This is a genomic window from Paenibacillus sp. FSL R7-0297, assembly GCF_038009025.1.
GTDB lineage: Bacteria > Bacillota > Bacilli > Paenibacillales > Paenibacillaceae > Paenibacillus_AQ.
The window spans coordinates 863,698-979,040 of record NZ_JBBPAQ010000001.1 but is presented as its reverse complement, the minus strand read 5'-3'; the positions used below and the strand labels follow the sequence as shown (position 1 = coordinate 979,040).

Here is a 115,343-nt window from a genome sequence, read left to right as displayed (position 1 = left end):
CCGCCAGATCCAGGTCAGCGGCCGGTTTGCCGAAGTACATTTGGGCAGCTGCTTCAATACCATAGGCACCATGACCATAATAGATTTCATTTAGATACATATTCAGAATCTCGTCTTTGCTGTATTTCATCTCCAGCTGAAGGGTGTAGAGAGCCTCCTTGCTCTTGCGGGTCCAAGTTTTCTCATGGGTCAGGTACAAATTACGCGCAAGCTGCTGGGTTAGTGTACTGGCCCCTTGCGTACGCCCTCCTGCCTGCAGGTTGGCGAGCACCGCTCTGCCCATTCCTTTGAGGTCAAAGCCGGCATGACTATAGAACTTACGGTCCTCTACAGCCAGAGTGGCCTTGATGAGCAGCGGGGAGATTTGTTTAAGTTCCACAGGATCACGGCTGCGCCCGTCAGTAGTGAAGGTGGTCAGTACATTGCCCATGGAGTCAAGCAGTCTGGAGCGGATATCATCCCCTAGAGGAGGGAGCGGTTTCTGATATAGGAACCCAAGCAGGACTCCGGCGCCCGCCAGGAACAGCAGGGCAGAGAAGAGCATCAGCCGGAAGAGCCGGCGGAGGCGGCGTTTCGGGACTTTGGGTGCAGTAGAATCGCGCGGCATAACATCAGGCTCCTTCTATTTCATGCAGAAACGGCCCGGTTGCCCTTGATAGGTAAGGCGAAGGCGTCTCTGCTGGTATTCTCCATTATGGGGAAGGAATAGAAGAGATATTCATGCGGCGGTACGCAGCATCTCCATCCTGTGTGATTTTGTGGTCTGTTATGGTAAAATTTTAGTTACTTTATGAATGCACGCCATATCACGTATAGGAGGATTGCCGCCATGGCTATTCGCGTATCCGCTGTACAATATCATTTGCATACCATTTCCTCCTTCGCGGAGTTTGCCGCCCGGTGCGAGCACTATATAAAGACTGCCGGGGAGTACGGGGCTGAATTCATCCTGTTCCCCGAGTTTCTGACGACGCAGCTGATGTCTATAGGCAATGAACAGGGAGAAGCGCTCGGTATAGAGGATCTGCCGCAGTTCACAGAACGTTACCGGGAGATGTTCTCCGGATATGCCAGGAAATATGCTGTACATATTATCGGGGGCACTCATGTGCTGCGCCGGAACGGTAAGCTCTATAATGTAGCCCATCTATTTTATCCGGACGGAAGAATTGCCGAGCAGGCCAAGCTTCATATCACACCGGCTGAGGTAGACGGCTGGAATATGGGCGCGGGTGAAGGACTGGAGGTATTCCAGACAGACAGAGGAACCATTGCCATGCTAACCTGCTATGATATCGAATTTCCGGAGATTGTGCGCATGGCCCGGGCCAAAGGTGCGGATGTAATCTTCTGCCCTTCCTGTACAGATGACCGTCATGGCTTCCACCGGGTGAGGTATACCAGCCATGCCCGTGCCATTGAGAATCAGGTATACGTTGTACTGACAGGTACTGTGGGCTCGCTGCCTACCGTGGATCTGATGCGGGCCAATTTTGGGCAAGCGGCAGTCATTACACCTAATGATATTCCATTCCCTCCGCAGGGCCTGCTGGCCGAGGGTGAAATAGGCGGCGATATGATCATCACGGCCGATCTGGATTTGGAGCTGCTGTACCGCGTCCGTGAGCACGGATCTGTAACTACGTGGCGCGACCGCCGGACGGATCTGTACACGGACTGGACGTAAGGAGGAAGAAAGGGAATGTATTACAAGAGCTTTTACGCTTTTGACGGTAAAATGCCGGTGCCAGCGGTAATCCGCAGCTATACGGAAGCCGATTTCGCGGAACTGGTCACGATTCAGTCCGAAGCCTTTCCGCCGCCCTATCCTGCAGAGCTGTGGTGGAACCGGGAACAGCTGCTGAATCATGTAACGCTTTTCCCAGAAGGGGCACTATGTGCAGAGGTAGACGGAGAACTGGCCGGTTCGGTAACTGGACTCAAAATCCATTATGATCCGGAGACACCGGCCCTTCATCATACCTGGTCGGAAGTTACGGATGACGGATATCTCACTACGCATCAGCCGGACGGGAACACGCTATATATTGCCGATCTGTGTGTCCGCCCCAAATACCGCAAGCTTGGACTGGGTAAGGAGCTGGTACAGGCGTTGTATCATGCTGTAGTGGAGCAGAAGCTGGAACGGCTGCTGGGGGCCGGGCGGATGCCGGGCTATCACCTAATGGCCGCACGGATGCCGGCGGAAGCGTATCTGGCCGGAGTAGTGGCCGGTACCTGGTCTGATCCGGTCATTACTTTTCTGCTGCGCTGCGGGCGTGTACCGGTCGGCGTTGTAGCGGATTATCTGGAAGATGAGGAATCGGGAAATTACGCAGCGCTTATGGAATGGCGGAATCCTTTTCTATAAGCTTCTCTAAAAGTAACTACAACCGGTATTGGAGGAGAGCCCTTACTATGGAATATAGAAGAATTACAAATGTAACCGATCCTTTATTCAGACAAGTACATCAGCTGCTGTCCGAAGTATTTCCACCCGAGGAGGTGCTGGAATACAGCTTATGGAAGGAACCCTTGGAGGATCCCGGCATTCGTGTATTCGCCGCAGTGCATGAAGGTACAGTTGTCGGCACCACGGAATACCGTTACTATGCGGACTGGAATGTGGCGATGACCGATTTCACTATTATTGGCCGGGAGGGGCTGGGCGTAGGCCGCTTTCTGGCACAGCGCCGGCTGAAGGATCTGCGGAAGCTGGCGGCTGACAATGGCCGGGAGCTGTTCGGAATGTTCGCCGAGATTTATGATCCTTACCGGGTCGAGCATGACTTCGGGGGAATTAAGCCCATGGACCCGTTTGTGCGCCGCGAGGTGCTGTCGCATCTGGGGTATAAGCGGATCGATTACCCGTATGTTCATCCTTCCTGGCAGGGTGACGGGGAGGCGGTATCCGGTCTGGATCTATGTTTTATGCCCGGAAATGAAGAGCTGGAGGAGATCCGGGCGCCGCTCGTTGCTGATTTTTTGACCCGTTATTACGCAGTGCTGGAAGATAAGCCGGAGGCGTGGACCTCCATGGTGGAGCAGCTTAGAAGCAGAGAGCGCTTGGCGCTGCTGCCGCTGTAATTATTTTGCCGGCGAAAAAGCCATTGAACTACTCTTACGGATCAGGATATAGTGTACAATGGGAAAGCGAATATGGCCTTAATGAATATTAGTATGAATAAGTGAGGAACGTGTAATGACTGAAGGACAGCAAGGCAAATATGCCGTTAGCGTAACGCTGGAAAGCGTGCAGGGCAGTGAGCGGAATGTGGTGCAAAGCGTTGGGGAAGCCATTATGAAAGGGCAATTCCTGTATATCCGCTATGAAGAAACGCAGCCAGGCCCTCAGGGCGGTGAGGTTTCTGTGCGCAACACCCTGAAGATTTCGGACAGTGGAATCAAGCTAATCCGCCATGGCGGTGTCCAGTCGGAGCAATCCTTTGAGCCGGGCCAGCGTCTGCCGGGGTTCTACCGCTCGCCTTATACACAGTTTAATCTCATCACCGATACCCGGAAGCTCGATATCAAACGCGCCGGAAGGAAGCTTGCGGTTACATGGGAGTACGACTTGTACGTTTATGATGAGTTATCAGGACAGTTCGCTATAAGTTTGAATATACAGGAGGAACCACAATCATGACACAAAGTTTAAATCCGCTTCAGCTTGCCAATGAACGGGTGAAAGAGGCTATTGCCGAGGCTATCGTAGCTGCCGGTCTGGTGTCCCGGGAAGAGCTTCCGGCTATCGTGCTGGAAGTACCTAAAGACAAGGCACATGGAGATATGGCTACCAATGCCGCTATGCAGCTTACCAAAATGGCCAAACGCAATCCGCGGCAAATCGCTGAGGCCATTATCGAGCATCTGGATACCGGCAGCGCTTCTATTGAGAAGGCGGAAATTGCCGGTCCGGGGTTTATCAACTTCACGCTGTCCAAAAGCTATCTGTATCCTGTCATCGCACTCGTTGCCGAGCAGGGTGATGATTATGGCCGTGTAGAGATCGGTAAAGGGCAGAAGGTGGAAGTGGAATTTGTCAGCGCGAATCCTACAGGCAGCCTGCACTTAGGCCATGCCCGCGGAGCTGCTGTCGGGGATGCGCTCTGCAACGTGCTGGATTACGCCGGTTACAAGGTAACGCGCGAGTACTATATTAACGATGCCGGTAACCAGGTCGCCAATCTGTGTAAATCGATCGAGACCCGTTACCTGCAGGAGCTGGGCCAGCCGGCTGAGATGCCGGAGGACGGCTATCACGGCGAAGATATCAAAGGCTTCGCCAAAGAGCTTGTTGCCGAGAAGGGCGACTCCCTGCTTGCAATGACCCCGGGCGACCGCGCTGCGTTCTTCCGCACCTACGGTCTTGCCAAGGAACTGGACAAAATCAAACGCGACCTCAGCCGTTTCCGGGTTAACTTCGATATCTGGTTCAGCGAAACCTCCCTGTACGAGAACGGTGAAGTGCTGCGTTCGCTTGACGAGCTCCGGGAACGCGGTGAAGTGTATGAAGAAGAAGGCGCCACCTGGCTGCAGACCACCAAATACGGTGACGACAAAGACCGGGTGCTGATTAAGAATGACGGTACATACACGTACCTCACACCGGATATTGCCTACCATAGTGACAAGTACGGCCGCGGCTATGACAAAATGATCAACATCTGGGGAGCTGACCACCACGGCTACATCCCGCGGATGAAGGCTGCCATGTCGGCTCTGGGCAATGATCCCGAGAAGCTGGTCGTGCTGATTGCCCAAATGGTCAGCCTTTTCCAGAATGGCGAGAAGGTCAAAATGTCTAAGCGTACCGGCAAGGCCGTTACGATGGAAGACCTGATGGAAGAAGTTGGCCTGGACGCCATCCGTTACTTCTTCACGATGCGCAGTATGGATTCTCATCTGGACTTTGACATGGATCTGGCGATTTCGACATCGAATGAGAATCCGGTATTTTATGTTCAGTACGCACATGCGCGCATTTGCAGCATCTTCCGCCAGGCGGAAGAACAGGGCATTATGCTGCCGGATACTGGAAACATTGATTACAGCAAGCTGACCGCTGTTCATGAATACGACCTGCTCCGCAAAATCGGTGAGCTGCCGGCGGAAATTACGATTGCTGCCGAAGGTTATGCACCGCACCGCCTGGTCCGTTACGTGTATGATCTGGCTTCGCTGTTTCACAGCTACTACAAGGCAGAGCGTGTAATCACAGAGGACGCCGCTCAGACCGTAGCCCGTCTTGCCCTGCTGGGCGCGGCGCGGACGACGATTGCCAACGTCCTGCGTCTGGTTGGTGTTACCGCACCGGACCGGATGTAACCATAGCATGATGCAAAGCGCCGCCCCCGGTAACAGGGGCGGCGCTTTTTTAGCATGGGCTTGCTGGCTGAGGCGGCATCACCGCCGCATGCTAAGCCTTGGCCGCTGCTGCGGCTTTGGCGATGCTAGTGCTGTTGCCGCTGCGCCGTGCGCGGGCGCCTGCGCGCAGCAGGCGCAGCGCATCGGCCGCGCCGCCGCCCAGAGAGGCGCGGCGCTGGCCCTTGCGCAGCCGCACCGGTGCGGCTGTGCGGCGCAGGAGCAGCTTCAGCTCGCGGGGCGACAGCCCCGGCCGCAGCGCGAGCAGAAGGGCCGCGGCACCGGTGACATGCGATGTCGCCATAGAGGTGCCGCTCATTTCTTTATACCCCTCCCGCAGCCAGCAGGAGGGGATGCCCTCGCCCGGACCGTATACGTCGATATACGGTCCGCGGTTGCTGAAGGCGGCGACGCGCTGCCTTCTGTCAAGGGCGCCTACGGCAATAGTCTCCGGATAGCGCGCGGGGTAATCCCCGCCGCGCTTGCCGTCGTTGCCGCTGGAGGCGATGATGGCAATCCCGGCCCGGTAGGCCTTGATCACCACATCATGCAGGGCTTTGCTTCTGTTTTTCATCCCGAAGCTCATATTAATGATATCGATCTTGTTCTGCACGCACCAATCGATGCCCAGGACAATATCAGACACATAGGCGGAGCCGCTGTGGTCAAAAGCCTTGACCGGATAGATCAGCGCCCTGGGGGCTACGCCCATCATGCCGCGCGTTCCTCCGGCTGCAGCCAGGGTGCCGGCAATATGTGTGCCATGGCCATTGTCATCCAGCGGCATCATGCCGCGGTTCAGCAGATTGACCCCGGAAGCGAGGGAATGCTTCAGATCGGGATGGCGGAAGTCCACGCCCGTATCGATGACGCCGATTTTCACATGGACGCCCGTAGATTTAGACCAGGCCTGCGGGGCATGAATCGACTTGACCCCCCAGGGCATCATGGCAGAACCACTTTTATCCGGTGACAAGGAGTGAACCTGAATCCGGTGATCTTCTTCTATACATAAGGAATCAGCATAACGGTCCATCAGCTTCCCTGCTCCGGCGGCGGGCACGAAGAAAGCCCGGATAAGCGTAGATACCTGAACCTGCCGCAGCCCCGGCGTTTTGGTCTTAAGTGATTTCCACTGGGATAGCGCTGCGGCATACATGCGGGGATCATTGAAGGTCACAATACGCCGCTGGGCATTTGTGGGGGCAGCCTTAATCTCTTCAAGCAGCATCTGCCAAAATCCGTAATAATCCATAAGTTACGCCGTCCCCTCCTCGGTGCCGTGCTGCCATATAGTATGAAAAGAGGCAGACGTCCGAATGGGAACTTGCCCTTTTTTGGTGAAATGGGCTGCCCATCGTGTCAAAAGGCGGAGGAGTACATAAAATGAACAGAAGGGAACCGCAAGACCCCTTTGCAACATCCCGTAAGGAGCCGATCCTTGGCGCGGATACAGTCATGTGCGGAGGGTTTCCCTCCGCCTTTTTAAATTTAGGGGAATCTTTTGGGTTACATAGAAGTTGCGGATAATCAGCCCTACTGCGATTTCCCGCAGAAGCAGGTGTATTAGACTTGCAATTTGCCCGCAAATAGGTTTTACTTAGGTTTGTTAATGGATATCATGAATTAAGCATGATTTGTAATGTGAACAATGCGTGAGAGGAAGTGTCCTTTAGTGAGTACGCCACTCAATTTAAAGCTGGACCCTGAGAAAGTTAAAGAAATACCGATGGTCGACCTGGCTTTCCTGGTGCTCAAGGCAGCCAATACGCCTTACTACTACCGTGATCTGATGGTCGAGGTAGCCAAGCTGCGCGGGATGACCGATCAAGAGAGCCAAGATACTATTGCCCAGTTATATACCGAGATTAACATTGACGGGCGTTTTGCCTGTGTCGGAACCAACCTTTGGGGCCTGAAACGCTGGTACCCGCTGGAACGCTCCGATGATCCTGTCGGCAACACCAAACGCGTACGTATCATCAACGATGAGGACGACGATTTGGAAGATGACGACTTTGCTGAAGAAGAAGAGAATTACGCTGCGGAGGAAGAGGATTTCGATGCGATTGATGAAGATCGTGACGACCTCTATTCTGACGACGACAGCGAAGAGGAAGTTGACGAAGATGTTGTCATTGATGAAGATGACATTGACGAAGACGAAGCGGATGAGGAAGATTCCGAAGACGGCGATGAAGACGAAGCCGATGATGAGGAAGAGGACGATAAATTTTAGAATAGTCTTTCCGGCGGTGTAATTCGTCCCTTGACAGGGGCAGGACCGTCAGAGTAAACTATTGCATGGGCTTATAATGAAAGTTAATATGTTTTCTAAAATAAAAAGTGCCCCGGGTCTACGGGTGTCACTTTTTTGTTTTTTTAAAAGATAAGAATTAATCGGCTTCACGCAATAAACGCTCCTTATCTTTCTCGCTGAAACGGTACCGTCCTTTAAAAGGGACGGCAAATCCGTTTCTACTTGAATGCCAAAAAACTGCACTTTTGCTGGCTTTAGGTTTTGGCGGGTGGAAGCAACTTATGGGTTCCCCGGTTTGATGATGGAAAAAAGGGTTACGATAAACAACAAGCGTCCCCTGAATTTCTGGACTTTATTTAGGAGGGTTTTACAGTGACAAAGTATATTTTTGTAACGGGTGGCGTTGTGTCTTCCCTTGGCAAAGGCATCACCGCCGCTTCGCTGGGCAGGCTGCTCAAGAACAGAGGTCTGAAAGTAACGATCCAGAAATTCGATCCTTACATTAACGTAGACCCTGGAACTATGAGTCCTTATCAGCACGGGGAAGTGTTTGTAACCGATGATGGTGCGGAGACTGACCTGGACCTTGGGCATTATGAACGGTTTATTGATATCAATTTGTCGAAGAACAGCAACGTAACCACAGGTAAAATTTATTCCTCGGTTATCAGCAAAGAGCGCCGCGGGGAGTATTTGGGCGGCACCGTTCAGGTTATCCCGCACATTACGAATGAAATCAAGGAACGGGTATTCCGCGCGGGCCGTGAGACCGGTTCGGATGTGGTCATTACGGAGATTGGCGGTACTGTAGGGGACATCGAGAGCTTGCCGTTCATGGAAGCGATCCGCCAGATCAAGAGTGACATCGGCCGTGAGAATGTAATGTACATTCATGTTACCCTGATTCCTTACATCAAGGCTGCAGGCGAAGTGAAGACGAAGCCGACACAGCATAGTGTAAAAGAGCTGCGCAGCATCGGAATTCAGCCGAATGTGATCGTGTGCCGTACGGAGTATCCTTTGACTGATGATATGAAGGCCAAGCTTGCTTTGTTCTGTGACATTGATGCGAATGCCGTGGTGGAATGCCGCGACGCATCAACCCTGTATGAAGTTCCGCTTAATTTGCGCGATGAAGGCTTGGATGAGATTGTAGTCAACCACCTGAAGCTGACTACTCCTGCACCGGATATGCGTGAATGGGAGAGTATGCTGGAGCGGATCCAGAAGCTGGAACGCACCGTTGAAATTGCCATTGTCGGTAAGTACGTAGCGCTTCATGATGCTTATTTAAGTGTTGTAGAGTCACTCTCACATGCCGGATTTGCCTCCAATGCCGAAGTGAAACTCCGGTGGGTGGATGCAGAGCTGGTTACGGATGAGAATGTGGACGAGCTGCTGGGCGGCATCGGCGGCATTCTGGTTCCGGGGGGCTTCGGTGACCGCGGGATCGAAGGCAAGATTTCGGCTATCCGCTATGCGCGTGAGCAGTCTATTCCGTTCTTCGGGATCTGCCTGGGTATGCAGGTGTCTGTGATTGAGTACGGCCGTTCTGTGCTCGGAATGACAGGTGCGAACAGCTCCGAGATCGATCCGGCTACCGCGTACCCGCTGATCGACCTCTTGCCTGAACAGAAGGATATTGAGGATATGGGCGGCACCATGCGCCTTGGACTGTATCCTTGTAAGCTTTCCCCTGGTTCACTGGCAATGTCCTGCTATGATGATGAACTGGTCTATGAACGTCACCGTCACCGGTATGAGTTCAATAACGCTTACCGCGATGAGATGGAGAAGGCAGGTCTGGTCTTTTCCGGAACCTCCCCTGACGGACGTCTGGTTGAGATTGTTGAGCTGCCGGGTCACCCATGGTTCCTGTCCGTGCAATTCCATCCGGAATTCACTTCACGTCCGAACCGTCCGCAGCCGCTGTTCCGTGAATTTGTCAAAGCTTCGCTTACCCATTCCGAACAGCTGTAATAAATATCTTCAAGGCCTTCCGGGCCTGCTGGAGCCTCCTAACGGGGGCTTTCTTTATTGAAGACAAAGGAAATATACATTTTACACTTCACTTTATTCTTATATTTCTCTTGGTATTAGTTCTCATTTATGATATCTCCCAAATTACAAGGGGACTGTACTACCGATTTTTAACTGGGAATACACCTTTATATGGCATAGATTTACGCATTTTAACCAATTAGCAGGATTTTGGCTACAAAGCACGAATAATAGGTTTCGTATAGACTAAGTTGAAGCGGGGCCGTTAGCTGTGAGAGGGCGCGGTATAGACAATCTGCCTTAAATTCTGGGAGGGTATCGTATGGAAAAAAAGAAAGTACTAATTGTCGATGATCAGAATGGAATCCGGATTCTCCTCATGGAAGTGTTTAATAGTGAAGGTTATGCCACCTTTCAGGCAGCTAACGGAAAATTGGCACTGGAGATCGTCAAGAACGAATCGCCGGATATGGTTCTGCTCGATATGAAAATCCCGGGGATGGACGGACTGGAGATCCTCAAGCATTTGAAGGAGCTGAACCCGGCGATTAAAGTCATTATGATGACGGCTTACGGAGAACTGGACATGATCAAGGAAGCGACCAAGCTGGGAGCCCTGATGCATTTCACCAAGCCGTTTGATATCGATGAGATGCGGGTTGCCGTTAATATGCATCTGTACAATAAGTCGGTTGATCAATGCAGCTAGCTTAGAAATGTACAGTTTGGGTAAGTCCTGTTACGGATACGCTAATGAGGGAAAGTCGCACAGGAATATGGGCTGGCTGAATATCGTCCCACCGGGACATTTTTTTGTGTATCCTATTTAGTATTTGACACAGGATGTGCTATAATAGGCCTGTATGTGATGTCGGCTTATATAAGCAACTCAAACATTTTAGGAGGATTGAAACCATGCCATTAGTATCTATGACAGACATGTTAACCAAAGCACTTGAAGGAAAATATGCAGTTGGCCAGTTCAACATCAATAACCTGGAGTGGACTCAAGCGATTCTTGGTGCAGCAGAAGAAGAGAAATCACCAGTAATCCTTGGCGTATCCGAAGGTGCAGCTCGTCACATGGGCGGCTTCTACACTGTAGTTAAGATGGTTGAAGGTCTTATTCATGACATGAAGATCACTGTTCCAGTTGCTATCCACCTGGACCACGGTTCAAGCTTTGACAAATGTAAGGATGCAATCGATGCCGGATTTACTTCCGTAATGATCGACGGCTCCCACCACCCAATCGATGAGAACATTGAAATGACCAAGAAGGTCGTTGAATATGCTCATGCTAAAGGTGTTTCTGTAGAAGCTGAAGTTGGTACTGTAGGCGGACAGGAAGATGACGTTATCGGCGGCATCCAATACGCTGACCTTAACGAATGCGTACGCATTGTTAAAGAAACCGGCATCGACACTTTGGCTCCGGCACTGGGTTCCGTACATGGTCCTTACCTGGGCGAACCGAACCTTGGATTCAAGGAAATGGAAGAAATTCGTGATGCGGTTAACCTTCCGCTCGTACTTCATGGCGGTACTGGTATTCCTGTACATGACATTCAGAAGTCCATCTCCCTGGGTACTTCCAAGATCAACGTAAACACTGAGAACCAAATCGCGTTTGCCAAAGTAGTCCGCGAAGTTCTGGCTGCTAAACCGGATGCTTACGATCCGCGTACATTCATCGCACCAGGTCGCGAAGCCATCAAACAAACCGTTATTGGCAAAATCCGTGAATTCGGATCCAGCAACAAAGCGTAATTTAACTCTGCCGCGTAACGGGACAGGTTATTTTCTGCTGTTCCGCATGCATATCTTTATCAGAAGAGTGCACCGCATAGCCGGTGTCTTTCCGGTAAAGCCATTTCAGATTTCCTCAGAAACGGGTGCCGTCCTTAAGTTAGGGCGGCGCAGCCGTTTCTTCTTCTAATCACCATGCCACCACAAGCCACAGCTGGTATTGCCAGAACAAGCCGCAATACACGTAGGGGGAACCAGATAAATTTATGGAAAAATTAATGATTGGCGGCGGACGTCCGCTAGAGGGCGTTGTAACCATCAGTGGAGCAAAGAATAGCGCAATTGCGCTTATTCCAGCGGCGATTTTGGCGGAATCTGAAGTTGTGCTGGATAACCTGCCTGCTCTTAGTGATGTGGCCGTTTACTCCGAAATTCTGGAGGAGCTGGGCGCGAGTGTATCGTGGACCGGCAGCCAGATGAGAATTAATCCCTCCCGTATCGTATCCATTCCCATGCCTAACGGACCGGTCAAGAAACTCCGGGCTTCTTATTATATGATGGGTGCGCTTCTCGGCAGATTTAAAGAGGCGACGATTGGTCTTCCCGGCGGCTGTAATTTTGAGCCGCGTCCGATTGACCAGCATATCAAAGGCTTTGAGGCGCTTGGTGCGACTGTAACCAACGATCATGGCTCTATTCACTTGTATGCCAAAGAACTGCGTGGTGCCAAGATTTATCTGGATGTATCCAGCGTTGGAGCCACAATAAATATTATGCTGGCGGCCTCACGTGCCAAAGGCTCTACAATTATTGAAAATGCGGCTAAAGAGCCTGAGATTATAGATGTAGCTACCCTATTAAACTCTATGGGCGCAGTTATTAAAGGCGCCGGTACAGAAACGATCCGGATTGAAGGCGTAACTGAAATGCATGGTTGCCGCCATTCCATCATTCCAGACCGAATTCAAGCGGGAACATATATGATTGCCGCTGCGGCAACGCGTGGCAATGTGCTGATAGATAACGTGATTCCCAAGCATCTGGAGGCGCTGACTGCCAAGCTGCTGGAGATGGGAGTAGATATAGAAGAGCTGGATGAGAGTATCCGGGTCATCGGCAGATCCAAATATCAGCATGCTGATGTCAAAGCGTTGATATACCCCGGCTTCGCCACCGATTTGCAATCTCCGATGACAAGTATGCTAACTCAAGCGGAAGGCGTTAGTGTCTTGAGCGATTTCGTATACAGCAACCGGTTCAAGCATGTCCCTGAATTAGTCCGTATGGGCGCCAAGATTCGCGTTGAAGGGCGTTCTGCAATTATTGAGGGCGGCAAGCTCAATGCCGCGAAGGTGAAGGCTGCCGATTTACGGGCAGGGGCGGCTCTGGTCATTGCCGGACTGACCGTTGAGGAAGGGATCACCGAAGTGACAGGCGTGGAGTATATAGACCGCGGTTATGATAACCTCGTAAGCAACCTGCGCAATCTAGGTGCCGAAGTCTGGCGCGAGAACGAATAAGTATGTGCCCGGAACGAGAGGAAGGAGCGAAATTTGCCTACAAACTGCATATCTCCTTCCAATTCGGGTAATCCTATCCTAATAAGCGTTTTCATAGACTCATATTTTGCCCGGCAGAGAACGCCGGAAGAACTCATTATAAAAATTGAATAGGTGGTTATTACACATGGATCTTCAAATTTCCGATCTGGAAGAAATGAAGCTGACCGATCTGTATAAGCTGGCTAAGAAATACCAGATTCCTTATTACGGAACGCTCAAGAAGCGGGAGCTGATCTTCGCGATTCTCCGGGCGCAGGCTGAGCAGAGCGGTCTTATGTTTATGGAAGGCGTGCTAGAGATCCTGCCGGAAGGCTACGGTTTCCTTAGACCGATTAACTACTTGCCGAGTGCGGAGGATATTTATATCTCTGCTTCGCAGATCCGTAAGTTTGATCTTAGAAGCGGCGACCTTGTATCCGGGAAATGCCGGACACCCAAAGAGAATGAACGTTATTTCGGATTGCTTCAAGTCAATGCCGTCAATGGTGAGAATCCTGCAACTGCAGCTGAACGATTACATTTTCCGGCGCTTACACCTCTATATCCGCAAGTCAAGCTGCCGCTTGAAACCTCCTCTGCCCATTTATCTACCCGTATAATGGATTTGCTTGCTCCTGTAGGTTTAGGACAGCGCGGTTTGATTGTAGCACCTCCCAAAGCAGGAAAGACGCTCCTCCTGAAAGAAATTGCCAACAGTATCTCCATTAATAATCCCGAGATTGCACTGTTCGTCCTGCTGATTGATGAACGCCCTGAGGAAGTAACGGATATGCAGCGTTCTGTTAAAGGGGAGGTAGTCGCCTCAACATTTGATGAACTGCCGGAGAACCATATCAAAGTGGCTGAGCTTGTGTTACAGCGGGCGCTTCGTCTGGTCGAGCACAAGAAAGATGTCGTTATTCTGCTGGACAGCATTACCCGGCTGGCCCGTGCCTACAATCTCGTGGTTCCGCCATCCGGCCGGACACTGAGCGGAGGGATTGATCCCGCAGCCTTCCATCGCCCTAAGCGCTTCTTCGGTTCCGCGCGGAACGTAGAAGAAGGAGGAAGCCTGACCATACTGGCAACAGCGCTGATTGATACCGGATCACGCATGGACGATATTATTTACGAAGAATTCAAAGGCACAGGGAACATGGAGCTTCACCTGGACCGCAAGCTGGCCGAACGCCGTATCTTCCCGGCCATCGATATCCGCCGTTCGGGTACACGCCGCGAGGAAGTATTGCTTAGCAAGGAAGAACTGGATACCATCTGGTCAATCCGTAAAAATATGAATGAATCCTACGACTTTGTAGAAGGATTCCTGAAGAAACTGCGTGACACCAAGACGAATGCTGAGTTCCTGGCCTCTTTTGATGTAGCCGGCAACAAGGATTCCTCGTCAGCAAACAGTACCGCCAGCAAAGGCGGAACATCGAACAGCGGTTCGTCAGCCCGACGTACCACGCGGCCTAAGACACCTTCTGTGCCTACAACCTGAGAATTGATAACAAGAGGAGACTAACATGTATTTGGTATATGCCGACGGGCAAGGAAACGTATATGATCATCCCGAGCTGTACGGACTGGCCCGCAGCGGGGATATGATTGTTGAGATACTGGAGGAAGAATTGATCCCGCTGCCTGAAGGCGCTACTCTGGTAGGGCTGCCTAATACGCGGGCAATCGGGATGGATCCCGGGACAGGTGAAATGCTGCCGTTGCCTTTAGGCTCACAGGCTGTTGGAGCGCTATTGCCGCAGGGCTTTACCCGTCTGTGCCTTCCCGGCTATGTCAAGACAGATAAGACGTATAAGCTTCCACTCTTCGGTTATTCCGCTGTAGTATGGAAGGATGGCGGATTCTACGTAGCGGCGGATCCTACAGATGATACGGATCAGTGGAATCCTTTGAATTGTGACCGCGGGGATGTAGAGATTGGCGTCAGTGATTTGACCGCAAAGTACCCGGAGAACCGTCTCTATAATCATCTGTCCAACTGCGCACTGGAATACGAGTGCCTGACCTCGTCCAATACCTTCTTGGGCCGCTGGGAGGGTGCCGTTCCAGTGTCCTACTCGTGCAATGCCGGCTGCTTTGGTTGTATCTCCGAACAGCCGGATGACAGCGGATTTGTATCGCCGCAGACGCGGATGAACTTCCGGCCTACAGTGAGTGAAGTTTCACAAGTCATGCTGGAGCACCTTAAGACGCCGGAGTCGATTGTAAGCTTTGGGCAGGGCTGTGAAGGCGAACCTTCTACCCAGGCGAAGATAATCATTGAGTCCATCCGTGAAGTACGCTCTATTACAGATATGGGTTATATCAATATCAATACGAACGCAGGATTAAGCGATCATATCCGCGGCATTGTGGATGCTGGTCTTGACCTTATGCGGGTCAGCACAATCAGTGCGCTGGATGATCACTATAATGCATACTACAAGCCGCGCGGCTATACGCTGGCTAATGTAGAGAAGTCCCTGAAATATGCAGCTTCACAGGGTGTATATACTTCCATTAACTATCTGATTTTTCCGGGTGTCACGGACCGCGAGGAAGAGATTGAGGCGATGGTTGAGTTCGTCAGACGTACAGACATTAAGCTAATTCAGATGCGGAATCTTAATATTGACCCGGAGAGCTATCTGGAGCTGATTCCTCCGGCTCAAGGTGAGATTCTCGGAATGAAGACGATGCTGGAGATCTTCCGCGAGGAGCTTCCGGATGTTGTGATCGGCTCCTTCACCCATGTTCCGCCTGCCGAACTGGCCCGTGCGAAGCAGCGCAGAGTGCACCAATAACCGCAGGATTGAGTCTTCCCAAACCTCTTGCAGCGCCCTGGGCTTCCATGCTAGAATGTAGCTTGCGTAATCATATAACTCTAAGTCCGCATGAGGCTTAGGGCGTGAGAGGTGAATATTCAAATGCAAACAGCAATTCAACCCAAGTACAATGTAACTAAGGTAACCTGTGCCTGCGGCAACTCCTTTGAAGCTGGCTCTGCCAAGGAAGAGCTGCGCGTCGAAATTTGCTCCAGCTGCCATCCTTTCTTCACCGGCAAGCAGAAGTTCCTGGATGCCGGCGGCCGCGTGGATAAGTTTAAGAAGAAATACGGCATCTAATTGGTTTTCCATTTTAATGTTAGTTGATTTTTGCCCGGCTGTAAGCTATACTTATCTTCGCCGTGCTAGACGGGGAGGTAGCGGTGCCCTGTAACTCGCAATCCGCTGTAGCGAGGTTGAATTCCTGTTAGAGGTGCTGTCGATGTGAGGCCTTGGTTCCTATGGGCTGTGTTGACGGTTGGGTCCTCCGCAATGAGTGCTTATGAACCTGGTCAGGTCCGGAAGGAAGCAGCCATAAGTGAGTTTACTCTTGTGCCGGAGGGTGGCCTAGCCCGAGCAGTTTTGTAGGGTTGCCGCTTGGATCGCAGTCATCAATAACGGGTGCACGGTTTAAATACTATTATGTAGCGTCTTTGCCACAAGCGAAGATGCTTTTTGTTTTTTGAAAGATAAGAAATATATGCTTTATCATACTTTATATCCTAATACTTCCCACTGATGCGGTTACCTGAGAGCGATACGTAGTATCGCTGTATCGGAAGCATAGTCCTCGTTAGAGGATGGCGAAAGCGCTTCTGCTTGGTCAAAGACTGGGGAATATAGTATAATAAATTAGCGACAAATGCCGGAAAGCGGCAGCCTGAGAGAGGGTAATGCATAGTGGAACATATCGCGCTGTACCGTGCTTGGCGGCCGCAGTCGTTTCAGGATATGGTAGGGCAGCAGCATATTATCCAGACGCTGCAGAATGCGATCCGTGAACAGCGGGTATCGCATGCGTATCTGTTCAGCGGCCCGCGGGGGACCGGTAAGACGAGCGCGGCCAAGGTGCTGGCCAAAGCGGTCAATTGCGAGCGGGGCCCGGGTCCGGAGCCGTGCAATGAATGTCCGTCTTGTCTGCGGATCACAGCGGGCAACGTAATGGATGTCCAGGAGATTGATGCGGCCTCCAACCGGGGTGTTGAAGAGATTCGCGATCTGCGGGATAAGGTGAAATATGCACCTACCGAAGTACGCCGTAAAGTGTATATTATTGATGAGGTGCATATGCTGACAACAGAAGCATTCAATGCCCTGCTTAAGACGCTGGAAGAACCGCCGCCGCATGTCATGTTTATTCTTGCTACGACAGAGCCGCACAAACTGCCGGCTACGATCATTTCACGCTGCCAGCGGTTTGACTTCCGCCGGGTTTCTCTGGAGGAGCAGACTGGCCGGCTGAGAGAGATATGCCAGAAGGAAGGCATTACGGCAGATGCGGACGCACTCCAGTACATCGCCCGTCTGTCCGACGGAGGGATGCGTGATGCGCTGAGCATACTTGATCAGATCTCGTCTTTCACAGACGGGAATGTGACGTATCAGCAGGTGCTGGGCATGACCGGAGGAATTCCATCCGAACAGTTTGCCCGTCTGGCTACAGCCATTTTGGAGAGTGATATGGGGCTGCTGCTGGAGCTTGTCGAGCAGTTGATGCACGAGGGCAAAAGTGCCGACAAATGTCTGGAGAATCTTTTGTATTATTTCCGTGATTTACTTATGATCAAGATGGTGCCGGGGGCAGACCAGTTGACCGACCGTGTACTGAATCCGGCGGAATTCCGTGATATGGCAGCAGCCTTTACCCGTGACCGGCTATTCCTGATTGTGGAGACCCTAAGCCGATATCTGGGTGAGATGAAATATGCCACTCATCCGCAGACTTTATTTGAAGTAGCGCTGATGAAGCTGTGCAGTACCCAGCAGGAGGCTCCTTCAGCGGGTGCCCCGTCCTTGAGTGCTGTATCGCCGGAAGCGGGAAGAAGTTCTTCACCAGTGGATTCGGGGGAACTGGATGTACTCAAACGGCAGATTGCCGCGCTGGAGAAGAAGCTTGAGCAGGCAATCCAATCCGGAGGTGTGGCCGGCGGGCGTGAGCAGGCTGCCCCGCAGAGAGCGGCCGCCCCACCAAGCGCTCCAAGAGTATCCTCTGCAGGCAAGCTTCCGCCGCAGCTCGATAAGTTCATTGCGGGTAAAGACAGCGCTGACTTTGGCAATGTGTATAAGCAGTGGAGCCAGGTTCTGCAGGGCGTGAAGGAAGAGAAAGTAACTGTGCATGCGTGGTTTGTAGATGGAGAGCCAGTGGCAGTTATGGAAGATGCAGTGCTGGTCGCCTTCAAGAATACAATTCACCGGGATACGACTGAGAAGCCGGCCAACCGCCAGGTCATCGAGAACGTGATGTCTGCTAAGCTGGGTAAGCCATATCGGCTGGTGACGATGCTGCTGCGTGACTGGAATGAGGCTGCAACCAAGTCGGCTTCCAAGGCCAGTACAGAAGAACTGCATCTGGAGCATGAGCACGAGACTATAGAAGCCAAACCCGAACCATGGATTGACGAGGCGATCCAGCTCTTTGGAGAAGACCTTGTTGTCATAAAGGAATAGAGCCTCAAGCATACTAGCGCAGATAACGCGCATCCCAAAGGAGAGACGATGTATGAATAATATGAACCAAATGATGAAGCAGGTTAAAAAAATGCAGGAGCAGATGCTCAAAGCCCAGGAAGAACTAGGCGGTAAGACCATTGAAGGCTCATCCGGCGGCGGCGTGGTTACCGTTCAGGTGAACGGCCACAAAAAACTGCTGTCTATTCAGATTAAACCGGAGGTTGTTGATCCGGAAGATATCGAAATGCTGCAGGATCTGGTGATCACTGCTGTTAATGATGCTCTTACCCAGGCTGAAGAGTTGGCTAACAACGATATGGGTAAATTCACCGGCGGAATGAAGATCCCTGGCTTATTCTAGGCTTACTCCACTCCCGACCAAAGGAGAACCATTACTTTGTATTATCCAGAACCGCTAGCCAAGCTGATAGAAGCTTTTACACGTTTACCCGGGATTGGCCCGAAGACAGCGGCCCGGCTGGCCTTTCATGTGCTTAACATGAAGGAGGATGAGGTGATTGATTTCGCCAAAGCTCTGGTCAGTGTCAAACGGAACCTTCATTATTGCTCGGTCTGCTGTAATATTACCGATACTGACCCGTGCAGGATCTGTCAGGACAAAACCCGCGATGCCTCGGTAATCTGTGTGGTTCAGGACTCCAAGGATCTGGTAGCCATAGAGAGAACCAAAGAGTTTGACGGTTACTATCATGTGCTGCAGGGCGCCATCTCGCCTATGGAGGGCATCGGACCTGATGATATACGGCTGAAGGAGCTGCTGACCAGACTCAGTGATGAGCGGGTGAAGGAGCTGATTATGGCGACCAATCCCAACATTGAGGGCGAGGCCACGGCTATGTATATCTCCCGTCTAGTCCGTCCGTTCGAGATCAAGATCACGAGAATCGCCCATGGCTTGCCTGTAGGCGGCGATCTTGAGTATGCGGATGAGGTAACCCTGTCGAAGGCGCTGGAAGGCCGTCGTGAGCTGTTCTGAGTGTTCTGACATTGAATTGTATTTGAAGAGGCCCTTGGGGGCCTCTTTTTTATTAGGTATAGACTCCAGGAGGACGGCCAGCATTCAACAAAAGAGCACTGACTCATGGTTCTAAGTTTGTCCCTATTCCGATATGTATGAGATTAACGGGTGTGCGGCCCCGGCTGCGCCAGTAATCAATCATAGGAGGGGATTGCAATGGGATGGTGGAACACGAAATGGCTGGGCAGAGATGCAGAAGGGGCGAATAATGCCCATATAGAAGATGAGTGGGGTACGGTGTACCATGAGGTCCGCAAAGCGCAGTCGGAGTGGGAACGGGCATATCTGATGTTTGATGAGGCGCTGGGTCAGGACCAGATTGATTATGCCATCTATATACTTGAGGCGGCCGAGCGTAAATACCAGATTCATCTTAAGCATGCCAAGAGACTGGGGCTGAACCGGAGCCGGCTGCCGATGTAACCGGAATAACTATTGAGGAGGATCACAATGCTAAGAACTGTTGCAATGGGTGTGCTGATTCTGTCGGGGCTCCTGCTAATTCTAATTGTATTCAGAAAAAAATTGGGGTGGGCCTGGATAAGCGTATTCGGAACTCATCTTATTCTGGCGGCAATCGGCATCTATATTGTTAACTTCTCCGGTATTCTAACGAATGTACACATCCCGCTGAATCCCACAACCATAGGCGCAGTAACGATTCTTGGGCTGCCCGGGGTACTAATGCTGCTGGGTTTAAAATTAACTTTGTTTTAGTGGTTGACGAGGGTTGTTGATTTATGATACATTAAGTCTCGGCCCTTTGAGCAAGATGTTCTCGGATAACTTGCTGAAAGCTGAAGCGAAAAAAGAAATTAAAAAAACGCTTGACTGAAACAAAGGTGCTGTGATATATTATAAAGGTCGCTGCTGAAACAAACATCGGCGACGAAAGATGAGACATTGATCTTTGAAAACTGAACAACGAGTGAGTGGGAAATCACGAAAGTGACTTCCAAAATAGAGAATGAAAATTCTCGTCAGATGTTTCAAAATGAGCAATCGCTCTTTCTAAAACCAATTTGGAGAGTTTGATCCTGGCTCAGGACGAACGCTGGCGGCATGCCTAATACATGCAAGTCGAGCGGAGTTCATTTGAAAGCTTGCTTTCAAATGAATTTAGCGGCGGACGGGTGAGTAACACGTAGGCAACCTGCCCTCAAGACTGGGATAACTACCGGAAACGGTAGCTAATACCGGATAATTTCTTTCCTCTCCTGAAGAGAGAATGAAAGGCGGAGCAATCTGCCACTTGGGGATGGGCCTGCGGCGCATTAGCTAGTTGGTGGGGTAACGGCTCACCAAGGCGACGATGCGTAGCCGACCTGAGAGGGTGAACGGCCACACTGGGACTGAGACACGGCCCAGACTCCTACGGGAGGCAGCAGTAGGGAATCTTCCGCAATGGGCGAAAGCCTGACGGAGCAATGCCGCGTGAGTGATGAAGGTTTTCGGATCGTAAAGCTCTGTTGCCAGGGAAGAACGTCCGGTAGAGTAACTGCTACCGGAGTGACGGTACCTGAGAAGAAAGCCCCGGCTAACTACGTGCCAGCAGCCGCGGTAATACGTAGGGGGCAAGCGTTGTCCGGAATTATTGGGCGTAAAGCGCGCGCAGGCGGTCATTTAAGTCTGGTGTTTAAACCTTGGGCTCAACCTGGGGTCGCACTGGAAACTGGGTGACTTGAGTACAGAAGAGGAAAGTGGAATTCCACGTGTAGCGGTGAAATGCGTAGATATGTGGAGGAACACCAGTGGCGAAGGCGACTTTCTGGGCTGTAACTGACGCTGAGGCGCGAAAGCGTGGGGAGCAAACAGGATTAGATACCCTGGTAGTCCACGCCGTAAACGATGAGTGCTAGGTGTTAGGGGTTTCGATACCCTTGGTGCCGAAGTTAACACAGTAAGCACTCCGCCTGGGGAGTACGGTCGCAAGACTGAAACTCAAAGGAATTGACGGGGACCCGCACAAGCAGTGGAGTATGTGGTTTAATTCGAAGCAACGCGAAGAACCTTACCAGGTCTTGACATCCCGATGAAAGCATTAGAGATAGTGCCCCTCTTCGGAGCATCGGAGACAGGTGGTGCATGGTTGTCGTCAGCTCGTGTCGTGAGATGTTGGGTTAAGTCCCGCAACGAGCGCAACCCTTGACTTTAGTTGCCAGCAGGTAAGGCTGGGCACTCTAGAGTGACTGCCGGTGACAAACCGGAGGAAGGTGGGGATGACGTCAAATCATCATGCCCCTTATGACCTGGGCTACACACGTACTACAATGGCCGGTACAACGGGAAGCGAAACCGCGAGGTGGAGCCAATCCCAGCAAAGCCGGTCTCAGTTCGGATTGCAGGCTGCAACTCGCCTGCATGAAGTCGGAATTGCTAGTAATCGCGGATCAGCATGCCGCGGTGAATACGTTCCCGGGTCTTGTACACACCGCCCGTCACACCACGAGAGTTTACAACACCCGAAGTCGGTGGGGTAACCCGCAAGGGAGCCAGCCGCCGAAGGTGGGGTAGATGATTGGGGTGAAGTCGTAACAAGGTAGCCGTATCGGAAGGTGCGGCTGGATCACCTCCTTTCTATGGAGAATCGTTTCCTGCAACGGAAACATTCAAATCGGAAGCTAAAGCTTCCACAACGAACCTTAGGGTTCAAACACTCACTCGTGTTCAGTTTTGAAAGAGCAAGTCTCTTTCGTATGCGTTTGGTGGCGATAGCGGAGGGGTTCCACACGTACCCATCCCGAACACGACCGTTAAGCCCTCCAGCGCCGATGGTACTTGGACCGAAGGGTCCTGGGAGAGTAGGACGCCGCCAAGCGAACAATCAATTTATTGGTTGATTCACAATGTTATCTGTTATATGGGCTTTTAGCTCAGTTGGTTAGAGCGCACCTCTGATAAGGGTGAGGTCGGTGGTTCGAGTCCACCAAGGCCCACCATATAACATTTAGAATTGAATACCTTTATGGGGCCATAGCTCAGCTGGGAGAGCGCCTGCCTTGCAAGCAGGAGGTCAGCGGTTCGATCCCGCTTGGCTCCACCAATACTTCTTTACAAGATTATATGCACATTGTCTGTTATTCCGAACATCACAGTCGTGATTGTCCCGAAATTTCAGCACCTTGATCCTTGAAAACTGGATACCGAAACGAATTTGCGTTTTAGAACATCTTTTAGCTGAAACTTGTGTAAGCAAGTTGAAATAGTTATTAGTCATGCTGAGCGATGGTTTTGGATTATGAGCGACTTTTGGCTTTAAACAGACTAGCGGACGGATTCATCCGGAAGCGCTGTTTAAAACAAGATGAGCGAATGAGCCAATACCGGAGCGATTGGTTAAGCTAATAAGAGCACACGGAGGATGCCTAGGCGCCAGGAGCCGACGAAGGACGTGGCGAACAACGAAACTGCCTCGGGGAGCTGTAAGCAAGCTTTGATCCGGGGGTGTCCGAATGGGGAAACCCAGCTGTGGTAATTCGCAGTTACTCGTATCTGAATACATAGGATACGCAGAGGCAGACCAGGGGAACTGAAACATCTAAGTACCCTGAGGAAGAGAAAACAATAGTGATTCCGTCAGTAGCGGCGAGCGAACGCGGAACAGCCTAAACCAAGGGGCTTGCCTCTTGGGGTTGTGGGACGTCTCACATGGAGTTACAAAGGAATATGGTAGGTGAAGAGGTCTGGAAAGGCCCGCGATAGAGGTAAAAGCCCTGTAGCCTAAACTGTGTTCTCTCCGAGACGGATCCCGAGTAGTGCGGGGCACGTGAAACCCCGTATGAATCCAGCAGGACCATCTGCTAAGGCTAAATACTACCTGGCGACCGATAGTGAAACAGTACCGTGAGGGAAAGGTGAAAAGCACCCCGGAAGGGGAGTGAAATAGAACCTGAAACCGTGTGCTTACAAAAAGTCAGAGCCCTATTACTGGGTGATGGCGTGCCTTTTGTAGAATGAACCGGCGAGTTACGTTTAACATGCAAGGTTAAGTCGAGAAGACGGAGCCGCAGCGAAAGCGAGTCTGAATAGGGCGAATGAGTATGTGGACGTAGACCCGAAACCGTGTGATCTACCCCTGTCCAGGGTGAAGGTGCGGTAACACGCACTGGAGGCCCGAACCCACGCATGTTGAAAAATGCGGGGATGAGGTGGGGGTAGCGGAGAAATTCCAATCGAACTCGGAGATAGCTGGTTCTCCCCGAAATAGCTTTAGGGCTAGCCTCGGTGAATGGAGTGGTGGAGGTAGAGCACTGATTGGGTGCGGGGCCCGCAAGGGTTACCAAGCTCAGTCAAACTCCGAATGCCATTAACTTCTTGCCGGGAGTCAGACAGTGAGTGCTAAGATCCATTGTCAAAAGGGAAACAGCCCAGACCATCAGCTAAGGTCCCCAAGTGTGTGTTAAGTGGGAAAGGATGTGGAGTTGCACAGACAACCAGGATGTTGGCTTAGAAGCAGCCACCATTGAAAGAGTGCGTAATAGCTCACTGGTCGAGTGACTCTGCGCCGAAAATGTAACGGGGCTAAACACACCACCGAAGCTATGGCTAGATACTTTGTATCTGGGGTAGGGGAGCGTTGTATGTAGGTTGAAGGTGTACCGTAAGGAGCGCTGGACAGCATACAAGTGAGAATGCCGGTATGAGTAACGAAAAGATCAGTGAGAATCTGATCCGCCGAAAGCCCAAGGTTTCCTGAGGAAGGCTCGTCCGCTCAGGGTAAGTCGGGACCTAAGGCGAGGCCGAAAGGCGTAGTCGAAGGACAACAGTTTGAAATTACTGTACCACCGTAATCCGCTATGAGCGATGGGGTGACGCAGGAGGGTAGTGACGCGGACTGATGGATGTGTCCGTCTAAGCAGTGAGGCTGATGTGTAGGCAAATCCGCACATCAATAAGGCTGGGCTGTGATGGGGAGCGAAAATTGTAGTAGCGAAGGTCATGATCTCACACTGCCAAGAAAAGCCTCTAGCCAGGAGAAGGTGCCCGTACCGCAAACCGACACAGGTAGGCGAGAAGAGAATTCTAAGGCGCGCGGAAGAACTCTCGTTAAGGAACTCGGCAAAATGACCTCGTAACTTCGGGAGAAGAGGTGCCTCGGTAGGGTGAATAGCCCGAGGGGGCCGCAGTGAAAAGGCCCAAGCGACTGTTTAGCAAAAACACAGGTCTGTGCGAAGCCGCAAGGCGAAGTATACGGGCTGACGCCTGCCCGGTGCTGGAAGGTTAAGGGGAGTGGTTAGGGGCAACCCGAAGCTGTGAACCGAAGCCCCAGTAAACGGCGGCCGTAACTATAACGGTCCTAAGGTAGCGAAATTCCTTGTCAGGTAAATTCTGACCCGCACGAATGGCGTAACGACTTGGGCGCTGTCTCAACGAGAGATCCGGTGAAATTTTAATACCTGTGAAGATGCAGGTTACCCGCGACAAGACGGAAAGACCCCATGGAGCTTTACTGCAGCTTGATATTGAATTTGGGTACGATCTGTACAGGATAGGTGGGAGCCGTTGAGGCAGGAGCGCAAGCTTCTGCGGAGGCGCCGTTGGGATACCACCCTGATCGTATCTAGGTTCTAACCTAGTACCCTAAGCGGGTACGGGGACCGTGTCAGGCGGGCAGTTTGACTGGGGCGGTCGCCTCCTAAAGAGTAACGGAGGCGTTCAAAGGTTCCCTCAGAATGGTTGGAAATCATTCGCAGAGTGCAAAGGCATAAGGGAGCTTGACTGCGAGACCTACAAGTCGAGCAGGGACGAAAGTCGGACTTAGTGATCCGGTGGTACCGCATGGAAGGGCCATCGCTCAACGGATAAAAGCTACCCTGGGGATAACAGGCTTATCTCCCCCAAGAGTCCACATCGACGGGGAGGTTTGGCACCTCGATGTCGGCTCATCGCATCCTGGGGCTGAAGTAGGTCCCAAGGGTTGGGCTGTTCGCCCATTAAAGCGGTACGCGAGCTGGGTTCAGAACGTCGTGAGACAGTTCGGTCCCTATCTGTCGTGGGCGCAGGAAATTTGAGAGGAGCTGTCCTTAGTACGAGAGGACCGGGATGGACGTACCGCTGGTGCATCAGTTGTTCCGCCAGGAGCATGGCTGAGTAGCTACGTACGGACGGGATAAGCGCTGAAAGCATCTAAGCGTGAAGCCCCCCTCAAGATGAGATTTCCCAACTAGTAAGACCCCTTGAAGACGACGAGGTAGATAGGTTGGAGGTGGAAGTGCAGCAATGCACGGAGCTGACCAATACTAATCGGTCGAGGGCTTATCCAAATTTCTTAGAGCGCAGATTCGTTTCGGATTCAGTTTTCAGGAATTAATTTCCTGTGCGGATTTACATGGCTACCATTTATTTGGAGAGATACCCAAGTGGCTATAAGGGGACCCTCTGCTAAGGGGTTAGACTGCGTAAGCGGTGCGAGGGTTCGAATCCCTCTCTCTCCGCCATTATAAATCCAATACTTGTAGTGTGGCGGCGTAGCTCAGCTGGCTAGAGCGTACGGTTCATACCCGTGAGGTCGGGGGTTCGATCCCCTCTGCCGCTACCATACATACCCGGAGGCTTAGCTCAGCTGGGAGAGCATCTGCCTTACAAGCAGAGGGTCGGGGGTTCGAACCCCTCAGCCTCCACCATTTTTAAATTTTAGATCCGCCTTACACCGTGCCGGTGTAGCTCAACTGGTAGAGCAACTGACTTGTAATCAGTAGGTTGGGGGTTCAAGTCCTCTCGCCGGCACCATTTTTACAACAAATTGTGGAACCGTGGTGTAGTTGGCCTAACATGCCTGCCTGTCACGCAGGAGATCGCGGGTTCGAATCCCGTCGGTTCCGCCATTTTTTTTGTTTTAAGGCTTATTTTATGGCTCGGTAGCTCAGTCGGTAGAGCAAAGGACTGAAAATCCTTGTGTCGGGGGTTCGATTCCCTCCCGCGCCACCATTATGGAGGCTTAGCGAAGTGGCCAAACGCATCAGACTGTAAATCTGCTCACGTACGTGTTCGGTGGTTCGAATCCATCAGCCTCCATCCCTTTTTATGAGCCATTAGCTCAGTTGGTAGAGCACCTGACTTTTAATCAGGGTGTCGAAGGTTCGAGTCCTTCATGGCTCATCCTAATTCAGAAGCCATCACTTTCATGTGATGGCTTTTTTATGTTTTCAGGAGGTCTGAATAATAAAAAGTATATAAATTACCCGGAAGTCGTTTAAAATAGCTCCCCTCGTTTAATTATAAGTCTATAATGCTGTAGAAATGAGGGAATGACAATTGATATATGATGCGATTATAGTGGGCGGCGGTTTTGCGGGGCTTCAGGCGGCTATTCAATTGGGACGTTACTCGGTCCATCAGGTGCTTGTAATTGATGCAGGAGGCGGAAGATCAAGCATATGCCGGAATTATCATAATATATTGGGCTGGCCTGACGGTGTGCCGGGTGAGGAACTGCGGGCCAGGGGGAGGCTTCAGGCGGAAAGGGCAGGTGTAACGTTTCAGAAGGATAGAATAGTTAAGGCCGAGAAGCCGGATGAATTATTCATACTTCACGGAACCGGGGGGCAGCAATATGTAGGCCGGACTCTGTTGCTTGCTACTGGAGTAATGGACCGGTTTCCTGAGCTGCCGGGCTTACTGCCTGCCCTTGGTATGACAATCTATGTTTGCCCGGACTGTGATGGCTTTGAAATTCAGAACCGGCAGACCGTATTGATAGGCTCTGGTGATGTAGGCGCTAATATGGCTTTTGTTTTAAGGGAACGCACAGGTGATTTGACCTACATTAATCATGAACGTACACCCGTTTCGGCGGAAAATCGTAACCGGCTGCAGGATGAGGATATACAGTATATCGAAGAACCGGTTGCCCGCATTGAGGAAGAGAACGGAAGAATTAAGGCGGTAGCCATGGAGAACGGTGAGGTGCTGTCGGCAGAGCGCGGGTTTATTGCTTTTGGACAGAATCCGGTACATTCTGAGCTAGCCGTACAGCTGGGAGTAACGCTCCATAAGAATAAGCATGTGGAGGCGAATAAACGCTCATTAATGACTAATATCGAGCATGTATGGGTGGCAGGAGATGTTGCAGTGCATGCGGAGCAGGCGACGGTCGCTATGGGTGAGGGAGCCATTGCCGGGATCTGGATGCATAAGACTTTGAAAAAGATGAATCCGGTAATTCTGCCTCCTGCGAAGAAGCAATATGCAGCAAAATAGACTTTTGATACACTGCTGATCAAATGTCACTCAGGGTTCAGAAGAGCTATTCCGCAATTTGCAGCAAAATATGATAAAATAGGCGAAAAGAGCAAAAGTGGTGGAGAATGGTGACGATGGATAGTGAGGTTTTGCGTCAAAAATTGGAGCAACTCACCGGAAAGAGAACCGGAATCAAGCAGCTCGGGAGGCAGCATTCAGCTTCTCTTTTTGGCATGGGTACGGAGAAGGATCAAGAGCAGGCGGTCTTTCATGAGGGATATTTGTGGATTCCTCTATATGAGAATGACGGGCGTATAACCGCGGTGTGGGTGGAGACAGAAGGGCTGTCGCCTCTGGAACTGCAGCTGGTCAATTATGCGGGCCGTAATTTTGCGGTAGCCCTCAAGGCTACCGGGCTTAAGGAAGAAGGAGAGATGGAGGCCCGTCAGCTTAGCGGCTGGTTGAACTCGCAGCTCGAGCAAGAGAAGGATGATACGGAAATTCCGGATGATATTACGCTAAAAGGCCGGCTGTTCGGGGATATGATTCCTTTTTTGCTGGTTAGTGAGAATGTCCATAATCCGCAGATGACGTATCGTTCTTTAATGAAGCTGCTGCGCAGTTATTTCGAGAACGAAGTCCTGTTAATTCCCTTGTTGGATAAGGAATGGTTAATTTTAGCCCGTAAGGAACTGCTCACCGGCGGAGATGATAAGGAAGATGAGGAAGAAAGTGCTGAGGATCTGCTGTCTCAGACCTCTATGGGTCTGCATGAACTGATCGCCAGTGAATGGGTTGGCGTCTTCCATCTGGCGGTTTCCCCGGCCATCATTCCGGTTAAGGGCCTGACAGGCTCCGTGGCTCTGCTGCGCGAGACGATTATTCTGGGTCGGATCTTCCAGGTAGGCGATTATATCCATCTGCCTTGGGAGCTTCATATGGAGCGTCTGGTGAACAGTATCCCCGATGACCGCCGCAGACAGCTGCTGGGTCAGATCGGGGATTATACGGCGGTGCTGGCGGATAAGGAAATGCTGCTGACGCTGGAAACTTTTTTTGAAATGGACTGCAATGTCAGCGAAACCGCGAAGAAGCTGTATATCCACCGGAATACGCTCTTGTACAGACTCGACAAGATCAAACAGGAAACGGGAGCCGATGTCCGGAGTTTCGGGGATGCTGCGATTGTGAAGTTAGCCATGTTATTGTATAAAGTGACGAAAAGAAAATAGGATTTTTGTGAACCTTACAAATAGCCAGGAGGCCAGGTCTGGGGTAAGATAAGTGTACAAGAAAGCGTTTGATTTTCTAATCCAATAATTGACTCGAGGGGGAAATACAATGGCAGGCGTACGTTTAGAGCATATTTTCAAAAAATACCCGGGTTCTGATAAAGCAACAGTAATCGATATCAATCTTGATATTAAAGATAAGGAATTTCTCGTACTGGTTGGTCCTTCCGGTTGCGGTAAATCCACAACACTTCGTATGATCGCAGGTCTTGAAGAAATTTCTGAAGGTAAAATGTACATTGGTGACCGTGTAGTGAATGACGTGGCTCCTAAAGACCGCGATATCGCGATGGTATTCCAATCCTACGCCCTGTACCCGCATATGAGCGTGTATCAGAACATGGCTTTCGGTCTGAAACTGCGTAAAGTGAAGAAAGAAGAAATCGACAAGAAAGTACGCGAAGCAGCAAGAATTCTCGATATCGAGCATTTGCTGGAACGCAAACCTAAGGCACTGTCCGGTGGTCAACGCCAACGTGTCGCTCTAGGCCGCGCTATTGTCCGTGATCCGCAAGTCTTCCTGATGGATGAGCCTCTTTCCAACTTGGATGCTAAACTTCGTGGTCAAATGCGTGCTGAAATCACTAAGCTGGTTAAACGCCTTGAAACTACTTGTATCTATGTAACGCATGACCAGACAGAAGCTATGACAATGGGTGACCGTATCGTAGTTATGTACGATGGTATCATTCAACAAGCAGCTTCTCCTGAAGAATTGTACAATGAGCCTACAAACCTGTTCGTTGCAGGATTCATCGGATCCCCAACAATGAACTTTATCAATGGTACACTCTCCGATGTTGGCGGCGCTGTCCGTTTCCGCGCAGATAACCTTGATGTTGAAGTTCCAGGCGGCAAAGCTACAATGCTGCGTAACAAAGGTTATATCGGCAAGGATGTAATCATGGGCGTTCGTCCAGAAGATATTCATGAAGAGCCAGTATTCCTGGAAGCTTCTCCGAATACAATCTTCACTTCGCTCGTTGATGTTACTGAAAACCTTGGTCATGAAATGCTCCTCTACTTGAGCGGCCTTGGCGCTAACACTGTAATTGCCCGTGTAGATGGACGTTCCACTACCCGTGAAGGCAGCAAGCCTAAATTGGCAATCGACATGAACAAAATTCACCTCTTTGATAAAGAATCCGAACTGAACATTCTGCTGGGATAAGACAAAGCACAGTGGGATACAGGTTATAATAGAAGAAAGCCGCCCTCACAGGCGGCTTTTTCTTGTATTGGGCATGTGGAGCCGGAGATAAAACCTATTGGTCCAAAGACCCGGAAAGCAGGGTGTTCCGTCAGGACAGGCTTAGCAATACCATAGGTAATAAGATTGCATTCATAGGCGTTATCAATTAAGATAGCAGGAGAATTACCTGTAGCTGGAATGGGAAAAGTTGTGAACCCGGGTGCAGGAAGCGGACACAACCGCAGGTGACGAAAGGACGGACATACATGGCTAAGAAGGTAAAGGTATCGGAACTGGTACAGCATTTTCAATTAGAGGTTGTTTCCGGACAGGAGGGTCTGAAAAGACCGATTACAGTGGATGATTTGAATCGTCCGGGACTGGAAATGGCCGGTTATTTCGAATATTATCCGGAAGAACGTGTTCAGCTGCTGGGCAAAACAGAGCTGGCCTTTTTCTCAATGCTTCCTGAGGAAGAACGCAAAAGCCGGATTCGCGGAATTTGCAACGATAATACCCCTTGTATTGTAATTACCCGTGCGCTGGATGTTCCGCAGGAGCTTATTGAAATTAGTAACGAAAAGGGACTGCCTGTGCTGCGCAGCTCGATGGCGACTACTATTTTCTCGAGCAGACTGACAAGCTTCCTGGAAGGCAGACTGGCCCCTACGGCAACAATCCACGGTGTTCTCTGTGATGTATATGGTGTAGGTATGCTGATTACAGGCAGCAGCGGTATCGGTAAAAGTGAAACGGCGCTTGAACTGGTTAAACGCGGGCACCGCCTGATCGCCGATGATGCAGTAGAGATCCGTCAGACCTCGGATAACCAGCTGCATGGTACAGCTCCGGAGCTCATTCGTCACTTGCTCGAAATCCGCGGGGTAGGGATTATTAATGTAATGACTCTCTTCGGTGCCGGGGCTATCCGTAATCATAAGCGGATCACACTGGTCGTTAGACTTGAGGCCTGGCAGCAGGATAAACAATATGACCGGCTCGGACTGGACGAGGAGACTACAAGGATCATTGACACCGATGTGCCGCTTGTAACGATCCCCGTACGTCCGGGACGTAACCTTGCGGTAATTATCGAGGTTGCAGCGATGAACTACCGGTTGAAACAAATGGGCTTTAACGCAGCTCTACAATTTACGAATAAACTTACAGCCACCATCTCTGAAGACATGGATGATCTGGACTAGGAGTGTGAGAGCATGTTTTTTTCATTAGCGATTAATCCGATTGTCTTCTCCATCGGTTCGCTGCCTGTTCATTGGTATGGTTTGATACTGGGTCTTGGTGCATTAGCCGGATTATTCCTTGCTATTCAAGAAGGCAAACGCTACAACATTCCGCAGGAGTTCTTCATGGACATGCTGCTGCTCGGAGTCCCTTCGGCGATCATTGGTGCGCGGATTTATTTTGTAGCGTTCAAGTGGGAAGATTACAAGGACAACTTGCTGGATATATTCAAAGTCTGGAATGGCGGTATTGCTATTTATGGCGCGCTGATTGGGGCGATCATCTGCGGAATTATATATTTCCGTTACAAGGGATATCCGTTCTGGCGTATCGTGGACATCTGTGCACCTGGACTGCTTGCCGGTCAGATGATTGGCCGTTGGGGTAATTTCATCAATCAGGAAGCCTACGGCGGCGTTGTAGAGGAATCCTTCCTGCGTGACAAGCTGCATCTGCCGGACTTTATTGTGAATCAAATGTACATAGGGGATGCGTTTCACCATCCGACCTTCCTGTATGAATCGCTCTGGAGCCTGCTGGGGATTCTGCTCCTGATGGTACTGCGCCGCCAGAAATTTGTCCGTGCAGGCGAAATCTTCATGTCCTATTTCATCTGGTATTCGATCGGCCGTTTCTTTATTGAAGCTTTGCGTACGGACAGCCTAGGATTTAACGGCAGCAGCGGTTTGGCATCCTTCATTAACGGTCTATGGAGTCCGATGAAATGGCTGGGATTTGAGCAGGGGTATTTCGATCCGGCATACGGGAATGTTCGTATCTCACAGCTTCTGGCACTACTAATCATTCTCGTTGCAGTTGTATTGATCATTGTACGGCGTGTCAGCGGTCAGCCGAAGGATCATTATTCTGATCCGATTGTCAGCACTAAAGCGGCAGCGGCAGATGCTGTAGTTCCCGAGAGTGCAGTGAATACACCGCAGAAGGCTCCTCAGCCTATCCAGCCGGTGGAGGACTCATCTGAAGATAAGGAAACAAAGGAGTAGTAAAACTAATGATAGAATGCGTGTTATTTGACTTGGACGGAACGATTGTGAATACTAATGAGCTGATCATCAGCTCGTTCATGCATGCGCTGAAGGAGAATAACCTCCCGGCTCTAACCCGGGAAGAAATTATTCCCCATATGGGAACTACGCTCCAGCAGCAGATGAGCGCGTTCTCCGGTCTGCAGGACACAAGCGTGCTGGAGCTTTCTTACCGTTCATATAATTATGCGCATCATGATGAGCTAATTCGTTCTTTTCCACATGTGAATGAGACAATGGAAGGGCTGTTAAGCCGGGGAATAAAGCTCGGGATTGTGACAACGAAGATTCGTCCAACTACACTTAAAGCGCTGGAAATGTTCGATCTGCTGAAGTATATGGAGACAATTGTGACGGTCAATGATGTCAGTCAGGCGAAGCCGCATCCGGAGCCTGTTCTAACCGCGGTTGCTAATCTGGGTGTTGATCCGGCCAGAACCCTCATGGTAGGTGACAGTGCGGTCGATATTCAATCTGCCAAGGCCGCGGGTGTGCGTGTAGCTGCGGTTGCCTGGTCTCTTAAAGGTGAGGACACGTTACGTAAGTACGGCCCCGATTACATCATCCATGACATGAAAGACTTGTATACAATAGTGGAGCAGGAGACGAAACAGCCGTGAGAAAGTTAACCCGCTATCCAGTAGAGGGCCATAATTCGCTCTGGTATATTTACCGTACGGTGAGCCCGTGGAAGGGCGTACGCAATTTTATTTTTATCCAGATTGCCCGCTACTGTCCGGTCTTGCCGCTCAAGAACTGGATTTACCGCAGGGTACTCGGCATGAAGGTGGGCAAGCATACTGCGTTTGGGCTAATGGCGATGGTGGATGTGTTTTTTCCGGAGAAAATTTCCGTCGGTGAGAACTCGGTCATCGGCTATAATACGACCATTCTTGCCCATGAATACCTCATCAAAGAATACAGGCTGGGTGAAGTCATTATCGGGGAGAACGTCCTGATTGGAGCTAACACAACGATATTGCCCGGCGTAACAATTGGAGATTGGGCGGTTGTCGCCGCGGGTTCTGTCGTGCATAAGGATGTAGCTGCGGGCTCGTTCGTCGGGGGCAATCCGCTGCGTGAGCTGCGTCCGCCGGGATCAGCGGAGAAGGCTGTAGAAGAATAATCACCAGGTAACCTCTTACCCTGCAGTTTCATATTGCGTGTATCTGCGCAGGAGCTGCAGGGTTTCTTGTGTAAACTTCGCAGCCTGAGGCAATTAAGAAATCTTAAGCAAGCATAAGCAACCTTTAAGTGTTCGGCGAGTATATATTGGCGATATACTTGTAAGTGCAGGAGCGGATCCTTCCGCATACGGACGCGCAGCACATATCAGAATGAAATAATCAGCAGGGGCAGACTTCCTGATAGGTATCACTTCCGCTTGGCGTCTATGAACAGCCATCATAGCAGAGAAGAGGAATCTTAAAGTGAATGCAGCAAAACAGGAACGTCTGCCCCAGCTGGATATTTACCGTGCTCTGGCGATATTGGGCGTAATGCATGTCCACTCATCATCTTTTGCGGCCGGAGAAATGGCACTCCAGTCACCCTATTATTACTGGCTGAACTGGATCAACATTTTTTTTAAATTCGGTACACCGTCGTTTATTTTTCTAAGCAGCTTTGTGCTGTTCTATAATTATTACGGGCGGCCCGTGACGCGGAGCCTGATCGGAAGCTTTTACCGCCGCAGGCTGAAGTACATTCTGCTTCCCTATATGCTTGTATCCATCGGCTATTACGGATTGACCCTGTACGTGAATGGTATGCTGACACAGCCTCTGGCACAGAGCATCTCCGGCTTCCTGGGTGCCTTATTTACGGGTTCGGCGTATGCGCATTTGTATTTCGTATTCATCAGTATCCAGTTCTACCTGCTGTTTCCGTTGCTGCTTAAGCTGCTGCAGAGCTCACGGCTGTGGGTGCGCTGGGCTTTTCCGATTGGACTTGCGCTGCAGTGGGTATTCATTATCTGGAACAAGTATCAGCTGCATATTGTGGAAAAAGGAAGCTTGTCGATCTCGTATCTGGCATACTATATGCTGGGCGCCTATATCGCCATTAATTTCGAAGCGATCAAGCTGTGGCTGATGAAGCCTTGGCGTGAACTGGCTGCCAGGCATAAAGTGCTTATCCTGCTGCTTGTTACATTGTGGCTCGTAGCAGCCTTCACGCATGTACAGTTATGGTATAGAGCCCGCCACTTCGGGATATGGACGGACTCGCTGTGGTACGAACTGCTCTGGAATATACATACGATGCTGTCAGCGCTGGTGCTGCTGTATGCCACCTTTCTTATCTACCGCAGGGCACCGAAGGTGGTCGTTGCTATTTTGACCCGGCTAGGTGAGATTTCATTTGCGGTGTATCTGATCCATCCTCTGCTGCTTGCAGTGTATAGAAGATTCGGAACGGGAATTCCTACAGATTCATTAACCTATGTATTCTATATTTACGGAGGATTGGCTGTGGCGCTGGCAGGTAGCTGGATGCTTGTGCAGTTTGCGTTCCGCCGCATCCGCCTGTCCTGGGTGGTATTCGGGAGCGTACCGCGTTCACTTGCCCCTCCGGTGAAGGACAAGCCTGTGCGCGGGAGCACATATAGAGTGCTCGAAGGTAAAGATATCAGTAAGTCATGAGAGTTCAACAGAACCCTAATCAGGCATCAGGGATGAGGGTCTAGGCAGGAGGAAAGATAATGGCTCAAAAGGAAAGAATACCACAGCTTGATGTATTCCGGGCGATAGCGATTATTGCTGTCATAGCGATTCATGCTACTTCGCGGACACTGGCGGAAACATTGGATACCTCTTTGTTTCATCCGTTTCTGTTCCTAAACAAGTTCAGTCAGTTCGCTGTACCTTCGTTTGTATTCCTAAGCGGGTTCGTGCTGTTCTACAACTATATTGACCGTCCGCTGGGCGGGAAGACACTCGCGAAATTCTATAGCCGAAGGCTGATTTATATTATTGTGCCTTATCTTATTTTTTCGGTGCTGTACTTTATATTGAAAATGACTGCCGGGCATACATGGGGTATGCCTCTTAATGAGCAGGTGGTCAAATTCGGCAAATATCTGTGGACGGGTACGGCGTATACCCATCTGTACTATATTATTATCATTATCCAGTTCTATGTTCTGTTCCCGCTCATGCTCTGGTGTCTGCAAAAGGCCCGCCGTCTGGCGGCGTGGGCACCGCTCATCGGACTTGCCTTGCAGTGGGGATTCGTGCTGCTGAACAAATATATGGCTAATCACGGATACTGGCAGCTGTCCAAGGGCAGTCTTGCAATAACGTACTTCTCTTATTTCCTGCTCGGTGCGGCGATTGCTGTATATTACAGCTCTCTGAAAAAGTGGCTGATTCCTACCCGCGAAGGGTGGCGCTCCGGTAAGGGTGCAAGCTGGATTGTGCTGTGGTTCTTATGGATCGCTGCAGGAATCGTTCATGTGGAGCTGTGGTTCAACAATTATACGAAGAAGACGGTCATCAACAGTCTATGGTATGAAGGCTTCTCCAATCTTCATGCGCTGCTCTCTTGTCTTGTGCTGTTCCAGCTGTCCTTCCTGCTGTATGGAGCGGGCCGCAGCCTGCTGACAAGATTGCTGATCTCTGCCGGAGCCTGCTCGTTCGGGATTTATCTGCTGCATCCGGCGCTGCTCTTCTTCTATAGAAAGCTGCCGCTGCACGGCGGATCGCTTGCCTACGCTGCTGCCATTGCCGGGGGCTGGCTGGTGGCCTTCGCCGGCTCCTGGCTGGTCGTTGCCCTCGTCTTCCGTTATGTGAAGCCGGCCTGGGTACTGTTTGGTTCTGGGCCGCAGAAGGTTAAGCGGGCGCCAAAAGCAACATTGTGACCGTGCGCCTCAATGCTAAGATGCTGGATTAAATGAGATTTCAAATCAGGAATGATAAAAGCGCCGACTGGCCGCAGATGCGGGCTGTCTGGCGCTTTTATTCATATATTATCAGGCTGCGGGTTTATTCGCCGGCTTGTTCACGCTGGAATTCGGCAATTGCTTCATACTGGTCTTCCAGGCTGCGGTAGACGGAGATATAGATCGGTAGCAGTTGTTTGTAGACTTTGGCATGGGCCGGGACCGGTTCATGGCGGTGAGTAGAGCCGATCATCCCGAAAACGGCATCGAAGGAATCTATTCGGCTTATGGCATACAGCCCAAGTACCACGGCGCCAAGGCAGGAACTCTCGAAGCTCTCGGGAACTACAACCTCCTGGTCAAATATATCCGCCATCATCTGCCGCCATAGAGCGGAGCGGGCGAAACCGCCGGTAGCCAGAATTCTGCCCGGCTGGCCGATAATTTCCTCCATAGCGAGCAGTACGGTATACATATTGAAGATTACACCCTCCAGCACAGAGCGGATCATATGCTCTTTGCGGTGATTCATGCTCAGTCCGAAGAAGGAGCCGCGCGCATCGGGGTTCCACAGCGGGGCACGCTCACCGGTCAGATACGGATGAAAGAGCAGGCCATTGCTGCCTGGCGGTACCTGCTCGGCGATCCGGGTCAGGACCTCATAAGGATCAATACCGAGGCGCTTCGCGGTCTCTACCTCAGAGGCGGCGAACTCATCACGCACCCAGCGGAACAGCATGCCGCCATTATTCACGGGGCCGCCAATAACCCAGTGCTTGTCCGTTAGTGCATAGCAGAAGGTCCGCCCTTTCGGGTCGGTCAGCGGCCGGTCGACCACGGTGCGGATGGCTCCGCTGGTCCCAATAGTGGCGGCAATAACTCCCGGCTCTATGGCACCGACCCCCAGATTGGATAGGACACCGTCACTGGCGCCTACGACAAACGGTGTGGCGGCCAGAAGTCCAAGCTCTTCGGGTAGCCCCGGAAGCAGCCCCTGCAGGATTTGCGTGGTGGGCACCGGTCTTGATAGACGTTCTGGAGTGATCCCGGCGATACGGAGCGCCTCAGCATCCCAGTCAAGCTTCTCCAGATTGAACATGCCTGTAGAAGAGGCAATGGAGTGATCAATTACATATTTGCCGAACAGCTTGAAGAAGATATATTCTTTAATGGAGATGAATTTATGGGTCTGGCTGAACAGCTCCGGGTACTCCTCACCAAGCCACATCAGCTTGGTGATCGGAGACATAGGATGAATGGGCGTTCCTGTGCGCATGTACAGCTCATGCCCGTTCAGTTCATTCTTCAGCCGCCGGGCATAGGCGCTGCTCCGGTTATCGGCCCATGTGATGCAGGCGGTCAGCGGTTTGCCGGAAGAATCTACAGCAATGACGCTATGCATGGCCGAGCTGAAGGAGACAAGCAGAACCAGTCCAGGAGGGACTTGGCTGTCCTGCATGACTGAAGAGATAGTGTGCAGTACAGCCTTCAGAATCTGATCAGGGTCTTGTTCTGCGACAGAAGGGGAAGGCTGATGCAGCGGATAGCCTTGGTTGCTCTGTGTGACGATTGTTCCGTTCTCCTCGAAGAGGACAGCCTTGGTGCTGGTAGTTCCAATATCAACGCCGATCATATAGGATGTACTCAAGCCGTCAGTCCTTCTTTCTGCTCTGAAATAGATACCGGGAATACTTAATGCAGGAAATAAAGTACAATTATATTATATACAGCTTATTATATTCGCAGGTAAGCACGGTGGCAAAGAGAGGGTTGGTAGGCGCTCCTTAACATATAGCCTAAGCTTCCGAAACCGGCGGGTATAGAAGGCGAATGTTGACGCAAAAGGATAGTCCGTGATACGATATTACCACTGCTTTAGTTTACTACCACTTTACCATATTAAAGTGATTAAAGGTACTTCTTATGATATCTGATGAGGTGAAAAGTGAAGATGTCCAAACCAAAGGGATTCGAAAAGCCTGCCGGCGTACGGGATTATCTCCCACGGGCGGTAACGAAGCTGCGCAAGATTGAGAACGATGTGCTGCACTGCATGAGCCGCTGGGGCTACCGCCAGATGATTACTCCCACCCTTGAATATTACGATACGGTCGGTGTGGCCAGTTCCACGTCAGACCAGAAGTTGTATAAATTACTGAATAACCGCGGTCAGGCACTCGTGCTGCGTTCGGAAATGACAGCGCCCGTTGCCCGCGTAGTCTCCTCATTATTGAAGGACGAACCGCTGCCGCTGCGTCTGTCCTATCATGCCAATGTCTTCCGTGCTATCGAAGAGGAGGCCGGCCGGGAAGCAGAATTCTTCCAGACCGGAGTGGAGCTTGTCGGAGATGATTCACCAGAGGCGGATGCTGAGGTCGTTGCACTGGCAATTGCATCGCTGGAGGCCGCGGGAGTGAAGTCTTTTAAAATTGCGATAGGGCATGTAGGCTTCCTCGACGGTCTGTTCCAGGAAGCGGTGTCCGGCCTCCCGCAGGCCCAGGAGGAGCTGAAGAGTCATCTGCTGGGCCGTGATTATGTCGCTTTCCGGGAGACGCTGCGCCGCCTGGAACTGCCTGAAGCCCAGAAGAAGGAACTGGACGGACTGCTGCGTCTGCGGGGAGGCAAGGAAATTTGCGGACAGGCGCTGGAGCTCAGCAGCCATCCACTGGCACGAGCTTCCATTGAGCATTTATGCAAGGTATGGGAGGTGCTTGTCGCATACGGCGTCTCTCAGCATGTGCTGATTGATCTGACGATGATCGGTGATTTCTCCTATTATACGGGCATGACGTTTGAAGGTTATGCTTCTGAGCTGGGCTTCCCGGTATGCAGCGGCGGAAGGTACGACAATCTGCTTCAGCAGTTTGGACGCCCGATTCCGTCGACAGGCTTCTCGCTGAAGACCAACCGTATTCTGGATGGTGTATCCGGAGTACCCGAAGAGGAAGAACTTCCGGTACTGGTCCAGTATGATGCCCTGCGGCGTCAGGAAGGTCTTGCTGAGGCGGCCCGACTGCGGAATGAGGGCCACGCTGTGGTAACCCGGCTGGCGGCAGGCCCGGAAGAGCTGAAGGTCGTGAAGCGCCTGGATACGGATACCGTAGAGGCAGAGGGCGAACGTTACGGAGAGATTTATACATTCGTGTCTTTTATCAGCGAGCATGGCTGAGCGGAGCAGGTTGATTGGCTGATCTCATAAATGTGGAATGAAGCAATAGGTGACAATACGTGAAATGAAGGAACATGTGAACCCAAGTAATCTCTGCATGTATATATGGTAGCGGAAATAGAAACGGAGGCGGGTATGAATGGCACAGATTCTTAAGGTAGCCATGCCGAAAGGCCGGATTTACAACAAAGCGGCAGAACTGTTCCGCAAGGCGGGACTGCCGATTCCTCCGGACGGGGAAGAATCACGCAAGCTGGTGATTTCACTGCCGGAAGCCGGAATGGAGTTTATTCTCGCCAAGCCGGTAGATGTGCCTACATATGTAGAGTATGGTGTAGCGGATATCGGTATCGTCGGCAAAGATGTACTGCTGGAAGAAAACCGTGATGTGTACGAGCTGCTTGATCTGGGGATTGCCCGCTGCCGGATGTCGATTATCGGACTCCCGAACTGGCAGCCTGGCATCCAGCAGCGGGTAGCGACCAAATATCCAAATGTGGCCTCACGGTACTTCCGCGAGCAGGGCCAGCAGGTTGAGGTTGTGAAGCTGAACGGCTCGATCGAGCTGGCGCCGCTGATTGGACTGGCTGACCGGATCGTGGATATGGTGGAGACTGGCCAGACCCTGAAGGATAACGGGCTGGTGGAAATGACCAGTATCTTCGAAATTACCAGCCGCCTGGTGGCTAACCGGGTAAGCTACCGGATGAAGAATGAGGAAATCCAGCAGCTGTGTGACCGCCTGCAGGCCGTGATTGCAGGACCGGAGCTGCAGATTAAGTAAGCTGTAAGATTGAACTGTAATAAATGAAAAAAGGATAGAAGTGACGAAGGGAAGGTTTGGAACTGTAGGAGCGGAGTCCAAACATTGTCCGTAGTTACGGCTGAGCCAAGCTAGTAAATAGAAAGTTCAGGGGGGAAGCAGCGGTGAAGGTCCAGTCCAGTAAGGAGTTTAAGCTGCAGCGTGAAGTAGAATACGGCACGCCGGAGCAGAACAAGGCCGTACGTGAAATCGTGGCCGGTATCAAACAGGAAGGTGACGCGGCATTGCTTCGGTATACGGAGCGATTCGACGGCGCAGTGCTGACGCCTGCGGAGCTGCGGGTTACGCAGGAGGAGCTAGAGGCCGCCTATGGCCGGGTAGAGGAGTCCTTCGTGACGGCAATCCGGGCAGCTGCCGTCAATATCCGTGCGTTCCATGCGCGGCAGAAGCGCAATTCCTGGATGGATCTGCAGCCGGACGGCACGATCCTCGGACAGATCATCCGCCCGCTGAAGCGGGTGGGCGTCTATGTTCCCGGGGGTAAGGCAGCGTATCCGTCCTCGGTGCTGATGAACGTTATTCCGGCACAGATCGCCGGCGTGCCGGAGATCGTGATGGTTACACCGCCTTCGACGGGCGGCGGGGGCGGCATCGATCCCTATATTCTCGTTGCCGCCGCTGAAGCGGGCGTAAACGAGATATACCGCGTGGGCGGCGCGCAGGCGATCGCCGCCCTGGCCTTCGGCACGGAATCCATCGTGCCGGTTGACAAGATCTGCGGGCCAGGGAACATCTACGTGGCCCTGGCCAAACGCGAGGTCTACGGCGCTGTCGATATCGACAGCATCGCCGGACCGAGCGAGATCGTCGTGCTCGCCGACGATACCGCCGAGGCCGCCTACGTCGCGGCCGACCTGCTCTCGCAGGCCGAGCACGACGAGATGGCCTCGGCAATCCTTGTGACGCCGTCGCAGCGTCTCGCGGAGGCCGTTGCTGCCGAAGTAGAACGGCAGCTGCAGACGTTGCCGCGCGAAGCTATCGCGCGGGCCTCGGTAGAGAACTACGGCGCGATTATCGTTGTGGAATCGCTCGAAGAGGGCATCTCCATTGTGAACCGGCTGGCGCCGGAGCATCTGGAGATTGTAGTGGCGGACCCGATGGCACTGACCGGCGCGATTGAGAACGCCGGGGCAATCTTCCTGGGTCCGTACAGCTCGGAGCCGGTCGGCGATTACTTCGCCGGACCGAACCATATTATACCGACCAACGGCACAGCAAGGTTCTCCTCGCCTGTGGACGTGGATGATTTCATTAAGAAATCCAGCCTGATCTATTACAGCAAGGAAGCACTGCTGCGGGACGGGGCGGCGATTATGGAGCTCGCCCGGCGTGAGGGCCTGGAAGGCCATGCCCGCGCAATAGAAATCCGGCTGGAGAACGAAGCGAAAGGTGGAGACGGAAATGGAGAACAATAATAAGGAAGCGGCGCTGCGCAAGGCCGGACTTAGCCGTACAACTAACGAAACGGACATCGCGTTGACCTTTGGCGTGGACGGCAGCGGAGTTTCCGAACTGGAGACCGATGTGCCTTTTCTGAATCATATGCTGGATCTGTTCACCAAGCATGGACAGTTTGATCTGAGCGTGCAGGCGCGGGGCGACATCGATATCGATGATCACCACACAGTCGAGGATATCGGTATCTGTCTGGGACAGGCGCTGCGGGAAGCGCTTGGCGACAAAAAAGGCATCAAGCGTTATGCGAGTGTCTTCGTCCCTATGGATGAGGCACTGGCTCAGGTAGTGATTGATATCAGCAACCGGCCGCATTTTGAATACCGGGCAACGTATCCTTCACAACAGGTAGGCAGCTTCTCTACGGAGCTGGTTCACGAATTCCTCTGGAAGTTTGCGCTGGAAGCGAGAATTACGCTGCATGTCATTGTACATTACGGCTCCAATACCCATCACATGATTGAAGCGGTCTTCAAGGCACTGGGGCGGGCGCTGGATGAAGCGACACAAGTGGACCCCCGGGTGAAGGGTGTGCCTTCGACGAAGGGAGTGCTGTAGCATGACCGTTGCAATCGTCGATTACGGCATGGGCAACCTGCACAGTGTCAGCAAGGCGGTGGAACGCCTGGGGTATACGAGTCTGGTGACAGCAGATGCCGGTGAGATTCTGGCGGCAGACAGCGTGATCCTGCCGGGTGTCGGTGCATTCGGCGATGCGATGGAGCATCTGCGGGCGAGCGGAATGGATGTTGTAGTTAAGGCTGCAGCTGAAGCGGGACAGCCGCTGCTGGGCATATGCCTCGGTATGCAGCTGCTGTTCAGCAGCAGCGAGGAGCATGGCGAGCATAAGGGGCTGGATCTTCTGCCGGGCTCGGTGGTACGCTTCGCACCCCGTGACGGCTACAAGGTGCCGCATATGGGCTGGAACAAGCTGGGCTTCCTCCAGCCGGCGAGTCCGCTTCTGACCGGCCTTGAAGAAGGGCATGTCTACTTCGTCCATTCCTATCATGTGCAGGCCGCTGCCGACAGCGACCTGCTGGCGGTCACGGATTATGGTCATCCGGTTACGGCGGTGGTAGGACGGAACAATGTGTATGGTATGCAGTTTCACCCGGAGAAAAGCGGCGAGCTTGGCATCAAGCTGCTGGGGAATTTCCTGCGGCTTGGAAGAGAGCAGGCGTGAAGCCTGAATAACTATATTGCAAATTGTAATGAAAGCGGGGAACGCTACATGTCTTCTTTTATCGTATATCCGGCGATTGATATCCGGGACGGCAAATGTGTCCGGTTGCAGCAGGGGGATTACAGCCAGGAAACCATTTATAACGACAGTCCCGTTCAGGTGGCTAAGTCTTGGGAAGAGCAGGGCGGACGGTTTATCCATCTGGTCGATCTGGACGGCGCCAAGGCAGGGCATCCTGTTAATGATGCCATCATCGGAGCCATTGCCAAGAATGCCAATGTTCCGGTTCAGGTCGGCGGCGGTCTCCGCACGCTTGCGGATGTGGAGAAGCTGCTGGGTCTTGGCATCAGCCGGGTCATTATTGGAACGGCGGCGATCAATGATTATGCTTTTACAGAGGCGGTTCTCGCGAAGTATGGTGATAAGGTAGCGATCGGTATTGACGCCCGTAACGGCTATGTGGCTACGCATGGGTGGTTGAATACCTCCGAGGTGCGCGCCGAGGATCTGGCTAAGGAGCTGGCAGCCAAGGGTGCAGAGACCTTCATCTACACGGACATCTCCCGTGATGGGATGATGCAGGGGCCGAATGTGGAGGGTATACTGTCCATGGCCGGGGCGAGCGGCAAAACCGTAATCGCCTCCGGCGGTGTAACCAGTCTGGATGATCTGCTGCGTCTGAGCGTACATAGCGGTAGCGGGATCGGTGGAGCGATTGTCGGCAAGGCGCTCTACACCGGCAATATTGATCTGGCTGAAGCCCTGCAGGCGCTGGGTAAGGCGTAGGGTTACGGGCTTAGTAATTACTTTTGTTAGCCTGTGAAGGAGGGGTCTTGGATGTTAGCCAAACGGATTATCCCCTGTCTGGATGTGAAGGACGGGCGGGTGGTAAAAGGCGTTAATTTCGTAAATCTGCGCGATGCCGGAGATCCGGTGGAGCTGGCGGCTTTATATGATAGCGAAGGTGCAGATGAGCTGGTATTTCTGGATATCTCCGCGTCGGTGGAAGGCCGGGCGACTATGGTCGAGGTCGTGCGGCAGACTGCCGGGGAGATTGCTATTCCATTCACGGTGGGCGGCGGGATTTCGACACCTGAGGACATGAAGCGGATCCTGCGTGCTGGTGCAGACAAGATCGGCATTAATACGGCAGCTGTCAATAATCCGCAGCTGATTCTTGAAGGCGCCCGCCACTTCGGCTCCCAATGCATTGTGGTGGCGATGGATGCCAAATATAATGAGGCTTGGGGCGAGTGGGAAGTGTACACTCACGGTGGACGTACGCCTACCGGTATCCGGGCGCTTACCTGGGCCAAGGAAGCTGAACGGCTGGGAGCGGGCGAAATCCTGCTTACGAGCATGGACGCCGACGGCACGAAGGACGGCTTCGATCTGAAGCTGACGGCAGCAGTCAGCGATCTGCTGAGCATTCCTGTAATTGCCTCCGGCGGTGCGGGAAGAATGGATCATTTCTATGATGTATTTACCGCAGGCAAGGCAGATGCCGGACTTGCGGCAACGATTTTTCACTATAAAGAGATTGCTATTCATGATTTGAAGGCTGATCTGAAGCAAAGAGGGGTAGAGATCCGATGAGCGAGGACAAGAAAGACATAGCGCAGATCCAGCAGGAGGCATTGTCAGGTATCCGCTGGAATGAAGCCGGCCTGCTGCCGGCAGTGGTACAGGATGCCCGTACCCTGGAAGTATTAATGTTCGCCTATATGAATCCGGAGTCACTACGGCTGTCACTCGAGAGCGGCCAGACCTGGTTCTGGAGCCGTTCGCGTAGTGAGCTCTGGCATAAGGGCGGAACCTCCGGCAATACCCAGGCCATCACCTCGATCCATTACGATTGTGACAGCGATACGCTACTGGTGAAAGTTGTGCCGGAAGGACCGGCCTGCCATACGGGTGAGAACAGCTGCTTCTTCCGCGAGATTCCCCTCGATTCACCGGCAACAGCTGAAGCAGCTGGAGGTACAGTTAACTCCGCAGCAGCAGGCGATGACCGCTTTGCTGTACTGGGTGAGCTGGAGCGCGTAATTGCTGAGCGGGAAGTGAACCGTCCGGAAGGAGCGTACACTACTTATCTGTTCGATAAGGGCGTCGACAAGATTCTCAAGAAGGTCGGTGAAGAAGCCTCCGAAACCATTATCGCCGCCAAAAATAAAGATAATGCCGAGCTTCGCCTTGAAGTCAGCGATCTGATCTATCATTTACTGGTCCTGCTGCAGGAACGGAAGCTTCCGCTGGATGAGATTCTGGAAGAGCTGAGTGCCCGCCATGAACGGCCTCGCCGGGACTAGGAGGAAGGTTCAGCATGCGTATTGATTACCATACCCACCATGAGCGCTGCGGCCATGCCGTAGGGAAGCTTGAAGAGTATGTGCAGCGCGGCATAGCGCTCGGGCTGCAGCAGCTTGGACTGTCCGATCATCTGCCGCTTATCCATGTAGATCCGGAGCACTATTATCCCGAGATGGCTATGCCGCTTGCGGAGCTTCCGCGTTATGTAGAGGAATGTCTTACGCTGAAGGAGCGCTACCGCGGAACGATTGAGCTGCGGGTGGGGCTTGAAGCGGATTATATCGAGGGATATGAAGAGCAGATCCGCGAGCTTTTAGCACCTTATCCGTGGGACTATCTGATCGGGTCGGTGCATTTTCTCGGGGAATGGGATATTACGGACCACCGGCAGACCCATGGCTGGGAAGGCCAGGACGTGATGAGCGTCTACCGCCGATATTATGATGCAGTACAGAAGTCGGCGTTATCGGGATTATATGATATTATAGGACATATGGATGTCATCAAAAGGTTCGGTTACGGGCCGCAGACTCCGGAAGGAAGAGACGAGGCCAGAGCACTGGAGCTGGAGACGCTTAAGGTTATATCCGGCAGCGGAATCGCGATGGAGCTGAATGCTTCGGGGCTCACTAAGCCTTGTGCCGAGATGTTCCCGGCGGAGCATGTGCTTCAGCAGGCGCTTGCGCTCGGCATTCCGCTCACCGTGGGCTCTGACGCCCATGACCCTTTGAAGCTGGGAGACGGCTTACAGGAGGCGCGGGAAATGCTGTGGCGCACGGGCTTCCGTGAACTGGCTGTGTTCGAAGGACGCCGCCGCACATCCGTTCCGTTCGAAGTATAAATTATAATCCCAGGAGGGTACTATGCATCATCAATTACGTATTTTTTCCGGTTCGTCGAATCCGAAGCTGGCCGCTGATATTGCGGAGCGCCTTGGCGCACCGCTGGGCCTGATTAAGCTGACACGTTTCAAGAGCGGCGAGATTTATGTGCATTATGAAGAGAGCATCCGGAACTGCGACGTATTTTTGGTGCAATCCCTGGCTCATCCGATTAACGAGCTGTTTGTAGAGCTGCTGGTCATGATCGACGCGGCCAAACGCGCATCGGCAAGAACAGTAAATATTATCGTTCCTTATTACGGGTATGCCCGGCAGGAGCGCAAATCTGCACCGCGTGAGCCAATCTCGGCCAAAATGGTTGCCGATGTGCTGACCACTGCAGGAGCTACCCGCGTGATAACTATTGACCTGCATGCAGCGGCTATCCAGGGATTCTTCAACATTCCCGTGGATCATCTGACTGCGCTTGATCTGATCAGCGGTTATTTGAAGATCAAAGGCCTCTCCGACCTGGTAGTCGTATCACCCGACGCGGGCCGCGCCTCCATGGCCGAGAAGCTGGCCAGCCGGCTGGACTCTCCGTTTGCCATCATGATCAAGAAACGTCCGGCCCATAACGAATCGGTAATTACCCATGTCATCGGAGATGTGGAGGGAAGAACGCCGATTATTATTGAGGATCTTATTGATACGGGAACCACGATCGTCAATGTGGTAGAAGGGCTGAAGGAGCGCGGGGCCCGGAACAGCATCGTCTGTGCCACGCACGGGCTGTTCTCCGGAGACGCGCTGGAGCGGATGGATCATCCCAATATCGACGAAATTGTCGTCACGGATTCTATTGCGCTGCCGGATGAGCATTCCAGCAGATTCTCGGTGCTCTCTGTTGCACCTATGCTGGCAGAGGCCACACGCATTATCATCGAAGGCGGTTCCATAGACAAGCTATTTAGAGACGCGGGGATATAGTCCCTGCGTTTCTTTTTTACAGTTATGCTGCAGCAGCAACTTTTCAAGCTTTTACCTCCCCTTAACTCTCCTCTCAGGTTGAGAATCTCACTTCCACATGTGGTATACTGTGTGAAGAAGACAGCCAAGTCCATAAATGGAAACGAAAAGAACACTTAAGACAGGGAGTATGGGTATATATTTGATACCGCTCTCCTATTTTTCGTTAGGCTAGGGAAGCTTACAAAGGGAGGTGCCTTGCTTCCATGATTGAGAAAACTTCAGAGAATGATACGGACAGCGGTAATGTGATTCCGGTCACTCTGGATGCCAATTTTTTCTTTGAAAGAGCCGTACGGTCGCTTGACCGCTTTCAATATGATAAGGCATTAAAGAATTTTCGCAAAGCTGTTGAATATGAGCCGGATAATCCGGTGAATCATTGCAACATGGCGGGTATATTATCTGAGATGGGTAATTACACAGCATCTAATGAGATTCTGACCCATGTACTGGAGAAGATTGATCCCGCAATGACCGAATGCCATTTCTATATGGCTAATAATTACGCCAATATGGAAAGCTTTGAAGAGGCGGAGCGTTCGCTGGTCACGTATCTGGAGGAGGATGCCAGCGGCGAGTTCATGGCTGAATCCGAAGAGCTGATGGAGCTGCTGCAATATGAGCTGAACCGTCCTGCTCCGCTTGTGCGGATCCGTAGCCGTGAGGGTGTGGTCGAGCATGACCGGGCCCGCAGTCTGCTGGAGGAGGGCAAGTTTCCCCAGGCCGTAGAGCTGCTGGAAGAGATCATTGCGGCCTCACCGGACTTTCTGGCTGCGCACAATAACCTGGCCCTCGCTTATTTCTATATGGGCCGGTTTGCCAAAGCGAAGGAATGCCTGAACGAGGTGCTGAAGCAGGACCCCGGCAATCTGCATGCGCTATGCAATATGGCGATTTTCCTGCAGTATGCAGGTGACAAGGAGCAGCTGGATTCTCTGCTGGGCATGCTTGAGGCCACTGTGCCTTTTCATCAGGAGCATGTATTCAAAATGGCCACCACGATGGGTATCCTGGGCAGGCATACCGCAGCGTACAGCCACTTCCGGCGTCTGCTGAAGGATGAAGAGGTCGCCGGGGACGCCGGCCTCTATCATTACTGCGCAGCAGCGGCCAGCAACAGCGGCCTCTACACTGAAGCGCTGCGCTGCTGGAGACAGGCTGCGAAGCTGGACCCTGAGTCGGCCGTGCCGGCATTCTTCCTGTCCCAGCTCCAGCAAGCCCGTGGAGAAGACAGACCCATGCCTGCGGTCAGCTATAATTACCAATTGCCTTTCCAGGAGCAGCTCAAGCAGTGGAAGGGGAATACAGGCAAGTTCACCGAAGAAGTACGGAACAATCCGCTGCTGCGCGCCTCGTTCTTCTGGGCGCTGCGCTACGGTGATTCCTCCACGAAGCTGCAGGTGACCGAAGCGTTGCGCTGGATTGAGGATGAGGAGATGTCCGAGGTACTGCGCGGAGTTCTGGAGCATCAGCCGCTCCAGGAGGACCGGCTGCAGGAGGCGGCGCTGTTCAGCCTGCAGCGGCTGATTGGAGAGAATCTGGAAGCAGCAGCTCCTGAAGAAGAGCAGGTGCAAGCGGCTTCCAGCCCCAAGGGCCCTGCTGAATGGAAGGAAGACTGGCAGCGGATTATCGATCATACGGTGGCCATGATGGACCGGAGGTATGATGCTGCGCAGAAGAAGGATGCAGAGTTTATCTGGAAGCAGTTCATCGGCAGCCTGTATCCGGATGTACCGTTATTCCGCAATGACGGCGGCTGGTGTGCGGCACTGGAGTACCTGACTGCCAGGCTGCACGGGCGTCCGGTCACCTTCCGCGAGGCGGCACAGCGTTACGGCGTCTCGGTCTCCATGGTAAGCCGCTATGCACGGCGGATCGATAATGAATGCGACACCCAGGGCATGCTGCCGGGAACGGACGGCTTGTCGCCGTCCACCAATAATATTTGAATCCTTTTTTCAAATATAAGAATCTATATGTTTCTCACACCTACTTGTAAGGAGGCCAATGTAATGTACAAAACGATTGTAATCGGAACAGGCCCGGCCGGGCTGACTGCCGCGATTTATCTGGCGCGTGCGAACCTGAGCCCGCTCGTAATTGAAGGCTTGCAGCCGGGAGGACAGCTGACAACGACGACAGAAGTGGAGAACTTTCCAGGCTTCCCTGAAGGAATTCTGGGTCCTGATCTGATGGACAACATGCGTAAGCAGGCCGAACGCTTCGGCGCTGAATTCAAGAATGGCTGGGTAGAGTCGGTGGACTTCTCGCAGCGTCCGTTCAAGGTGACTGTAGACGGAATGGGTGTGCTGGAAGCGGAGTCGGTCATTATTTCGACCGGCGCCTCCGCCAGATACCTGGGTATCCCGGGTGAGCAGGAGAATGTAGGACGCGGGGTCAGCACCTGTGCGACCTGTGATGGATTCTTTTTCCGTAACAAAAAAATTGTCGTGGTCGGCGGCGGCGACTCTGCGATGGAGGAAGCCAGCTTCCTGACCCGCTTTGCTTCCAGCGTAACGCTGGTTCACCGCCGTCCGGAGCTGCGTGCTTCGAAGATCATGCAGGACCGCGCGCGCGACAACAGCAAGGTGTCATGGGCACTGAACCGCACGCCGCTGGAGGTAACCGTTGGTGATACCGGGGTTAAGGGCATCACCGTCCTTAACAATGAGACGGGACTTACGGAGCTGGTGGAAGCGGATGGTGTATTTGTCGCTATCGGACATACACCGAATACCGCTTTCTTAGGCGGGCAGATTAACACCGATGCCAATGGCTATATAGTGGTTAATCCGGGCACCACAGAGACGAATATTCCCGGTGTATTCGCTTGCGGCGACGTGCAGGATACGCGTTACCGTCAAGCTATATCGGCAGCCGGAACCGGCTGTATGGCCGCCATGGATGCCGAGAAGTTCCTGGAAGGCACGATGGTGCATGACTGGAGCGAATCGCTCGATAAATAACCGGAGAAGGTTCTTGTTATTGACGGGTTTACAAAAAAAACCTATACCAGTAGAATGTATTTAATTAGATAAGATACCCACTAGGGGAGCCTGAATAGGCTGAGACGGGAAAAGTGAATTTCCGGACCCTTGAACCTGATCTGGATCATACCAGCGTAGGAAAGTGGAGTCGGACCTTTTTTGAATACAGTCTTATTGGGCTGTTCCTTTGATAAAGCCGCTCCAGGTGGAGCGGCTTTTTGACTTGCAAGAATTCGTATGCCTTGTGCTATACATGATTCTTCGGCTCAGTCTGCTGCGTGAAATCTTATCTGATTGGCTCATAGAGCGAAGAGGAGGAGATTAGAATGCCAGAAATGATGAAGAACGAAGAGGTGGACCTTTCCCGATTTCCTGCAAGCCGCAAAGTGTATGTAGAGGGCTCGCGCCTGGATATTCAGGTTCCGATGCGGGAGATCAGCCTCAGCAGAACGGAGGGCGTTGCCGGGGAAGAGGAGAACGAACCGCTTCGTGTCTATGACACCAGCGGAATTTACACCGATGCTGCGCAAGAAGCTGACATTCGGAGGGGGCTGCCGCCGCACCGTTTAGGCTGGATTGCGGAGCGTGGCGATTCGGAGGAATACACCGGAAGAGCTGTGCAGCCGGAGGATAATGGAATCCGCAGGGGTGGGCCACCCGAAGAAGCTTATCCAGGGCTGCAGCGGAGCCCCCTGCGGGCACGTGCGGGCCGCAATGTTACCCAGCTGTATTATGCGCGTCAAGGGATCATTACACCGGAGATGGAGTATATCGCGATCCGCGAGAATACCCGGCCGGAATTCGTAAGGGATGAGGTAGCCGCCGGACGGGCCATTATTCCGGCCAACATCAATCACCCCGAGAGCGAGCCGATGATTATTGGCCGTAACTTCCTGGTGAAGATCAATGCGAACATCGGAAATTCTGCGGTGTCTTCTTCTATTGAGGAGGAAGTGGAGAAGATGCGGTGGGCGACCCGCTGGGGGGCAGACACTATCATGGACCTCTCCACCGGCTCTAAGATTCATACCACCCGTGAATGGATTATACGCAATTCTCCTGTGCCTGTCGGCACGGTGCCCTTATACCAGGCGCTCGAAAAGGTGAACGGCATAGCCGAGGATTTAACCTGGGAGCTCTATCGCGACACGCTGATTGAGCAGGCGGAGCAGGGTGTGGATTACTTCACCATTCATGCCGGAGTCTTGAAGAGCTATATTCCGTTAACAGCCGGAAGAATGACAGGAATCGTATCACGGGGCGGCTCGATTATGGCCGCTTGGTGCCTTGCCCATCAGCAGGAGAACTTTCTATACACACACTTTGAAGCTATATGTGAGATTATGAAGACGTATGATGTGGCCTTCTCTCTGGGGGACGGATTGCGTCCGGGTTCTATTGCAGATGCCAATGACGAAGCACAATTCGCTGAGCTGGAGACGCTGGGAGAGCTGACAGCCTTGGCATGGAAGCATGACGTTCAGGTAATGGTTGAGGGTCCGGGGCATGTGCCGATGCACAAGATTAAGGAAAATATGGACAAGCAGCTCGAGATTTGCCGGGAAGCCCCATTTTATACTCTTGGCCCGTTGACTACCGATATTGCACCCGGTTATGATCATATCACTTCAGCCATCGGGGCGGCGATGATCGGCTGGTTCGGGACGGCTATGCTGTGTTACGTTACACCCAAGGAGCATTTAGGTCTGCCTAACAAGAATGACGTGCGCGAGGGAGTCATTACCTACAAGATTGCTGCACATGCCGCAGACCTCGCCAAGGGGCATCCGGGTGCACAGGACAGGGATAATGCGCTGTCCAAGGCGCGGTTCGAGTTTCGCTGGCGAGACCAGTTCCATCTCTCTCTGGACCCGGAAAGGGCGCTGGAGTATCATGATGAGACGCTTCCTGCGGAGGGGGCGAAGCAAGCTCATTTCTGCTCTATGTGCGGTCCTAAATTCTGCAGCATGCGGATTTCGCATGATATCCGTAATTCCTACAGATTGAGCAGGTCGCTGTAAAAAAGGCAAGTCTCGTATAGCTATTTCCCTGCTGTCCCATGCTGTAAAAGGCGTGAGGGCAGCTTTTCTTATGCGCGAATAGCACAAGATTCTTCTCCCTATTATGTGAAACCATGCACAACCGTTGGCGTAAATAGCATTATCCAAGTATAGGGAGTGAATCGAATGAGGAACAAAGACTGGCTCAAGGAAAGCGAACGTTTCAATGAAGCGGCTGAATACTATGATAGGTATAGACCCAGTTATCCATTCGCCCTGATTGAGCAGATTGTACAAGAAGCCTCTCTGACTAAGGAGTCCAGAATTCTTGAGATCGGTGCCGGGAGCGGTAAAGCCTCCGAATTATTCCTGGACCGCGGGTATGAGCTGCTATGTATTGAACCGGGCCCACAACTGGCGGAATTGGGAAGACAGAAGCATAGGGATAAAAACGTGCGATTTGTAACCTCCAGGTTTGAGCACTGGTCTGGGCCGGAGACGGATTTCGACCTGATCTTCTCCGCTCAAGCCTTTCATTGGGTGCCGCAGCCGGAAGGTTACAAGAAATGTGGGCGGCTGCTGAAGCCGGGAGGGCGGCTCGCGCTCTTTTGGAATTTTTATCTGCAGGGAGACAGTGAGATGGAGCAAGAGATTGCCGAGGTCTGTGCGGAGTATGAGGTATTCTGGTTTAATAAGCGGGATGTAATTGAACAGAGAGTGGAGCGAACTGTAGCAGAGCTGTCCGGCAGCGGAAATTTCAGAGCCCCGGAGGTCTACCGGTATCCTTGGGACAGCAGGGATGACGCGGATAGCTTCATTAACTTCCTGCGGACCTGCAACGGGTTCATCGGGCTGAAGGAAGCGGAGCAGATTGAATTAAGCGCCAGGTTACATAAGCTGATCGGCCGGAATGGCGGCACCCTGCAAAGGAATTTTATATGTACGCTTTTCATAGCCGAAGCCTTGAATTCTGTGAATTCTTAACATACATAGCTGTCCCTATGCTGTAACAGGCGTACGGGCAGCTTTTTCCTTAAAAGCTAATATGTTGTGGGGTAATTTTATACTTAGTGACTGCAATCACAATTTACCCCCCTGCCCTATGCTAAGCTGTTGCTGAGAAGAATTCTCAATTGTGAGGTGTGCAGATCTTGAGCAAAGTGTTGAAGCTAGATGAGTCTATATTGGAGCTGGTAACCAGGCACCCGGAAGCCGTAGATATTATGGCCGATCTGGGTTTCCATGATATAACGAAGCCTGGAATGCTGCAGACGGCAGGCAGGTTCATGACATTATCCAAGGGCATGAAATTAAAGAGAATAGAGCTGGAAACCGTTCGGCTGGCCTTTGAGCAGCACGGCTTCGAGATTATTGAATAGAAGGAGAGAATATAATGAGCGAACTGATTAATAACCGTGAAGTGGATGTACCGGAGCAGACACGCCGCCAGGCTATGCTGAAGGAGATCATCAAGGAGCTGCATGCGGGTAAAAGTGTAGAGGAAGTTAAGGCGCGTTTTGCCGAAGCGGTAGGCGATGTGACTGTAGCTGAGATATCTGCCATGGAGCATTCCCTGATGACGGAGGAGGGCATTCCGGTAGAGGAAGTACAGCGCCTTTGCTCCGTTCATACGGCCATCTTCAAAGGCTCAATTGAGCAAATTCACCGTTCCTCGAAGGCCGAAGAGCAGCCGGGGCATCCTGTGCATACCTTCAAGCTGGAGAACCGTGAGATTGAACGGCTGGTTAACTTCCGGCTGGAGCTGCACACAGACAAGTTCAAGAAGAACGCCAGCGAAGAGATCATCTTCAAGCTGCTGGAGGATCTGAGCCTACTGCTCGACCTCGACAAGCATTACAGCCGCAAGGAGAATCTGCTGTTTCCTTACTTAGAGAAGTACGGCATTTATGGTCCAACCAAGGTAATGTGGGGCGTGGATGACGGGATCCGCAATATGATTAAGGAAGCCAAGAAAGCACTCAGCGCGTATAGCGGGGAGTCTGAGCAGATTGCAGTTTCACTGGAGGAGATCATTAAAGAAGTCAACGAGATGATCTTCAAAGAAGAGAATATTCTGCTGCCGATGGCACTCGATAAGCTGACTGAAGATGAATGGGTCAAAATCGCCCGCGAAAGTGACGAAATCGGCTTCTGCCTGACCGCGCCGGAGCAGGAATGGATTCCGGAGCGTGCCGCTGAACCGGAGGGTGCCCAGAGCCAGCAAGAAGGAGAAGCTGCATCACCGCAGGGCTTCATCCGTTTTGAGACCGGGCTGCTGTCGCTTCATCAGCTCGAGACGATGATGAATCATCTGCCGGTGGATTTGACCTTTATCGATGAGAACGATGTGGTCCGCTACTTCTCGCATGGCAAGGAACGGATCTTCGCCCGGACCAAGGCGGTTATCGGCCGTACGGTGCAGAACTGTCATCCTCCGCAAAGCGTGCATGTGGTGGAGAAGCTGCTGGCAGATTTCAAGGCAGGCGTTAAGGATGCTGAGGATTTCTGGATTGCCATCAAAGATAAATTCATCTATATCCGCTACTTCGCAGTACGTGATGAGACCGGCCGCTATATGGGGACGCTGGAGTTCACACAGAATATTGCTCCGATCCGTGCCTTAGAGGGGCAAAAGCGTATTTTGTCGGAATAATGGCAGATTTACAGGGACCAGGGCAATAGAAGATTACTTTCAGACTTTCTTGCCTGCCGGGTGAGAAGGTCTTTTTGTTAGGCGGGTTGTCCGCAGACGGAGCATGTCAAAACATCCCATACCGCTTCCTGAAGAACATTGCCCCGGGTGTATCGCCTTTCCTTGACCGCAGGGGAGGCTTCTATTATAGTGGGTACGTAGGATTAACTATTTTAGCATAGAAAAAGGTGGCTTGTAACATGTCTGAAAATATCTACGTTGGCGTGGATTTAGGTGGAACCACGATTAAGGTTGGAATCTGCAATGCCGAGGGAAGCCTGCTGCACACTTACGAAGGTCCAACGGGGACCGCAGACGGCGTCGATGCCGTTATCGATAATATCGAGAAGTATGTGCGCCTGATTGTGGAGGACTCTCCGTATTCCTGGGAACAGCTTGCCGGTGTGGGAGCCGGGCTTGCCGGGTTTACGAATATTCGTGAAGGAATCATCATCCTTGCGCCTAACATAGGATTTAGAGATGTGCCGATCCGTTCCATTCTGGAAGGTCGTTTGAACAAGCCTGTCAAAATAGACAATGACGCCAATGTGGCTGCGCTGGGCGAGGCTTGGAGCGGTGCAGGACGCGGCATTGAGAATTGCGTCTGCTATACGCTGGGTACAGGGGTAGGCGGCGGAATTATTATCAATGGCAAGGTGTATCAGGGCTTTGCCGGTCTGGCCGGAGAGCTTGGCCATATCACAGTAGTTCCCGATCTGGAAGCTATCCAGTGCGGCTGCGGGAACATGGGTTGTTTGGAAACCGTTTCCTCTGCGACTGGCATTATCCGCATGGCGAATGATGCAGTGGCCCGCGGGGACCGCACCACTCTGTCCACGGTGGAGAAGATTGCGGCCAAGGAAGTCTTTGACGCTGCCAAGGCAGGCGATGAAGTCGCTCTGCGTATTGTGAACCGTGCAGCATTCTACCTGGGCAAATCGATGGCTGCGGTGGCTGCGGTACTGAATCCGGAAGTGTTTATCGTAGGCGGCGGCGTATCCAAAGCCGGCGATATCCTGTTTGATGAAGTCCGCCGTGTATTCGCCAAGCTAACACCTGCACCTCTGCAGACTGGTGTTACCATCGTGCCTGCGGAGCTTGGCAATGATGCCGGTATTATTGGTGCGGCAGGTCTTTTGCTGCGTTCTTAAGGAGCAGGAATTATTCATATACTAACCTTAGGGAGGGGACGCTCTAATGACCGAATTCGAGCAAATATCGCCCGGTCGTGCCACCCTGATCATCATTACCGGCATGTCGGGAGCAGGCAAGACGATTGCAGTGCAGAGCCTGGAGGATCTCGGCTTCTTCTGCGTCGATAATCTTCCGCCAGTGCTGATCCCGAAGTTCGCCGAATTGATTGAGCAGTCCAAAGGCAAAATCGCCAAAGTGGCGCTCGTGATCGACCTCAGGGGACGGGAATTCTTCACCGCTCTGTCGGAGTCTCTGGCCTATATCAAGGACGAGTCGACCATAGGCTTTGAGATTCTTTTCCTGGATGCAACAGATTCAGTGCTTGTGCAACGCTACAAAGAGAGCCGGCGTCACCACCCGCTTGCTCCCAAGGGCATGCCGCTTGACGGTATCCGGATGGAGCGCCAAATGCTGGAGGAGCTCAAGAATTCAGCTACCCTGTGTCTGGATACCAGCAGCATGAAGCCGGCACAGCTCAAAGAAAAAATTGTGTCACGGTTCTCCCATCTCGGGAAAAGCACCCTCTCCGTTAACATTACTTCGTTTGGGTTCAAGTATGGTATTCCGATTGATGCTGACCTGGTGTTCGATGTCCGCTTCCTGCCTAATCCGCATTATGTGGATCAGCTGCGGCCCAAGACAGGCCAAGACAACGATGTGTATGACTATGTGATGAAATGGCCTGAAACGCAGACGTTCCTGACCAAGCTGCTTGACATGCTTCAATTTCTTATTCCGCAATACCGCAAGGAAGGCAAATCCCAGATTATTATCGGCATCGGCTGTACAGGCGGCAAACACCGTTCCGTAGCCATTGCAGAGTATCTGGGCAAAATGCTGGGGGTAAGCGAGACGGAATCGGTAGCAATCAGCCATCGGGATTCCGAACGTGATCGGCATTGACGAGAGAAGGGATGAGTAGTGACTGAAGAACAAGGGCAGCGTCCGAAGATCGTCGTCATGGGCGGCGGTACCGGGCTGTCTGTTATGCTTCGGGGATTGAAGGAGAAGCCGCTGGATATTACGGCTATCGTAACCGTGGCAGATGACGGGGGGAGCTCCGGGATTCTGCGCAGTGAGCTGCAAATGCCGCCTCCGGGGGATATCCGTAACGTACTGACGGCTATGGCCGATGTAGAGCCTCTGATGGCTCAGATCATGCGCTACCGTTTCAGTACCGGAGAGGGCCTCGCCGGACACAGCCTGGGCAATCTGATTCTGGCAGCGCTGACAGACATCTCCGGTGATTTCGTTACGGCAGTCAGAGAGCTTAGCCGCCTTTTCGCCGTCCGCGGCCGGGTGCTGCCCGCTGCAGGCGAAGCGGTGGTCCTGCACGCCGAGATGTCGGATGGTACCCTGATTACCGGCGAATCCAAAATACCGGAGGCCGGCGGTATAATCAAACGTGTGTTCCTGGAGCCTGCCGATGTGGAGCCTCTGCCGGAGGCGCTGGAGGCGATCCGGAATGCGGATGCCATTCTGCTCGGTCCGGGCAGTCTGTATACAAGCATTCTGCCGAATCTGCTGGTGCCGAAGCTGGCTGAAGCTGTCGTGGCCTCGGATGCGATCAAAATATTTGTATGCAATGTAATGACCCAGCCCGGTGAAACGGATAATTATACGGTCAGTGATCATCTTCAGGCGGTATACGACCATATCGGACTGCATCTGTTCGATTATGTAATTGTGAACGACGGAGAGATCCCGGAGCAGGTACAGATCAAATATGCCGAGAAAGGCGCGCGTCCGGTGCAGCTTGACCGCGATGTCGTTGACGGCAACGGATATAAGGTGATTGCCGACAAACTGGTATTATTTAAAACCTATTTGCGGCATGATACAGATAAGCTTAGCCACCATATTTTCCAGCTGGTTCAGGATTGGATTGACAGAAAGAGTTAACATGAAAGAGGTGAGCCCCTTGTCTTTTGCGGCCCTTACCAAAAAAGAGCTGACGATGGTCGAGAGCCAGCCCTGCTGTGAGAAAGCGGAAATGTCAGCGCTGATCCGGATGAATGGTTCGGTGCAGCTTTCGAGCAAAAAGGTTGTTCTCGACATTTCGACGGAGAACGCCGCGATTGCAAGGCGGGTATATTCTTTACTTAAGAAATATTACCAGGTCCATATCGAGCTGCTCGTGCGTAAAAAAATGCGTTTGAAGAAGAATAACGTCTATATCGTAAGAATCCCAAACCGGGTTCAGGAGATCCTGAAGGATCTGCGGATTGTCTCGGAAGGCTTCATCTTCACCGATGGGATCGATGATGAAATCGTCGGCAAGAACTGCTGCAAGCGTGCTTACCTGCGCGGGGCCTTCATGGCTGGCGGCTCGGTGAATAATCCGGAGGGTTCCTCGTATCACCTGGAAATCGCTTCGATGTATGAGGAGCACTGCAAGGCGCTCGTGGAGCTGGCTGGTGAATTTCACCTGAATGCCCGCTGCATAGAACGCAAGAAAGGCTTCATCCTATACATCAAGGAAGGCGAGAAGATTATTGAATTCTTAAGTTTGATCGGAGCCCATCAGGCACTGTTCAAATTCGAGGACGTACGGATCATGCGCGATATGCGTAACTCCGTTAACCGGATCGTCAACTGCGAAACGGCCAATCTTAACAAAACGATCAGCGCCGCGGTACGCCAGATTGAGAATATCAAGCTGCTGCAGCGTGAGGTGGGACTGGAAAGCTTGCCGGATAAGCTGCGTGAGGTTGCGGAAATCAGACTTGCACACCCGGATATCAACCTGAAGGAAGTTGGCGATATGCTGGGCGGCACCGTCAGTAAATCAGGCGTAAACCACCGTTTGCGCAAAATTGATGAGCTGGCTGACAAGGTGCGGGGCAGTTGATTATTTTTTTTCTAGTGCGGTAGAGGTTATAATGATATAATATTATAAAATTAATGTGAAATTTTTGGGCAGATCTCAAATAGGGGGTAAGCGTTTCATGACAAAGCACCCGGTAGTTGTTCGGTTGAAGACGGGGCTCCATGCTCGGCCGGCAGCATTGTTTGTGCAAGAAGCTAATAAGTTTTCGTCGGAGATTTTCGTGGAAAAAGACGATAAAAAAGTTAACGCCAAAAGTATCATGGGCATTATGAGCCTTGCGATCAGTTCCGGTACGGAGATTTATATCAGCGCAGATGGCGCAGATGCGGAACAAGCTGTAACCGCTTTGACAAGTCTTGTAAGTAAGGAAGAACTCGAGAATCAATAAATGGTACACGTCTTACCGAAAGCCCTTAGGGGCTTTTTTTCATATTATTTATGTATAAGGGGAGATACACAGATGCAGATCCAAGGCAGTGAGGTAACATTAGTGGAGCCTACAGAAGCTCTCAGAGAGCCCTATCTGGCATTTTATGAAGAGTGGAAGGCCAGCGGAGAATCATTCGTTCCCTGGGTAGTCGAGATCGATCCTGCTGACTTTGCCGGGATGCTTCAGTCTCTGCGTGAGCATGCCGGCGGTGTGAATATCAAAGACGGATGGGTGAGCAGTTCAACCTTCTGGCTGGTGACAACGGATCAGCGGGTGGTGGCTGCCGTGAACATCAGACACCGGCTGACGGAAGCGTTACTCCGTACAGGCGGGCATATCGGCTATGGCGTGGTCCCTTCGGAGCGCAGACAGGGGTATGCCAGTGAACTTCTGAAGCAGGCCCTCGTGAAAGCTGCTGAACTGGGTATAGAGAAGGCACTCGTGGTCTGCGACGCCGTCAATACAGCATCGGAACGGACGATCCGCAAGAATGGCGGAGTAGAGGATAGCGAATATATTGAGGAGGACGGAAATGTCATCCGGCGTTTCTGGATAGAGACGGAATAAATTATTAAATAACGTACATAGGATATGCAACTTTTGCCATGCTGGTCCGTCTAGAGGGTACCAACAACTTAAAGAAACGAAAGGGGATGGCAAGCATGATGAAATTTGGCAAATCAATCGGAGCAGTGCTGCTGGCAGGAAGCTTGATTATAGGAGGAATGGGGCTGAGCGGGGTGCTAAAAGGTCCTGAAAAGGCTTACGCTGCCGATGAGGTGCAGAAGAATATTGTGAACGTAGTCGGTAAAGGCGAACTTGCGATCAAACCGGATATCGTCTATCTCTCCATCGGGGTAACTACCACGGCTGATACTGCACAAGAGGCGCAGAAGGGTACCGCGGCAAAGATTGCGAAGCTGACTGCATTATTCAAAACAACCTGGGGAATTGCGGACAAGGATATTCAGAGCACGCAGTTCTATGTACAGCCTAATTACATCTATAGCGAAAAGGAAGGCCAGCAGGTTAAAGGCTATAATGCCCAGCATACGCTGAAGATTTCCTACCGTGATCTGACTAAGGTCGGACAATTGCTGGATGCAGCATCGACGGCAGGCGCGAACAATATCGGCAATGCAAGCTTTGCGATCGAAGATCCATCAGCCTTTGAAGCACAGGTTATCGAAAAAGCAATGCAGAATGCAGATGTAAAAGCGGCAGCGATTGCTAAAGCGGCGAAACGCGGACTCGGGCAGGTGGTAACGGTCATTCAGAACGACGACGGGAATAACCCGGTTGTCTTCGTTGAACAGGCCGCCATGTCCAAAGCAGCGAATGATTCAGCTGCCGGAAGCTCCGTTGAACCCGGAGAAGTTAAAGTAACCACTCAGCTGAGCGTAACCTATGAATTGAAATAAAGTGACCGCGAAGAGGCGCTTGCTCTGCTGTTTATGGCAGGGCGGCGCCTTTTTTAGGAGAAATTTTCGTTGAAATCTCTCAAATTGTTTAAATAAATGTAATAAGGTTGATAGAAAGACTCTTCAATCCTTAAGAAACTGTAAAGCGCATTGTAACATCCGCCGACCTTCTTATCCCTATAATAGGAAGAGTGAAGCTGAGGGAACACATCACGTCATAATACATCGCACCAGCGGAAGGGGAAGAACAACAATGAAAATGAATGATACTTCGAAGAAATACGCCCGTAAATGGGGCGCAGGAATGATTGCAGCGGGAATGCTGCTCGGTGGAGCCGCAATACCGGCAGGTATAACTCAGGCAGCTCCAGCAGCTGCTCAGGTGAAGGCTGCATCCTCCCCGGTAGTACTGAAGGTAAACGGCAAGATTGCAGCGCAGAAGGGGCTTTTCCAGGACGGAAAGGTATGGATTCCGGTAACGTTTATGCGCGATGCGCTGGGGATGCCGCTATCTTATGATAAAGCAGAGAAGACGTATACCATCGGTACAGGTACTACACAAACTAAACTGACGGTTACTGAATACTATACTACGATTAAAGTGAACAATTATTTTATCGGCGAATATGAAGTGAAGAATATGGATAACCGCTTCTATGTTTCGTTTGACCTGCTCAGTGATTACTTAGGCTACAAGGGTGACTGGAGTGCCGCTACGGGACGGCTCAATGTGATGAAGAGAACGCAAAATGCGGTAACTATAAAGACTGAGAGCTATGTTAAGGACCATAAAGATGCACCAATCAAGCTGGATTATCCACAGGTCAGCGGTCTTGCAAGTAGCGAGGCTGAGAAGGCAATCAATGATACAATCAAACAGACGATTCAGAAATACGCGGCTTACGCCGAAGATCAAATCTCCCTTAAATCCGAGGACGACCGTCCGTATGAATTCGAAGGCGGTTATGTGGTCACTTATAATCAGGACGGCGTGCTCAGTCTGATCACGAATCAATACGGATATACCGGCGGTGCACATGGATCGACTATCCGCAATGCCTTTACCTTCTCACTTAAAGACGGTAAACGCCTGCTGCTGGGGGATTTGTTCAAGGCTAATCCTAACTACAAGAAACAGCTGAATGCCAAGGTATCTACTGAAATCAAAGCAAACGGAGGTTATCTGGGAGGATTCACAGGCCTGAATACAGAGAAATACTTCTATCTGAAAGAGGGCAAAGCCGTGCTCTTCTTCCAGCAATATGAGTATACTGCATACGCTACAGGCTTCCCGGAGGTAATCTTCAGCTTCAAAGAGCTGCTGCCGGACGGAAGCAGTCCGTTCGCTGCACTGAAATAATATAGTAGTTTCATATATCCTGCCCATGCGTTTCCTCCGGAGACATGAGGGCAGGATTTTTTTGCGGGCCTATTAAGGCCGCCCTGCCGTTACCACATCCCCCGGGCAGTCATAAGCTAAAGAAAGCAAGCAGCTTATAGCGGGGAGGGAAGGCTATGGTCTATCAGTATACGGCCATTGGAGATTCATTAACGACCGGGTTCGGGGCGCTGCCCGGGAACGGATTTGTCCCCGTCTACCGCCGGATGGCGGAAGGGCGGCTGCAGACTCCGGTTGCTTCAGCGAATCTTGGAGTGAACGGTCTGACAACAGCAGGGCTGGAGCAGCGTCTCAAGACAGATGGCGGCTTTCGTTCTGCGGTTAAGGATGCGGAGATCATCACCGTCTCTATTGGCGGCAATGATCTGATTAAGGCCGCCAAAGCCGCAGCGGGGAGGCCAGGTGAGCTGAATGGATATCTGCAAAAAGCGCTCCGGGAATGCAAACGGAATTTCAGTGATATTATGAATACTCTGGCACAGCTGAAGGCGGGTACGCGAAGTCCTTACATTATCCGGATTGTAGGTCTCTATAATCCGTATCCTCAGGTGGATGCGGCTACAGATTGGGTGCGGCAGTTCAACCGCTATGCTGCCGGCTACAGCAGTTATGTTGTGGGGTTTGCTTCCATTTATCATGAATTTGCCGGCAATGAGCGGGGGCTGCTGTTCCTGGATCATATCCATCCGAACGGCAGGGGCTACCGGGTGATTGCCGGCAAGCTGGATGCCCTGGGATATGGAACCTTGAGGTGAAACATCAGTATATATGCCAAATAAAGAGGCTGCCGCAGACCTGTAGGTCCGTGGCAGCCTCTTTATGTGTTGATGAAGTATAGAAATTAAACGCCAGTCGGCAAGGTCTTCTCAATGACTTTATCGACAATGCCATATTCAGCTGCATCGGCAGCACTCATGAAGTAGTCGCGGTCGGTATCCTTCTCGATCTTCTCGATCGGCTGGCCCGTACGTTCGGACAGGATACGGTTCAGCTTCTCGCGCAGCTTGATGATGCGGCGGGCGCGGATTTCGATATCCGAAGCCTGACCCTGGGCACCGCCGAGCGGCTGGTGAATCATAATTTCGCTGTTCGGCAAGGCGAAGCGTTTGCCCTTGGCGCCGGCGTTCAGCAGGAAGGCACCCATGGAAGCGGCCATCCCTACACAGATGGTGGATACATCCGGTTTAATGTACTGCATTGTATCAAATATAGCCATACCCGCTGTAATGGAACCGCCAGGGCTGTTTACATACAGGTGAATATCCTTATCCGGATCCTCGGCAGCCAGGAAGAGCATTTGTGCGATGATGGAATTGGCTACCACGTCATTAACCTCCGTTCCAAGGAAAATGATGCGGTCCTTCAGCAGGCGGGAATAGATGTCATAAGCGCGCTCACCGCGGTTGCTCTGTTCTACTACCATAGGAATATAACTCACGTGGAAAACCTCCTTGAAATTGGTGCTTCGAATGTGTTCATTTTTTACTGTTACCGTATTAACCACATGATAAACAAATTCAAACAAAAAGTCAAAGAAAGTCAAACTTAGATTCAAAAAAAAGAGCCATCAAGCGGCTCTTTGGTTAAATATAATATAAGCATTGCTAAATTATGTACAAAAGTGAAAATAATGGCGCGCCCGCCAAGAATCGAACTTGGATCTCAGGCTTCGGAGGCCTACGTCATATCCATTGGACCACGGGCGCAACAGAAATTATTATAATACACTTATTGCATAAAAGCAACGTGTAAAACCCGTTGTGCAAAAAAAAATTTTCCGGCTCCCAGGCAGATGATAGCTTCCCACTTGACAGTCAGGTGATGGAGGTTTTCAGTCATGTGCTTAAGGGCGTGGTTACCTCTCACAGACCGGCAGATGTATAAGATGAAACGGGTCTGAGAATTATAGTCTCGGAACACTTGCACTCGGCGTCAGTTTTGGGTAGAATATGGGTGGGACTTAAAAAGTTAACCCGGGACATTTTGAGACCACGAACAAGGGAAAAGAGAAAGACGAAGTTGCAGGAGTGAAAGCATGCGTAATTTATTGGAAATCCAAAAGCAGCTTCTGCCTGATCTCATGGAAACCCTTAAGAGACGGTATACGATTCTACATCAGATCATGCTGTCCGATATTATTGGGCGCCGAACGCTTGCCGCCTCGCTTGATATGACCGAGCGGGTGCTGCGCGCCGAGACGGATCTTCTGAAATCGCAAGGGCTCATTGAGATCGAGAGCGTCGGCATGCGCATTAGCGAAGCCGGTCGCAGACTGCTTGACCTGCTGGAGCCGATCGCCAAGAGCCTCTTCGGCCTGGATGATCTGGAAGAGAAAATTCGTACTACGTACGGTCTCAGTAAAGTAGTTGTTGTACCTGGCGACTGCGAGACCTCGCTGTTCACCAAACGTGAACTGGGGCGTGCAGGTTCGAAGGCACTGCTCAGTGTACTGCGCAGTGACGATACGATTGCCGTCACAGGCGGATCGACCCTGGCCGAAATGGCCGATCAGTTGACCCCGCCGCTATCCCTTTCCTATAAGAACGCCTGGGTAGTTCCGGCGCGCGGAGGACTGGGAGAGAGCATGGAGATCCAAGCCAACACCATTGCTTCGACCATGGCCAAACGGATTGGTGCCAATTACCGTCTGCTGCATGTGCCTGATCTGCTCAGCGGCGATGCCTATCAGTCGCTCGCACTGGACTCCAATATTGGAGAGATTGTGCAGATTATCCGCAGATCGCGTATTATTGTGCATGGAATTGGCGATGCCATTGAAATGACTCACCGCCGCAAGCTGGACCCCGGTACAATCTCAGAGATTCAGGACGAGGGTGCGGTAGCCGAATCGTTCGGATATTATTTCAATGAGAATGGCGAGGTGGTTCATACCATGCTGACCATGGGGCTGCGCCTGGAAGACATTATCCGTACAGAAGTCGTCATCGGTATTGCCGGCGGCAAACGCAAGGCTAAGGCCATTCATGCGATGCTGCGGTTCGGCCAAGAGGATATTCTCGTAACAGACGAGGCGGCTGCTATCGAAATCGGCAAAGAAATCGACAAACAATTGCAAGAGGTCCTATAGATTCCATTTTATGGGACGCGCGCAAAGGTATTATGCATTATACTTAACCTTGTTGTCTTGACGAGCCTCACGGCTTGTCTTGAATAAATAAAACGAAATCTAGGAGGAACTATTCAATGAGTGTAAAAGTTGGTATTAACGGTTTTGGACGTATTGGACGCCTTGCATTCCGCCGTATTCAAAATGTAGAAGGTATCGAAGTGGTAGCAATCAATGACTTGACTGACGCTAAGATGCTTGCTCATTTGCTTAAATATGATACAACTCAAGGTAAATTCCAAGGCGATGTTGAAGTTCACGACGGCTTCTTCAAAGTTAACGGTAAAGATGTTAAGGTTCTGGCGAACCGCAACCCTGAAGAACTTCCTTGGGGAGAGCTTGGCGTTGATATCGTTCTGGAATGCACAGGTTTCTTCACAACTAAAGAAGCAGCTGAAAAGCACCTTAAAGGCGGAGCTAAGAAAGTAGTTATTTCCGCTCCAGCTACAGGCGACATGAAGACTGTTGTTTACAACGTTAACGATGACATCCTTGACGGTAGCGAAACAGTAATCTCCGGCGCATCTTGCACAACGAACTGTCTGGCTCCTATGGCCAAAGTTCTGAACGACAAATTCGGTATCATCGAAGGCTTGATGACTACTATCCACGCTTACACAGGTGACCAGAATACACTTGATGCTCCACACGCTAAAGGCGACTTCAGACGTGCCCGCGCTGCTGCTGAGAACATCATCCCTAACACTACCGGTGCTGCAAAAGCAATCGGCCTGGTAATTCCAGAACTTAAAGGCAAACTTGACGGTGCAGCACAACGTGTGCCTGTAGCTACGGGTTCCCTGACTGAGCTGGTTACTGTTCTGGATAAGAGCGTAACTGTTGAAGAAATCAACGCAGCCATGAAAGAAGCTTCCGATCCGGAAACTTACGGCTACACTGAAGATGAAATCGTATCTTCCGACATCAAGGGTATGACTTTCGGTTCCCTGTTCGATGCTACACAAACTAAAGTTCTGACTGTTGGCGACAAACAACTGGTTAAGACCGTTGCTTGGTATGACAATGAAATGTCCTACACTGCACAGCTCGTTCGTACTCTAGAAAAATTCGCTAAACTTGCTCAATAATACCGATTTTATATAGGCAGTACAATAGAGCGGAAACAATGAAAGTCTGTTTCCGCTCTTTCTAAATGAAATGGATTCGTGAATGAACCAATTTTGGGTGTGGAGGAAATGTTAATCATGAACAAAAAAAGTGTCCGTGATGTAGAAGTAAAAGGCAAACGCGTATTCGTGCGTGTGGATTTCAACGTGCCAGTGGAAGACGGTAAGATCACTGATGATACCCGTATCCGCGAAACCCTTCCAACAATTAAATACCTGATTGAGAACGGTGCAAAGGTCATTCTGGCCAGCCATATGGGCCGTCCTAAAGGTGAATTCGTCGATTCCATGCGGTTGACTTCCGCAGCTGTACGTCTGTCCGAATTGCTCGGCAAACCGGTAGCCAAAGCTGATGAAGCGATTGGCGAAGCGGTAAAAGCACAAATCGCTGAACTGAACGAAGGCGACGTGCTTGTGCTTGAGAATGTCCGTTTCTATAAAGGTGAAGAAAAGAACGATCCTGAACTGGCTAAGCAGTTCGCTGAACTGGCTGACCTGTTCGTCAATGACGCATTCGGTGCGGCTCACCGTGCCCATGCTTCGACAGAGGGTATCGCTCACTTCCTGCCTGCAGTATCCGGCCTTCTGATGGAGAAGGAATTGTCCGTTCTGGGCAAAGCCCTGTCCAATCCTGAACGTCCTTTCACTGCGATCATCGGCGGATCCAAAGTTAAAGACAAAATTGACGTGATCGACAACCTGCTGACTCTGGCTGACAACGTATTGATTGGCGGCGGCCTTTCTTACACCTTCACCAAAGCACAAGGTTACGAAATCGGAAATTCTTTGGTAGACAACGACAAGATCGATGCTGCGCTTGGATTTATCGAAAAAGCCAAAGCACTCGGCAAAAACTTTGTGCTTCCGGTTGACGTAGTTATCGCTGACAAGTTCGGCGCAGATGCCAACACCAAAATTGTAGATGTGACTGAAATTCCTGCTGGCTGGGAAGGTCTGGACATCGGTCCTAAAACCCGTGAAATTTATGCCGATATCATCAAAAACTCCAAGCTGGTTGTTTGGAACGGACCTATGGGCGTATTCGAAATTGATATCTTCGCTGAAGGTACAATTGCTGTAGCCCAGGCTTGCGCAACTACCGAAGGCTACACAGTTATCGGCGGTGGTGATTCCGCGGCAGCTGCTGAGAAATTCCACCTCGCAGACCAAATGGATCATATCTCCACTGGCGGGGGCGCATCACTCGAGTTCATGGAAGGTAAGGCACTTCCAGGCGTAGAAGCACTGAACGACAAGTAAGACGTAGAAGGTAGAAGGAGGCATTCCATTACTATGAGTAGAACACCTATCATTGCCGGCAACTGGAAAATGTTCAAAACCGTTCCGGAAGCCGAAGGCTTCATCGCTGAAATCAAAGGCCAGGCGGAAGTTGAAGGCGTAGAGACTGTAATCTGCGCACCATTCACTAACCTGCCTGCACTTGTTGCAGCGGTACAAGGCACCAGCATCAAAATTGGTGCTCAGAACCTTCACTTCGAAGATAACGGTGCTTACACAGGCGAGATCAGCGGTGTAATGCTGAAAGATCTCGGCGTGGAATACGTTATTATCGGCCACTCCGAACGCCGTGCATACTTCGGCGAGACGGACGAAATCGTCAACAAAAAAATGCATGCGGCATTCCGCCATGGTATTACTCCAATTGTCTGTGTAGGCGAAAAGCTCGAAGAGCGCGAAGCGGACCAGACTAAAGATGTATGCAAAGTGCAGACTGAAGCGGCATTTGCCGGACTTAGCGCGGAACAGGCAGCAAGCGTAGTTATCGCTTATGAGCCTATCTGGGCTATTGGTACAGGTAAATCCTCTACTTCCCAGGACGCTAATGAAGTTATTGCTTACATCCGTACCCTTGTAAAAGGCCTGTACGATGAAGCAACTGCTGAAGCTGTCCGTATCCAATACGGCGGTAGCGTAAAGCCTGAGAATGTAACGGAGTACATGAGTCAAAGCGACATCGACGGCGCTCTAGTCGGCGGTGCCAGCCTGCAGCCTGCTTCCTTCGTTTCACTCGTTGAGGGGGCGAAATAAGAATGTCAGCACCAAAACCTGTAGCTCTAATCATCATGGACGGTTTCGGTTTGCGTAATACGGATGAAGGCAACGCAGTTGCCCAAGCCAACAAACCGAACTACGACCGTTACCTGAAACAATATCCGAACACTACACTTACCGCTTGCGGTGAAGCTGTAGGTCTGCCGGAAGGACAAATGGGTAACTCTGAAGTAGGGCACCTTAACATCGGCGCAGGCCGGATCGTATACCAGGATCTGACCCGCATCGATAAGTCTATCCGTGATGGGGAATTCTTCGAGAACGAAACGCTGGTTGCTGCGGTGAGAAGCGCCAAAACAACCGGCAAAAAGCTTCACCTCTATGCACTTGTATCCGATGGCGGCGTGCACAGTCACATTAACCACCTGTTCGCGATGCTCGATCTGGCCAAAAAAGAAGATTTGCATGAAGTTTATATTCATGCCTTCATGGATGGCCGCGACGTACCACCCGACAGTGGACAGAAGTTCATTCAGGAACTGGTAGCCAAGATCGAAGAGGTTGGCGTAGGTACGATTGCTACGGTATCCGGACGTTATTATGCCATGGACCGTGACAAACGCTGGGAACGTGTAGAGAAGGCTTATCGTGCAATGGTGTATGGCGAAGGTCCTAAATATACCGATGCACTTCAGGCAATCACTGGATCTTACCAGAATTCTGTGTATGATGAATTTGTAGAGCCAAGTGTGATTGTAGATAGCCTGGGCAACCCGGTTGCGACAGTGGAAAGCGGCGATTCTGTCATTTTCCTTAACTTCCGTCCTGACCGTGCCATTCAGCTGTCGCAAGTATTCACGAACTCTGACTTCCGCGGTTTCGACCGTGGCCCTAAGTTCCCTGAAGGTCTGCACTTCGTATGTCTGACAACCTTCAGCGAGACGGTTCAAGGCTTCGTGGCTTACTCCCCGAAGAACCTGGACAACACGCTCGGTGAAGTGCTGGTTCAGCAGAACAAGAAGCAGCTGCGTATCGCGGAAACTGAGAAGTATCCGCATGTTACCTTCTTCTTCAGCGGCGGACGTGATGAGGAGCTTCCCGGCGAAACACGCATCCTGATTAACTCACCGAAAGTGGCAACCTATGATCTGCAGCCTGAGATGAGCGCATACGAAGTGGCGGCGGCCTGCGTAGCGGAGATCGAAGCAGACAGACAAGATGCCATTATCCTGAACTTTGCTAACCCTGATATGGTTGGACACTCCGGCATGCTGGAGCCTACTATTAAGGCAGTTGAAGTGACGGACGAATGCGTAGGTAAAGTTGTGGATGCAGTGGTTGCCAAAGGCGGCGTTGCAATCATCATTGCCGATCACGGCAATGCGGATATGGTATTCGATGAGAACGGCCGTCCGTTCACAGCCCATACTACCAACCCTGTTCCTTTCATTGTTACGACTGAAGATGTAGTACTGCGCGAATCCGGTATTCTCGCAGACGTAGCACCGACAATCTTAGATCTGATGGGACTTCCGCAGCCTGCGGAAATGACCGGACAATCCATGATTGCCAGCCGCAAATAGGTAATACCCTAAGTTACATTGTTACACTAAAACCAAAGTTAAAAGGAGATTAAACTTACATGACTATTATTTCTGATGTGTATGCTCGCGAAGTCCTTGACTCCCGCGGTAACCCGACAGTAGAGGTTGACGTTTATCTTGAATCCGGTGCTAAAGGCCGCGCTATCGTTCCTTCCGGCGCTTCCACTGGTGCTCATGAAGCTGTAGAGCTTCGTGACGGCGACAAATCCCGTTACATGGGCAAAGGCGTTCTGAAAGCTGTTGAGAACGTAAATGAAATTATTGCTCCAGAAGTAATCGGTATGGACGCTCTTGACCAAGTGGGCATCGACAAATTGATGATCACTTTGGACGGAACTCCTAACAAAGGCAAGCTGGGCGCTAACGCAATCCTGGCAGTATCCATGGCCGTAGCTCGTGCAGCTGCAGCAGCTCTGGATATTCCTTTGTACGTATACCTGGGAGGATTCAACGCTAAAACTCTTCCAGTACCAATGATGAACATCATCAACGGTGGTGAGCATGCCGATAACAACATCGACGTTCAAGAGTTCATGGTTCTTCCTGTAGGCGCTACAAGCTTCAAAGAAGCTCTTCGTACAGGTGCAGAAATCTTCCACAACCTGAAATCCGTACTGCAATCCAAAGGCCTGAACACAGCTGTAGGTGACGAAGGCGGTTTCGCTCCGAACCTTGGTTCGAATGAAGAAGCAATCACTACCATCATCGAAGCGATCGAAAAAGCCGGTTACAAACCAGGCGTTGACGTATTCCTCGGTATGGACGTTGCTTCCACTGAGTTCTACAAAGACGGTAAATACACACTTGCAGGCGAAGGTAAATCTTACACTTCCGCTGAGTATGTTGACCTTCTTGCTTCATGGGTTGAGAAGTATCCAATCATCACCATCGAAGACGGTATGTCCGAAGACGACTGGGATGGCTGGAAATTGCTTACTGAAAAATTGGGCGACAAAGTCCAATTGGTTGGTGACGACTTGTTCGTTACTAACACTGAGCGCCTTGCTACAGGTATTGAAAAAGGTATCGGTAACTCCATCCTGGTTAAGGTTAACCAGATTGGTACACTGACAGAAACTTTCGATGCTATCGAAATGGCTAAACGTGCTGGTTACACAGCAGTTATCTCCCACCGTTCCGGTGAATCCGAAGACAGCACAATCGCAGACATCGCTGTTGCGACTAACGCTGGCCAGATCAAAACGGGTGCTCCTTCCCGTACAGACCGCGTTGCTAAATACAACCAGTTGCTTCGCATCGAAGATGAACTGGGCGAATTGGCTCAATACAACGGCCTGAAATCCTTCTACAACCTCAAAAGATAATTTCTTTTGACCCTATATTTAAAGGGCCTGCCGAACTTCGGCAGGTCTTTTTTTTTGGATTCTAGATCCGAAAGTGCAATGCGATCAGCGAGGTTGCCTCGGATGCTTCTAGTGGGTTATTCTATAATTGTAGATAACTGGAAGGAGAGTGGGCATGAACGCTATTGTTGCAGGTATAGGTGTGGGGATATTTCTAATCATTCTCAGCTGGGTGCTGTCGCGGACCGGGCGCATGCGGAGCAGAACTGTTTTTTATCCGGGGATCACTGGTTTACTGGGCAGTATGATATTGCTGGTTCTAAGTTTCACTGTAATTGGAGGCTGGGAGGGGATCGGGTATGCCTTCTTCTCTGTGCCTATATTATTAATCTCTGGTCTGTTGCTGCTCGTTCTTGTCTCCTATAGAAAACAAACCTGAGAACATTAGTAGTAGCATATTGATAGAATGCGGTTTGTAAGGTTGTATTCAATCTATGGCTATGATAAAATAAGAATGCTGTTTATGAAACGGAAATTCCAATTTAGCATAGATAGTGATGCTTGGACGTAGGAGGTGGAAGTGAATGGATATCTTTTTGAAAGTGGTGCTTCTGATTTTTGCCGTAGGTCTGATTGCGGTCGTTCTTCTGCAAAAAGGGAAAAGCGCGGGTCTTTCCGGTGCCATCTCCGGCGGTGCTGAGCATCTCTTCGGTAAAACAAAAGCACGCGGTATGGAGCTTGTGTTGCAGCGTGTAACAGTTGGATTGGCTGCAGGATTCTTCATCATGTCAATCGTTGTGGCCATTGTTATTGATTAGTTTGCCTACAGTAAGCCTTCGCTCTGTTCTGAATGGAATAGGCGGGGGCTTTTTTGTATGCAGATTTGAGTGTTTGCACATCATAACAGGGATGCCCGGGATTGATTTCGTGTATACTAGGGTATGAAGTATATAAAGGTAAATTTTACTTGGATTTATTAGATGTGAGATAGGACAAGACATACATATATGCCAGCGGCATGTGAATGCTGCGGAGGGCCGAGGTGACGAAGATGATAACACAAGAAATTCTACTTGATTTCATGCGGGAGACCGCTTATAAACCGCTGACTTATGAAGAACTGGTGAGCCATTTCGCAATAGAGGACAGCGAGGCGTTCAAAGCCTTTGAGAGCCTGCTGATTGAGCTGGAGAAGGACGGCCGGATTATTCTTACCCGGAATAGCCGTTATGGCGTGCCGGAACGGATGGATTTGCTGCGCGGACGGCTGCAGGCCCATGCGAAGGGTTTTGCTTTTCTGATACCCGATGACCGTGATCATCCGGATGTGTACATCCATGCCAATGATCTGAAGGGCGCCATGAACGGTGATATCGTATTGATACGGATTACCTCGAAAAGCCCGTCCGGCGGGCGTATGGAAGGCGAAGTCGAGCGGATTCTGATCAGAGGCGTGTCGCAGACGGTTGGCGTATTCCAGAGCCTGGAGACGTATGGCTTCGTGCTGCCTGATGATAAGCGGATTAACCGGGATATCTTCATTCCGAAGCAGTCCTTCAAGGGAGCGGTTGACGGGGAAAAGGTCGTTGTCCGCATTGTGAACTATCCGGAAGGCCGTGCTGCGGCTGAAGGTGAAATTATCGAGATCCTCGGTCATAAGGATGATCCGGGCGTGGATATTCTGTCGGTTATCCGCAAGCATCAGCTGCCGGAGGCTTTCCCGGCTGAGGTGATGACGGAAGCGGAGCAGGCACCGGATTCCATTACCGACGAGGAGATTATCCAGCAGGGCCGCCGCGATCTGCGCGGACTGAACATTGTGACCATTGACGGCGCGGATGCCAAGGACCTGGATGATGCGGTGAACGTTGAACGTCTGGAGAACGGGCATTATAAGCTGGGCGTTCATATCGCCGATGTAGGTTATTATGTGCGCGAAGGCTCCGAGCTGGATAAAGAAGCTTATGACCGCGGCTGCAGCGTGTATCTGGTTGACCGGGTCATTCCCATGCTGCCGCACCGGCTGTCGAACGGGATCTGCAGCTTGAACCCGCAGGTAGACCGGCTGACGATGTCCTGTGAAATGGAATTCGATGAGCACATGAAGGTTGTGAAGCATGATGTGTTCACGAGTGTGATCCGTACCAAGGAGAGAATGACATACTCCGATGTACGCAAAATTGTTGAAGATGAAGATCCTGAGCTGCTGGAGCGCTACGCTCCGCTGATCGGTGATTTCCGCCTGATGAAGGAAATTGCGATGAAGCTGCGCGATGCCCGGATGCGTCGCGGAGCTGTTGACTTCGACTTTGAAGAAAGCAAAATCATCGTGGATGAAGCAGGTAAGGCTATCGATATTGTGAAGCGTGAGCGCTCCGTGGCGGAGCAGATTATTGAGGAATTCATGCTCGCGGCTAATGAGACTGTAGCGGAGCACTTCCACTGGCTGAAGGTGCCATTCCTGTACCGGATTCATGAAGATCCGGACCCGGAGAAGCTGCAGAATTTCATGGCCTTCGCCGCTAACTTCGGCTACCACGTCAAGGGTCGCGGCAATTCCGTCCATCCGCGTGCGCTGCAGGATCTGCTGGAGCAGATTCAAGGCACCAAAGAGCAGACGGTGATCAGCACGATGATGCTGCGCTCCATGAAGCAGGCGAAATATGATGCCGAGAGTACAGGCCACTTCGGACTGGCGGCAGAATTCTATTCCCACTTCACCTCACCGATCCGCCGTTATCCCGACCTTGTCATTCACCGCGTCATGCGTGAGGTGCTTGAGAATGGCGGAGCTCTGACTGAGAAACGTCATGAGTATCTGGCATCGCGGATGCCGGATATCGCCCAGCAATCCTCCGAACGCGAGCGTGTAGCGGTAGAGGCTGAACGTGACACTGAGCAGCTGAAGAAAGCGGAGTTCATGCAGGATAAGGTAGGCGAAGAATTCGATGCAATGATCAGCAGCGTGACCAGCTTCGGAATGTTCATCGAGCTGGATAACACCGTAGAAGGTCTGATCCGCCTCAGCGCGCTGAGCGATGATTATTACCACTTCGATGAAGCACACATGGCCCTTATCGGTGAGCGTACCTCCAAAGTGTTCCGCATCGGTGACGAGGTGAAGATCCGTGTGGCCAAGGTCAACATGGACGATCATACGATCGACTTCGAACTGGTTGATATGAAGCCACGCGCGGCTGGCGACCACCGGAACTACGGCGGACGCGGCGGCAAGGGCGGGCGCCCTGGTGTCGGCGGCGCCAGCAAGCCGTTCGCAGGTAAGGCCGGCGGTGGTGCGGGCAAGGGCCGTAAAGGCAAACCAGGCAGCGCGGCTGCCGGTGCGGGTAAAGGCGGCGCTGGGAAGGGCAAGAACGGCGGTGCGGCTGGATTCGGCGCCAAAGGTAAAGGCAAGAGCGGCAGCGCTGGCGCCGGTGTCTTTGGCGGGGCAGTTAAGGGCGGCGCCGCTGAGGCTGGCGCTGGTGAAGAGCCGCGCGCAGGCGTAGCGCCGGCTGAAGACGGCGGCGCAGCAGGCGGCCGTAAGCGCGGCCGCGGGCCGGAAGCGGCAGCGCGGCGTGCACTTGCCGCCGCCTCCGCAGCGGGCGGCGCTGCGAAGGCGGACCGCCGGGGCGAAGCCGGCGGTTCGGGTGCTCCGCGCGAGCGTGAGCGCGGCAGAGGCCGCGGCGGAGACGGCGGAGGCAGTGCCGGGGGACGCGGCATTGCCTTCGGCTTCGGCTCCGGCAAGGGCGGCTACGGCGGCGCGCCAAGCGGGGGCGGAGCCGAGCAGGCGGGCGGTGAGCTGCGCGGCGTGGACGCGAGCACACGGTTCCGCAGCCGCGAGGACCTCGGCAGCGGCTTCGGAAGCGAAGGCAACGGCGCAGCGCCGGAGGGCAAGAGCCGCCGCAAGAAGAAGAAAGGCGGCGTCTTCATCGGCACTTCTGTGACTCCAGGCAACGTGGAGACCACCAATCCGGCACCGGCAGGCGCTGGCGACAAGAGCGGCAATCCGGAAGGCGGCGGCCGAAGAAAGCGGAAGAAGAAACCTCAGGCCTAGGCTGAATTAATAGAGGGCACTGTTCCTTTAGGGGGACAGTGCTTTTTTAGAATATAAGTGCTTCTATTCAACTGAAACGTAGCACTTCCTGACACCCGTATGTCAAAATGATTGCTGCGGGACAGGGTGATCCTTCCTTGCGCAGCCTGCTTGGCTTTTGATACAATATAGACCTGGTGTCCGTTCATAGGAGGCCGGGAATTCGATTCAAGGAGTGACTTTCATGGGTAAAAAAGCAGACGGGAAAGTGCTTGCCCAGAACAAAAAAGCTTCCCATGATTATTTTATTGAGGATACGTATGAAGCGGGTTTGGTTCTGACGGGTACAGAGATCAAATCGCTGCGTAACGGCCGCGCTAACATCGGGGACGCTTTTGCTACCATCCGTAACGGTGAGATTCATATTCACAATATGCATATCAGCCCTTTTGAACAAGGGAACCGTGCCAATCCTACCGATCCGACGCGTACACGTAAGCTGCTCATGCATAAGGAACAGATTCACAAGCTGCTTGGTTCCTCGAAGCGGGATGGCTTCACGATTGTGCCGCTGAAGATTTATGTGCGCAATGGCTATGCCAAGCTGCTGATCGGTCTTGGTAAAGGTAAGAAGGAATACGACAAGCGCGATTCCGCCGCGAAGCGTGATGCTCAGCGTGATATCCAGCGTGTGCTGCGCGACAAGCAGAAGATCGCCCGCTAGACTGGTAACCACCTGGCGCCCAATTGTTCCAGATTCGACCTTCAATTCCTTTAACCTACGTGTTAAAGTGTTGATAAATGTGCTATACTGTGTAAGTAAACTTATTGCTTCTGAACAGCCATCTTGATCAAGATAGCTGTGAACCGGATCAGCATTTATGCTTATCATTGATCCGTTAATCCGAAGCGCCCTTTCTAATGAGGGGCCGTTCTTGGATTCGACGGGGATAGTTCGAGCATGAGTAGCGAGTAGTGGGGACGCGTCCGCTTCATCAACGCTAAAGCCTATTAAACGGCAAACAACAAAACAACTACGCTTTCGCAGCCTAAGAAACTGTGCGCGTGCTTCTACCCTGCATCGCCCATGTGACAGGGATAGGGGCTAACAAGTAGTGGGATACGCTGTCTCATCTCCGCCTGCGGTGAGCTGAAGAAGACAATCAGGCTGACCCAACGTATAGCCGGTTACGGGGCGATACTCGGGTGACATCAAAACTGTAACTACACTCGTAGAAGCTTATGTGCCGTTATCTTCGGACAGGGGTTCGACTCCCCTCGGCTCCATCCTGTAACCCGCTCCCAGAGCGGGTTTTTTACGTGTGTAGACTCAAATTGTAGCCAAATTGTAGCCAACACTCTTTTAACGGCATGATTTTTGAGGGTAGCTGTAGTCCATTTGGCTACAGGTCTATCTATTAACAAAATATCTTACAGCATGCTATCCTAACCTTAGGTAGAGGAATCCCCTACGGCAGAGAGAATTAGGAGATGATAGCATGGCAGGGAGCATCACCAAGGTTGGAACCAAATTTCGGGTTACATTTGATTTCGGTACAGATAGTAAAGGCAAACGAATTAGGAAATATACGTCCGCTTCCTCTGAGGCCGAAGCTAAGAAGTTATTGAATGAATTTGAATATAATCAGCAACGTAATTTATTGGTCCAGACGACAAAAATGACTTTCTCCGAATTTCTTGAGCATTGGATTGATAACTACGTAATGTATAACTGCGAAGAGACAACCATTTATGGTTACAGAAATATTATCTTTAAGCATATTATCCCCTTTTTGGGTAACTTCGAGTTACAAAAGCTACAACCTGCACACATCCAACAATATTATAAATATCTAATGGATGACAAGCTACTTTCTCCAAATACTGTACATAAACATCATGCCTGTATTCGGAAAGCGTTGGATTACGGCCTGAAGCAGCAATTTGTGCATCGTAACGTATCGGACGCTGTAACTCTTCCTAAGAAAGAACGGTTCGTAGGCCAGTCTTATACCCGGGATCAATTAAATATTCTGTTAGACAGAGTAAAAGACACCAAGCTTGAATTACCCGTATATCTGGCCGGTTATTTGGGACTTAGACGTGAAGAGATTGTAGGTCTTCAATGGAAGTACATTAACTTCAAGGATAGAAGTATTCAGATAGCAGAGGTTCGTACTAGCGCAGGCAGTAAAGAGATCGTAAAAGCCCCTAAGACGGAACAGAGCAAGCGTGTGCTTTATATGACGGATGAACTGTTTGAGGTTCTCACCAAGGCCAGAGAGCGGCAAGAAGAGTACAAATGGATGTTGGGTGATGAGTACATAGATAGTGGCTATGTTTATATTCAGGACAATGGAAAGCCGTATCGTGTGAATACGTTGACCGAGCAATTTGGCTTATTCTTAGAGCGTAATGCATTACCCAAAATCAGACTTCATGATTTGCGTCATACTTTTGCCAGTATTCTCTATGAAGCGGGTGTTGACTTAAAGGCAATCTCAGAAGCGTTAGGGCATTCTGATTTGGCTACAACAAACAAGATCTATACTCACCGGTTTGATAAAACGCATAAGAAAACAATCAATGCGATGAGTACAGCACTTGGGAGAGATAAGGATTAACTCTGGGATTAGTTTTATAGATCGAGGATATTGTGTCAACTGCTAATTTGATTTGACGTACAGAGGATTTGAAGGTAATATGTTGTCATTCAAGCTCGTAATGAGCGCCTATCGTAAGGTACAAATTAAGGTTCGTAATGAACCTACAAAAGCTCTAATCTTCGGATTCGGGCTTTTGTTATTTAACAAAAAAATTTTCCGATTCCATTGGTAGAAAAAGAGTGGAAAGAAATTAAAGTCATAGATTGCAACTGTGTTGTTCAACTATCGTTTCCTGTTAATTGTCTAACTTTTTCCCTCTTGCAGCATCTTGAATATAACTCTTCGCTTCGGCTAGGGTTAATTGTATAGATTTAATAGATACATCTACCAATCCCAATGTGATATTTGATGGTGTCATTCCATGGCCAATCAATGAAGTAGTTGGGCTCGTTCTTGAGTGGGTTGGATGAAGTGCCTTATGAAAAATGAAGGATAATATTAATTACAATATGACTGTCAGTCTATTGTTCTCAAAGCTTAATGGGTGTAAGAACGAAATGTTATTACTTATCCTCTGGTTCCTTCATTATGGTGCGAGCAGCCGGTCACTGACACTGGCGTACCTATCACATCACTCGGCGTTACAGGGAGAGTCACCAGGAGCTGGGGTTTTCTTGCGGTGCTGGCTTTGCTGGACCAGCTTCAGACGGCATCCTGACATCCCCATAAACGTGCTAAGCACGACTAAAGGTAGAATGACCATATAAATTAAAATAGCGACAGCTAAGGCGTGAAGATAAAGTCTTAGACTGTCGCTTTTTAATTTGATTAACATTTCAAGTTAGAATTCACCCTAGAACAATGCGGACTAAATTAAAGTAGCGCGCTACAGCAACGCACTCCCTCACTTAACATTACCATTCAAGGCGTCGACCAAGTTCCGGAACTTCGTATTCAACATTTAGGCTACGCAAATACCTCTCAAACTCCGTGAAGACAGCTCCGACGCTTTCAGTTGAAGTGGAGTTCGTCGAGTCAGTAGTGTCACGCAGCACGTCTGATGCTGCTACAGCCGCCGCAACAACTGCTACATTGTTGGTAGCAATCGTTGTAATCAGCCCGGTTGTCGCTTGTACAGGGCCGCCAAGTGAAATAAAGTTCTTTTCTGCCATTCAGGACCATTCCCCTCATGTTAATAAGCTAGATTTTCTCTTGACCTTGACTTACTTTGACCTTTACATTATCATCCCATATCCTTCCACAAAAGTCAAGCCATATCACTCTAACCAGGAGCTGCGGATATATCAAACTACAGATGTAACGCAGCTTTTCGAATTTGGCATACCGTCAGGCTCAATAAAATAAGTTCTAGACTCACCCTAGAAATTGAAACAGCGACAGCAAAGGACGAGATAAAAAAGTCCTAGACTGTCGCCTTTTCATTGAGTTAACGTTTCCTGTTGAATAACGGCAGATTTCTAAAAGGGACTCCGCTATCTGTCAGCTGCCGTTCCATTACTAAGCATGAAGAGTGGAGCGGGACATGGAAGCAAAGAACTCATTAGGGGTAAATGATTGCTACAATGGTATTTATGGATATCATCATCTATAACATCTCTTCTTCATGGTATGTACGGTGGTGTGGGAGTCGGAGCTGGTCACCCCTACTACTCGATTCAAGAGACAAACATTTTAGACTCAATCCATTTATATAGTGCCTCTCTTGGAATACGAATTTGTTTACCTATCGTAATATGAGGAAGTCCTTGCTTAATGAGTTGATACATTACGTTCCGACCCACTCTTAAAATATTTCGCGCTTCATCTATAGTAAGGAGATTCGGTTCCATTTTCAGTCCTCCAATTTGTTTTCAAAGGTGTAAAGAATGGTTTTAATATTAGAAGTGGATATTGCCTCTAAATGTTATCCAAGTAGCAACCTTTCTTTCCAATATACACGTCTACAACAGACAGTCGATTATGACCAAGATCCTGAGATACAATTTGTCTAGCAGCATCGTAACTAAACCCGTTTAAAAGTAGTTGTTTCATTTTGTTCTGAGCATATGAATAACGTAGACCATGCCAAGTTATCTCATTTGTAAAGGTTTTTGCGGATTTTCTAATGCTTCTTGTTCGAAATCCTTCCTCACTAATTATTTTACCTCGGATGCAACGTAAAAAGTGTTCATGCTCGTTTACTGCCATGTGCGTTTTTTGATCAGGTTTGATGAAGAGGTGTCCTCCTCGTGGCACCTCGGGTAGACGCCGTAAGAACATTTTCTCCGCCTCAGGGCTTAAAGGGACTTTACGCCATCTTCCATTTTTAGCCTCGTGTTTGACTTGATACTCTCTAGTGCGAAGTGCATATTCTGCTTGCGACCTGGTAGAGGCAACTGCCTCGGTAATACGTAACCCCATGCTAATGCAAAGAACAGATACATCAATGGGATTATAAGCACTAATATTTTCACAAGTTTGGATGAATGTTTCATATTCATTGATTGCCCACGCGCGATTACCCGGATTTAGAGGTTCATTACCCAACAGTAGATCATACTGTTCTTCGATTTCAACATTGGTTAAAATCTGATACCGTGGATTAGAAACATGATGCATCAGAAAGCGAATAGCCGAAAGATCATCGCAGATTGTTGTTCCAGCAATATCATCTTTTTGTCGGGTCACAATATAGGCTGCTAGATGATCAGTGTTAATGTTTCGGATGTTACTGACTTTATAAGTGTTATGACAGAATCGTGCAAAATTAAGACACTTGCCCATATATTGAGCCCGGGTTTTGTAACTACCCGTACGGATATGCCTAAAGAGCTTTTTGGTTTGTGCTTCCAACGGCGAGGGACCTGAAATCATATTCAATTTACGGATCCCACCTTATCCATGAGATAGCCCAATAAAGTTTCAACGGTTGCAATTAGTTTCATGTGATTTTGTTTACTTATCGGATAACGTTTTTCTTCGTAGCAAAAGGTGGTGTTATGATAGACTTTGACAATGTCTTTAATAATATTTTCGACTGGAACTTCGGAAAGATTTTTCATAACTAATGGGAAATGTTCGCCGGAAGAAGCTCTAATAACTTCATCAAACGTTGTGATTTGCAAGTCCTCCTCTGAAATCTCACCAATAGGTTGTAATAGGTCATTCTTAAATTGTTCAATCAAGGTATGAATTTCTTGCCTTCCCATATTTCTAATATCTAATCTGGTAATAACATTGTAAAAAGCATGTTGCTGCTCCTCATTAAGTTTAGATACAATCTCGTTTCCAATGCTAATTCCAATTTTGTCTTGAGAAACTAACTCTTGAATAGAAGGAATTAGCTGAAGAAGTCTTAATAACCTAGTTATCTTCCTTTGACTAAATTTAAGAAGATCTGCTACATATTTTGCATCTTTTGAGTCACCGTGTCCCAATTTCCTACCTCTTTTGATATCGTAAATCTCATAAAGCCTTTTAACGATTTTAGCTTGCTTAATGAGATCGTGTTCATTATCCCTTCTAGATCTGTTTAGCGTAAGTAGCAGGAATTCTTCAGAGTTACAATTGGAATCGGAATCGATTATATAAACCGGCACCTCATGAATACCCAACTTCTGAGCTATCAACCATCTTGTAGTACCGTCAATAATTTGATTATGCTGATTGATAATTAGTGGGTATAAGATTCCTTCTTCACGGACACTCAACTCAAGAGATTGCATAGCGAGAGGTGTGCATTCCGAAATCACCTTATCATGACTCGGGTGCACGGTTAAATCACAAATCATTCTTGTTTCAAACATGTACTAGACCTCCTCTAAAAAGTTAAATTAGGCAGACTTATTCCAATGGCATTGCTGATATCTTTCAGCAATCTTTAACTAGTAGCTATATAATCAGCGGCCGGAGAGCTTGCTTGGAGCGGGGTTCAACGAAAACCAAGTTCAAGTACATCTCTTATTAATGCTCGCTGTTATTTTTTTGAATTGAGTAGTATCAGAGACATAAGTGAGCCGTTATGGGCTCGCCTCCCGGCAACATAAAAAGTATTGTGGTTGCCTGCTAGCCCTTGAGTCAGAATGGCGGACGGGCGTATCCATACCATTCGGGATCACTTGTTTCAACCAACTCCGGTCGCAAGCGTCCGGGGTGATCCTTGGTCTGATGATTAGATCGTCCGATAAAATCGGAAATTGATATTTTGCCGTCTAGGTAACATATATATAAAAAGGCCAAAGAATCATTTAGAAGATCCCTCAGCCTTGAATATTTAGACTGTAATTAGCATTCCTACCTCGGAAGGTTTGAACGCAAAAAAGCCCTAATGGGAATTGAAATCATCCATTAGGGCTTAAAGCCAATTATAATAGTTAGTAGCATCAGAGCTCATTTAAAACATATTAACACGTTTAAAGTTTGTTAGAATTAGATTCCCATAAGACTCATGTCAAGGGATGAAGTATAAATTGTATAGTTTATGAATCATATATTATGACCACATGATAATATTGTCAAGAAACTTTTTTATGCCTTGAACTTGGAAGAGTATTGCGGCATTAACTGCGGCTATTAGCCGCAGTTAATGCCGCAATACTAAAGTCCTTGATTTGTTTGGTTATTACGAAATAATATGGGTACTTAACGAGTAACTTAGGTGACAAAAAGTCTATTAGAGAAACATTGCCGGCAGTGAATGAGGCTATTAGCCGCAGTTATTGAGTAGAATCCACTCAATAACTGCGGCCTCGCAGAAACTATTTCAGAGAATCGACCGTTTTAGCTAAGTTCTTAGTCATCTGATGAATAAATTTAATTTCCTCGAGAGATCTCTCAAAAAGAGTAGCGCGAATAGATTCAATTAGCATTTTCTTATCTTCAATGCCTACGTCAATATTTACTTGGGCGAAGTTAAATATTGCCGAGGGATAGATATCGAGAGCATTAATGATTTTCTCTAGTGTTTCTATAGAAAGATTTCTTGTTCCTCTTTCGACATCGCTTATGTAGCTATACGTAAGTCCTGATTTTTCCGAAAGAGCTTCTTGAGTCATATTATTAGCTTTTCTAATTTGGCGGATATTTTCTCCGAGCATTCTTAAAAAGTCAGACATCTTATCACCTCTACTATTAACAGTAGGGGTGTTTATAGTTTTTAATTATAGAATTAAAGTATAAAAAAACAGTTGATTACCCTTATAAGGGTAGTATAATGCGATTATATTCTAAAATATTTTTGATGATGAGTTAAAAGGGGATTAGGGAGATACTATCAATGCTAAGTTATGGGAAATATTAATAATAGCTCCAGAGAGTTTGATTGAACCAACTGAAATAAAGGTAGATTACTATGATTTTTGGGAAGGGAATGTAGAATATGAAGAAAATGATAAGCACCGTAGAAACAATGGTTATCGATAACGAAGAAGGCGAGAAGTTTATTCTTGAACTGGATACTCTTTTGATCGATGGTGAAGAGCGGTACATCATTACAAAAGAACCGGAAGTCTGTTTATTTGAGGTGTTGGACCAACAACATATCGTCACTATAGACGAGACAAAAGCAGTCGCAAAAAACTTCTTTTTTTTCCGCCCCAACAATTACCCATTCGGTGAAAATTCAAAATTAAAAATTACGGGGCTAACATACAACACTAGAGAGACGGAGAATCGTCTATGTACACGGTTTATGATTGCAAACGGAGATAAACCTAAGGATATGATTAGTGTTATTTTTACCAGTCCAGAGGCCGATATCAAGATCTGACTAATATCTAATTATAGAATCAGTTGTGAGGATAATTAGTTACCATCTATATGTCGTAGATTATAAACTGATGCTGTGGATACAACAAATGTTAATTACATTTATAAAGATGCACTGCCATGGCAGGATACATCTACTAGCTCTTAATGGCTATTTTACTACATTACAACTTAGAATGAGGACGAGTTTATGGAACCATTAAGAAATGAAGTTGAAAAATTAATTTTATCTGATTTTTTTGAAAGTAATTTTGATAATAGTCAGGTCTTTAGTGTAGGTAAGAATGAATGGGTGGAATTGGAAATAATTTGCCCCAAATTTGATCAAATAGACAAATATATTCTCAGTGTAATATTGAAAGACGGAAAAAAGGAATTCGGTTATAACCGAGTAACTTGTAGGATTGAAGTAATAGATTTAATGAGGAAATTAGAAATAAATGAAGCTGTTTTGAATGAAAGACTAAGGAAATTCGTATCTTTTAGTTTAGAAGTACGCTCGGAATATATTTGTACTCATTATAGTTTTTTTGATTTAGGAACTCTCTCAGAAAATAACGAGCGAGTTGCGTATGAGTTAGGTATATATAATTTGGCTGCGTTAAATAAATACTTTGATAATAAATATATAGACCTTTTAATTGAACAATAAGGTGTTGGTATTTGCAAATTGATTGTGGTCCCTAAAATCGAATGTTGGGGTATTCTGAAGACAAATCCAAAGAAGCGGCTTGTTCGTTATTACCGGATTGCCAAAACGAACAATAGGTTTTGGACTGAATGCCGATGTATTCGCGCTTAAAATTTACGAGAATCATTAAGCACTACAGAATAAATATGATCCGAATGATCTAGAGCAGGTTAATATTGGGCACTTACATGAGAGAGTGAGACTGAATAAACGTCGTTTGCGAAAGTATTAGTATATGATAAAGAAACTGCTCTTTGGAGCAGTTTTTTTATTGAAGTTAGCTATGAGCCTGCTATTTGTGCTGTTCCATAATGCCTAATAATTAACTGATATCTTGACTTACTATTGCCCGATATATTCCATATCATTAACCTAGAACATAACCGTAAGCAGACAAGATTTCAATTTTGGTATTGTAATACCAAAATTGAATATCGATTGACAAAAACTCTCTATGGTAATATATTTTATTTATGATTAGTAGTAAGTCGTTATGCAAGGAGGGGTACAAAGATGCGTAGTGACACGCGATTCAAACATATTTGGAATCGTTACAATGCACTAAGAGGATATACTGTTCAGTCCGAACTGCCCGTTGCATTGTTCCTATTGAAAAAGACAAAAGAAGAGTTTGTATCAAATTCAAAAAAACCTACTGAGCACAAAGCTTATGAGGCGATGCTTTCAATAGCAGATAGTTACGGAATGAAAAATCCATATCCGGATCCAAAGGCGTTTTTCGGTGCTTTTATGGCTATGGATGATGAAGATATTGATTGGGAATTGGCTCTTGCGTCTGCAGATCCTAAAGAGATGTTTTATATACCGAAAGTGCTGATTAACCAATTTGAAAAACACATTAATCCAAACACTAACATGGTATTGATTCCTGAAGCTGAAAAATTTGTACCTCACCTTACTGAATTAGTAAACCGACATTCTGATTGCGTATTCTACATAACTACTATGAATAGCGTGAGTAAAGTTCTTCTTGATGAAATGTTTAAGGAGCATGTGAATGTAATTGTCGAACAGACTAGTATTTATGATTATGAGTTTTCAGCAAGGAAGTTTGATTTAATTCTGTCGGTACCTGTATTTGGTGCAAGAGAACGCGGTGAAGATAACGGAGATTTCATCTGTAGGGAATATGAAATGATAGCTGTAGAGAACTTGCTCTTACACTTGAATAGTTCGGGAGTTTTGGTGATTGTACTTCCAGCTCGAATAACTTTTGCTGCGGGCTCGATTAAAGACTTAAGGGATTTTATACAAGGCATGTATAAATTGGAGGAAATAGCCGAGCTGCCAACGGGGATATTTTCATCTACCGCTATTAAGACGTATATGTTTACAATTACAACTGGTCGCACAGAAGATGTAATGATTAAGAGGTATGACGCTGCTACAAGCAACATCAAAAAAAATGGAATCAATGAATTGGTTCTCATTGATGATACATTTGTTATGCTGGAAGAGTTGATGGAAATGGGTTACTGGAATGTTGATCATATCTTTGGGATGGTGGATGAAGATTGGCAGCGTTATCAGAACTCAAGCATGAAAAAAGAAGAATTAGGTAATTTTGCTGAAGTATTTCGCGGAAAGGCGATCAATAAAAAAGATGCTAATGGTAGCATTGGAGTCGTAAATATATCGAACCTTAATGATTATGACATTGATTATGCGGGCCTTGATCACATCGAAGAGGAAGAGCGGAAAGTTGCGAATTACATACTTAGAGAAGGGGATTTATTACTGCCAGCACGGGGAACAGCGATCAGAATTGCGGTTTTTCAAGAACAGAAGTATCCTTGCATCGCGTCATCAAACATTATTGTAATAAGGCCGAATGAAAAACTACTTTTAGGGACGTACCTAAAAGTTTTCTTGGATAGCCCGATGGGGAAGAAAGTTTTATCAGGAAAGCAGCAAGGAACAGTCGTCATCAATATTAGCTATAAAGACTTGAAGTCACTAGAAGTCCCGTTGCTTAGAGTTGAAGAACAAAAAGTGATCGCAGAAGAATATGAACAGGAGCGTTCCAGATATGTAGAAAGCATTCGTCTTGCTGAGAATAGATGGAATGAAGTAATGGAGCGACTTCAAAATACTATTTTGAATGTGAAACAATAAAATATTTAACTTAAATAACCGTGATGAACTGGAAGAGTTATATAAAGAGTCTGTAAGAAGGAAATCGTAGGCTGAGACTGACTTAGTGAGAAATATCAGCCCTGCACCAGGGGAGGAAATCACATGATCGGAGCTATAATTGGCGATATTGTCGGTTCCAGATTTGAATTGGATAATCATCGCTCGAAGGATTTTGATTTTTTAACATACAAGTGTTTTTTCACTGACGACTCGGTGATGTCACTAGCTATATGTGAAGCACTTATGAGCTGTAAACATGATTATAGATATTTGGGCGACCAAGCAATTAAATCCATGCAAGTTATTGGAAGACCCTATCCGAATTGCGGTTACGGAGGAATGTTCTATAAATGGATGTATAGTGATTCTCCTGAACCATATTATAGCTTCGGAAACGGTGCAGCAATGAGAGTAAGCGCCTGTGGCTATGTAGCCAATTCCATTGAAGAAGTTATATTGCTTTCGCACAAGGTGACAGCTGTAACGCATAATCATCCGGAGGGAATAAAAGGTGCCGAAGCTACTGCAGTTGCAGTTTTTCTGGCTCGTAGCGAAAAAAATATCTTAGAAATTCGCGATTACATTGATAAGCACTACTACCCCATGAATTTCTCGCTCAATGGAATCCGGGAAACGTATCAATTTAACGAGACTTGCCAAGAAACAGTTCCGCAAGCACTTGTTGCTTTCTTCGAGTCTTCCAATTTTGAAGACGCAATCCGAAACGCTGTCTCTATTGGTGGAGATAGTGATACGTTGGCTGCAATTACTGGAGGCGTGGCAGAAGCTTACTACGGTGTGCCGACACGTATCAGGAAACATGCACTGACATTTCTTGATGAGCGGCTTCTGAGGATACTGCTTGAGTTCGAAAATTTATATCCCGCAAAGATGGAAAAAGTACAGTCTTCAGGGAGCGTCAGCATTAAAAAAAAGTCTGCCGGAGCCAAAATAAAAACGGGAGGTAGAGAAGAAATGATCCAATTAGCAATGGATGCTGCTGATGAAGCGCTAAAAAACAGTACTTCAGAGCCTGAAGAAATAACAAGTCAAAAACTCTTTTCTCACCTTTTTGAAGCCTGCAATATTCTGCGTGGTCCAATTAATCAGGATGAGTACAAAAGCTACGTAACGCCAATTCTCTTTTTTAAACGATTATCAGATGTTTATGATGAAGAAACTCAAGCCGCATTAGAAGAATCCGGGGGCGATGAAGAATTTGCTAGTTTTCCTGAGAACCACCGTTTCATTATTCCTGATGGGTGCCATTGGCAGGACGTTCGCGAAGTTAGTGAGAACGTCGGAGTAGCAATAATCAAAGCAATGAATGGAATAGAACGTTCCAACCCAGATACGCTTAATGGCGTATTTAGCAGCTTTGACGATGCAAACTGGACAGATAAAACAAAGCTTTCGGATGAACGATTGAAAGACCTTGTTGAACATATGTCAAAGATCAGGGTCGGAAATGGTAACTATTCTGCTGATGTTATGGGCGACAGTTATGAGTTCTTAATTAAAAAATTCGCGGACTTATCAAAGAAGAATGCGGGCGAATTTTATACCCCGCGCTCAATTGTAAAGCTTCTGGTTATGCTCTTGGCACCACAAGTTGGTGAATCTGTATATGATCCTGCAGCTGGAACTGGAGGTATGCTCATTGAAGCTATCCGTTATATGAAGGATGATAAACTTACTTATGGCCGTATCTATGGTCAAGAGAAGAACCTTGCCACTTCAGCCATTGCTAGAATGAATCTTTTTCTTCATGGCGCAAAGGAATTTAAAGTTACTCAAGGCGATACGCTGCGGTCGCCAAATTACTTAGAAGGCGGTAAGATGAAGACCTTCGATTGTGTAATTGCGAATCCTCCATTTTCTTTGAAGAACTGGGGTGCTGAGCAGTTTAGTTCTGACATCTACGGTCGCAATATATGGGGAAGCCCTACGGATTCTAATGCTGACTTCGCTTGGTTGCAGCACATGGTTAAATCCATGGATCCAAATACCGGGCGATGTGCAGTTGTGCTTTCCCAAGGATTACTGTTCCGTAGCGGTAAAGAAGGCGAGATTCGAAAACTGCTCGTCGAATCTGATAAATTGGAATGCATTATTACATTAGTAGGCGGTGTTTTTTATTCAACAGGTGTTTCGGCTTGTATCCTCCTTCTGAATAATAACAAACCGAATAAGCATAAAGGTCGGATATGCATGATTGATGCTTCAAGCATTTATACTCCTCAGCGTGCACAGAACATTATGACTGATGATGACATCCAGAAAGTGTTTGATTACTACACTAATTACGAGGATGTAATCGAACACGTGGAGATCGTCAATATAGATGATATTCGTGGTAAGGACTATACACTGGCAATCAACAATTATGTTAAAAAGAAAAAAATAGAGACGGTGTCGCCCGCTGAGGTTCGTAGAAAGTATTATGAAGCTTTTGAAGAGATGGTTAAAGCCGAAGATAAAATGATGAATCTTCTCCTGGAAGGAGGATATGTCAATGAGTAAGCGTATCACAATTGAAGAATTGCAGTCCTACCTTTGGAATTCTGCTGTTCTATTACGTACAAATATCGATGCTGGGGCTTATAAGCAGTACATATTTCCATTACTTTTCTTCAAGCGAATCAGCGATGTTTATGATGAGGAATGCGAACAAATTCTTGAAGATTACGGTGGAGATGAAGAAGCTTTAGAGTGGGAGGAGAACCACCGTTTCATCGTGCCGGAAGGCGCTCACTGGCGTGATGTTCGAGCAGTATCAGAGAATGTTGGTGTTGCAATTGTGAATGCTTTCCGAAAAATCGAAAATGCAAACTCTGACAAACTGCAAGGTGTCTTTGGCGATGGCGCCTGGACAAATAAAAATCGTCTCCCTGATCGGTTATTGAAGGAGTTAATTGAACATTTCAGCACAACAACACTCTCTATTAAGAACTGTCCGGAGGACGAACTCGGACAGGGATATGAGTATCTGATAAAAAAGTTTGCTGATGACAGCGGCCACACCGCGCAGGAGTTTTATACGAACCGTACGTTGGTACACTTGATGACGGAAATGCTAGAACCCGAATCCGGCGAATCGATATATGATCCCACATGTGGCAGTGCTGGGATGTTGATTTCAACGATTGCATACTTGAAGGAGCAGAAAAAAGAATGGCGTAATGTTTCGGTCTTTGGACAAGAGATTAACGCACTTACATCCGCCATTGGCAAGATGAATCTTTTTCTTCATGGTGTGAAAGACTTTGACATCGTCAATGGTGATACATTGAAGGCACCGGCTTTTATTGAAAAAGGTCAGCTGAGACAATTTGATTTGATCCTAGCCAATCCCCCCTACTCTATCACCCAGTGGGATCGCGAAGCATTTGCTAGCGATAAATACGGTCGGAATTTCCTTGGCGTACCGCCACAAGGGCGTGCTGATTATGCTTTCTTGCAGCATATTATTAAGAGCCTTAATGAGGAAACCGGACGCTGTGCAATTCTGTTCCCGCACGGCGTGCTATTTAGAAATGAAGAGAGCACGATGCGCGAAAACCTTGTTCGCAATGATATGCTTGAATGCATTATAGGGTTAGGACCAAATCTATTCTATAACTCTCCGATGGAGGCTTGTATCGTCATATGTCGTATGAATAAGAGGCCGGAACGGCGTGGTAAAATCCTTTTTATCAATGCAATCAAGGAAGTTGAACGTAAAAGTGCACAGAGCTTCTTGGAGGAAAGGCACATCTTGAAAATAACCAAAGCTTACGACGAGTATGAAACAGACGGAGATTTCGCACGAGTTGTTACGATCCAAGACATAGAAGATAATAACTTCTCGCTGAGTATTCCGCTGTATGTTAAGCATCCTGGTCAAGAGAACGATGTGGATGAAAGATCGCTACAGGAGCGATATGAAGACTGGAGAACAGCCTCTGAAATCATGAAACTTCGCTACATGAAATTAAATAATATGCTTGTAAATGAGGTCGAAGGTGATGAGTAAAGTCAGATTTGGTGATGTAGTCAAGGACATTAAGAACAATGTTGACCGAAATAATAACCCTTACGAGTTCTATGTCGCAGGTAATCACATGGATACAGAGGATTTAAAAATACACCGCAAAGGGAAATTTGCTACTGACGATGTTGGGCCAGCATTTATTAGAGAATTCAAAGAAGGGCAGGTATTATACGGTTCTAGGAGAACGTATCTTAAAAAGGTCGCTGTAGCTGATTTTGATGGTGTCACAGCCAATACGACTTTTGTACTTGAAACCAGCGATAAATCAAAGTTTCTTCAAGAATTATTGCCATTTATTATGCTCTCAGATAGATTTACGCAATGGTCTATTATGAAGTCAAAAGGATCAACAAATCCATATGTGCTATTCTCAGACCTTGCTGAGTACGAATTTGAACTACCTGATTTTGAAAAACAGCGTGAGTTGGCGAAGCTACTGTGGGCAATAGACGCTACAAAAAAAGCTTATCAGAAAATGTTACAGAAGACGGATGAGTTGGTGAAATCTCAATTTATCGAGGAAGTAGAGCGCTGTTTCAATGAAGGACGTCACAAGCCTTTGAACGACTTGATTCAGCAAGACCGCTCTATAACGTATGGGATTTTGAAACCTGGAACAGGCATTGCTGGTGGTGTGCCAGTCGTGAAAGTCAAAGACTTCCCAAATGGCTACATTAACGAATCAGACTTATTGCTAACCTCGCCTGAGATAGATGCGAATTACAAGCGTTCTAAGCTGATCCCGGGCGATTTGCTCATCTCCATAAGGGGGACGGTAGGACGATTGGCTGAAGTCCCCGAAACACTTAAAGGGGCGAACATTACGCAAGATACGGCCAGGCTTTCAATAAAACCTGAGTACAACAGGGTTTTTATACGAGGGGTTTTAGAAACGCCCATTTTGCAACAGATAGTGCAGGAGTTGATTAGAGGGGTTGCTGTAAAAGGCATTAACATTGGAGATGTCCGAAAACTCCCTATCCCCTGTCCCACGATCGCGGCACAAGATCGCCTTGCTGAAATATACAAACAGGCTGACAAATCAAAATTAGAACTAGAACAGGCTCTTGCAGAACTGGATGCTACCTGCAAAAGTATTATCTTGGAAAACATTGAATAGACTGATTTCTTTGCATTTCTTAATTTGTTGAAGATAGGAGTGACACTTGATGTTTAATGAAGATAATACGATTGAGCAAATGGTACTTACAACGCTCAAAAGTAATGGTTGGAAGTATATCTCGCCCACAGAATTACTACGTGAATACTCTGACGTAATGGTTGAGACTATGGTTAAAGAGGCGCTTATTCGTCTTAACCCTGAAATTGCTGAAGAACCATCTCGCGCAGATGAAGTTATCTATAAACTGCGTACGCTCATATTGACAGTTCAGCCACATAACCTGGTAACGCAGAATGAACTGTTCAAGAAGATGATTTTTGAGGAGAACTCCTATCCTTTCGGCAAAGATGGCCGTATGATTCCCATTCGTTTCTTTGGTACGATGACTAAAGAAGACCAAGGGTTGAACGAATATGTTGTCACAAATCAATGGGTATATCCACAAAAAGAGAATGGTAAAAGGCTTGATATTGTTCTTCTGATTAATGGATTTCCTGTGGCGATTGGTGAACTGAAAACGCCCGTTCGTAATTCTATAACATGGTTGGATGCTGCTGGAGACATAGCTGCATATGAAAAGAGTATACCAGGCATGTTTGTAACTAACATATTCAATTTTGCTACAGAAGGCAAATGTTATAGATATGGTTCAGTTTGCATGCCAATTGGAATGTGGGGTCCATGGCACACTCCGGATCATAAAAGTGAGGGAAGTCTTGCTGATGTAAAAATTAGTGTTGCAGATATGATTACACCTGAAAAGGTCATGGACATTTTTCAATTCTTTACAGTATTTGCAACTGATAAAAAGTATCGCAAATATAAAGTCATATGCCGTTATCAACAATTTGAGGGTGCGAATCTTATTGTGGAACGCGTAAAGACTGGATACCCAAAACAAGGTCTTATCTGGCATTTTCAGGGTTCTGGTAAATCCTTGCTGATGGTTTTTGCGGCACAGAAACTTAGAATGATACCTGAATTAAACAATCCAACAGTAGTTATAGTTGACGACCGAATTGACCTAGAGATGCAGATAACTGCTACATTTAACGCATCAGATATTCCTAATCTCGTTAGTCTTGGCTCAAAGGACGACTTAGAATCCTTCTTTTTAGGGGACCAGAGAAAGATTGGAATTACAACAATCTTTAAATTTGGTGATATTAAAAAAGAACTAAACCCTAGAGATAATATCATTCTTATGGTTGATGAAGCTCATAGAACTCAGGAAGGCGATTTAGGTAGTAAGATGCGTCTTGCTCTTCCGAATGCGTTTTTCTTTGGCCTTACAGGTACACCGATCAATCGTATTGATAAGAATACTTTCAATACGTTTGGTGCAGTTGAGGATAAGAGTGGATATATGAGCAAGTATTCCTTCTCGGATTCAATCCGTGACAATGCGACGCTACCATTGAATTTCGAACCGGTACCAGTTGACCTGCATGTGGATAGAGAAAAGCTCGATGCTGAATTCGAAGCATTAACAGAGAACTTATCTAAAGAAGATAAAGCAGAGTTATCTCGAAGGGTCAATATGAAAGCAATTATGTATGACCGCAAGCGTATCAGAAAGATATGTGAGCATATAGCGAAGCATTACCGGGAGAAAATTGAACCGAATGTATACAAAGGTCAGGTTGTTTGTTATGACAGAGCGTGCTGTCTTATGTATAAAGAAGAACTTGATAAATTGCTAGGTCCGGATGCAACTACAATTGTTATGGACACCAACAATGACAAGGAAGACAAATATAAAGCATATAGACGTGATAGGGACGCAGAAGGAAAGATTTTAGATAGATTTAGAGAACCTAACGACCCACTGAAGCTTGTTATAGTAACGTCAAAGCTTCTTACTGGTTTTGATGCACCTATATTGCAGGCTATGTACCTTGATAAGCCAATGAAAGATCATAACTTGCTGCAGGCCATCTGTCGTACTAACAGAACCTATGATGAAGGTAAGACACATGGTTTGATTGTTGACTATATAGGTGTTTTTGATAATGTAGCAACAGCTTTGGACTTTGATGAATCGAGTATGAAAAAGGTCATTTCGAATATTGAAGAAGTCAAAAAGCAGATCCCTGCACTAATGCGTAAGTGCTTGAGTTATTTCATGGGAGTAGATCGTACAATAGATGGTTGGGAAGGTTTGATTGCTGCACAAGAATGTTTGCCAACTAATAAAATCAAAGACGAATTTGGAGCCGATTATAAAGTGCTCAATAGAGCGTGGGATGCGCTTTCGCCAGATCCGTTCCTGAATCCAATGAAATTTGATTTCCGATGGTTGACAAGAGTATTCGAATCGGTGAAGCCTACTGATGGAAGAGGCGGGTTGATTTGGGCAGCACTCGGAGCAAAGACATTGGAATTGGTTCACGAGAATCTGCAAGTGGGAGAAGTACATGATGACATGGAAATTCTTACGATGGATGCAGATTTAATCGATGCATTCATTGAAAAACAAAAGGATCTGAGAAAGACAACGATCAAAGTTGAAATTGATTTGGTCGCGAAAATTCGAAAACACAGTAATGATGTTAAATTCGTTAAGTTAGGAGAAAAACTTGAAAATCTCCGTGAGAAACACGAACAAGGGCTAATAACCAGTATTGAGTTTCTAAAACTGCTATTAGAACTTGCGCGGGAAGCAGCAGAAGCTGAAAAAGAAGTAGTGCCTGAGGAAGAAGTAGACAAAGGCAAGGCAGCATTGACAGAGCTTTTTGATGGGGTGAAGAATTCAAAGACACCAATTATAGTCGAGCGAATTGTTAGCGATATAGATGATATCGTTAAGATTGTACGTTTCGATGGTTGGCAGGGTACAACTGCAGGAAAACAGGAAGTGAAGAAAGCTCTTCGAAGTGTTATCTGGGTCAAATACAAAATTAAAGACAAAGAAGTCTTTGATATAGCCTATCAGTACATTGAGCAGTATTACTAATTCGGAGAAGTAAAGATGGGAGACAGATCATTCAGTGATCAGCAGTGGTGTTGTTGGTATTGAAAAAGTCGAGAAGAATAGGAACAGATGTGACAACTGTTAGGAGGTTAGAAATTTGGCAATTGAAAAAAAGACAATAGGAGACCTGAAAGATCACAGTTTTTTCGTGCCTTCATATCAGAGAGGGTATCGTTGGACTGAATTTGAAGTAACAGCGTTACTTGATGATGTGTCCGAATTTTCCAGCGCAGGCGATAAGAAGTACTGTATTCAGCCGCTTATAGTAAAGAAACGCGAGGACGGCTCGTTCGAAGTAGTAGACGGACAGCAACGCCTCACTACTATTTATATTTTCATGAAAATCGCAGCACAAGAAATTCGCTCTGCCGTGCCACCTTTTGAATTGAACTACGAAACGCGTGAAAATAGCGGTTACTTTTTAAAGAGTTTATCGGATGATACCAACTCTGATAATTCAAACATTGACTTCTATCATATGGGACGTGCCTATAAAGTTATGAATAAATGGCTTGAAACCCAACCTGATAAGTCGGTTGCCATTCAAGAACTTAATACCAAAATCAGAAAGAGCGTGTTCTTTATATGGTACGAACTCCCGCAAGATAGTGACCCTATTGCAATGTTCACAAAAGTGAATCTTGGAAAAATCTCACTCACCAATGCAGAACTTATTAAAGCCTTGCTCCTTAACAAAGATAACTTCGACACAGATGCAAACAAGCGGCAAACTGAGATTTCCATAGCGTGGGACAGGATAGAGCAAGGGTTACGAGATGATTCTTTTTGGTATTTCCTTAATGAAAAAGAGCAAAGTGGCACACGTATTGATATGCTATTTGATTTGCTTGCAAATGACTACAACACTAAAGCAAAGAATCCGATATCTACTAATCAAAATTACTTCCCGTTTTTAGTATTCTCTGAAACTTTGAAAAACGCTAGGGGAAGCGAAATGGAAATTGTCAATGCCCTATGGGGTGATGTTGAAAAGTTGTATGCCGAATTCCGCGATTGGTATAATGACTTAAATAAATATCACATAATCGGTTATCTAATAGCAACAGGCTCAACGATTACAGAGATTTTTTCACTTACTCGCGGCAAGCGAAAAAGCGCAGTTGCCACAGCTTTGCTCTCAAAGGCGAAAATTAAGTATGATGATTTAGCCATACTCGCTCTTGATACAAAAGCGAATAAGAAAAGAATCCGCCATCTGCTCTTGCTCTTCAACCTTGCAACACTTGTATGTAAAAGTGAAAAACAATATCGGTTTCCGTTTGATATTTATAAGCGTGAACAATGGGATATAGAGCATATCCATGCAACCGCAGATGAAACAGATGACGCAGATGACAGCTTCGGCAACCTTGCCTTGCTTGACTGTCACACAAATCGTAGTTATAAGGAAGCGCAATTCCTTGATAAACGCAAGATAATTATTGAACGTGAATCCAAGGGTCTTTTTGTACCGCTGTGTACAAAAAACGTTTTCTTGAAGGTGTATTCGAAAAATCTGGATGATATGGATGTATGGCACGAAAAAGATAAAGCAGAGTATGTTTCCGCAGTAAACCAAACGCTGAACACATTCTTCAACGGGAGGTCAGGACAATGAGCGAAAAGACAATTGATACCTTATTCAAACTGCTTGATGATTATCAGGTTGAAGTCCCAATTATTCAGCGGGATTATGCACAAGGGCGACAAGATACCCATGCAAAAACAGTGCGTTCGAATTTGCTCAATGATATGCGAGCCGCTATTCTGGGGGAAACACCGCCACTTGACCTTAACTTCGTGTATGGAAAAGTCGAAGGCGAAAAATTTATACCAATTGATGGGCAACAGCGTTTGACAACGCTCTTTTTGTTGCACTTATATGCGTTCCACAATGACAAAACTAAAACGCATATTTTACATAAATTCACATACGAAACCCGTATAACATCTCGAGAATTTTTGAAAGCATTGACTAATAACCGTGCTGCTGTTTTTGCATCGGGAACAATACCATCTGCAGAGATAGAAGATTCTGAGTGGTTTGTTTCAGGTTGGACACACGACCCAACTATCAAATCCGTTCTTGTTATGCTCGATGATATACAGGCAACATTCGGTAACATAGAACACCTTGCTGAGAAGCTGACAGATGTAGGAGTTGAACCTCTTACTTTTAAGTTTTTAGATATGCAAGACCTCGGCATGGAGGACAGCTTGTATATAAAATTAAATGCGCGTGGGAAACCTCTGACAGAATTTGAAAATTTCAAAGCACGATTAATCGGTAGGATTAAAAGGTTGGAACTGCCTTATATCAATAAGTTCGAACTTTTTTTTGACTGCGACTGGACAGACCTTTTTTGGGCAGAACATAAAGATGATTTCGACCAGACGTATTATGCTTTCTTTGGTGTTTTGTTGATGAACAAAGGGATAATACAAGACGACAAGAATTGGGCGAACAACCTTGACTATAGTAAGATAGATGCAGAAGTTTTTGAAACGGCATTTTATACGCTTAACTTTCTATGTAAAAACCCTGCCTATAAAGATGTAAGGGTTCTGATTTTTAATGCGTTGACCGAGGGACGTACCTATACTAATCGTGTGTTGTTTCACGCTGTAACAACGTATTTGTTTAAGGCAAAGGGTGTAGATAACGGTTCATTGAAACAGTGGATGAGGATTATTAGAAACCTAACGCTTAACAGCACATTGGACATAATCAATTTATACCGCAATGCAACCGGAAGCATTACCACCCTCGCCGAAAATTGGAATACCTTACTGGTCTACTTTTCTACAAATGGGAAAGTTTCTGGTTTTAATCAACAACAAATAGCAGAGGAACAGATAAAGGCACGGATAATTATCGCAGATGAGAGTTTTGCTGAAGAAATATACAAGGCAGAACAACACCTTTATTTCAGTGGGCAGATTCGTTCAGCACTCTACCTTGTAAAGAATTATGATGACAAATTTGAGAAAGAAAAATATATAGAATACTGGAATAAAATATCCCTCATGTTTGACAGCAGCAAACCAAAACAGGGGCATTTATTACGCCGTGCATTACTTACTTTAGGGGACTACACACTCCCTGTAAGCCAATTTAAAACACTGTGCGTTGACGACCCGAATGAAGCTGCAAGTACCCCCAGTTTGAAATCGTTGTTCGCGAATTGTGGCAATGTTGTTAGACAACTTCTTGACGCACTTGACCCAAATATTGATATACAAGCACAGTTGAAAGAGATAATTGCAAAATCGGTAGTATCTAAAAAAGATTGGCGGTATTGTTTAATACGCTATCCACGATTGTTTAATTGGATGAGTGTTTCTCACTTGCGATTGCGTGTTCTCCGAAAGGAAATGCACCTCATACAAAACAAATGGTCAAATGGCTACAATTATGCACTTTTTCTTTCAGCACTGTACGAGGAATTGAAAAGCCGGAAGATAGAATCACAATTTGACGGTGAATTGGGGATTCATGTACAGCACTACCTTTATGCAAAGGGATATACTGTAAGCTTTAGTAATGAGAAATTCAAGGTTGCAAACGGAACTAATAAGGTTGTATTTGAATCACAATCAGACGACCCGATTCTCGAAACGGCGGAATTTATCTCCAGATGATTTTGTAGCACTCCAAGCGACCTTATACCAGGAAAGTTCTAGCGATTTGAGAATAAGACTAAATAGATAAGATTTACTGTGATTTTGCATGACCACCGGACATGATAGATTGAAAAGACTGTCCAGTCCACTCTGATTTAGAAAAGTTGAATACAAGTAATAAATAATTAAAATAACAACGAGCAAAACAATGAGAATCTAGTGCTTGTGAAAAGCAAGCAAAGTGCCTGTAAACCCTCAACACATTAGCTTTTAGTGAAGTATTAGATTGAGCTTCATTTGCACTGATAACAGTAGTATAAGTAAAAGACTGGAAAAATGCAGGGGAAATGGCCCTAGCAGTTTCCAGTCTTTGTTTTTAAGTAGACACTGTTTATTATGCCAGGACAGTTATATTAATATAAGAATTGTTTGCGGCCAATATCCCCCTACAACCACTGTTTAACCCCTTACCCTTCTTTTCACCCGCTTTTCCTTTTCGAGAAAAACAAGAGGAAAGAGGGAAAGTACTTTGCTCTTGGTCATTTTGTAATTCTTCGCGACTCTTATATCAACATATTCTGTTTTAATGGCTATTCATCGCCTTCACAGTCACCTCAATCCTACCATCAGATTAAATATGTTTTTGCTTTATTACAGCAATCCACACTGGAAGTTTGGTAGTTAGCTTCATATTATGCCTTAACAAGTTGCTAGCCCTTTGGTTGGTTTCCTTACAAATCAACACTACTAATGAGTTCATCTATGTAAGGAACAACATCAGGAAAGTCAGTATTTAGTCATTCTAGTTCTATCCAGCCGTTCAGCTACTTCAGTCTGCAGGGTTTTGATGTAGGGGCACCTAATGTGATGCCCTTTTTTCTGTTCATAGAATGATGCAGTGCAAAATTTAACGACTGAGCATTTTTAATAATAAAAGAAGGTGTAAATAAAATAAGACCTGTATTTATATAGAGGGATCTATTGAGGAGGTATTGTTAATTTTTAATTGAATCATAATCCTTTAAGTGAAATATTTGGTAGAGCAATTAGAGCGGATTTGTTAAACTTGATTTATGGATAATTAATTGCATTTGAGCGGGGGTATTTTTGTGGCGGTAATTAATCTGTATAAGATTTTATCAAACAAACATGCAAGCCTTAGAGCTCACCTAGAAGAACACTACAGAACAAGAGGGGCACAATTATGTTCACGTCAGCACCCTAACAGTATAACTGGAGAAATAGAAGTGGTGAATTATCAGATGACACTTTATTTCGGTAGAGGGGGAGATGATAAAACATTATCTTGGAATTGGGTTCTTAATGCATTTGGAAACCAAAATTTAAATATTAATCGAGCCCCAAAGGCTGTTGTTTTGGTTGAAATGCAAGGTTTCTTATTCGCTATTACTTTCGGGCACTCCTACTTCAAAATAGATCAGTTTTCAGATAAAGAGTGGGCATTCAATTTTGCCCGGCGCCTAAAATATCTTAATGTTAGAACTATAGCAATCACTAATCCCAACTCACAGAGAAATAGAACGGTCAATACATACTTGGATTATGAGAGTCTTGATTTGGGCAGCGGCGAGGCTTTAACAAAATTGAAAGCAAAAATATCATTACCAAACCAATTCAACTTATTTGCAGAAACAATCGAAATTGGAAATTCAGTAAGGCTTACAACAGAAAATAATACACTTGAGAACATAGCAGATATAATTAATCACATTGAAACTACTATTGCCAAAGAGGTAGAAACGGTTAAAATTCCCTACTTTAAGTCAGTGAAAGAGCTAGGGGAGATTAATACCTTAAAAGAGTTGATGAAACGGGATATAGAGAATGACTTAATGTTAATAGATTTTTCTGAATACCAAATTCACGCCACACGAATAGTATTTAACGATAATCACGAATATGAATTAAAACATAAATACAAAAGTAAAAAATATGACAGAGTTAACCATGAGACAGTACACTCTTTTTTACAAGAATATGGTTTTAATGCTCGAGAAGACCTTTTAGACATTAGAGTTGTTGTATGGATCGATGGGAGATCTGAATATACTACTACTATTGAAAAGTTGATTTTTTATACAAACGAGGATTCGAATTCCTTACTCTCGGATGGATCTTGGTATATTTACAATGAAGACTATTTGCAATATTTAAAGGATTCCATCTCTGAGCTTCCCATAGAATATGATGATCAACTTAATTTCAGTAAAGCATCGCACGAAGGATATATTGAAACAAAATATCAGGAGGAGCGTGGAGCCGAAATATATCTTACTTTAAGTGAAGCGGAAATTCATAAAAAGATTAAACAAAAGTATTATAAAGAAAGATATTATAACGATTGGCTGGTGGAGCGTGGACTGGGCTTTTCTAACTTTGATCGAGAACTTGAGGCTCTAGGTAAACACAAATTAGAAGTGATGGATATATACAAGGATAATGCTATGTATGCTGTGAAGTTTGGAAAGACTTCAAGTAAATTATGCTATGCTGTTGATCAATCTATCGAGGCTATAAGAGCATATCATAGACGAGAGGTAGCTATCGATGTGAAAATTGAGAAGGTCTATTTATGGTTTGTGCTTGAAAGACGAGATTTACCTTTAATTGATAACACTCCTAATATAAATGCCTTAAACTTGCTGATCTTAAAGAACAAATTAGATCAGTGGAAAAAAGAAGTTCGATTACTGGGATATCAACCTATGGTGAAGATAAATTACTCGCGAGATTGAAAGAGAGTAGTTATGTTGAACTCTCGTAAATAATTGGATCAAACACTAAAGACTTGAGCTTGGATTTTTCTAAAGATTATGGCATATGTGCGTTTCTGTGGTTGAGAGAATGATATTTCAACCTGAATGAGATATGAAGAGGAATTCATTGGTGCTTCTGATTTTTGTGAAACATGTCAAGACAAGATGGATTCTGAATAAATTTATTACGAAGAGAGCCTTAAAACAAAGGCTCTCTTTACGTGAAACAAAGAGTTATATGCTTATAGATAAGAGTGGGCGATTTTTTTTCAAGGAAACAAGAAATTTAGCCCTATTGATGTTATGGTGAACCTTATCATAAATGACGCAAATTTTTTGTTTAAAAATGTGGAAAATCAAAAAAATTGAATTCCACCACGAATTCCATCTGCAATGGAAAATGATTATCGTGTAGTATTGGTACAAAGAATAATAAGGAGATGCTAATATGTCAGATGCTGAATTTGAGCTATATAAGGAGTGACGCCTCGAAACAGCAAGTATTTATAGGAAACTGAGTCACTTATTTTGGATAGAGGGTATTAAAGTTCAGTTATCTGTAACTTGCGTATATGCGTGTAAAGGGAGATCGGAACTATTGTATAAATCAGTAATTAGAGAGGGAAAATTTATTGTTCTTCTAGCTGATGGGGTATTTGAATTTCAATTAATGGAATTACCTACAGAAGAACTTGCTGATAAAGTAGCATTTGAACTCCAAACAGCTTGGGATGAAGGTGAATCATGGGGGGCTTATCAAGTGCGCAATGAACTTGATAGTGAAAGTTCCACTGAAGAAACTAGTGAAGCAGCTAGAAAAATAAAGGCTATGAGTCAAGCAGAGCGAGAAGTTTATTACGAAAAAATGCAACGGCGACATGAAAGAGTTCAAAAAGTTAAGCAAGCAAGAAGGTGGCAGGGTGTGTTAAGTTGGAAAAACCATTGAAAGCAAGCAGTTAATTAACGCTCTGCTCCTTCATTGTTACAATTACAAATGTAATTTGCATTGAATAGCTACGGTATGAAGAGGGGCTTCTTTGAGAAACGAAATGCGGAAAGCTGCACGAAAGATAACATCTACGAAAAGAACCCTTCGCTTCATTGGAGTCCGGCATACAAAGGTTTTGTTTCGTTGATTTGCCCCAGGGGGCAAAGATAGATGATGGAACAGTGGGATAGCGATTTGAATATATTAATCCCCTTCACATATAGCCGTATAATAAATCCCAATTGTAGGATTTTGAGTACCTGTATACTATGAAGGGATTTTTTTTGCCTAAGGCTTAACAATATCAAGCTGATTCTTGCAGAATTAATTAGCTAAGAGGGGGATTTCGCGAATTCCTCACTTACAGTGTTTCTTTTATTGAAATAGTCATCAGACTCAATTATCTTCATTTCCTCATACTCTCTAACAAGCTTATAAAAGGTTGTTTTTTTAACTTCTATTTCACGCATAGCATGAACGGCTGATATATCCCCTGATTTCCACCGAACATATATTTGTTCAAACCCTTCAGGGAGTGTAGCTTTAGGCCGGCCAAAGACTACTCCATTTTGAAGAGCCAAATCAATCCCTTCACGCTGCCTTTTACGGATACGATCTCGTTCCTCCTCTGCCATCCAGGAAAGGATCTGCAATACTAAATCGGCAATAAAGGTACCCAGGCTATCTTTAAACTGGGTAGTATCCAGTAAAGGCATATCCATAACCACGATATCTGCTTGAATATTTTTCGTGATATCATTCCACTCCTGAAGGATCTCCTCCTTATTTCGTCCAAAACGATCTAAGGAATGAATGTAAAGAATATCTCCTTTTCGGAGCATGCGTTTTAATAATGGGTAGTTAACTCGATTGAAATCTTTTCCACTCTGTTTGTCTGTGAAAATATCCCGTTCGTGAATCCCATGCTCTTTCATTGCCTCAAGTTGGCGTCCTTCATTCTGATCTTTTGTACTGACTCGTATGTACCCAAATTTACGAACATCCATTTTACGCGCTCCTTTTTTGTAAGAACATGTTTATATTCTATCAAATGCGTTCGTAAAAGTATCTACCATTATTAGAACGTTCATAAAACAATTTAATACTTTTGTGAACGCAAATTAAGGCACTATTCTCTTAGATTTACTTCGTTCGCAAAAGTGTACTTTTGCGAATGACCGCAAAGAAGTATAAATGCCCTGATTTCTTGGAATACCAGTTTGAACAGTGTCTTGGTCATTGTTCCGAGGGCAAACGGTATAGAAGAAATATAAGATCTGTCGAATCTAGATTGGTATAGTCCTCGTCATTCAGCAAGCGGGATTGATGGCTCAGGTAGAGAGTGAAGAATATCAAATAAACTAAGTTAAAGGAAACATTGCCTGTGAAAGACAGTATGACAAGTTATAGTACGAATGAAAAGAGTATGGTTAAGCGAATGTGCAAGATTGTTTAAGATCAATCGGAGTGAACGGTATCCCACATACTGGTACAACGGAAGTTGAGTTGAGAGTAGAAACAGAAATGTTAAATTTGCAGAATGGAGCGTAAGCACACTCTCCTTGCATGTAAAGTCGGTCATATTAATGGTAAGAAACTGAGATGTGGCAGATTCGCTTGAGTTAGATGAATTGTACGGATCAGTGGTTCTGGTACGATGCTTGGGATACAGGGAATCAAGTGGATGCTGACAAAGTAATCGTGTAAGGTATTAGAACCAAATTGAGAAGAGACTCCTGCTACTAGCAGGGTCTTTCGTTGGGAATATATTTTCTATATTTTGTGTCTGAGATAAGCTATGATTAGTGGGGATGATTAGTAGTTCATTTTGAGTATAAGAAATCAAGACATATATCTATTTCGTAATAGAAAATCTACTTTATGGTTGGAGGAAACTATGGAATTGAAAATAATAGATGATTATTTGAAATTAGTGGAAATGTGCAAAAGATTCGATAGTCAAATAATTAGAGATGCAGGTTTTGTTTGTAAGATAACTAATCAGGACGAATCCAAATTTATTGCAATTAATAATGACAATTTTCCACTATGGACTCTAGCCTTCATAGTTCCTAATGTGGATTATAATCGTAGCTATATTGGTGAAAATCCTATTGACGAATTTGAAAATAGATGGACTTTGTTTGAAAGAGAAGTCTTGAATGAAAGAATAAATGACTTTTTCTTTGATGATTTTGTATCGTTTGCCTTCTCCGTTTTTTCGACTGACTATTTTGAATTCAAAAGACCAACATTTTTTGATGCTGTCAATGCGGTAAAAGTAAATGAGAGTCAGATTCTCGCCGATAATTTGAATATAGAGAATCATGGTGACGGTATGTGGAGATTTTTTTCTAATGATAATACCATCCATTTATATTTAGAAATCGATGAGAATCAAGGGTTGCTGGATTCAATTCAAAATTTCAGAAAGTCGCTTATTAGCAGAGTATAATTTTGTGATTGCTTTTATAGTATAACAACATGTCCTTCAATATGGAAAAGTTCATTTTTTTACTATGACTGTGTAAATGACCACCTTAGGTAGCACGAACAAGGTTGGGTTGCACTGCCCCGAAAAAGTTGAATGCCAGTATTAGAATTGTTAAGGGATATTAGCTCAATCTGGAAGAGTGTATGCATGGTATGCAAGAGGTCAGCGGTTCCACGCTACAGGCATATCTGTTTCCGCTTTTAAATAATCGTCCATCTTGCTACTGAAGGGATTCAACTATATACCTGAAAGAAGAGTAATACTAGAAAACCATAAACTGGAGCTTTAAAAAAGGCAATTGGAGTTGGACCGAGCATTTGATGCTGTAAATCAAAAGTTGTCTATTTATGACGATTATCAAAAAAACGGATTCAGACAAAAACATTTGATGCTAAATCTGATTATAAAGAGAGAAAACCGAAAGATGGGCACTTTTTCGAAGTGCTCCATCGTTCGGGGCACAGTTCAAAGTAAAGCACCACTTAGTAGCATTTTACCTAGAGTAAAATAATTTTCATGGTAAATGTGGCTCCCCAAAGTACTATTCCCTCACTACTTACACACAGCGCTCTACACATGTGGAGTACCTAATATTGATGGTACGAAATGAGATGTGACAGTACTGCTCAAGTCTAAAAGTAAAGGAGACCTTGCTAAATGCAAGGTCTCCTTTACTAACCCTTGTATAACGGCGTCTGCCAAGTAAGCGAGAAGCGGCAAAGCATTCCTAACAGCCCCAACTGAACAGCAAACTTTGGTAGATCAACAGAGCTTAAAGGGCGACTAACTCTGCGAGCTTGGCCGCGACGTCTGCCATTGGCTCTTCTGCAGTGTTCAATCCGCTTCGTGATCCGAGCAAGGGACTGACTTCGCGGAGAGCTTCATACGTTGTATCATGCACAATCGGAACGAGCCGATCACCTGCAAGGAGTGCCGACAGTTCTTTGTCGGCGATGCCTTCTGTTGGGAGGCGGCGTAGGAGTGCAGGGGTCACCAGCACAATTCCAACTCGCGAGTTAGCCAAGCCTTTGTCGATAGCGCGAAGCAACGGCACACCGAGGCCAACGTCTTTCTCACTAAACCAGACGGAGACACCGTGTGACTCAAGCAGATCGTGCAACTCCTTGGCGGCTCCCTTCCGGTCGTCCCACGCATGGCAAAGGAAGACGTCTCGGAGGTCAGGTTGTTTTGCTAGGGTTTCGACGCTGTTGCGGATTGGTGTTAATGACCGAATTTCTTCAGACGTGTACAATATGGACGAACCTACTCCTGACCAGCGTGGTTTTGAACTGCGGACGGAACCGCCGCCGCTGCTTCGACCCCCTCCACTTGTCAAGGACGAGGAGTAAGATGAGGGCGAGTACGAATTGTAGCTGCCACCACTACCATAGCGGCCATAACGCCCTCTGCACGCTGGGCAGTTGGCTGCGGCACTTGCTGAACGATGTCCGTTTACTGGAGCTGTACATCTAGTCATGTCCCTACCTCCTAATTTGATTTTCCTAGTATTATAGTAACTTAAAACAGGAAAAAATCCACATATTTGATGTGTTGTGTCGAATCTTGATTCGTAGAGCTGTCCCACCACGTTACTTTCCTGTTTTAACTGTAATAAATTCAGACGGGTGCTCATTCACCTCAGCAAGGAAACGTAGAACTGTGTGGTAAAGCAGAGGGTCGAGTTAAAGGTGGGAGCGGCAAAGCTCAATCTGCAAATAGGAGCGTAAATGCTCCTCACATGTGGAGCGCCTAATAATAATGATGGGAAATGGAGATGTGACAGTGACTGCACTGAGGGATTTTGCAGTGTGTAAGGTCTCCCTTGCTATATTTATTGGTATAATAGTATTTTTGTGTTTTATAAAGTGAGTTGTGAATCATTTTAGTTCTTGTGATCAAGTTACTACTGGTAGTGTAAATGAAATAATACTTCGTATAATACAAGGGGGTATAGCGTTTATGGAAAACAACGTTAATTTTTATTATGATGAATCTGAGCATAGTAGAAAAATTAATCATTCTACAGTTGTTTCTGATAATTACTACGATAATTTTGTTACAACAATTGTTGGATGGCGTACTGAAGATGAAAATTCTATATTTCAACGATATCTTGAGTTTGAAGAGAAGCATTCAGACCGCAAATCAAATGGAGAGTTAAAAAGCGCGACATTGAAGACAAAACAATTAAAAAATGGATTGGCTTCTTTAAGCTCCGACAATTTAGCATTTATCCATGACTTTTTAGATGTGTTTGACAATCGCATCTTTTTGTATTTTTCTGTAACAAGTAAAATAGAATATATCGTAAACCAACTCTTTCTAAATTATAAGAATAGTGTATTTGTAAATGCGGACGCCTTGAAGTATTCAATCGTTAAGGCAATAGTGATGTATAGACCGCAGGAAATTATTAGTGGAATGTATGAAAACACAGGCGAATTGGTTCAGTTATTAAAAGCATTTTTCCATAAACGAATCACTGCGAATCGAGCAAACACAAAATTGAAGAGGCACGAAACATCAGCCTTTTCGCAAATAGTAAGGTTACTTGAAGATATTAATGAGCACAGGGATATTAATTGGAACTATCAAATTGCTTTTGATGGTTTTAAAAAATATTTGTTAGAGAAAAATATTTCTAAATATGCGCTGTTTATTGATAAAGAAGGTGATGATAGCGATACGTTGAAAGCGGCAAAACAAGTAGGACTCTCTCCTGTTACAGAGGTTGATTCAAAAGAACATGTAGGGGTTAGGATGGCGGATATGCTGGCTGGTATAATCTCTAAATTGCTTAAATCTTTACATACTGAATTGCAATATGATTCCTTTGAAGATGGAGTCAATAAGAAAATATTAGGAGAAAAGTGGTTTGAATTAAATGACCGTCAACTCTATTTATATAAACGATTGTTACATGTCATATGCCGTTTGAATAATGCGTGGTATAAGGCTTTTTCAGGAAATTACTCAGATGACCTGGTTGCTATTATTTCTTTGCTCGATTATATGAGTAGCTACAGGACAATTGATGATGTTAGAGCCATTGATAAAAAGATGCATGGCGAATACTTTAATACACTGGTATGTGAACGTTTAGCAAAACATTATGATGATATGAGATCAAAATTGCAGCTTGATCCGATAGCAGAGACTGATAAGGATTATTTTTTTAATCAAAGAGGAGGAAAAGTCTTCTTTGATTCGAGTAAGCAACCGCCATTAAGAATAAATGAAGGTTCCAACACTTTGGATGTTTTATCAGTTGGTTTTATGAAAGACGGGACTCCAATGATTACAGTTAGTGAAAGTGAGGTTCCTGTTTGCTATAAGCTGCCCCAAGAATTATATGCGTGGGCAATGGACTGTGTAGCTCTAGCAAACATGGGGATTAGTAATTTTCCCTCAAAAGTAGCGATTACAAAATGTAATGATAGTTTTTATGCAGATTTTATAGTCTAATAGGTTGAAGGAAGTATTTATTGATAAGATTGAGATAAACATCTTCCACCAATGGTATACTAGCTTTTTAGAGCATCATTATTATCTATTCAAGGCATGTGGAGTCGGTCATATTGATGGTTCGAAAATGAGATGTGGCAGGTTCGCTTAAAATAAAGACATGTGAATGCTGGTGAGGAAATAATCTTGATCACTTTTACAAAACAGGTGCAACTGGAGAGGGGCGGACAGTTCCTCTCCTTTGTTTGTGAGACTAAACTATTATCTTTATAAGAGGGTGGACATGGTGCGGATGAAGTTTGAGGCTTACGATGAGTTTCTTAAAGAATATAATAAGTATAACTATCATAACTGCGAATGCGGTGGAGTAAGAGAATTAAGTGTGGAAGATTTAGAGGTGGTTATAGAAAACCGTTCCATGCTTTTCGAGGAGTTTATACTGTTAACTTGTCTTGATTGTGGTACGAGTTGTTTACCTCAATATTCGAAGCAGATGATTGGTGGCTGCTATAAAATTATGATAGATGAAGGCCATCTTAAGGGGGTGCAAAGATATAATGGCTACAAGAAACAATTTAATTATTGTCTGGAACAAAACTTCACATACGATCATAGGGATTATTATAATATTCCTGGGCTATGTTTTGATGAGGAACATTCAGAGGAGGGATTTCTTGTTCCCGTTTATTTCTCTAAGAAAGTGCTACTTTATTTTATGCATGATCCTGACTATAAAATGATGTTATTTTCAGAAACATACGGGCATCTTAGATTTCGAGATGAATGGGATGTTCCGTTTGGAATAAACAGAAATGGAATTGTAGTATTTTGGCTCGGTGATTTAAATTATATGGATTCTACTAGTTTAAGCTATATGAAACCGCATAATATTCAATCAGATCATCAGCTCGTTCAATCGGAATTTTATGCAGCACAAATGAGCTGTGCATGGAGTCAGCCTAATAAAGAACTTAATGTTTGCTACAAGAAGAAGGAGTTGTTTGAGCAGTTTCAAAAGAGGTATGGAGTCGATTTGTTTCATTTAGATGAAGAAGTTACAGAACATATGAATGCGTTTATTAAACCAGTGATTATTACTACAAGATCAATTGAATCAGCAATTAATATGTTGCATAAGGTATTAATTGAGGGAGTTAATATTTCTTCATTTAAAAAACTATACCTGCAACTTTATCCTCAGCCCCAGAAAGGTTTTGAGGACTGGAAGTCAATAAAACTGTATCAGGCAGTATTGGAGAACGTAGTTAAAAAAGATGACGATATAAAAGACATCATCGCCCCACTGTATTTATTAAATGATCTGAGGCAGTATTATGATCATTTGTTACCTAAAGAGAAGAGATCGAATATTGAGGGTAATATCATTAAGTCATTAGGTATCAGCTCTTTTAAAAATATAGATGAAGTTTATATTGGTTTAATCGATAAATTAAATATTCTATTTCAGTACTTAATTGTTGGTTATTCGGATTAATGTAAGAGCAGATGCTTGATGTGCCGTTCTGCCTAAATGGTATGTCGAGAATGTTTCATGAATAGCACATACATTAAAAAGAATATTGCCAACTCTTCCTCTCCCAAGGTAAGATCCTACCAAAGCCCATTATGAGCACAAAGAAAAAAAAGCAGAACAAGAAAGCCTTCATGTAAGCTACTCGATCCCAATCTCAATCCCAAGGCCAACTCGCAAAAATACGCGTATCCACTATTCCTTGATTGTTTTTGAAAGGATCGGGGAAGGAAAACAAAAGAGCCCTTACAATAAGGGCTCTTATTACATATAAGTCTTATTTGATCACTTTGATGGAACTTTTTTTGGAAATGTCACGTACCTTTCTAAATTCTGAAAGATGCTTTTCTAAATTTTCAATCAAAAGGTCAAGCTGTCTTTGGAAATCAACTTTATTATCGAGAGTAATACGCTCATGCGAGAAGATTGTTTCTGATGAAAGCGGACGATAGGAAGGTATGTGAGAAATTAGCTCTTGAACCTTTTGTTCAATCGGTGTAATCTCAAAAGGTTTTAACACTTCTTGCCTTATTTGCGAATCAACAATTTTGGGTTTTTCAATGGGCTTCTTGGGTAGTCGTTTTTCTTCATCGTATACAGACCAAGACCGAAGCAACTCATCACCATTATTTTTAATTAAATTTTTCTTGGTTTCGTTAGTTATTTCAGTATCTTTAAACATTGTTGCTATTCTCTTAACATCTTTTGGAGGTATTTGAGAACTGGCCACTTTCATAGCTAATGCATCACGAAATTCATAGGCTACGTCCTTCAATGGAATTAATTGATCCTCCGTTAGTCTGTCAGGAACGGTCTCTTTGCCACTTTTTATTAAGGAACGTACATCTTTGCTGAATTTTAAAAGTTCTAATTTTGTCCGAATATAAGTTTCGGTTTTTCCTAATTTAGTTGATAGATACTTTGTGGAAATTTTGTACTTTTCATTTAATAACTTGTAAAAAGCTTCAGCTTCTTCGACTGGGGAGAAGCTTTCCCGTTGTATATTCTCTGCAAGCTGCTCTAAATAGATACTTAACTCATCCATGTCTTCGGAGATAATACACGGTATATCTTTAAGATTTAATTGACAGAAGGCTTTATACCTTCTATTGCCAAAAATAATTCTATACCTACCATTTTCTAAGGCATTAACTTTTATAGGATTTAAAAGTCCGATTTCCTGGATACTACTGGCTAATTCAATTAAACTTTCGTCCTCAAAATTATACCTGGGTTGTCCAAGGTCTTCATCAATTAAATCAATGGGCAAACTTTTAACTAACATAAGTATCTACTCCTTACTGTTCAGAGGCATCATCAAAATCAAAACTTAGTTGTTCATGATCTCTAGTGGACTTTTTAGCTCTATACCCTCCAACTTTGTACCTTTCTGCTGTTTCAGCCATCCCATTTGCACGATTTTTAAAAGTAGTGGAAACTTCTTCGAATTCATATTGATACTCGGGAATAAAATAGCCTTTCCCTATATTGGCAAGGTACTCTAAATCAGGATGTTTTCTTAGTTTTTTAATCTGATACCTTAAGGCGTTTTTTTCTTTGAGTGTGTTCACGGGAAAAGCGATGTGACGACCAACCCTATGAAGTGGCCAGGGGTCGTCGCCCCTTCTAGCTTTGAGTAATTCAAATAGATTCAATTTTTGATCAGGACTCAACATAAAAACCCCTCCTTAAAAAGTGATCCCCTCCATACTTGAAACAGCGATGGTGTGGGATTCCTTGAGGGGTTATAATACATATATCTTATCTTATTTCCAGAATAAATGCCAAAACTATTGGTAGAGAGATTCAACTTTTTTTCAAGGAAATATCAAATATAGACAAAATGTGAAATGCATTATCACTAGAATTAACCTAAGTGGTAGTGTTCATAAATAACACAAAATAAATTTTACCGTATTCCACCCCAGAATCCCCTCGATTTTTTGTAGTCAAAGTGTAGCCAAACGGATAAAACAGAGCTAATTTCTGCTAATACAGTTCAATAGAAGTTAACACTCTTAATGCTAAAAACCCTTATATATTAAGGATTTTTAGCATTTTATAATTCATCTTAACACAAGATAAAATGCACTAAACAGGGGTTCGACTCCCCTCGGCTCCATATGGAGTAAATTGAAAGACACCTGGAAAGGTGTCTTTTTCGTTATAATGATTGTTTTACGCTGATAATAGTTAGTTTAATCTGAGGGGCTTATACCTCCTTAAAAGGTTCAAAACCATTGATAAATGCTATAATAATAATGAATGGAGCTGATGCCGATGGATTTGCTAGACCCGCGTGTGGATTTTGTATTCAAACGGATATTTGGCAGCGAGAACAATAAGGATGTGCTGCTGGCGTTTCTTAACCGCATTTTCACAGAAGCGGGCGAGCCGCCGCTGACGGAGATCATTCTGATGAATCCTTATACGGATAAAGACGATCCGCTCGACAAACAATCCATCTTTGATGTTTACGCCAAGACCTCTGAAGGTAAACTGATTGATATAGAGATGCAGCTGTTTAATAAGTACGACATAGAGAAAAGAACGCTTTTTTATTGGAGCAAACGGTATGCAAGTCAACTCAGTGAGGGTGAGAAGTATCCAGAGCTTAAGAAATGCGTAACGATTAACATTCTAAACTATGCGTTCTTGAAGAATGAGCAATATCATAACGTATTTCATCTGCGGGAAGACCGGACAGGGATATCCTTGATTGACGACATCGAGGTTCATTTCTTGGAATTGCCGAAGCTGGATGAACGTAGTATTCCGTCTGAAGGCGGACTGATCAATTGGTTACTGTTTCTGAAAGGTGCCGATACATCACAATGGGAGGTGCTGAAGATGAATGAGCCAGGGTTGGAGAAGGCAATGGATACCTTGCAATATTTGAGTCAGGATTCGGATGCTAGACGATTGTATGAGGCTAGACAGAAGTATTTGCATGATGAAGCGTCCATGGTTGAAGGGGCAAAGTCTGCTGGGATTATCGAGGGTAAGCTTCAAGTGGCTCGCAACTTGCTGGCAATGGGGATGGATTATGCAGCTGTAGCGAAGGCGACAGGGCTTAGAGAAGATGAAATCAAGTCTATCAAGCTTTAATATGTTGCCTGTTTAGTGATAGAAGTTTCATCAACGCTAAAGCCTATTAAACGGCAAACAACAAACAAACTACGCTTTCGCAGCCTAAGAAACTGTGCGCGTGCTTCTACTCTGCATTGCCCATGTGACAGGGATAGGGGCTAACAAGTAGTGGGATACGCTGTCTCATCTCCGCCTGGGGTGAGCTGAAGAAGACAATCAGGCTGACCCAACGTATAGCCGGTTACGGGGCGATACTCGGGTGACATCAAAACTGTAACTACACTCGTAGAAGCTTATGTGCCGTTATCTTCGGACAGGGGGGCGGACTCCCCTCGGCTCCATATGGAGTATCAGTGAAAGACACCCCCTAAGGTGTCTTTTTTCATTTATAATGATTGTTTTATGCTGATAATAGAAGGCTGCTAGGTTAACGGAGCAGGGGATCAATGCTTTGAGAAAGAAAAAACGCAGGAGCATCCTATGAGCGGATGCTCCCGTTTGATCTTTTGTAGATGTCTTGTGATTCGGTTATTAATTTTCCTATTGGCAGGAGCTTAAACTGACGTTCTTTGTTGGGATATAAACAACTAGTTAAGCATGCCCACTCTATTTTGAAGCACTTTCCTACAACTCCGCCCCCCGGTACCCCATCTTACGATATCCCTTCACTCGTTTCTTGAACATCGCCATTAACATTGGAACCTGAAGATCGATGTAATCATATATTTTCACTTCTTCTTTATTCGCATGACTCCGGTGCAGGCGGCCAGCATTTTGCTGTAAGGTGCCTGTCCAGGAGATGGGATGGACCAGGAACAAGGTGTCCAGTCTGGCGTCATCGAAGCCTTCACCGATTAACTTACCCGTAGCGATGACTACACGCTCCTGATCGTCTGGAATAGAAGCAATTTGGGCGCGTAGAGCTTCTCTCTGCTTTTTCCCCATTCCGCCTCTCAGCACAATTATGTTTTTGGCAAAGGCGTGTAATCTCTCTGCAAAATATTCAGCATGAGCAGTCCGTTCAACCAGAAGCAGTGGAGAACGTCCTTCATCTAAGCAGGTTAACAAATCGTCAAAAATAAGCGTGTTACGCTCCTCATTGTCTACAAGCTGCTGATAGATGTCCTGAATTCCGGCAACCTGTTCCCCTGACTTGATCTGAAAGTGAGTATAGCGGGGGACCACCCTTAATGAAAATCCTCTAGAGCTGCTTAGGCTTTTGGCATCCACCTTTAATAGCACAGGTCCAAGCTGGAACCGTACAATGGCTTCCTGTCCGTCCTGCCGTTTAGGGGTGGCTGTTAAGCCAAATACATACTTTGCTTTGACTTCCCGCAGAACCTGTTCGAAGCTGTAGGCTGATACGTGGTGACATTCATCCACAATCACCTGGCCGTATTCACTTATGAAGGGTTTAACGTTTCCTTTATAGTTGAGGCTCTGAATGACAGCAATGTCGATGATGCCGGTTCGTTTATTTTTACCGCCGCCAATCGTACCGATTGCTTGTTTAGGAACTTCAAGAAAGGTTTGCAAACGTTCCTGCCATTGCTCCATGAGCTCCCGGCGGTGAATCAGAATAAGGGTATTGGTCTTTCTTGAAGCGATAATGCTGGCTGCTACGACAGTTTTGCCGAATGCGGTTGCCGCCGAGAGAACGCCTATATCCCGGTTTAGAATCGCTCTGGCTGCTGTATCTTGGAGAGTGGTCAGCGTACCGGTGAACTCTGCCTCTATTGAGGTTCCAGGCGAACGTTGATCCTTAAGCGATACCTTAACTTGATTTTGCTCGAAAAAAGATAACAAATCCGGCAAGCATCGCCTAGGCAGAACTACATAATTCTCCAGATCCTCTGCGCATGAGATGACCCGGGGTTTGCCGTAAGTGGAGAGCCGCATCGCTTGTGCTTTATAAAAATCAGGATTGGAGAAGGAAGCTATTTTGATCAGCGCATGAATTGCACTTGAGGGAAGTCCAGACTTGAGGATATAAAGGCGATCCGATTGCAAAATCTGTATTTCAGCAGGTAAAGAGTCCATTAAAACCTCTTCAATCTGAGTCGGATTCCCTTGTAATAAGATTAATCCGTCTGCCTCGTGGTCTGATCCCGTATTAATTCTGTCATTGCTAAAAAGTCCACGCTCCCCGTGCGTGTATATAAATTGCTTCACCTGGTCTTCGCCCATCTTGCCAAGTTTGGATAATATCCCCCATTGATCAGCGTAGGGCTCAAAGCGCTCGTCAACAAAAACACTGTTTCCCTGCTTACGCGGCCCGCCTTGAAGAGGAAGGGCAATGAGGTTGCCGAATCCGCCTTTGGGCAGTGTATCCTGATTGGGAAACAGGCGGTCATAGGATTCCATGCCGATCTGATATCTGTTGTTCATGGTAAGACTCAGCAGGGTCATTCCAAATCTTCTGGCTGTAGCCGCCTCGATATTTCGACTGAAGAAAATCCAGATATGCGCCCCATTGCCGGAACGCGAACGCTCTAAGAGTGCGGGGATTTCAAGGCTTTTACATAGCTCCATCACGGCAGTAACATCCTGCTTCCAATCGTGTTTGTCAAAATCCATAGCCAAAAACCAGCAGGTCTCGTCCTGCAGCATGGGATAGATACCAATCGTCCGGTCTTGCCTTGCATCTAAATGGGCTGACAGCACTTCGCTTGTAAGGGGCATGAAGTTCTGGTGTTTGCAAACGGAGCATTTCACTCTAGGTTTCTTGCAAACGGAAGTCCATTCATTGGCGCAAGCCGGAGAATACCCGGACTTTCCTTGTTTA

At 47.4% G+C, this 115,343-nt stretch carries 91 protein-coding genes, 11 tRNA genes, 3 rRNA genes, 3 other RNA genes, 1 pseudogene and 1 riboswitch (2 of these 110 only partly in view); of the genes and pseudogenes, 94 read left to right on the top strand and 15 right to left on the bottom strand.

Features of this window, described 5'->3' with window-relative positions:
- Window positions 1-607: the 5' portion of a transglycosylase domain-containing protein gene (locus tag MKZ24_RS04135; protein ID WP_340781405.1), read on the bottom strand. It extends 1,466 nt beyond the left edge of the window; 607 of the gene's 2,073 nt are visible here — the first part of the coding sequence; the start codon lies at window positions 605-607; the stop codon falls past the left edge of the window.
- 222 nt (window positions 608-829) lie between these two features.
- Here MKZ24_RS04135 and MKZ24_RS04130 point away from each other — a divergent pair, with 222 nt between their 5' ends.
- The 5 genes from MKZ24_RS04130 (at window position 830) to argS (ending at window position 5,328) form a co-directional block, all read left to right on the top strand.
- Window positions 830-1,687 carry a carbon-nitrogen hydrolase family protein gene (locus MKZ24_RS04130; protein ID WP_042231512.1) on the top strand — a complete coding sequence of 286 codons (858 nt, stop codon included), beginning with the start codon at window positions 830-832 and terminating at the stop codon, window positions 1,685-1,687.
- A gap of 15 nt (window positions 1,688-1,702) precedes the next feature.
- Window positions 1,703-2,371 (top strand): GNAT family N-acetyltransferase, encoded by a 669-nt coding sequence (locus MKZ24_RS04125; RefSeq protein ID WP_042231516.1) that lies wholly within the window; start codon window positions 1,703-1,705, stop codon window positions 2,369-2,371.
- A gap of 47 nt (window positions 2,372-2,418) precedes the next feature.
- Window positions 2,419-3,087, top strand: a complete 669-nt coding sequence (locus tag MKZ24_RS04120) for a GNAT family N-acetyltransferase (protein ID WP_340781404.1) — start codon at window positions 2,419-2,421, stop codon at window positions 3,085-3,087.
- Window positions 3,088-3,202: 115 nt separating this feature from the next.
- Complete coding sequence (locus MKZ24_RS04115; protein ID WP_042231520.1) at window positions 3,203-3,646, top strand: DUF1934 domain-containing protein; 444 nt, start codon at window positions 3,203-3,205, stop codon at window positions 3,644-3,646.
- Window positions 3,643-5,328, top strand: coding sequence for an arginine--tRNA ligase (gene argS, locus MKZ24_RS04110; RefSeq protein ID WP_340781402.1), 1,686 nt, complete (start codon window positions 3,643-3,645; stop codon window positions 5,326-5,328). Before MKZ24_RS04115 ends, argS begins: the two co-directional genes overlap by 4 nt.
- Window positions 5,329-5,419: 91 nt before the next feature.
- Here the strand turns inward: argS and MKZ24_RS04105 are convergent, their stop codons facing one another.
- Entirely contained in the window at window positions 5,420-6,619 is a 1,200-nt protein-coding gene (locus MKZ24_RS04105; protein WP_340781401.1) for a S8 family peptidase, read from the bottom strand.
- 420 nt (window positions 6,620-7,039) lie between these two features.
- Here MKZ24_RS04105 and rpoE point away from each other — a divergent pair, with 420 nt between their 5' ends.
- The 36 genes from rpoE (at window position 7,040) to MKZ24_RS03925 (ending at window position 36,267) form a co-directional block, all read left to right on the top strand.
- A complete protein-coding gene (gene rpoE / locus MKZ24_RS04100; RefSeq protein WP_042231529.1) occupies window positions 7,040-7,603 on the top strand; it encodes a DNA-directed RNA polymerase subunit delta in 564 nt (187 codons plus the stop codon).
- A gap of 393 nt (window positions 7,604-7,996) precedes the next feature.
- On the top strand, window positions 7,997-9,604 hold the full coding sequence (locus MKZ24_RS04095; protein ID WP_042231532.1) for a CTP synthase: 1,608 nt from the start codon (window positions 7,997-7,999) through the stop codon (window positions 9,602-9,604).
- A 343-nt stretch (window positions 9,605-9,947) separates the two neighbouring features.
- Complete coding sequence (locus MKZ24_RS04090) at window positions 9,948-10,334, top strand: response regulator (RefSeq protein ID WP_039309632.1); 387 nt, start codon at window positions 9,948-9,950, stop codon at window positions 10,332-10,334.
- Between the two features lie 206 nt (window positions 10,335-10,540).
- Window positions 10,541-11,395, top strand: coding sequence for a class II fructose-1,6-bisphosphate aldolase (gene fba / locus MKZ24_RS04085; RefSeq protein ID WP_039309634.1), 855 nt, complete (start codon window positions 10,541-10,543; stop codon window positions 11,393-11,395).
- Between the two features lie 245 nt (window positions 11,396-11,640).
- On the top strand, window positions 11,641-12,894 hold the full coding sequence (locus MKZ24_RS04080) for a UDP-N-acetylglucosamine 1-carboxyvinyltransferase (RefSeq protein WP_042231533.1): 1,254 nt from the start codon (window positions 11,641-11,643) through the stop codon (window positions 12,892-12,894).
- Window positions 12,895-13,060: 166 nt separating this feature from the next.
- Complete coding sequence (gene rho / locus MKZ24_RS04075) at window positions 13,061-14,419, top strand: transcription termination factor Rho (protein WP_042231535.1); 1,359 nt, start codon at window positions 13,061-13,063, stop codon at window positions 14,417-14,419.
- A 25-nt stretch (window positions 14,420-14,444) separates the two neighbouring features.
- Complete coding sequence (locus MKZ24_RS04070) at window positions 14,445-15,722, top strand: radical SAM protein (protein WP_042231536.1); 1,278 nt, start codon at window positions 14,445-14,447, stop codon at window positions 15,720-15,722.
- Window positions 15,723-15,845: 123 nt separating this feature from the next.
- Complete coding sequence (gene rpmE, locus MKZ24_RS04065) at window positions 15,846-16,043, top strand: 50S ribosomal protein L31 (RefSeq protein WP_039309646.1); 198 nt, start codon at window positions 15,846-15,848, stop codon at window positions 16,041-16,043.
- Window positions 16,044-16,103: 60 nt separating this feature from the next.
- Window positions 16,104-16,372: signal recognition particle sRNA large type (gene ffs, locus MKZ24_RS04060), an RNA gene on the top strand.
- Window positions 16,373-16,643: 271 nt separating this feature from the next.
- Window positions 16,644-18,410, top strand: coding sequence for a DNA polymerase III subunit gamma/tau (gene dnaX, locus MKZ24_RS04055; protein WP_042231539.1), 1,767 nt, complete (start codon window positions 16,644-16,646; stop codon window positions 18,408-18,410).
- A gap of 52 nt (window positions 18,411-18,462) precedes the next feature.
- On the top strand, window positions 18,463-18,774 hold the full coding sequence (locus tag MKZ24_RS04050; RefSeq protein ID WP_039309650.1) for a YbaB/EbfC family nucleoid-associated protein: 312 nt from the start codon (window positions 18,463-18,465) through the stop codon (window positions 18,772-18,774).
- A 36-nt stretch (window positions 18,775-18,810) separates the two neighbouring features.
- On the top strand, window positions 18,811-19,410 hold the full coding sequence (gene recR / locus MKZ24_RS04045; RefSeq protein ID WP_036698882.1) for a recombination mediator RecR: 600 nt from the start codon (window positions 18,811-18,813) through the stop codon (window positions 19,408-19,410).
- 198 nt (window positions 19,411-19,608) lie between these two features.
- Entirely contained in the window at window positions 19,609-19,875 is a 267-nt protein-coding gene (locus MKZ24_RS04040; RefSeq protein ID WP_052415842.1) for a DUF2508 family protein, read from the top strand.
- A 27-nt stretch (window positions 19,876-19,902) separates the two neighbouring features.
- Window positions 19,903-20,169, top strand: coding sequence for a pro-sigmaK processing inhibitor BofA family protein (locus MKZ24_RS04035; RefSeq protein ID WP_042231541.1), 267 nt, complete (start codon window positions 19,903-19,905; stop codon window positions 20,167-20,169).
- 302 nt (window positions 20,170-20,471) lie between these two features.
- Window positions 20,472-22,029 (top strand): 16S ribosomal RNA (locus tag MKZ24_RS04030).
- 124 nt (window positions 22,030-22,153) lie between these two features.
- A 5S ribosomal RNA gene (gene rrf, locus MKZ24_RS04025) occupies window positions 22,154-22,270 on the top strand.
- Between the two features lie 44 nt (window positions 22,271-22,314).
- Window positions 22,315-22,391: transfer RNA gene (locus tag MKZ24_RS04020), tRNA-Ile, on the top strand.
- 28 nt (window positions 22,392-22,419) lie between these two features.
- A tRNA-Ala gene (locus tag MKZ24_RS04015) sits at window positions 22,420-22,495 on the top strand.
- A 291-nt stretch (window positions 22,496-22,786) separates the two neighbouring features.
- Window positions 22,787-25,715: ribosomal RNA gene (locus MKZ24_RS04010) — 23S ribosomal RNA — on the top strand.
- Together the 16S, 23S and 5S rRNA genes with 10 tRNA genes alongside form the textbook arrangement of a ribosomal RNA operon.
- Window positions 25,716-25,797: 82 nt before the next feature.
- A tRNA-Ser gene (locus tag MKZ24_RS04005) sits at window positions 25,798-25,889 on the top strand.
- Window positions 25,890-25,913: 24 nt separating this feature from the next.
- Window positions 25,914-25,990: transfer RNA gene (locus tag MKZ24_RS04000), tRNA-Met, on the top strand.
- 9 nt (window positions 25,991-25,999) lie between these two features.
- A tRNA-Val gene (locus tag MKZ24_RS03995) sits at window positions 26,000-26,075 on the top strand.
- 30 nt (window positions 26,076-26,105) lie between these two features.
- Window positions 26,106-26,181 (top strand) — tRNA-Thr (locus MKZ24_RS03990).
- 17 nt (window positions 26,182-26,198) lie between these two features.
- A tRNA-Asp gene (locus MKZ24_RS03985) sits at window positions 26,199-26,276 on the top strand.
- A 27-nt stretch (window positions 26,277-26,303) separates the two neighbouring features.
- Window positions 26,304-26,379: transfer RNA gene (locus tag MKZ24_RS03980), tRNA-Phe, on the top strand.
- Between the two features lie 4 nt (window positions 26,380-26,383).
- A tRNA-Tyr gene (locus MKZ24_RS03975) sits at window positions 26,384-26,466 on the top strand.
- A gap of 11 nt (window positions 26,467-26,477) precedes the next feature.
- A tRNA-Lys gene (locus MKZ24_RS03970) sits at window positions 26,478-26,550 on the top strand.
- A 156-nt stretch (window positions 26,551-26,706) separates the two neighbouring features.
- Window positions 26,707-27,651 carry an NAD(P)/FAD-dependent oxidoreductase gene (locus MKZ24_RS03965; RefSeq protein ID WP_340781392.1) on the top strand — a complete coding sequence of 315 codons (945 nt, stop codon included), beginning with the start codon at window positions 26,707-26,709 and terminating at the stop codon, window positions 27,649-27,651.
- Between the two features lie 116 nt (window positions 27,652-27,767).
- Complete coding sequence (locus MKZ24_RS03960) at window positions 27,768-28,865, top strand: PucR family transcriptional regulator (protein WP_052415844.1); 1,098 nt, start codon at window positions 27,768-27,770, stop codon at window positions 28,863-28,865.
- Window positions 28,866-28,974: 109 nt separating this feature from the next.
- The gene (locus MKZ24_RS03955; protein ID WP_042231545.1) at window positions 28,975-30,096 is read left to right on the top strand and encodes an ABC transporter ATP-binding protein; all 1,122 of its coding nucleotides are present in this window, start codon (window positions 28,975-28,977) and stop codon (window positions 30,094-30,096) included.
- A gap of 287 nt (window positions 30,097-30,383) precedes the next feature.
- Window positions 30,384-31,322: an HPr(Ser) kinase/phosphatase gene (gene hprK, locus MKZ24_RS03950; RefSeq protein WP_042132736.1), complete on the top strand. Its 939-nt coding sequence runs from the start codon at window positions 30,384-30,386 to the stop codon at window positions 31,320-31,322.
- Between the two features lie 12 nt (window positions 31,323-31,334).
- Window positions 31,335-32,366, top strand: coding sequence for a prolipoprotein diacylglyceryl transferase (gene lgt / locus MKZ24_RS03945; RefSeq protein ID WP_042231547.1), 1,032 nt, complete (start codon window positions 31,335-31,337; stop codon window positions 32,364-32,366).
- An 8-nt stretch (window positions 32,367-32,374) separates the two neighbouring features.
- Window positions 32,375-33,028, top strand: coding sequence for a pyrophosphatase PpaX (gene ppaX / locus MKZ24_RS03940; RefSeq protein ID WP_042231549.1), 654 nt, complete (start codon window positions 32,375-32,377; stop codon window positions 33,026-33,028).
- On the top strand, window positions 33,025-33,534 hold the full coding sequence (locus tag MKZ24_RS03935) for an acyltransferase (RefSeq protein WP_039302348.1): 510 nt from the start codon (window positions 33,025-33,027) through the stop codon (window positions 33,532-33,534). The genes ppaX and MKZ24_RS03935 overlap by 4 nt, the downstream gene beginning before the upstream one ends.
- Before the next feature lie 304 nt (window positions 33,535-33,838).
- On the top strand, window positions 33,839-35,050 hold the full coding sequence (locus tag MKZ24_RS03930; RefSeq protein ID WP_340781382.1) for an acyltransferase: 1,212 nt from the start codon (window positions 33,839-33,841) through the stop codon (window positions 35,048-35,050).
- Between the two features lie 59 nt (window positions 35,051-35,109).
- Window positions 35,110-36,267 carry an acyltransferase gene (locus MKZ24_RS03925; protein ID WP_042231558.1) on the top strand — a complete coding sequence of 386 codons (1,158 nt, stop codon included), beginning with the start codon at window positions 35,110-35,112 and terminating at the stop codon, window positions 36,265-36,267.
- 124 nt (window positions 36,268-36,391) lie between these two features.
- Here MKZ24_RS03925 and gntK read toward each other — a convergent pair whose 3' ends face one another.
- Window positions 36,392-37,921, bottom strand: a complete 1,530-nt coding sequence (gene gntK / locus MKZ24_RS03920; RefSeq protein WP_042241258.1) for a gluconokinase — start codon at window positions 37,919-37,921, stop codon at window positions 36,392-36,394.
- Window positions 37,922-38,239: 318 nt separating this feature from the next.
- Between gntK and MKZ24_RS03915 the strand changes: the two genes are divergently transcribed.
- The 25 genes from MKZ24_RS03915 to MKZ24_RS03795 all read left to right on the top strand — a co-directional run bounded on the left by MKZ24_RS03915 (window position 38,240) and on the right by MKZ24_RS03795 (window position 62,789).
- Window positions 38,240-39,457, top strand: coding sequence for an ATP phosphoribosyltransferase regulatory subunit (locus tag MKZ24_RS03915; RefSeq protein WP_042231560.1), 1,218 nt, complete (start codon window positions 38,240-38,242; stop codon window positions 39,455-39,457).
- Window positions 39,458-39,596: 139 nt separating this feature from the next.
- Window positions 39,597-40,241 (top strand): ATP phosphoribosyltransferase, encoded by a 645-nt coding sequence (gene hisG / locus MKZ24_RS03910; RefSeq protein ID WP_039302355.1) that lies wholly within the window; start codon window positions 39,597-39,599, stop codon window positions 40,239-40,241.
- A gap of 143 nt (window positions 40,242-40,384) precedes the next feature.
- Window positions 40,385-41,695, top strand: a complete 1,311-nt coding sequence (gene hisD, locus MKZ24_RS03905) for a histidinol dehydrogenase (RefSeq protein ID WP_042231562.1) — start codon at window positions 40,385-40,387, stop codon at window positions 41,693-41,695.
- Window positions 41,682-42,293, top strand: coding sequence for an imidazoleglycerol-phosphate dehydratase HisB (gene hisB, locus MKZ24_RS03900; RefSeq protein ID WP_042231563.1), 612 nt, complete (start codon window positions 41,682-41,684; stop codon window positions 42,291-42,293). Before hisD ends, hisB begins: the two co-directional genes overlap by 14 nt.
- 1 nt (window position 42,294) lies before the next feature.
- Window positions 42,295-42,918 carry an imidazole glycerol phosphate synthase subunit HisH gene (gene hisH, locus MKZ24_RS03895; protein WP_042231564.1) on the top strand — a complete coding sequence of 208 codons (624 nt, stop codon included), beginning with the start codon at window positions 42,295-42,297 and terminating at the stop codon, window positions 42,916-42,918.
- Between the two features lie 48 nt (window positions 42,919-42,966).
- The gene (gene hisA, locus MKZ24_RS03890; protein ID WP_340781374.1) at window positions 42,967-43,704 is read left to right on the top strand and encodes a 1-(5-phosphoribosyl)-5-[(5-phosphoribosylamino)methylideneamino]imidazole-4-carboxamide isomerase; all 738 of its coding nucleotides are present in this window, start codon (window positions 42,967-42,969) and stop codon (window positions 43,702-43,704) included.
- Window positions 43,705-43,755: 51 nt separating this feature from the next.
- Entirely contained in the window at window positions 43,756-44,514 is a 759-nt protein-coding gene (gene hisF, locus MKZ24_RS03885; protein WP_042231568.1) for an imidazole glycerol phosphate synthase subunit HisF, read from the top strand.
- The gene (gene hisIE, locus MKZ24_RS03880; RefSeq protein WP_042231571.1) at window positions 44,511-45,227 is read left to right on the top strand and encodes a bifunctional phosphoribosyl-AMP cyclohydrolase/phosphoribosyl-ATP diphosphatase HisIE; all 717 of its coding nucleotides are present in this window, start codon (window positions 44,511-44,513) and stop codon (window positions 45,225-45,227) included. The genes hisF and hisIE overlap by 4 nt, the downstream gene beginning before the upstream one ends.
- 14 nt (window positions 45,228-45,241) lie before the next feature.
- Complete coding sequence (gene hisJ / locus MKZ24_RS03875; RefSeq protein WP_340781369.1) at window positions 45,242-46,069, top strand: histidinol-phosphatase HisJ; 828 nt, start codon at window positions 45,242-45,244, stop codon at window positions 46,067-46,069.
- 22 nt (window positions 46,070-46,091) lie between these two features.
- Window positions 46,092-47,039, top strand: coding sequence for a ribose-phosphate diphosphokinase (locus MKZ24_RS03870; protein ID WP_039302378.1), 948 nt, complete (start codon window positions 46,092-46,094; stop codon window positions 47,037-47,039).
- A gap of 245 nt (window positions 47,040-47,284) precedes the next feature.
- Window positions 47,285-49,030 carry a tetratricopeptide repeat protein gene (locus tag MKZ24_RS03865; protein WP_042231575.1) on the top strand — a complete coding sequence of 582 codons (1,746 nt, stop codon included), beginning with the start codon at window positions 47,285-47,287 and terminating at the stop codon, window positions 49,028-49,030.
- Between the two features lie 63 nt (window positions 49,031-49,093).
- Window positions 49,094-50,047: a thioredoxin-disulfide reductase gene (gene trxB / locus MKZ24_RS03860; protein WP_039302384.1), complete on the top strand. Its 954-nt coding sequence runs from the start codon at window positions 49,094-49,096 to the stop codon at window positions 50,045-50,047.
- A 72-nt stretch (window positions 50,048-50,119) separates the two neighbouring features.
- Window positions 50,120-50,226, top strand: a riboswitch (TPP riboswitch).
- Between the two features lie 168 nt (window positions 50,227-50,394).
- A complete protein-coding gene (gene thiC, locus MKZ24_RS03855) occupies window positions 50,395-52,089 on the top strand; it encodes a phosphomethylpyrimidine synthase ThiC (RefSeq protein WP_156122894.1) in 1,695 nt (564 codons plus the stop codon).
- A 165-nt stretch (window positions 52,090-52,254) separates the two neighbouring features.
- Entirely contained in the window at window positions 52,255-53,052 is a 798-nt protein-coding gene (locus MKZ24_RS03850; protein WP_052421606.1) for a class I SAM-dependent methyltransferase, read from the top strand.
- Window positions 53,053-53,219: 167 nt separating this feature from the next.
- Window positions 53,220-53,447, top strand: a complete 228-nt coding sequence (locus MKZ24_RS03845) for a DUF1858 domain-containing protein (protein ID WP_042132748.1) — start codon at window positions 53,220-53,222, stop codon at window positions 53,445-53,447.
- A 14-nt stretch (window positions 53,448-53,461) separates the two neighbouring features.
- Entirely contained in the window at window positions 53,462-54,721 is a 1,260-nt protein-coding gene (locus MKZ24_RS03840) for a DUF438 domain-containing protein (protein WP_042132749.1), read from the top strand.
- A 239-nt stretch (window positions 54,722-54,960) separates the two neighbouring features.
- A complete protein-coding gene (locus MKZ24_RS03835) occupies window positions 54,961-55,911 on the top strand; it encodes an ROK family glucokinase (protein ID WP_039302392.1) in 951 nt (316 codons plus the stop codon).
- A gap of 46 nt (window positions 55,912-55,957) precedes the next feature.
- Window positions 55,958-56,857, top strand: a complete 900-nt coding sequence (gene rapZ / locus MKZ24_RS03830) for an RNase adapter RapZ (RefSeq protein WP_039302396.1) — start codon at window positions 55,958-55,960, stop codon at window positions 56,855-56,857.
- A 57-nt stretch (window positions 56,858-56,914) separates the two neighbouring features.
- Entirely contained in the window at window positions 56,915-57,856 is a 942-nt protein-coding gene (locus tag MKZ24_RS03825) for a gluconeogenesis factor YvcK family protein (protein ID WP_042140618.1), read from the top strand.
- A gap of 19 nt (window positions 57,857-57,875) precedes the next feature.
- Entirely contained in the window at window positions 57,876-58,805 is a 930-nt protein-coding gene (whiA, locus tag MKZ24_RS03820) for a DNA-binding protein WhiA (RefSeq protein WP_039302402.1), read from the top strand.
- 97 nt (window positions 58,806-58,902) lie between these two features.
- Window positions 58,903-59,172 carry an HPr family phosphocarrier protein gene (locus MKZ24_RS03815; protein WP_036651317.1) on the top strand — a complete coding sequence of 90 codons (270 nt, stop codon included), beginning with the start codon at window positions 58,903-58,905 and terminating at the stop codon, window positions 59,170-59,172.
- Between the two features lie 72 nt (window positions 59,173-59,244).
- A complete protein-coding gene (locus MKZ24_RS03810) occupies window positions 59,245-59,781 on the top strand; it encodes a GNAT family N-acetyltransferase (RefSeq protein ID WP_340781360.1) in 537 nt (178 codons plus the stop codon).
- A gap of 95 nt (window positions 59,782-59,876) precedes the next feature.
- Window positions 59,877-60,635, top strand: a complete 759-nt coding sequence (locus tag MKZ24_RS03805; protein WP_076243422.1) for an SIMPL domain-containing protein — start codon at window positions 59,877-59,879, stop codon at window positions 60,633-60,635.
- Window positions 60,636-60,888: 253 nt separating this feature from the next.
- Entirely contained in the window at window positions 60,889-61,995 is a 1,107-nt protein-coding gene (locus MKZ24_RS03800) for a PdaC/SigV domain-containing protein (RefSeq protein WP_052421607.1), read from the top strand.
- Between the two features lie 155 nt (window positions 61,996-62,150).
- A complete protein-coding gene (locus tag MKZ24_RS03795) occupies window positions 62,151-62,789 on the top strand; it encodes a GDSL-type esterase/lipase family protein (RefSeq protein ID WP_042132752.1) in 639 nt (212 codons plus the stop codon).
- Between the two features lie 86 nt (window positions 62,790-62,875).
- On the opposite strand, the gene clpP is transcribed toward MKZ24_RS03795, so the two are convergent.
- Complete coding sequence (clpP, locus tag MKZ24_RS03790) at window positions 62,876-63,472, bottom strand: ATP-dependent Clp endopeptidase proteolytic subunit ClpP (RefSeq protein WP_042132753.1); 597 nt, start codon at window positions 63,470-63,472, stop codon at window positions 62,876-62,878.
- 193 nt (window positions 63,473-63,665) lie between these two features.
- Window positions 63,666-63,740 (bottom strand) — tRNA-Arg (locus MKZ24_RS03785).
- A 329-nt stretch (window positions 63,741-64,069) separates the two neighbouring features.
- Here MKZ24_RS03785 and MKZ24_RS03780 point away from each other — a divergent pair.
- The 12 genes from MKZ24_RS03780 (at window position 64,070) to MKZ24_RS03725 (ending at window position 77,863) form a co-directional block, all read left to right on the top strand.
- Window positions 64,070-65,122, top strand: a complete 1,053-nt coding sequence (locus tag MKZ24_RS03780; RefSeq protein WP_042132754.1) for a sugar-binding transcriptional regulator — start codon at window positions 64,070-64,072, stop codon at window positions 65,120-65,122.
- Between the two features lie 116 nt (window positions 65,123-65,238).
- Window positions 65,239-66,249: a type I glyceraldehyde-3-phosphate dehydrogenase gene (gene gap, locus MKZ24_RS03775; protein WP_039302421.1), complete on the top strand. Its 1,011-nt coding sequence runs from the start codon at window positions 65,239-65,241 to the stop codon at window positions 66,247-66,249.
- 117 nt (window positions 66,250-66,366) lie between these two features.
- Window positions 66,367-67,548 carry a phosphoglycerate kinase gene (locus MKZ24_RS03770; RefSeq protein WP_042132755.1) on the top strand — a complete coding sequence of 394 codons (1,182 nt, stop codon included), beginning with the start codon at window positions 66,367-66,369 and terminating at the stop codon, window positions 67,546-67,548.
- A gap of 33 nt (window positions 67,549-67,581) precedes the next feature.
- Complete coding sequence (gene tpiA, locus MKZ24_RS03765) at window positions 67,582-68,337, top strand: triose-phosphate isomerase (RefSeq protein ID WP_039302428.1); 756 nt, start codon at window positions 67,582-67,584, stop codon at window positions 68,335-68,337.
- 2 nt (window positions 68,338-68,339) lie between these two features.
- Window positions 68,340-69,884, top strand: a complete 1,545-nt coding sequence (gene gpmI / locus MKZ24_RS03760) for a 2,3-bisphosphoglycerate-independent phosphoglycerate mutase (RefSeq protein ID WP_042132756.1) — start codon at window positions 68,340-68,342, stop codon at window positions 69,882-69,884.
- Between the two features lie 59 nt (window positions 69,885-69,943).
- Window positions 69,944-71,230, top strand: a complete 1,287-nt coding sequence (gene eno, locus MKZ24_RS03755) for a phosphopyruvate hydratase (RefSeq protein ID WP_039302434.1) — start codon at window positions 69,944-69,946, stop codon at window positions 71,228-71,230.
- 154 nt (window positions 71,231-71,384) lie between these two features.
- Window positions 71,385-71,648 (top strand): YesK family protein, encoded by a 264-nt coding sequence (locus tag MKZ24_RS03750; RefSeq protein WP_042132757.1) that lies wholly within the window; start codon window positions 71,385-71,387, stop codon window positions 71,646-71,648.
- Window positions 71,649-71,793: 145 nt separating this feature from the next.
- Window positions 71,794-72,027, top strand: coding sequence for a preprotein translocase subunit SecG (gene secG / locus MKZ24_RS03745; RefSeq protein ID WP_042132758.1), 234 nt, complete (start codon window positions 71,794-71,796; stop codon window positions 72,025-72,027).
- A 233-nt stretch (window positions 72,028-72,260) separates the two neighbouring features.
- Complete coding sequence (rnr, locus tag MKZ24_RS03740; protein WP_340790039.1) at window positions 72,261-75,260, top strand: ribonuclease R; 3,000 nt, start codon at window positions 72,261-72,263, stop codon at window positions 75,258-75,260.
- A 223-nt stretch (window positions 75,261-75,483) separates the two neighbouring features.
- Complete coding sequence (gene smpB / locus MKZ24_RS03735) at window positions 75,484-75,963, top strand: SsrA-binding protein SmpB (protein WP_039296783.1); 480 nt, start codon at window positions 75,484-75,486, stop codon at window positions 75,961-75,963.
- A gap of 201 nt (window positions 75,964-76,164) precedes the next feature.
- Window positions 76,165-76,529: a transfer-messenger RNA gene (gene ssrA, locus MKZ24_RS03730) on the top strand.
- Window positions 76,530-76,738: 209 nt separating this feature from the next.
- Window positions 76,739-77,863, top strand: a complete 1,125-nt coding sequence (locus MKZ24_RS03725) for a site-specific integrase (protein WP_340781349.1) — start codon at window positions 76,739-76,741, stop codon at window positions 77,861-77,863.
- Between the two features lie 896 nt (window positions 77,864-78,759).
- Here MKZ24_RS03725 and MKZ24_RS03720 read toward each other — a convergent pair.
- The 5 genes from MKZ24_RS03720 to MKZ24_RS03700 all read right to left on the bottom strand — a co-directional run bounded on the left by MKZ24_RS03720 (window position 78,760) and on the right by MKZ24_RS03700 (window position 82,959).
- Window positions 78,760-79,017 (bottom strand): hypothetical protein, encoded by a 258-nt coding sequence (locus tag MKZ24_RS03720; RefSeq protein ID WP_340781347.1) that lies wholly within the window; start codon window positions 79,015-79,017, stop codon window positions 78,760-78,762.
- Window positions 79,018-79,521: 504 nt separating this feature from the next.
- Window positions 79,522-79,695, bottom strand: coding sequence for a helix-turn-helix domain-containing protein (locus MKZ24_RS03715; RefSeq protein ID WP_340781346.1), 174 nt, complete (start codon window positions 79,693-79,695; stop codon window positions 79,522-79,524).
- Between the two features lie 67 nt (window positions 79,696-79,762).
- The gene (locus MKZ24_RS03710) at window positions 79,763-80,719 is read right to left on the bottom strand and encodes a tyrosine-type recombinase/integrase (protein WP_340790038.1); all 957 of its coding nucleotides are present in this window, start codon (window positions 80,717-80,719) and stop codon (window positions 79,763-79,765) included.
- 2 nt (window positions 80,720-80,721) lie between these two features.
- On the bottom strand, window positions 80,722-81,651 hold the full coding sequence (locus tag MKZ24_RS03705) for a ParB/RepB/Spo0J family partition protein (protein WP_340781345.1): 930 nt from the start codon (window positions 81,649-81,651) through the stop codon (window positions 80,722-80,724).
- 951 nt (window positions 81,652-82,602) lie between these two features.
- Window positions 82,603-82,959, bottom strand: a complete 357-nt coding sequence (locus tag MKZ24_RS03700) for a helix-turn-helix domain-containing protein (RefSeq protein ID WP_340781344.1) — start codon at window positions 82,957-82,959, stop codon at window positions 82,603-82,605.
- A 263-nt stretch (window positions 82,960-83,222) separates the two neighbouring features.
- Between MKZ24_RS03700 and MKZ24_RS03695 the strand changes: the two genes are divergently transcribed.
- From MKZ24_RS03695 to MKZ24_RS03645, 11 genes are all read left to right on the top strand, one after another.
- Complete coding sequence (locus MKZ24_RS03695) at window positions 83,223-83,612, top strand: hypothetical protein (RefSeq protein WP_340781343.1); 390 nt, start codon at window positions 83,223-83,225, stop codon at window positions 83,610-83,612.
- 189 nt (window positions 83,613-83,801) lie between these two features.
- Window positions 83,802-84,263, top strand: a complete 462-nt coding sequence (locus tag MKZ24_RS03690) for a hypothetical protein (RefSeq protein ID WP_340781342.1) — start codon at window positions 83,802-83,804, stop codon at window positions 84,261-84,263.
- A gap of 552 nt (window positions 84,264-84,815) precedes the next feature.
- Entirely contained in the window at window positions 84,816-86,438 is a 1,623-nt protein-coding gene (locus MKZ24_RS03685; RefSeq protein WP_340781341.1) for a restriction endonuclease subunit S, read from the top strand.
- Between the two features lie 123 nt (window positions 86,439-86,561).
- A complete protein-coding gene (locus MKZ24_RS03680; protein ID WP_340781340.1) occupies window positions 86,562-88,982 on the top strand; it encodes an N-6 DNA methylase in 2,421 nt (806 codons plus the stop codon).
- On the top strand, window positions 88,975-90,474 hold the full coding sequence (locus MKZ24_RS03675) for a type I restriction-modification system subunit M (protein ID WP_340781339.1): 1,500 nt from the start codon (window positions 88,975-88,977) through the stop codon (window positions 90,472-90,474). The genes MKZ24_RS03680 and MKZ24_RS03675 overlap by 8 nt, the downstream gene beginning before the upstream one ends.
- Window positions 90,467-91,612: a restriction endonuclease subunit S gene (locus MKZ24_RS03670; RefSeq protein ID WP_340781338.1), complete on the top strand. Its 1,146-nt coding sequence runs from the start codon at window positions 90,467-90,469 to the stop codon at window positions 91,610-91,612. Before MKZ24_RS03675 ends, MKZ24_RS03670 begins: the two co-directional genes overlap by 8 nt.
- Window positions 91,613-91,661: 49 nt before the next feature.
- A complete protein-coding gene (locus tag MKZ24_RS03665; protein WP_340781337.1) occupies window positions 91,662-94,571 on the top strand; it encodes a type I restriction endonuclease subunit R in 2,910 nt (969 codons plus the stop codon).
- 115 nt (window positions 94,572-94,686) lie between these two features.
- Window positions 94,687-96,207, top strand: a complete 1,521-nt coding sequence (locus MKZ24_RS03660; RefSeq protein ID WP_340781336.1) for a DUF262 domain-containing protein — start codon at window positions 94,687-94,689, stop codon at window positions 96,205-96,207.
- Complete coding sequence (locus MKZ24_RS03655; protein WP_340781335.1) at window positions 96,204-98,231, top strand: DUF262 domain-containing protein; 2,028 nt, start codon at window positions 96,204-96,206, stop codon at window positions 98,229-98,231. Before MKZ24_RS03660 ends, MKZ24_RS03655 begins: the two co-directional genes overlap by 4 nt.
- Before the next feature lie 1,091 nt (window positions 98,232-99,322).
- Window positions 99,323-100,969 (top strand): DUF6119 family protein, encoded by a 1,647-nt coding sequence (locus MKZ24_RS03650; RefSeq protein ID WP_340781334.1) that lies wholly within the window; start codon window positions 99,323-99,325, stop codon window positions 100,967-100,969.
- A gap of 619 nt (window positions 100,970-101,588) precedes the next feature.
- A complete protein-coding gene (locus MKZ24_RS03645) occupies window positions 101,589-101,936 on the top strand; it encodes a hypothetical protein (RefSeq protein WP_340781333.1) in 348 nt (115 codons plus the stop codon).
- Between the two features lie 374 nt (window positions 101,937-102,310).
- Here MKZ24_RS03645 and MKZ24_RS03640 read toward each other — a convergent pair whose 3' ends face one another.
- Window positions 102,311-102,985: a recombinase family protein gene (locus MKZ24_RS03640; RefSeq protein ID WP_340781332.1), complete on the bottom strand. Its 675-nt coding sequence runs from the start codon at window positions 102,983-102,985 to the stop codon at window positions 102,311-102,313.
- Between the two features lie 890 nt (window positions 102,986-103,875).
- Between MKZ24_RS03640 and MKZ24_RS03635 the strand changes: the two genes are divergently transcribed.
- The gene (locus tag MKZ24_RS03635) at window positions 103,876-104,433 is read left to right on the top strand and encodes a hypothetical protein (RefSeq protein ID WP_340781331.1); all 558 of its coding nucleotides are present in this window, start codon (window positions 103,876-103,878) and stop codon (window positions 104,431-104,433) included.
- 811 nt (window positions 104,434-105,244) lie between these two features.
- Here MKZ24_RS03635 and MKZ24_RS03630 read toward each other — a convergent pair.
- Window positions 105,245-105,724 (bottom strand): toll/interleukin-1 receptor domain-containing protein, encoded by a 480-nt coding sequence (locus tag MKZ24_RS03630; RefSeq protein ID WP_246066910.1) that lies wholly within the window; start codon window positions 105,722-105,724, stop codon window positions 105,245-105,247.
- 707 nt (window positions 105,725-106,431) lie between these two features.
- On the opposite strand from MKZ24_RS03630, the gene MKZ24_RS03625 reads away from it, so the two are divergent.
- Complete coding sequence (locus MKZ24_RS03625; protein WP_340781330.1) at window positions 106,432-107,937, top strand: DUF3800 domain-containing protein; 1,506 nt, start codon at window positions 106,432-106,434, stop codon at window positions 107,935-107,937.
- Window positions 107,938-108,229: 292 nt separating this feature from the next.
- Window positions 108,230-109,432: a hypothetical protein gene (locus MKZ24_RS03620; protein ID WP_340781329.1), complete on the top strand. Its 1,203-nt coding sequence runs from the start codon at window positions 108,230-108,232 to the stop codon at window positions 109,430-109,432.
- A gap of 313 nt (window positions 109,433-109,745) precedes the next feature.
- Here MKZ24_RS03620 and MKZ24_RS03615 read toward each other — a convergent pair whose 3' ends face one another.
- Together MKZ24_RS03615 and MKZ24_RS03610 are read right to left on the bottom strand one after the other, a co-directional pair.
- Window positions 109,746-110,753, bottom strand: a complete 1,008-nt coding sequence (locus MKZ24_RS03615; protein ID WP_340781328.1) for a ParB/RepB/Spo0J family partition protein — start codon at window positions 110,751-110,753, stop codon at window positions 109,746-109,748.
- Between the two features lie 13 nt (window positions 110,754-110,766).
- The gene (locus tag MKZ24_RS03610) at window positions 110,767-111,144 is read right to left on the bottom strand and encodes a hypothetical protein (RefSeq protein ID WP_336102104.1); all 378 of its coding nucleotides are present in this window, start codon (window positions 111,142-111,144) and stop codon (window positions 110,767-110,769) included.
- Window positions 111,145-111,733: 589 nt separating this feature from the next.
- Between MKZ24_RS03610 and MKZ24_RS03605 the strand changes: the two are divergent.
- Window positions 111,734-112,507: pseudogene (locus tag MKZ24_RS03605) on the top strand (Rpn family recombination-promoting nuclease/putative transposase); the annotation flags it as partial.
- A 9-nt stretch (window positions 112,508-112,516) separates the two neighbouring features.
- Window positions 112,517-112,902, top strand: a transfer-messenger RNA (tmRNA) gene (ssrA, locus tag MKZ24_RS33055).
- 280 nt (window positions 112,903-113,182) lie between these two features.
- Here the strand turns inward: ssrA (MKZ24_RS33055) and MKZ24_RS03600 are convergent.
- Window positions 113,183-115,343, bottom strand: the 3' portion of a protein-coding gene (locus MKZ24_RS03600; RefSeq protein WP_445324184.1) for a TOTE conflict system archaeo-eukaryotic primase domain-containing protein. 14 nt of this gene lie beyond the right edge of the window; only the last 2,161 of its 2,175 coding nucleotides appear in the window; its start codon lies beyond the right edge, outside the window; it ends in the stop codon at window positions 113,183-113,185.

Bases quoted from the DNA above. Each gene is read 5' to 3' on its own strand.
- MKZ24_RS04130 (WP_042231512.1), top strand. From the start codon at position 830: ATGGCTATTCGCGTATCCGCTGTACAATATCATTTGCATACCATTTCC.
- MKZ24_RS04125 (WP_042231516.1), top strand. From the start codon at position 1,703: ATGTATTACAAGAGCTTTTACGCTTTTGACGGTAAAATGCCGGTGCCA.
- MKZ24_RS04120 (WP_340781404.1), top strand. From the start codon at position 2,419: ATGGAATATAGAAGAATTACAAATGTAACCGATCCTTTATTCAGACAA.
- MKZ24_RS04115 (WP_042231520.1), top strand. From the start codon at position 3,203: ATGACTGAAGGACAGCAAGGCAAATATGCCGTTAGCGTAACGCTGGAA.
- argS (WP_340781402.1), top strand. From the start codon at position 3,643: ATGACACAAAGTTTAAATCCGCTTCAGCTTGCCAATGAACGGGTGAAA.
- MKZ24_RS04105 (WP_340781401.1), bottom strand. From the start codon at position 6,619: ATGGATTATTACGGATTTTGGCAGATGCTGCTTGAAGAGATTAAGGCT.
- MKZ24_RS04090 (WP_039309632.1), top strand. From the start codon at position 9,948: ATGGAAAAAAAGAAAGTACTAATTGTCGATGATCAGAATGGAATCCGG.
- fba (WP_039309634.1), top strand. From the start codon at position 10,541: ATGCCATTAGTATCTATGACAGACATGTTAACCAAAGCACTTGAAGGA.
- MKZ24_RS04080 (WP_042231533.1), top strand. From the start codon at position 11,641: ATGGAAAAATTAATGATTGGCGGCGGACGTCCGCTAGAGGGCGTTGTA.
- rho (WP_042231535.1), top strand. From the start codon at position 13,061: ATGGATCTTCAAATTTCCGATCTGGAAGAAATGAAGCTGACCGATCTG.
- MKZ24_RS04070 (WP_042231536.1), top strand. From the start codon at position 14,445: ATGTATTTGGTATATGCCGACGGGCAAGGAAACGTATATGATCATCCC.
- rpmE (WP_039309646.1), top strand. From the start codon at position 15,846: ATGCAAACAGCAATTCAACCCAAGTACAATGTAACTAAGGTAACCTGT.
- MKZ24_RS04050 (WP_039309650.1), top strand. From the start codon at position 18,463: ATGAATAATATGAACCAAATGATGAAGCAGGTTAAAAAAATGCAGGAG.
- MKZ24_RS04040 (WP_052415842.1), top strand. From the start codon at position 19,609: ATGGGATGGTGGAACACGAAATGGCTGGGCAGAGATGCAGAAGGGGCG.
- MKZ24_RS04035 (WP_042231541.1), top strand. From the start codon at position 19,903: ATGCTAAGAACTGTTGCAATGGGTGTGCTGATTCTGTCGGGGCTCCTG.
- MKZ24_RS03960 (WP_052415844.1), top strand. From the start codon at position 27,768: ATGGATAGTGAGGTTTTGCGTCAAAAATTGGAGCAACTCACCGGAAAG.
- MKZ24_RS03955 (WP_042231545.1), top strand. From the start codon at position 28,975: ATGGCAGGCGTACGTTTAGAGCATATTTTCAAAAAATACCCGGGTTCT.
- hprK (WP_042132736.1), top strand. From the start codon at position 30,384: ATGGCTAAGAAGGTAAAGGTATCGGAACTGGTACAGCATTTTCAATTA.
- lgt (WP_042231547.1), top strand. From the start codon at position 31,335: ATGTTTTTTTCATTAGCGATTAATCCGATTGTCTTCTCCATCGGTTCG.
- ppaX (WP_042231549.1), top strand. From the start codon at position 32,375: ATGATAGAATGCGTGTTATTTGACTTGGACGGAACGATTGTGAATACT.
- MKZ24_RS03925 (WP_042231558.1), top strand. From the start codon at position 35,110: ATGGCTCAAAAGGAAAGAATACCACAGCTTGATGTATTCCGGGCGATA.
- gntK (WP_042241258.1), bottom strand. From the start codon at position 37,921: ATGATCGGCGTTGATATTGGAACTACCAGCACCAAGGCTGTCCTCTTC.
- MKZ24_RS03915 (WP_042231560.1), top strand. From the start codon at position 38,240: ATGTCCAAACCAAAGGGATTCGAAAAGCCTGCCGGCGTACGGGATTAT.
- hisG (WP_039302355.1), top strand. From the start codon at position 39,597: ATGGCACAGATTCTTAAGGTAGCCATGCCGAAAGGCCGGATTTACAAC.
- hisB (WP_042231563.1), top strand. From the start codon at position 41,682: ATGGAGAACAATAATAAGGAAGCGGCGCTGCGCAAGGCCGGACTTAGC.
- hisH (WP_042231564.1), top strand. From the start codon at position 42,295: ATGACCGTTGCAATCGTCGATTACGGCATGGGCAACCTGCACAGTGTC.
- hisA (WP_340781374.1), top strand. From the start codon at position 42,967: ATGTCTTCTTTTATCGTATATCCGGCGATTGATATCCGGGACGGCAAA.
- hisF (WP_042231568.1), top strand. From the start codon at position 43,756: ATGTTAGCCAAACGGATTATCCCCTGTCTGGATGTGAAGGACGGGCGG.
- hisIE (WP_042231571.1), top strand. From the start codon at position 44,511: ATGAGCGAGGACAAGAAAGACATAGCGCAGATCCAGCAGGAGGCATTG.
- hisJ (WP_340781369.1), top strand. From the start codon at position 45,242: ATGCGTATTGATTACCATACCCACCATGAGCGCTGCGGCCATGCCGTA.
- MKZ24_RS03870 (WP_039302378.1), top strand. From the start codon at position 46,092: ATGCATCATCAATTACGTATTTTTTCCGGTTCGTCGAATCCGAAGCTG.
- MKZ24_RS03865 (WP_042231575.1), top strand. From the start codon at position 47,285: ATGATTGAGAAAACTTCAGAGAATGATACGGACAGCGGTAATGTGATT.
- trxB (WP_039302384.1), top strand. From the start codon at position 49,094: ATGTACAAAACGATTGTAATCGGAACAGGCCCGGCCGGGCTGACTGCC.
- thiC (WP_156122894.1), top strand. From the start codon at position 50,395: ATGCCAGAAATGATGAAGAACGAAGAGGTGGACCTTTCCCGATTTCCT.
- MKZ24_RS03850 (WP_052421606.1), top strand. From the start codon at position 52,255: ATGAGGAACAAAGACTGGCTCAAGGAAAGCGAACGTTTCAATGAAGCG.
- MKZ24_RS03840 (WP_042132749.1), top strand. From the start codon at position 53,462: ATGAGCGAACTGATTAATAACCGTGAAGTGGATGTACCGGAGCAGACA.
- MKZ24_RS03835 (WP_039302392.1), top strand. From the start codon at position 54,961: ATGTCTGAAAATATCTACGTTGGCGTGGATTTAGGTGGAACCACGATT.
- rapZ (WP_039302396.1), top strand. From the start codon at position 55,958: ATGACCGAATTCGAGCAAATATCGCCCGGTCGTGCCACCCTGATCATC.
- MKZ24_RS03825 (WP_042140618.1), top strand. From the start codon at position 56,915: ATGGGCGGCGGTACCGGGCTGTCTGTTATGCTTCGGGGATTGAAGGAG.
- MKZ24_RS03815 (WP_036651317.1), top strand. From the start codon at position 58,903: ATGACAAAGCACCCGGTAGTTGTTCGGTTGAAGACGGGGCTCCATGCT.
- MKZ24_RS03810 (WP_340781360.1), top strand. From the start codon at position 59,245: ATGCAGATCCAAGGCAGTGAGGTAACATTAGTGGAGCCTACAGAAGCT.
- MKZ24_RS03805 (WP_076243422.1), top strand. From the start codon at position 59,877: ATGATGAAATTTGGCAAATCAATCGGAGCAGTGCTGCTGGCAGGAAGC.
- MKZ24_RS03800 (WP_052421607.1), top strand. From the start codon at position 60,889: ATGAAAATGAATGATACTTCGAAGAAATACGCCCGTAAATGGGGCGCA.
- MKZ24_RS03795 (WP_042132752.1), top strand. From the start codon at position 62,151: ATGGTCTATCAGTATACGGCCATTGGAGATTCATTAACGACCGGGTTC.
- MKZ24_RS03780 (WP_042132754.1), top strand. From the start codon at position 64,070: ATGCGTAATTTATTGGAAATCCAAAAGCAGCTTCTGCCTGATCTCATG.
- gap (WP_039302421.1), top strand. From the start codon at position 65,239: ATGAGTGTAAAAGTTGGTATTAACGGTTTTGGACGTATTGGACGCCTT.
- MKZ24_RS03770 (WP_042132755.1), top strand. From the start codon at position 66,367: ATGAACAAAAAAAGTGTCCGTGATGTAGAAGTAAAAGGCAAACGCGTA.
- tpiA (WP_039302428.1), top strand. From the start codon at position 67,582: ATGAGTAGAACACCTATCATTGCCGGCAACTGGAAAATGTTCAAAACC.
- gpmI (WP_042132756.1), top strand. From the start codon at position 68,340: ATGTCAGCACCAAAACCTGTAGCTCTAATCATCATGGACGGTTTCGGT.
- eno (WP_039302434.1), top strand. From the start codon at position 69,944: ATGACTATTATTTCTGATGTGTATGCTCGCGAAGTCCTTGACTCCCGC.
- MKZ24_RS03750 (WP_042132757.1), top strand. From the start codon at position 71,385: ATGAACGCTATTGTTGCAGGTATAGGTGTGGGGATATTTCTAATCATT.
- secG (WP_042132758.1), top strand. From the start codon at position 71,794: ATGGATATCTTTTTGAAAGTGGTGCTTCTGATTTTTGCCGTAGGTCTG.
- rnr (WP_340790039.1), top strand. From the start codon at position 72,261: ATGATAACACAAGAAATTCTACTTGATTTCATGCGGGAGACCGCTTAT.
- smpB (WP_039296783.1), top strand. From the start codon at position 75,484: ATGGGTAAAAAAGCAGACGGGAAAGTGCTTGCCCAGAACAAAAAAGCT.
- MKZ24_RS03725 (WP_340781349.1), top strand. From the start codon at position 76,739: ATGGCAGGGAGCATCACCAAGGTTGGAACCAAATTTCGGGTTACATTT.
- MKZ24_RS03720 (WP_340781347.1), bottom strand. From the start codon at position 79,017: ATGGCAGAAAAGAACTTTATTTCACTTGGCGGCCCTGTACAAGCGACA.
- MKZ24_RS03715 (WP_340781346.1), bottom strand. From the start codon at position 79,695: ATGGAACCGAATCTCCTTACTATAGATGAAGCGCGAAATATTTTAAGA.
- MKZ24_RS03710 (WP_340790038.1), bottom strand. From the start codon at position 80,719: ATGATTTCAGGTCCCTCGCCGTTGGAAGCACAAACCAAAAAGCTCTTT.
- MKZ24_RS03705 (WP_340781345.1), bottom strand. From the start codon at position 81,651: ATGTTTGAAACAAGAATGATTTGTGATTTAACCGTGCACCCGAGTCAT.
- MKZ24_RS03700 (WP_340781344.1), bottom strand. From the start codon at position 82,959: ATGTCTGACTTTTTAAGAATGCTCGGAGAAAATATCCGCCAAATTAGA.
- MKZ24_RS03695 (WP_340781343.1), top strand. From the start codon at position 83,223: ATGAAGAAAATGATAAGCACCGTAGAAACAATGGTTATCGATAACGAA.
- MKZ24_RS03690 (WP_340781342.1), top strand. From the start codon at position 83,802: ATGGAACCATTAAGAAATGAAGTTGAAAAATTAATTTTATCTGATTTT.
- MKZ24_RS03685 (WP_340781341.1), top strand. From the start codon at position 84,816: ATGCGTAGTGACACGCGATTCAAACATATTTGGAATCGTTACAATGCA.
- MKZ24_RS03680 (WP_340781340.1), top strand. From the start codon at position 86,562: ATGATCGGAGCTATAATTGGCGATATTGTCGGTTCCAGATTTGAATTG.
- MKZ24_RS03675 (WP_340781339.1), top strand. From the start codon at position 88,975: ATGAGTAAGCGTATCACAATTGAAGAATTGCAGTCCTACCTTTGGAAT.
- MKZ24_RS03670 (WP_340781338.1), top strand. From the start codon at position 90,467: ATGAGTAAAGTCAGATTTGGTGATGTAGTCAAGGACATTAAGAACAAT.
- MKZ24_RS03665 (WP_340781337.1), top strand. From the start codon at position 91,662: ATGTTTAATGAAGATAATACGATTGAGCAAATGGTACTTACAACGCTC.
- MKZ24_RS03655 (WP_340781335.1), top strand. From the start codon at position 96,204: ATGAGCGAAAAGACAATTGATACCTTATTCAAACTGCTTGATGATTAT.
- MKZ24_RS03640 (WP_340781332.1), bottom strand. From the start codon at position 102,985: ATGGATGTTCGTAAATTTGGGTACATACGAGTCAGTACAAAAGATCAG.
- MKZ24_RS03635 (WP_340781331.1), top strand. From the start codon at position 103,876: ATGGAATTGAAAATAATAGATGATTATTTGAAATTAGTGGAAATGTGC.
- MKZ24_RS03625 (WP_340781330.1), top strand. From the start codon at position 106,432: ATGGAAAACAACGTTAATTTTTATTATGATGAATCTGAGCATAGTAGA.
- MKZ24_RS03620 (WP_340781329.1), top strand. From the start codon at position 108,230: ATGAAGTTTGAGGCTTACGATGAGTTTCTTAAAGAATATAATAAGTAT.
- MKZ24_RS03615 (WP_340781328.1), bottom strand. From the start codon at position 110,753: ATGTTAGTTAAAAGTTTGCCCATTGATTTAATTGATGAAGACCTTGGA.
- MKZ24_RS03610 (WP_336102104.1), bottom strand. From the start codon at position 111,144: ATGTTGAGTCCTGATCAAAAATTGAATCTATTTGAATTACTCAAAGCT.